Raw genomic sequence first — 115,343 nt, 5'->3', positions numbered from 1 at the left:
CTTCCTCAAATTCCTTATAAAGAAACCATTCGCAAATCTGTAAACTCAGTTCATGGACGTTATAAACATCAAAGTGGCGGACATGGACAATTTGGAGACGTTTATTTAGATATTAATCCTCTACCAAGAGGTGAAGGTTTCAATTTTAATGAAAAGATTGTTGGTGGTGTCGTTCCTAGACAATATATTCCTGGGGTAGAAATGGGAGTGCGGGAATTTCTCACACATGGTCCGTTAGGCTTCCCAATGGTAGATGTAGCGGTGACATTAACCAATGGTTCTTATCACAGCGTTGATAGTTCCGAACAAGCTTTTAAACAAGCTGCACGTTTAGCTATGCAGACGGGAGTAACTCTAGCGCAACCTACGTTATTAGAACCAATTTTAAAGGTAGATGTGACTAATCCCAGTGAGTTTACTTCTAAAGTTTTGCAACTGTTGACTGGTAGACGGGGGCAGATTTTAGGCTATGAAGGTAGACATGATTGGCAAGGTTGGGATCATGTTTGTGCATATTTACCCCAAGCAGAAATGCAGAATTTTATTGTAGAATTGCGATCGCTCACTTTAGGCGTTGGTTCTTTCCATTGGGAACAAGATCATCTGCAAGAAGTACCGGAAAAGCTGGCTGAACGCATTCTAATCATTAATGGTGGTAACGGTAAATAATCTAACCTCGTTCCCAGTCTCTGACTGGGAATGCTATTAGGAAGGTTCTATCTTCCGTTTTTGCCTTACGCAAAGGCGCAAAGAAAGAAGATGAAGAAAGATCAATATTGTTCTGGTAAATAATCTTGATTTAAACTTTCTTCTGTAGTAGAGGGAGAATCTACAGGAAAAGTCTCAAGTGATAATTCTGTTTCTAAAGAAGCTTGTTTTCTCGCATCTTAATAACCTTTGCTAAAGGTCATCTTATGATGGGTTACAGTATATGAAAAAATTCCCAATTATCAAAAATGGCTAATAATACTATTCCCACTGGATATTTACGCAAAGTCCATCATATTGCTTTTAATGTCGCCGATATGGCAGCATCTCGCCGTTTTTACGGTCATATTTTAGGATTACATGAACTTACAGGAGAAGAAGTACCCGCAACATTAATAGAACTTGTCAATACTGGCAAAGTCGCTAATTTTGTTACTCCTGACGGTACAATAATTGATTTATTTGGAGAACCAGAATTATCACCACCAGATTCAGATCCGAGTAAATCCTTTACCAGAGCATATCATTTGGCGTTTGATATTGATCCAGAATTATTTGACCAAGCATTGACAGTAATTCAGGAAAATAATCTAGTCATTGCACACGGTCCTGTGAGTCGTCCGACTGGTAGAGGGGTGTACTTTTATGACCCCGATGGGTTTATGATTGAAATTCGTTGTGATCCTCATTAAATGCGAAGATGGAAAAAATATTAAAAGCTATTGCAGACGTAATTACTAACCCACCAATTCCCCACGAACCCCATAAACAATCTTTGAAAAATTGGGCGATGTATTGCTTACGGGATAGAGGTTTTATAGTAGTTTTTGCCCAAAATGCTGATTTTGCGGTGCAGTTTAAAAACGGTGACAAGTTCTATTTTAAAGTTACCAATCAAGCTGAAGGTTTAGACAATAGTCTCAACTGGATTGTTTGGGATAATGTTAATAAAACCACCTGTTTGATCCCTCAAGCATAGGGTTATGGCTAATGACCGCAGAATCAGATAAATTTATGATTTGACATCTGATTTAATCTGCGGTTTTTCAAATACCATATAATGTTGACTTGGTAATACTTCTTCAGTTCCTCGCCACACTAAACCCACTGTTTGCATTTCTTGAGTAACTTGCTTTTGAGTCATTTTGTGTAATCTTTGAATAGGAATAAAGGGATTTTCGCCCCGATATTCTACTAACACTACTCTACCACCAGGTTTTAAAGCTTTAATAATTCCTTTCATCATTTCTTGGGGATATTCAAACTCATGATAAGCATCTACCATTAATGCTAAATCTATGCTTTCTTCTGGGAGATTAGGATTATTAGGAATTGCTAATACTGGTTCAACATTAGTAATATTTAGGTCTTGTTTAATATACCCAATTATTTCTAACATTTGTGTTTGAATATCCACCGCTAATACCTTACCCTGGGGTACTAAGGAAGCAATCCGAAAAGTAAAATAACCTGTACCAGCACCAATATCTGCTACGACATTATTAGGTTTTAAATTGAGGAGACCAATAACTTCATTGGGTTTTTCCTGTGCTTCACGTTTAGGTCTTTCTAACCAACTCGCCCCTGTATACCCCATAAATCTAGCAATTTCTCTTCCCATATAGTATTTACCAATACCATCAGGACTGGGATGTTCTTGCTGTTGATAAGGGGAAGTGGGAGAAGTATCTGCTGTGGAGAGATTGGGGTTCAGGACGAATATTCCCAAACTTACCACGATGATGAAAATTAGATTATAAAAGGTTTTAAAGAGCGATCGCACCATTTTCCCTCAACTAACTCTGTAACAAGTGGTGTCATTATAAACTTAGCAGGAAAACCTCCCTTCACATCCATTCGCACACAAGAATAAGGTTTTCTTTTCTCAAAACCGCTACCACTCCTTCCCACATACAACAGCGAATCTGCAACTTTGCGAATGGAAATACCAGTATTACTACTAAAGGTTTCTAGCAATTCTCCCCCCTGCGGTCGTTGACGACGTGGACGATGACCGCTGCCACCAGAGATTATATAATTAATATGAGCATCTGCGTGTCCTGTATCAACTGTCCGCAGATGTTCTAAACAATGAGCGTGTCCACTAAATACTACATCTACTATGGGGCAATTCTGAGTAATATTACCCAAACTTTTCGCAACTTCATCCAAAACTCCCCGCAAACGATGACGCACAGCTAAAGTTTGTCCTTGATTCCATTTACTTCCTTCTGTAACATAAGGTGGATGATGGCAAAAGATTATCCGTCCTCGCACTGCTGGATTCTGCCAAGATGCAATTAATCTATCTCTTAACCATGCTAACTGTTCAAAATCAACATTAGTATCAGTATGAGATTCTAATTGCTTTTCAATATCAATTTTAACTTCATTAATTTGGTCTAATTTAGCCACAAGTTCAGCTAATAGTTCCGCTTCATCAGGGTTATCTGGATTTAGCTTGTCAAACTCCGCCAGCATCTGTAATTCTTCTGCGTCAATTTCCTGACGACGTTTTGTCAATTCCTGACGAAAATTGTCCCCAGCTTGATTATTAGGTAAAGGTGCAGGTGTATTGAAAGTATTAGAATCTAGGGCAAAAAAGTCAATACCACCGTAACGAAAATTATAATAGCGATTAGGTAAACGAGTAAAATTTCCTGGTTGATAGCGCAAACACCGATCTGTATCAGTTCTGGCGGTATAATATTGATTTAAATGATTTTCTAAGTCGGCTGGAGAAATTTCCGCTAAATAATCCAAAAAAGCTCTAGCATAAGCATCACCTTGATTAGATCCATGCCAACCAATTTCAATATCTTTGTAACGCAACATCCGCCGCAAAGGCAAAGTTGAACCAGTTAGCAACCGATAGAGTAAAGGTACATCATAGTAATCATGATTACCCAACACTGGCAAAATCGGCAACTTAAACACCATTTGATTATAAGCAATATCTTCTGGGCGATCGCCACCAACTAGAAATTCCCGATAAGGTTCAATAAAATTGCTTGGGTAATATTCACGTGAACCCACCATATAAATCACATCACCCGTGTGTAGCACGAAACGAGAATCATCACCATGATTTAACATCATTTTGGCAACTTCGCGTTGGGGATGATGTCCAGGATAGGATTTAGTCCCAGTATCACCCATAACCATAAACGAAAATTCTGGAATTTCTTGCCTACCATCATCTATCACCATGCAGGTCTGATCAATTCCCTGCTGTAAAATACTCGAATGCTTCCATCGCACCCGTTGTTTCATCTTTTCAATTTTGACCAGAATCGTCGGTTCAGAAATGAATTTCATGGCAAAAATAAGCTAACGTCTAAGCTGATTCTAACTATAGAATCCTCATAGTTTGAATTTAAACTCAAGTTACTGGTAAATTAGCGAACACCTGTTTCACCAATTCCTGAGTTTTATTTTCTAAGTGTTGCCAATCTACATCCCCATATTCATCAATTAAGCTAGTATCAATATCAACTGCTACACTTTCTGGACTATAATTCAAAAAACATACTTGATAACACAAATCCCATAAATCTACACTGACTTGTTGCTGTTGACTTTGTAAAAGTAAGTGATATCCTGGATGGGGTATTGGCAAACTAGCAAGAGTTTTTCTAATTTCCTCTGCTTGTGTCGGTGTTGCTGTTTCAATTTCCTGCACCAACTGAGTGACTAAAGCTTTTGTTTCATCAGTCGTGTTAGCAGGCCAAGTCAACACATCTTGGTAAGTACCTTTCCAATTAGATATATCAAGGTGCTTGCGAATATTATCAATTACGCGAATAAAAGCAGGTTGCATCAAGATTTCAGCTTGTTGCCATGAGGTAGAATTAGTGATCTTAGGTGGCATTGCTAGTAAATAGGGATACTGAAAGCACAATTAACAATTAGTTTTGATGAAAGAACTATACTTTTACTTTAAATCTTTTCTCAAGATACCTGATTTCAGAAAGGGAAATTTGGAGATATTTACTACTATCGGCAAAATTAGGCTGTAAAGCTGGAGAGGGAAATTTATGATAGGAAAATTACTAGATCATCGCTACCAAGTCATTCGCATCTTGGCGACGGGGGGATTTGGTCAAACCTATATTGCCCAAGATACCAGACGGCCAGGCAATCCCATTTGCGTAGTTAAGCACCTCAAACCAGCTAATTCTGACTCTAACATCTTTGCCACTGCCAAAAGACTATTCCACAGTGAAGCAGAGACTTTAGAAAAATTGAGTAACCATGACCAAATACCCAGACTTTTAGCTTATTTTGACGAAAATCAAGAATTCTTTTTAGTCCAAGAATTTATTGATGGACATACTCTCAATGAAGAACTCATCCCCGGACAGCCTTGGAGTCAAACTCAAGTCATGCAAATGTTGCTGGACATTTTGAGTATTTTAGAGTTTGTTCACCAAGAAGGTGTGATTCACCGCGACATCAAGCCAGATAATATCATTCGCCGTGCTGCTGATTATAAATTAGTTTTAGTAGACTTTGGTGCTGTTAAACAATTACGTTCTCCTCTAGTGACAGTCAGAGGACAACAAACAGCTACAGTAGCCATTGGTACGCCTGGCTATATGCCTACAGAACAAGGACAAGGTAAACCTAGACCCAATAGTGATATTTATGCGTTAGGAATCATTGCTATTCAGGCATTAACGGGAATTCCCGCTAGTCAATTGCAAGAAGACCCAGATACAGGGGAAATTAACTGGCAGCATTTAATTCCTATTCATCCTGGGTTGGCAGCAGTCTTAACGAAAATGGTCCGCTACCATTTCAAAGAACGTTATCAAACAGCAACGGAAGCATTACAAACTTGTCGGGAGTTGGTAAATATCAGCCCGGAATTTTCTCAAATCCCTGCATCTCCTCAAATTATTTATCAATCTCCTCAAAGTCCATCTTCAAAATTTACACAGAAAACAATGGCGGTTTCTCCCGCTAATCATGTTCGTTCTCAACCTGATCCTCAACCATCTATTCCCCAAGATTTTAATAAACCCGATCCTTTACCTTTATTAATTGGCATATTATTAGCAGGTGGTGTAGCGGCTTTATTTACAAATATATATCCCAATTTTCAGAATTTAACTGCTAATTGGACTGGGGGAAATACTAAATCAACCAATAAATGTTTGGCTATGGTTGCGGCTAATTCTAATATCCGTTCTGAACCCAGTGCTATCAATTCTGATAATATTTTAAAAACTTTGGGTGCAGCAGATGAATTTGAGGTGACGGGTAAGCGAACAAAGCGAGGCTGGGTGGAGGTGAAACTTTTATCTGGACGCTTGGCTTGGGCGCATTCTGATATTATTTCTAATAATCAAACCTGGATTGAATGCCGTCGAGATAAGGGTTTAGCTATTCAAACTGTAGATGATAGTCCTTTAATTGCATCCCGTCCAGTTCCTTCCGTGCCAATTAAACCTAGTGTAATTCCCACGCCTCAAGCATCTTTACCACCTACTGAAGATAAGGCGAAAACAGTGGCAAAAGCTAGACAAAAATTTGAGTCAGGAGATATACAAGGAGCAATTTCTCTGCTGAAATCAACTTCGGGAAATGCTGTTTCTAGTGTTAAAGAAACAGTTGATATTGTTAATCAATGGCAGAGTGATTGGGCAAAAGCAGAAGCGTTAGCTAAGGATATTAATAAAGCCATTGATAATGGTCAATGGGATGAGGTTTTAGCTTATCGAGATCATCCAGAAAAGCTACCTAATATTAAATACTGGCGCGATAAGTTAGAGCCAATGTTTAAGCAAGCTGCTGATAATGTTTCTAAACAGGCATTACCCAAGGAAAATCAACCTGTAAATCAAGATCAAACAACTCCATCAGAAACACCAAAAAATGGGGTTTAAATAGGGTTACTAGGTGCGAAGCATTCGGTGTAAGGGCGAAGCATTCAATGTAAGGGCGAAGCATTCGGAAAAGAAACTTGGGAAAGAACCGATAATTTGTCGCCCGAATGCTTCGCCCCTACTGGGAAAAAACCGATAATTTGTCGCCCGAATGCTGATGCTTCCAGTCCCGTCAGGGATACCTACTTGGACAGCCCAAAATTCGCAAATCGCTGCTGCAAATAGGTGGCAATAGCTTAGTGCATTTCGTCGTATTCTGCCGTTTCTACTCTTCTGGGTTCTATGCGAGAAGAGGGTAAAAACTCAGCGCGACGCACGGGGGTCAAAGGTGGTGTTGATCCATTATAAGGATGAATTACCTGGACAGTGCGAGTTGGGCGCTGTTTGGGTGCAAATAATGACAGAACTCCAGCCACCACAACACCTCCACCAATGGTTAATGTTGCACCACCCACAGCCCAAAGCATTGGTGAAGACCACCATTGATTTTGTTCAGATGGGAAGGGAACTATTTTTTGTTGATTAACTTGTTGTTGAGCTTGTTGTAACTGCCACTGTTGGGTAGTGAAATTTTGAACTTGTACTTGGAGTTGTTGATTTTGTAATCTTAGTTGTTCATTATCATTTTTAAACCGCTCCATCTGCATATTCAGCTTTTCCATTTCTAGACGCTGATCTGAGTTCGGAGCAGTTGGTGGTTGGTTGGAATATACTGGTTGCCCGTAATTAACAGGATACTGCATAGGTGGCTGCATTACCTGGGGTGCCATTAATGTCCCTGGCATTTGGGGGCTGACAGCAAAATTCGATGATACAGGGGTGTTTGTGCCTTTAAGCAGGACTAGAGCCGCCAACCCAGCTACAGCGACTCCGCCAATAAATGCCATACTTTCACTCATTGCTGTTACCCCTCAAATCCTACTGAACAGTAACTCAGTTGTAACTGACGCACTCTCACACGCATAATTTGTTGCCTACTTTGATATTATATTTCAGAGTCAATTTTTAACTCAGTGTATCAGTTAGTTTTTTGTCTATCCTAATATATGCTGTTATTATTTAAGACGATTACAGTCAGATTGTCCACTAGAGAATAACAAAAAAATACACTATTTAGGCAATTTTTATCTTTGGTTAGGTGGGATTCTTGATGGCTGTCTTGAGTGTGTGGCAAAATTGAGCGATCGCCTCTAATCCTTCTGCTGGTGTTCCTTCTGCTAATCTCTTCACCACGGCACTACCGACAATTGCGGCATCTGCGCCCCATGCTTTTACTTGACGTGCTTGTTCAGGGTCAGAAATCCCAAAGCCCACACCGATGGGTTTATCTGTAACATGACGAATTTGTTGGAGTAAATCAGAAACTCGTCCTTGCATTTGGGTTCGCATTCCTGTGACACCAGTAACACTGACCAAATAGATAAATCCTTGAGAAGCACGAGCGATCGCTTCTATCCTCTCAGGAGAACTTGTCGGAGCTACCAATAGAGTTAAATCTATTCCCACCTCAGCCGCTGGTTTTATTAGCCCTGCTGCCTCTTCCAATGGCAAATCAGGCACAACTAACCCGGCTACTCCAGCATCTTGAATTTGCTGAAGAAATTTATCAATGCCTCGATGTAAAATGGGATTGTAATAGGTAAATAAAATAATAGGCGATCGCAAACTCGGACTAATCCCTTTGAGCATTTCTAGCACTTGCTCTAACGTTGTCCCTCTTTGCAAAGCACGAGTAGCAGCAGCCTGAATCACCGGACCATCTGCCAAAGGATCAGAATAGGGTACACCCAACTCAATAATATCAGCACCAGAATTATCTAGAACCTGCAAAGCTTTAGCTGTAGTTTCTAAATCTGGATCACCAGCCGTAATAAAAGGAATCAAAGCGCATTCCTGATTCCGTCTCAAAGTTTCAAAGCAACGAGAAATAGCAGTCATTTCACCTAGTCAGTAGTCAGTGGTTAGTTGTCAGTTGTCATTTATCAACAAAAAACTGACAACTGAACCATAATAATACCTCTAAACCTGAGATTCTTTTTCTTGTTCAATCTCAGCTTGAAGTTTGGCTAATTCTTCAGGAGAAAGTTCATCAAGGCGCTTTTGCAAAAAAGCTGTTTCATAAGCTTCTCGCTGTTGATGGTAGGTCATTTTATTCCCCACGGCTCGGAAAATATAGGTGCATAACCAACCAATTAAGCCAGCTATCAAGAATACTTGACTCCAAATTCCCGCATTCTGACTGTCTAAACCCACTAGCTGCAAACCCACATAAGCCAAGCCACCGGCTACAAAAACGCCGAAGCCAATACCAATCGCGTCAATACGTCGCATGAGAATTATGACCTACCAAATCTTAATTTAAGCAATTTTTCGAGGACGGGGGTGTAAATTCACAAATGGTGAAAGAACTAGCAAACCCGGAAAGAAGAAGAACACCAAAAAGTACATAAACACTCGTTCCACAGAACCACACGTATACCATCTTAAGCTCAAGTAGAAAAAGACAGCAATTGGTATTACCAGCAAATAAGCGCCAGCCAAACTCAGATACAGTAGTGCTACAACCATATACTTACCGCAAAGTAAAGAAATAAGAGGGTTCAATTTCTATCATAAGCTGAATCTGGTTTAGAGGAATTATAGATAGGAGTGAAAATTAAATCTGCGTCTTCCATAATCTTTGCAGAGCCGTTCCTTGTCCAGGGATTCTCGGCTCTACATTTGTAGGGTGGTTAATGCCCACCTCTAAATTATTTAAAAAAAAAGATCAAAAATCTAAAATGTGTGATACGATATATATCGGCCATTAAACATGAGTCTGTGGCTATTTTTCTCTGTCAATGCCAACAACTAGCGTTAGCAAATAAAATTTTAAAATTTACTTGCACAAAAAACGCAACTAATGGTATAACAGACAAGCAGGTGAAAACCGCGTAAAAAAAAGTAAATAACCCTTTGGGGGTGTGGCGGAATGGTAGACGCTACGGACTTAAGGAATTGAGCCTTGATCGAGAAATCTTTTAAGTGACCGCTCTCAAACTCAGGGAAACCTAAATCTAGTTATAGATACGGCAATCCTGAGCCAAGCCCAGAAAATTTATACTTCTGGGAAGGTGCAGAGACTCGACGGGAGCTACCCTAACGTTAAGACGAGGGTAAAGGGAGAGTCCAATTCTCAAAACCTAAACTTGCTTCAGCAGATAGGTAGTAGCGAAAGCTGCAAGAGAATGAAAATCCGTTGACCTTAAACGGTCGTGGGGGTTCAAGTCCCCCCACCCCCATTTAAAATTAAGTAAATAAAAAAATGTGCTAGAATACTGGTTTGGTTTTCTCAAACCTAATGATCTAGTACATTTTTATTTTTGGAGATTTTATAGATTCAACATTCAGGAACTACAAATGACCAAAGGTAAGTTTTTTCCTTTAACAATATTTGACGTGAATTAAGTAACACTTAAATTCAAATATTACATACTAATTAATTCAGTATTTTGTGATTACTAACAAACTGCTGATCTTTGGAATACCTAGACTTAGAAATAAGGAAGATAGTACAGCAGAGTGGAAATAAACCACCCATTTCCAATCCCACCCTGTATTAATTTTGTATTTTGTATTTTGAATGCAGCCTTGTGATACTAGCATGATTGATAAGAATTTATCCACAGGTCAGAAAAATAAATCCACTGTTAAAGCTGAATTTGATCAAATAAAATTTCAAAATGATCAAAATGAGATTTATAGTTTTTTACTCACAACTGTTAAACAAGAAATACCGGAAAAAACCTTACTAGAATTCAAACGCTTATTTATAGAAAGTTTACGCATTCATAGAGACGAGGATGTACCAGAAACATATAAAATATTTTCCACCCAACAAGAACAGGAATTTCACAATACCATTAAACGCTGTTGCTATATTTTAGTCAATAACTGGGAACCAGCCAAACATTATAAATATATCCAAGATTTATTAGGGATTTTCACTGATTATCAAAGAGAAAATCAGGTATTTATTTCTCCTTTCATCTATCCTTATAGTATATGGTTAAATAACTTTATTAATAGCCGAGATTACGAAGAATTAAAAATATTCACCAATAGATCCCAGGAAGACACTCCAAGTAATTGGATTAATAGATACAGTGCATATCTATTATTTGCTCAATCTTGTGATGATAAAAATCCTCCAGAACAAAGAAATGCAGCGAGAAAAGTAGCTAAACAAATAAGAGAAAAATTCAAATTTGAATTAGCTATGTATGTCGCTCACTCTCATTCTTCTGATAATTATAGCAATAATAAATATAAGAATCCCAGTATGTTGGGAGATGATGTTCTCAGATTAATCAAGATTATTGTCAGTAAAAAAGGTTCATTAAGTTATGAAAATATTGCTAACATATTTGTTCAACAGACGCAGAAACAAAGATTGGGAGAATACAAAGAAAATATTCAAAAATATTTATTATTTTCTGCTGGAGATACACCAGCATTTATTAAACCTATCCAACAGCATTTACGAGAAAATCTCTCAGAATGGAAAGCTGAAAGTGATGAAGAAATAATTGATAAAGGGTTAGTTCTGAGAATATGTAATCGCATCATTGATATTTTGACCACAGAAAATAGTAAAGAACCTGCATTATTATTTAAATTATTGATGTCTCAAGGTCATTCCCTGACATTAGTTATTCTCTTAATCAAGATTATTTTGATTTCTTCCAATTCCAGAACACATTTAGAGATTCGTATTTCCCAATTGATTAGTTATTATGAAAAATATCCAGTTGACGAATGTCAATGGTTAATAAATTTTCTAGAGATATTTAATATTACATTTGCTATTTATGCGGGAAATATTGAATATTCCCTAATTAATATGAAAGATCACAAACAAACTTTTCATGTGCAAGCTAATTTAAATGATTATCGAGTTTTTTCTCAACTAAAATTAGATGCAGAAAATAAGTAGTGGATGTACGAACGAGGAGTGAGGAATAAATTTGACATTGCATTTTGTAGAGTTATCTGAGCGATCTGCTTGTAGCAGCGATTCGCTATCAATTACGAAAATAAATATTTTGGGCGGGGAAAGCGATCGCATTGACTTGACGCGGACTGATACGAACTGCTGGGTTAACAGTAGAAGAGTTTATTGCCGCTGTTTAAATATTTGGAATCCTTAACCACCCAGTTTAAATTTCTAGATTTGTAGAGATTAAGATCATGGCGCGATCGCATATCTCTTGACGGTTGACTAGTTTGGCTAACTCATGAGGTTCATAGCGTCCTTCCTCAACCTCTAAGGAGGCGCGATCAACTGCTTCTGTATAAGCTTCGGAAATTGCTAGGCGTAATTCATCGGTATTGAGGTATGTTCCGCCAGCTTTACGTCGCTGGTTTTTGGTTTGGATACCGCGTATAGAGTTGCGAATTGATAGCTCCCACGATTTCGTGGTGCGATTTTCTGCTTTTTGCTTGATTAGATGCATGATCAGAATTACTGCATAACTACGAATGTTGTTGATTTTATCGTCTCTACTCATTTCTTCTAATTCATCAACAATTGCCAAAGCTCCAGTCATATCACCTTTAAGTAGTAATTCCCTTAATGTCAAAAGTTCTTCCATATCTTTAGTGATGTGAGAATGAGATATATAGTAGTTATAGCATTAGTTACTATATCTATTAAGATAAGAGGCGATCGCTACGCTGACCTTCGGATAGTATAATCCTAAACATAAGAAGATGATTGTTGAGGCGATCGCAATTGACTTTTCATGAGAATCTGCGATAATTTTTTGTTATAATTGTACAAATTTAGTTGAATAATCCAGATTTTAACAGCTAAGATACAAGTATTACTTAACTATCACTTAGTATGAAATTCAATGTCACGATTGATAGAGACAAAGATAGTGTCTGGATTATTGAATGTCCTAGTATTCCTGGTTGCATTAGTCAGGGAGAGACAAAAGAAGAGGCTTTAGAGAATATTCAAGATGCAATTTCTGCTTGCTTACAAGTGAGGGCAGAAATGGGGTTGCCATTGACTATGGTGACAGTTGAATATGTTTGAAAGGTTTACAGACAAAGCGGTTAAAGTCCTCATGCTGGCTCAAGAAGAAGCTCGTCATCTCGGTCATAATTTTGTCGGATCAGAGCAAATCTTATTGGGTCTGATCGGAGAAGGAACTGGCGTTGCCGCCAAAGTACTTAAATCAATGGGTGTAAATCTCAAAGATGCACGTATTGAAGTCGAAAAAATTATCGGACGCGGCTCTGATTTTGTCGGAGTCGAAGTCCCTTTTACACCTCGATCCAAGAGAGTCCTAGAACTGTCGGTAGAAGAAGCTCGCCAATTGGGACACAACTACGTCGGAACAGAGCATCTATTGCTAGGACTAATTCGTGAAGGTGAAGGAGTTGCTGCTAGGGTTTTAGAAAATTTGGTCGGGGATCTATCTAAAGTTCGCACGGCAGTAATACGTATGTTGAATGATCCACGTAAAGATATCATACTTATCGTTGATTATTTCACAAAAAAGAGTCTTCAATGTCTTCTTGTTTCATCTCATGAAGCCATTAATTTTAGTCAAAGAAAAGTAACTTTAGAGTTGCTCTTTTTAGGGCTACTTAAGGAAAGTACATCTCTTGCTGCCAGTTGCTTACTTCCGATGGGAATAACTTTAAAAAATACAGTAACCACAACCACGAAAAGACTTACTTGTCAGGCTTTTACACCCGATGAATTGAAACTTTTAGAGGTTTTACGAGCCTCAACGCACCGATTAAATTCTGAATTATCTAAAGTTGTTATTGAAAGAGAGAAAGCAGAAAACAGACAAGATTTTGAAATGGCATCAGCTTTTCGAGATCGAGAAAATGATATCAAAAAACAAATTAGCTTACTGAAAAGTCGAATAGCCTCTGAAACTTGGGAAATCTTTGAGCATACATTTGTCAGAAATGTATCTGATATTAACTTTTCTGATGAATCACTTGATGCGTTAAGGTTAGCAGTGAAGGAATCTCAAAGACTTAATCATAATCATGTTAATCCTGAACACATTTTGTTAGGATTACTTGAGACTGGAGGTTTGGAATTTGTGGATTTTTTAGAAGAACTAGGAACACACGCATTGTCACTTCGTAAAAGGCTTGACAATCTCCTTGCTGGAGAATCATACACATCCAAAAACTCGAACGTATATATCGAAAACCTTGTCAATAATGGAGGAGAAATTGTGTCTGAAAAATCAATAAATATTAATGCAGGTAGGGACATTAGCGGTTCTGTTATCAACCTCGGAGAAATTTCGGGTAACGTCTCTAACACCATCAATCAATTACAAGAGTCAAAAGAAGCAAACACCTCAGAATTAGCCGATTTGCTGAAACAACTACAGTCTTCTATTAATTCTGAAGACAATGGATTGGATGATAAAGACAAAGCCAAGGCACTGAAATATATTGATGCCATCGGAAAGCTGGGAAGCAAGCAAAACGATTTGACATTGCGCGAAAATGCCGATACTGCCTTAGATGCCTTATCTGCGATTGTTGGGAAAGTTTCAAGTCTCTTTAGTTCAGCAAAACCATTAATTGACTCCGTGAAAGCAATCTTAGGATTTTAAGGGGAATCAGTGCGATCGCCTCTTAACAAATTTTAGAAGATGATTGTTGAGGCGATAGCCAAGCATTCTGTAGGAATCGCTTATTTACGGCAGAAACGTCCGAATTGCCGAACGAAAGAAGTTTTAATCCTGTTAATCCTTAAATCCTGGACATCCTGATTCAGACAAGAATATTAGCTTGGTAATTGTTGAGTAACTTATGCTATTGCTTCTAATTTTTGCAAATAATTAGTTAATTTATTCTTTATTTTAATCTCCCCAGCCCAACTTACATATTCTTCGTCTCCTCCTTCTAGGTCTTCTGCTGTCCAATCAGTGAAAAAATGCTCAGATGAGACGTGATATTTTGTTTCAAATTCATTTAACAACTTATTAGTTTTTGCTAGTGAACGCTGTAAGCTTTTAATTTCCGATTCAATAGCTGATTGAACTAGGTTTTTTTCACTTTCAATGTCGGGAGAGTCAGATTTAATTTGTATTTGTAACATCAAATTTACCTCCAATAAATTACTAACATTTAAAATCCCCTAATTCCCATTTCCAAACCCTCACAAATACCCGTTAAAAAATCTAAATCCAAGGTGGCAATAGTGTCACTTGGCTGATGATAATGTGGATTCCGCATAAATGCTGTATCTGTAATCATCATTGCGGGATAACCTTGATCCCAAAAAGGTGCATGATCACTTAGACGAGTTTGGGGAACTAATAAACCCCGATTTGGCGCTGGTAGCCATTGACTAGGTACACCAGCTTTATCAATACTGCGACTCAGACTAATTAAATCGCCCCAAGTTCGCCAATTGCCAATTAGAGCAATAAAATCACCACGATTTGGGTAAAATAATTCTAGGGGAAATGGGTATTTTTGAGAACCAGGAGTAGAATCCCGATATCCCAACATTTCCAGAGATATCATCAGACGGAGAGGTTGATTTTGTTGGCGTAAGTAGGCTGCATAATCAGCACTACCCAGTAACCCATATTCTTCCATATCAAAAGCTACCAACCGCAAAGGATATCTAGCGGGGGTTTCTGTAAAACTGCGAGCAAATTCTAATAAAACCGCCACACCTGTAGCATTATCATCTGCTGCTACTGTACCAGGAACACCATCATAGTGAGCGCCAATTAAAATAGGTGGTAAATCTGCTGTTTGGGTTGCTGTTGTGGCGGGTAAATTTAAAATCAAGTTTTTACACTTTTTACTACCTACTTGAAAGGTGTGGGTTTCCACACTTCCCCATTGTGACAATTGTTGGTGAATGTATTCTTGAACAAAGAAATGCCCTACAGTCGCCATATAGGGATCACGCTCTCTGGCTATCTCATATAAGTGATTCTGTAACCGCTGTTTTAAATTCAAAGTGGCTAAAAATAATGTGTAATGGATAAGAGTAAAGATCAATATTCATCTTTCCAACTGGCCAATGACCAATGACAACTGACCAATGACTTAAAATGCTATCCTAGTTTAGCAAGTAGCACGTTAAGCTAAAATGCCTCTAAATTCTTGATTTAATGATGACTATTATACTATTGGACTGGACGGTTGACCTTATTTAGCACCAAGCTGAAGGCAATCCCAGCCTATCATATTAAATTAATAAGACACACAACAGGAGACGAGTAACGCATGGGCAAGGTAGTTGGCATCGACTTGGGGACAACCAACTCAGTAGTCGCCGTAATGGAGGGTGGCAAGCCGGTGGTGATTGCCAATGCAGAAGGAATGCGAACAACCCCCTCCGTGGTTGGTTTTAGTAAAGAAGGTGAAAGGGTTGTTGGGCAAATGGCCAGACGGCAAACTGTCCTAAATCCCCAAAATACCTTTTTTGCGGTGAAACGCTTTATTGGGCGCAAGTATGGCGAATTAAACCCGGATTCTAAGCGTGTACCTTACACCATCCGTAAAGATGAAATTGGCAATATTAAGGTTGCTTGCCCCCGGCTAAATAAGGAATTTTCTCCAGAAGAAATTTCAGCTATGGTGCTGAAAAAACTAGCTGATGATGCTAGTCGTTATTTAGGTGAGCCTGTCACCGGGGCTGTAATTACTGTTCCGGCTTATTTTAATGATTCCCAACGTCAAGCTACTCGTGATGCGGGTAGGATTGCGGGTTTAGAGGTATTACGGATTCTGAATGAACCGACAGCGGCATCTTTGGCTTACGGATTAGATCGGGGTGATATGGAAACTATCCTTGTCTTTGACTTGGGTGGTGGAACTTTTGATGTGTCTATTCTGGAAGTAGGGGACGGCGTATTTGAGGTTAAATCTACCAGTGGAGATACTCAACTTGGTGGTAATGATTTTGACAGAAAGATAGTTGATTGGTTAGCAGAAAAATTTTTAGAAGTAGAAGGTGTAGACTTAAGACGCGATCGCCAAGCTTTGCAAAGGTTAATGGAAGCCGCAGAAAAGGCCAAAATTGAGCTTTCTGCCGTTAGCATCACCGATATTAATTTACCCTTCATCACTGCCACAGAGGACGGACCAAAACACCTAGAAACTCGGTTGACGCGATCGCAATTTGAAGGTTTATGTGTAGATTTGCTGAGTAGATTAAGAACACCAGTCAAACGGGCGTTAAAAGATGCCGGACTTTCTCCTGTAGATATTGAAGAAGTTGTCCTAGTTGGTGGTTCTACAAGAATGCCCATGGTGAAACAGTTAGTTCAAGACTTAATTGGTATTGAACCTAGTGAAAACGTCAATCCCGATGAAGTTGTAGCTGTCGGTGCAGCTATTCAAGGCAGTATTCTCGCTGGTGAATTCAAGGATCTACTACTGTTAGATGTCACACCCCTATCTATGGGCTTAGAAACCATCGGTGGTGTGATGAAAAAGCTTATCCCTCGGAATACCACTATCCCCGTGCGTCGTTCTGACATCTTTTCAACTTCTGAAAATAACCAAAACAGTGTAGAAATCAATGTGGTTCAGGGTGAAAGGGACATGGCCACAGATAACAAGTCTTTGGGACGGTTTAAACTGTATGGCATTCCTCCCGCACCAAGGGGTATTCCTCAAGTTCAAGTATCTTTTGATATTGATGCTAATGGGATTTTACAGGTAACAGCCCTAGATCGTACCACCGGCAGAGAACAAAGCATTACCATTCAAGGTGCTTCTACTTTAAGTGAGTCGGAAGTTAACCGGATGATTCAGGATGCTCAAAAGTATGCTGATGTTGATCGAGAACGGAAAGAACGAGTCGAAAAACGGACACGTGCTGAAGCATTAATGTTACAAGCCGAACGACAATTGCGAGAAGTGGCTTTAGAAATGGGAATGCAATTTGCCCGTAACCGTCGTCAACGGATTGATAATATTTGCCGAAATTTACGGGAAAGTTTACAAGCTGATGAAGATCGGGGAATTGATCAGGCTTACGCTGATTTACAAGATGCTCTGTATGAACTGAATCGAGAAGTCCGTCAGTATTATGCTGAGGATGAAGATGAGGATTTATTTGGTGCTATCCGTGACATCTTTGTGGGAGAAAAAGAACCAGAACGGGATGTTTATCGAGATAATTATCGGCAACGAGACTCATCTAACCGAGGTTCTAGCAGAGATTATGGCAGGGAAAATCGAGAAAGTCGTTCTCCCAATTATGAAAGTCGTCCTACCCGCAGCAAACGCCCCAGCTACCAGGATAATTGGGATGATGACGATGATTGGCTGTAATTCGATTTTGGATTTTGGATTTTAGATTCACTGTCTTCGGTCTAAAATCTAATTTTCAATATTTGCAGTGTCAGTGATAAGTAGAAGCACAACTGACAACTGACAACTGACAACTGACAACAAACATTTAAATAACAGATTATGCAAAATTTGCAGAATTTTCGTGATTATTACGAGATTTTAGGAGTTTCTAAAGATGCCACAAGCGAAGAAATTAAAAAGGTTTATCGGCGTTTAGCTAGACAATATCACCCTGATCTGAATCCAGGGAATAAGGAAGCTGAGGAAAAATTTAAAACCATCGGTGAGGCTTATGAAATTCTTTCCGATCCTAGCAGGCGATCGCAATATGACCAATTTAGCCGCTATTGGCAACAAAATGGCTTTGCTGGCAATAAACAAACTCCCAAGGCTAAAGGCTGGGAAAGCCGCGCTAACGGTCGTTCTAGTCAAGAGGTAGACCCCAGCCAATTTAACGATTTTGAAAGCTTTGTCAATCAAGTAATTGGTGTCAGCAACCGCAAAGAACCGAAAAATAGCACCGGAAACACCACTACAAGCGACCCCTTCCGCACTCCTAGAACCAAAGTTGCATATACAGTTAATACTCCACCTCGTACCACCCGTAGGGATATCGAAGCTAGGCTAACCCTACCTTTGGAAAAAGCTTATCAAGGTGGTAATGAAAGGATACGTTTAGAAGATGGGAGATCGCTCGAAGTGACTATGCCCCCAGCTATGGTGACAGGGCAAACCATCCGCCTCCGTAATCAAGGCATTAGTGGCGGCGATTTATACTTAAAAATTACCGTTGATCCTCATCCTTTGTTTAAGCTGGAAGGTTTTAATATCTTCTGTCAAGTTCCTGTGACTCCTAGTGAAGCCGTTTTAGGCGGACAAGTCGAAGCACCTACTCTTGATGGTCCAGTTAAAATGACCATTCCCTCTGGTGTGAGGTCTGGACAAAGATTCCGTCTCGGTAATAAAGGCTACCCTGGTGATAATGGTCAACGGGGTGATCAATTAGTGGAAGTTCAGATAGTAACTCCGAAAACTCTTACAGATGAAGAAAGACAACTTTATGAAAAATTGCGGGAAATAGAAACTTTTAAACCTCGTGCTGATTTAATTTAGTTTTTATAGAATAATTGACAATTGACAATTGACAACGTTGAATAACCCAGATTCAAGACTATTCTGATCTCCTTCTAATTCTTCTTCTGTCACCTGTCACCTGTCACCTGACTACGCACTCATTTCTAACATCCTTTGCATTGGTCGCAATGCAGCTATGCGGATTTCTTCTGGTAACGTAATTTCCGGAGTGCGGTTTTTCATGGCTAAATACAGCTTTTCTAAGGTATTTAACCGCATAAAGGGACATTCGTTACAGTTACAATCACTGTGCGGGGGTGCGGGAATAAAGTGTTTGTTAGGTGCTAGTTTTTGCATCTGGTGAATGATTCCCGGCTCTGTAGCAACGATGAATTCTTGGCTAGGGCTGATTTGACAATAATTGAGTAAGGCGGCTGTAGAGCCAATATAGCTGGCGTGACGTAAGACGCTGGTTTCACATTCGGGGTGAGCGATCGCTTCCGCGTGCGGATGTGTAATTTTTAACTGGACGATTTTCTTTTCGGAAAAAGTTTCATGGACAATACAGCTACCTTGCCATAACAGCATTTCCCGTCCTGTTTGTTCGATTACATACCTTCCCAAGTTGCGATCTGGGGCGAAAATAATCGGCTGTTCTGGGGGTATTTGCTGAACAATTTTCACAGCGTTGGAACTGGTACAGATGATATCGCTCATAGCCTTAATTTCGGCGGAGCAGTTAATATAGGAAATTACTAAATGGTCTGGGTGTGCGGCTTTGAAAGCAGCAAACTCTTTGGGAGGACAACTATCTGCTAAAGAACAACCTGCATTAATATCTGGTAACAAGACCAATTTATCAGGGTTGAGGATTTTCGCTGTTTCCGCCATAAAGTGAACACCTGCAAACACAATTACATCTGCTTTGGTATTCGCTGCGGCTTTGGCTAATTGTAAAGAATCGCCAATAAAGTCGGCAATATCTTGAATATCAGGATCTTGATAATAGTGGGCTAATATCACTGCATTCAGTTCTGTTTTCAGATCCTCAATAGCAGCAAATAAATCTAATGGGAGAATGCCTGATTTTGGTTGAGTAAGTGTAGTTGTAAACACAATTAAAAACTGCTTGATTGTACAATAAGAATACCTTGTGAATTTAATTATAGTAGTTTTTACCAAAAATAGGGAGAGATTGATCTTAGCAATTTATGCCCAAATCCGGTGGAGTTTCATATCCTGGAGATATACGGCTTTTTAAAGTGGCATGACCAGTCAGAAAACTCAATCTAAACCTGTCAAAATTGCTGTAATTGGCGATGTTCACGACCAATGGGAAGAAGAAGACGGCATAGCACTCCAGCATCTCGGTGTTGACTTAGTGTTATTTGTCGGCGATTTCGGGAATGAGTCAGTGGAAGTGGTAAAAGCGATCGCTTCCCTGGATATTCCCAAAGCAGTGGTAATGGGCAACCACGACGCATGGTATTCGGCGACTGAATGGGGACGCAAAAAATGCCCTTATGACCGCACCAAGGAAGACTGGGTACAGGAACAGCTAGATTTATTAGGATCTACCCAAGTCGGTTATGGTAAGTTGGATTTCCCCCAGTGGAATTTAACTGTTGTGGGTGGTCGTCCTTTTACCTGGGGTGGACCAGAATGGAGATTTGCGGAAATCTGTCAAGAACGCTATGGTGTTTCTAGCATGGAAGAGTCCGCCGATAAAATCGTCAAAGTTGTAAAAAGTGTTACTTGTGAGAATATTATTTTTCTAGGACACAATGGACCAAGTGGTTTAGGCGATCGCCCTGAAGACCCCTGTGGTAAAGATTGGCATCCTCTCGGCGGTGATTTTGGTGATCCTGATTTAGCGGAAGCGATTTCTCAAAGTCTCAACATGAAGAAAACCGTCTCCCTAGTCGCTTTTGGTCATATGCACCGCGCACTTCGCCATACTAAAAAGGTGCAAAGGAAGGCTGTATTTAGAAGTCCAGAAGGAACTATTTACTTAAATGCCGCTACTGTCCCCCGAATTGTACAGGAAGACGGTATCAAGTTACGAAATTTTTCTCTGGTTTCTTTGGAAGGCGGTGTGGTTACAAAAGCTTCTCTAGTTTGGCTCGGTAAAGATTTCCAGGTTGCTACTGAGGAAGTTTTTTATAATTCTTCGGTTTCAGTAGTGCCAATTCTGTAATTATATGTTACGATATTATTTGTCAGTTTTTGTATTTCACAATTCTGGCAAATAATCTGGAGAGGTGGCAGAGTGGTCGAATGCGCCTGACTTGAAATCAGGTGAGGTGAAAGCTTCCGGGAGTTCGAATCTCCCCCTCTCCGTTTTTTTAGTTTTTATCTCACGCAGAGGCGCAGAGTCGCAAAGAAGAGCTTAAGAGTTTGGTTTGGAAATATTAAATCTACTGTAAGGTAAGTGTCAGCTTTGCTCTGATTCCAGATATAACCTTTCAGATATGTAATTCAGTAATAGGTATGATTTGCTGAATTTACAAATAATGTCAGGGTATAGTCAATTGTATATTCTTAACCCTAATTAATATTAAATTTGCCATGAAAATAGAAATTGCTAACTTAGGTGTTATTCAAAAAGCAGAAATTGATTTAAAGCCGTTGACTGTGTTTATTGGTGGTAATGGAACTGGGAAAACTTGGACAGCTTATACTTTAGCATCTATTTTAGGTGAATATGGATGTGAGAGATATTGGCAAGCTTATCTTGATAAAAAAACTCAGTATAGATATCCAATTATAGATAATGCAATTGAGGAATTTTTACAAGAAGGAACAGTTCGGATTAATTTAATTGAGTTTGCTGAAGAGTTTATTGAAACATACATTAATGATGTTTCTTCTTTAGCACATAGCTGGATGAATAAATTTCTAGCTACAGAGCGTGTTGATTTTGAAAAAATGAAAGTGAGTTTTGATTTAGCAGAAGCTAAACCAGAAATATTGGATAATCTTAAAAAAGATTTTATAGATCAACAGTTATCTTTTGGTACTCAAAGTAAAGATACTTTACATATTCTCAAGGAATTAGGTGACAGTAAGATTTATTTATATATACTTTCAGTTTCCGAAGAAAATATTTTGAAAAAATTACCTAGAAGAGCATTTGAGCAGATTTTGCTTAAATTAATTTTTAGAACAATTCACAGGTTTTTGCATTTAGAAACTTATATATTTCCTACAGAAAGAACAGGGATTTTACCATTTTTTTCTTCAGCTACAAAAATTGAAAATTACTTAGATATTGAAAATTTTGACGATATTGATGAAAATGTAAAAAATCTTTCATCTATAAAATTAAGCATACCAGTACAAGATTTAAAATTGACACTAGAAAGTATATATATAAAAACATCATCAGAAAGAGAAAAAGAAATACAACTTTACCCAGAAGTTTTGGAATATCTTAAATTAGCAGAAATTTTAGAAAATGATATTTTGGGAGGAAAAGTCAATGTTGAAAATTCTAGCTTTGATCAAGAAATTATTTATCAACCATCAGAAAATATTAAATTAGAAATAGCGGTTTCTTCTTCAATGGTAAAAGAATTAGCTCCGTTAGTTTTGTGCTTGCGTTATTTTGCTTTACCAAATGAATTACTAATTATTGATGAACCAGAAGTGAATTTACACCCAGCAGCGCAAGTACAAATTATTGAATTTTTAGCAATGTTAGTTCAAGCAGGTTTGAAAGTTCTAATTACAACCCATAGCTCTTATATTGTTGATCATTTAGCTAATTTGATTAAAGCCTCTAAATATGAAAATAAAGAAAGTATAAAAGAAAAATTTTGTTTAGATAGGACAGATGCTTTTATTCCTCAAGAAAAAGTTTCTGTATATTTATTTGAAGATGGTACAGCTAAAAATATTTTACATGAAGATGGTAGGATAGATTGGGGAACATTTGGGGAAGTGTCAGAATACATTGCTCATGTTTTTTTATAATCACTCTTATAATCTTAAATTCAGGAGTGATTTTAAAATGCCTTTCAATACCTTATTGTTATCATGTTGTTTACTACCAGGAAAGACAAGCCTTAAAGAAAATGGAGTAGAGGTAAGTTTACAACCAGCAAGTGGTGAAACTGTTTTATTTTTTCATATAGATGAGAAATCAAATCCTAATTGTCAGTTTCGTAAATTATTAGGATTAGATAGAGAAGGTATGAAAATTTGTGATCTTATTGTATTTTATGCAAAAGACAATGAAAAGATCATCTGTTTTGTAGAATTGAAGGGAGGTGATATCAAAACAGCAAAAGAGCAGGTTATAAATACATATACATACTTTAGAAAGGTTATAAAAAAAGTTGACCCATCATTAAATTTTACACCGAAAACTTATATTAAATCGAACGTTTCTGGACCTCAAGAAACGGGAAAGTATCAAGAAGAATTAAAGGCTGAGTTTGGTGAAGGTAACTGTCGCATTAGCAAAAATTCAGATTTAGGTGCTTTTTTGCGAAATATCAAGCCTCAACCACCAGGAAAAGGAAAGAAGGGTAGATGATTTACTCTAAAGTATTTTTCCTTTTCCCTCACCCCTTATTACATCATGTTACAATTACTAATAAATCCCCTTGGGAGTTGCACCCATGAATAATCTTAAAGTTAATTGACTTACACCCTGGGGTACTAATAGTCTGTCAAGAAGTAATTAATTGACGGGTAAATAATCTTCCTTCTTTCTTCTTCCTTCGCGCTCTTTGCGTTCTTCGTGGTTCGTTTCTTCTTTATTCGTCAAAATGTATTTGACAGACTACTAGATTTTTTGCTTGGAAACCTAGAAAACCAAATTTTGGACTTAACTAAATTAAAATCCAAAGAATAATCTAACAATTCCCAAAATAGTACCTAGAGGACCAGCTACAGTATTAACTCTATCACCTGTTTTAGTTAAACTGTTGCGATCAACTACCACGACATCATTATTACGAAGAATAGGATTAGTTTCCTCATTAATTCCTTTAGCCAAATCCACTTGAACTGGACGTTTGGTAACAGTACCATTGGGGTTGAGACGAATTAAATCTACAGTTCCTCTACTAGCTCTACCATCATTGAAACCACCTGCTGCTAATAATGCCTGATTTAAAGAGCTATTGGGTTGTAGTTTGACTGCACCAGGATTTTTGACTTCACCTACTACACCTACTTCAATCGTTGTTGGTGATAAGGTTGTGGTAGCTAATTGAGTGGCTTCAGCAACACTAATTTCTGTAGCTGTAGGGATGATAATCGTATCTCCATCTTGGACTACGATGTCTTGATTGAGATCACCACTTTGTAGCAATTCCCATAGGTTGATATCTATAGTTTGTTCTGTACCAGTGCGGGTAGGACGGCGTAATTTGATCTTGCGAACATCAGCTTGTGATGTAATTCCCCCAGCTAGTTGCAAACTCCGCATTACAGTTGGTAAACCACCACCAGCACTATCACCCTCTGCACCACCTCCATTCCCAGGGGTGACAAGATAAGAACCAGGACGGTAAACTTGACCAATTACAACTACTGTGCGGGGTGAAGTTTGACTCGCTGCAAAGTTAGCTGCAAATAAATTCCGGGCTTCAGCAACATTTAAACTAGCAGCAGTAGGGACAAATATGGTGTCTCCATCTCGTAAGGTAATATCCTCAGATATTCTCCCGGTTTGGGTGAGTTCCTTTAAGTTAAGAGAGACTACTTGCTCTCCAGTACGTCCTGTTTTGCGGCGTAATTGAACTTGAGTTACATCTGCTGCTAATGTTACCCCTTGGGATACTGTAAGTGCTGCTAATACGGTTGGATATTGCACGCCAGGGTTGTTTCCTGCTCCTCCTTGTAGACTAAGGGTGTAAGCTCCTGGCCTTGTTACTTCTCCAGCTACAAATACATTAATAGGACGGGGTGATAATAAGTTGACGGAAATGAGAGGACGTTTGAGAAAACGAGCATATCTTTTAGCAATTGTATCAGCGGCCTGTTCAGTGGTTAATCCCAGTACAGGTACGCTACCAATTAAAGGTAGGTTAATTGAACCACCGGGGGGAATTTGATATTCACCTGTGTATTCTGGGACTTCAAATACATTGACACGAATGAGATCGCCACCTCCTAATAAGTAATCTGTAACCATGCTGGAAGCGAGTTTTTCTGGTTGTTTCTGAGCTAAACTCGCAGATGGTAAAGCAATATTGACAGTTGTTAACAATGCTAAACCCATAGTTGAATGGGTGAGAAATTTACACAAATCTTTATTAAGCATATTTACCTGAGATGGGGAGATGATGATATTTAGAGTTATGTTGAAACAGTTTAATGTTGAGTATACTTAAATATCGCAGTGGCTCAACAATTTTATTTTCTAATAAATCTTTAGTTTTCCGGACATAAATGATTTATTGATTGGGAATATTGATTTTGGATTTTCAATGAAGTTAATTCATTTTTTTATTGATTGATACAATTTACTTTTCAATTTTTAGAACTAGTTGAAGTTATATTTTTCCAGTTTAGTTTAAAAGATTTTCACTAAAATATGAGATTTAGAATTTGATTTTTTGCTCAATATTTACACCTCCAACTCTGTTTTTTGTTTTTTTACTTTTACCTAAATAGAAACCGTTACAAATTATAGATTAATTTGTAAATATAGCAGTACTGTTAGGAATAATATTACTACTTATGGCTGATTTATCTATGAAGATTCCATTGAGGATGCTGTTTAAATTACAAACTTAGTAGGAATATCAAATCAAGATAAAGCAAAAGCCATAAAAGTTTGTGGTTGTTGCGCCTATTTACTAGGAAATAAAATTAATTGAGGGGATGATTTCGGGTTTGAATTTGGTGGATAAAAAACTCTTCTAGAGATTGACGTGATAGATTCATGGTGATAATTTTTCCTCCCATTAATCGGAGACTGGCCAGAAAATCATAGTAATCTTCTTGGAGTATACCTTGCCAAGATCCATCAGCCCCAAATTCTAAACTAGCGATCCATTTTTTCAAGATTTCCCCGTCTCCTCCTTTACCTTTGACATGGTATGTGTTTTGGTTTCCTAAAAGTTCATTTAAAGAACCAGAGCAGATTAATTCTCCTTGAGCAAGAATAGCAACGCGATCGCATATTTGTTCAACTTCACTCAACACATGACTATTAAAAAATATGGTTTTACCAGATGCTTTCAGAGAAAGAATAATTTCTCGCATTTGGTAGCGTCCCAGGGGATCAAGTCCAGACATGGGTTCATCCAAAAAAACCAAGTCTGGATCATTAATTAGTGCTTGAGCCATACCCACACGCTGAAGCATTCCTTTAGAATAACGGCGCATTTGCTTTTTGCGAGCATCAGCTTGGGATAAACCGACTAATTCCAATAATTGGGGAATGCGTTGACGTTGTAACTTTTGGGGAATTTGAAATAAACCTGCTGCTAACTGCAAAAATTCCCAACCACTGAGATAGTCGTATAAATAGGGATTTTCTGGAAGGTAGCCAATATGTTGCTTGACTTTAGCGTTGCCTATCGGTTTACCTAATAATAATCCCCGACCAGATGTAGGGCGGATAATTCCCAACAACAATTTTAACAGCGTGGTTTTACCAGCACCATTGGGACCCAACAAGCCAAAGGTTTCTCCTGGGTATACTTGTAAAGAACAGTTTTTGAGAGATACAACTTTTTGATTGAGCCAAAATCCCGTGCGATAGACTTTTCGCAATTCAGAAGTCAGGACTACTGGTTGTTTATCTATGGGATTTTGTTGAGAATCGGGGTTGTCTACAACAGAATTCATGGTTGTGAAACTAGCAACTACTGACTATTGAGAACTAAATATAGATTAACCGATACAGATGATTTTTATAACATACCTTTAGAACTAGGAATTGTTGAACCACGACGGGGATCAATTTCCACAGCTATTCGCATGGCTCTAGCAAAGGCTTTAAATGTGGCTTCAATAATATGATGGGAATTAATTCCATCCAATTGGCGAATATGTAAGGTCATTTGGCTGTGATTTACCAATGCTACAAAAAACTCTCGTACTAATTGTGTATCATAAGTTCCCACCCGTTGAGTAGGAATTTCTAAACCATAACTCAAATGAGGTCTACCAGAGAAGTCTAAGGCCACCTGAACTAAAGCTTCATCTAAGGGAGCAAGAAAATTCCCAAAGCGGACAATGCCTTTTTTATTACCCAAAGCTTGAAATAAAGCTTGTCCCAAGGTAATCCCCACATCTTCATTAGTGTGGTGATCATCAATTTCCCAATCACCTTTAGCTTGAATATCCAAGTCAAATAACCCATGAGAGGCGATTTGATGGAGCATATGATCTAAAAAGGGAATGCCTGTCGAGACTTTGCATATCCCTGTACCATCTAAATTAATGGTGACATGAACATCTGTTTCACCAGTAGTGCGGTGAACTGAAGCTATTCGAGGAGTTTGGTGATTAGTCATTTGTCATAAGAGGGAAAAGGGACTAGCAAGCAATTGATAATTGTCAATTGTCAATTGTCAATTATCAATTATTAAATCTTATTACATTCCCATGATTTCATATCCTGCATCTACATACAGGATTTGTCCAGTAATACCGCTTGCTAAATCGCTACATAAAAAAGCCGCAGTATTACCTACTTCTAGTTGAGTAACGGTGCGACGGAGGGGAGCTACTTGTTCAACATGATGAATCATATCCAAAATTCCGCCTACAGCAGAAGATGCTAAGGTGCGGATGGGTCCTGCTGAAATGCCATTGACGCGAATATTATCAGGTCCAAGTTCTGCGGCCAAGTAACGAACACTTGCTTCTAAGCCAGCTTTAGCTACACCCATAACATTATAGTTAGGAATGGCGCGAACTGCTCCCAAATATGTAAGAGTAATAATACTTCCACCTTCAGTCATTAAAGGTTTAGCTGCACCACTTAACTGAACAAGTGAATAAGTGCTAATTTCTAAAGCTGTTTTGAAACCAGAACGGGAAGTTTGACTAAAACCACCAGTCAAATCGTCTCTGTTAGCAAAGGCCAAACAATGAACTAAAATATCTATTTTCCCCCATTCTTGCCGGATGGTTTCAAAAGTAGATTGAATTTGCTCGTCATTTTCGACATTGCAGGGCAAAAATAGACTAGGAGCAAGAGGTTCTACCAATTCAGAAACTTTTTTTTCCATTTTACCCTTGTCATCTGGCAAGTAGGTAATGCCCAAATTAGCCCCTGCTTTGTGCAGTTGTTGAGCTATTCCCCAAGCAATTGATCGGTTATTGGCAATACCTGTAACCAGGGCATTTTTTCCAGACAGATTCAGCATAGAAGTTGCTAATGTAATTCATCATTAGGAGCATACTAGAATGTGAGCCTAGTTTGACTTTGTTAGGACAGGGATTTTTGAAAATGCTGCAAGATTGGGCAGTAAGACCCCGGAAATTATGACCATGTTTGCAAATATTCTCAAGAAATCTCCAAGCTTCTTAGGTTCACCTTTTCACTAGAATTGGGGAAACTACTTATCAATAATTACTAGCTAAACAGAACAATAATTATGTATCATAATAAACGAATGACTAAGAATTATGGATTTGAGTATAGGAAAAAACAGAAAGGTTAACGGTGCTTTATTGATTTTTCAGGTGTATTCTTAGGTAATCAGTTTTTGTTTTTCTGGCATTGGGTAGGGGAAGGGAGATGATCGTGACACAAGACAAAGCCCTAGCAAATGTTTTTCGTCAAATGGCAACCGGGGCTTTTCCTCCGGTTGTGGAAACGTTTGAACGCAATAAGACGATCTTTTTTCCGGGAGATCCTGCCGAACGAGTTTATTTTCTTCTTAAGGGTGCGGTGAAACTGTCGAGGGTGTATGAGGCAGGAGAAGAAATAACGGTAGCTCTGCTCCGGGAAAATAGCGTTTTTGGTGTGCTGTCGCTGCTGACAGGCAATAAGTCTGATCGATTCTATCATGCAGTGGCATTTACTACTGTAGAATTGCTTTCAGCGCCAATTGAACAAGTTGAGCAGGCACTGAAGGAAAATCCAGAATTATCAATGTTAATGCTGCGAGGGCTATCTTCGCGGATTCTGCAAACAGAGATGATGATCGAAACTCTGGCTCACCGAGACATGGGTTCACGGTTAATTAGTTTTCTGTTAATTCTCTGTCGAGATTTTGGCGTTCCTTGCGCTGATGGCATTACCATTGATCTGAAGTTATCCCATCAGGCGATCGCGGAAGCAATTGGCTCTACTCGCGTGACTGTCACCAGATTACTAGGCGATTTACGCGAGAAAAAAATGATTTCAATTCATAAAAAGAAGATTACTGTGCATAAACCTGTTGCTTTAAGTAAGCAATTTACCTAAAGGTGATGGGGAAATGGAGTTAGTACAGGTTCTATTTTCGAGGTAGTGCAGTTTTGGGATCTTCCCAAGTAGAGTAAATACCGTCAAGAGTGAACCGATAATTTGGAGGAAAATCTAAAAATTGCATAATTTCTACTTTTGGCTAACTCCATTTACCCACAGACAATGGTTTAACGTAGTAGGCTGTATCTGGAAGCATTGCGGTAGCTAAAAATGACCACCGGGTACATCCTCATTGCAGCAATTTTAATTTTGGGAGGCGTAATTGCCACCGTGGGCGATCGCATTGGCACACGGGTTGGTAAAGCACGCCTCTCACTTTTCAACTTACGCCCGAAAAAAACCGCTGTAATTGTCACTATTTTTACGGGTGCTTTGATTTCCGCATCCACTTTAGCAATTCTCTTTGCTGCTGATAAGGGATTGCGGCAGGGTGTATTTGAATTAGAAGATATTCAAAGAGATTTGGGCAACAAGCGAGAACAATTAAAAACCGCAGAAGCTCAAAAAACCCAAGCAGAGCGCGAGTTAAATCAAGCTAGACAAGCACAAAATCAAGCACAAAAAGAACTACAGGCAATTAATAAATCATTACAGGCAGCAAATACTAGACAAAAAGCAACACAGGCTCAACTAAATCGCACCCTCAATCAACAAGCCCAAACCCAAGCAAGACTTAACCAAACTCAAAGTCGGCTGGGTGAAATTGTGATTCAGTATCAACAAGCTAGAAGTGAATTAGAAACTCTTTACAATCAGCGACAGACATTGCAAACAGCAGTGGAAGAGTTAAAGGCAGAACGGCAGAGATTGTATGCAGAAGCTAAACAAGCCATTGATGAGGCGAAAAAAGCGATTGAAAACCGCGATCGCAAAATTGCCAGATTAGATCAACTTATTCAAAATCGTAATCTAGAAATTAAACAGCGAGAGGAAGTTATTATTACCAGAGAATCTCGCTTGAAAGAATTAGAGAAACAACAAGAATTTTTAGAACAGGAAGTAGCCAGACTAGAAAAATATTATCAGTCCTATCGTGACCTCCGTTTAGGTAAACTAGCTTTAGTTCGAGGTCAAGTGATAGCCGCAGGTTTAATTACTGTTGACAAACCTAATGCTGCACGTCAAGCTATTATCCAAATTCTCCAAGAAGCTAACCGCAATTCTAATATTCAATTAACTGAACCTGGTGCAACACCAGCAAATAAAGAAATACTCCGTGTTACCAAAGCTCAAATTGAAGCACTAATCAGACAAATTCAAGATGGTCGAGAATATGTAGTGCGAATTTTCTCAGCAGGTAATTATGTCAGAGGAGAAAAGCAAATAGAATTTTTTGCAGATGCGGCCAGAAATCAACGAGTATTTTCATCAGGGGAAATTCTGGCTACGACTACAGCCGATTTAAAAAATATGACATCGAACCAACTACGTCAACGCCTAGATTTACTAATTTCCGCTTCTCAATTTCGCGCCCGAAATGCGGGAATTGTCGAAAGTGTGCAAATAGAAGGAACTTTTTTACGCTTTGTTACCCAATTACAGCAGACACCGCAAGAAGTAGAAATTAAAGCTATAGCGGCGGAAGATACTTATACTGTCGGTCCTCTGAGAGTTAGATTAGTAGCCCTTCTGAATGGACAAATCCTGTTTAGTACCTGAGTAATTGACAATTGACAATTGACAATTGATAACGAACAAATGACTAATACACAACCTGTAATTTTAGGATTTGATCCTGGTCGTGATAAATGTGGAATCGCGGTGGTGGGATTAGATCGGCAACTGTTCTATCATCAAGTAGTATTGGCAAATGAGGCGATCGCTAATATTGAAACACAACTGCAAAGATTCCCCGTATCCTTAATAGTGATGGGAGATCAAACAACGGCTAAACAGTGGAAACAGCAACTTAATCAAGAATTAAGCCAAGCCATCAATATCATTTTAGTTGATGAACGTTATACAACTTTAGAAGCACGCGATCGCTATTGGCAAATGTACCCACCCCAAGGCATAATTAAACTATTACCCAAGGGTATGCGTCAACCTCCACGAGCTATAGATGACATTGTTGCCATTCTCCTCATAGAACGCTATCTCAACCGACTTACTGCCAATAACAGCTAAAAATACAGCACATAGCAGGTTGCAGGAGGTACAAAGTCTTTAATCCTGAATTCTGCTCTAATTTAAAGTTCAGCCCGAATCGTAAAAGCATAATCTCCCCCAGGTTCTAATTGATAATCTTGTTGTTCTAAAAAGCGACCTAGAGGTTCTTTGATTAAAGCACGACCTTGGGAAGGCTTTACAGAAAGTTCTCCCTTGCGGAAATGCCACTGGAAATGCCACTGAAAATTACCGGCGCTAACTTCACCTTCAAGAAAGCCTTGTTGCCAAGATTGGCCGGTAACTCTCACATGAGCAGTAGTTTCTGGCAGGCGTTTAGCACTCACTAGGCTTAATGTCAAATATGGGATAAAAGCCAATTATTTATATAGGCTATTTATTCTATGTACCAAAAATAGCTTAAACCGACAAACTAATAAAAACAATCTAAGTTAGTCAAGTCTGATTTTTTGACTACTCATTTGTGGTTAAATTACTATAAATGCAATATAATAATGCAATTATTACATTCAGTAATTAAATTTGTTACAAAAATAACAGATAATAAAATTGACATTGTTGATTACTGCTATCGCCCACTACAGAATATACAAAGTAGTGGGTTTTATCTTAACTTCTTTAATTGTGAACTATGTCAACCTCCATTGACTTACAACCAGTATTACATAGAACTATCTGTGAAGAATGTGCCTTTTATATCAAATTAGAATGCACTCACCCCGATGAATTGAGTGTTAATTGTGCTACTGTCACTTTCTGTAATTCATTCACTCCAGCAGTAGAAATTGACAGTCCTTGTGTATCATTTAGTAATGACAATTAATCTTATAGCATTTTTCAGAATCAGTGAAATACAACTTTTAATTGCAAATCCTGTAGGGGCGCAGGGTCTGCGCCCTCTTAGCCCCTCTTAGCCCCTCTTGTTACCTCTGTATATAAAATTCTAATTTGGCGTTGCTGATTGAATGTATGAATTAGCCTCACGCAAAGGCGCAAAGGCGCAAAGAATTAAGAGTTAAAAAAATCTAATTTTTAAATTTCATACTCTGATTCAGCAACGCCCAATTTTCAATTTTCTTTCTTTCAACTTTTTGACGCTCTTTTTCTAATACAAATTTCATTTGCTCATTTTCTTGTTCAGCTTTGAGTTTTTGCTGAATAGCTATTTGTAGCGTATCCGGCATTTTTACATTTCTCAAAAGTGCTTGGTCAACAATAAAACCTAACTTTGGGATTTCCTGGGTGAGTTGTTAATCAATTTTCTCAACTATTTCCTGACGTTTTGTGGAATAAGGACAAGGGTTATCAACAATTATCCCCATATTATAGCGGTATGCACTTGAGTGAGATACAGTCATTAAATCGCAAAACCTGTAGGGGTGGGGTTTCCCCGCCCTCGATTGTATTTCATCCGACCGATAACCGCTATATCAATAAAATGCCCATACAGTAAAGCTTTCAATGATTTTGAACCAAGTTTTTCATAAAAAAACAGAAGAACCGTATCATCTTGAGTTTAACATTTTCTCAACAAAGTCACATTGGATCTATGAAGTGATGAGATGTCTTTTTATGAACGTATTGTGTAATAGAATCAATAATTTCTTGTTTGAGAATTTCACATAATGGTTGTTTACTACCTTGCATAAGTTCTACTACTAATTCTTGAGTTCTCAGAGAAATATGCTTGAGAGTATCTTCATCTGGTAAAATTATAGGTGTCTTCAAAATATATTTAGCAGAATTATTTGCAGATGGATTAATGGCTTTTAAGCAACTCCAAAATACTGGTGAGTTGCAATAAGCTAAGAGAAAAAATAAATCAACTGAAGATTTTGGAAAAATTCCTACTATAGATTGATCAAAAAGACTTTCCTCAATTAATGCGGCTGTAGGAAGTTTGGATGTTACCATAGGAAAGCCAATTCCGCGTTTAAAATAATAGGATGAATTCTGAAATCTTGCTTTTTTGTCTATTTTATAATGTTCTACTGCATCCTTACTCCAATCTATATACCATTGAGTTGGTTTCACAAAATTATAACCACCACCTTTAAGAATAGGAATAAAGTGTTTTGCATCATTTATTCCATCTAACGGATTTTTTAATGTAGAAGGTGTAGGTTCAATATCATCAGGATTAACAACTAAATAATCAGCAGAACGCTTTATCAAAGTTGAGCTTCTATAAAGGAAGCGTTTGTCATTTCCTGAGTAGAAACCAGTAACACAGTCAGCAATATCAGCGATGATAGTCTTGCTATCTGATAGTTCATTAAAAGTTGATTCATTCCGAGAGATAGGAATAGCAAGGGAATGACTCTGAAGAATATTTCGTTGAATGATTAATTTGCAGTTAGCTGGGGTGTTTGTCAATACTTTTAAATCCCCAAGAGAATCCACAAGTCTCACAAAAAAAGAATGACTAGATAGTGGCTTCTCAGAACGTATACAAATAATACAAAGACCTGCATAACCAAATGAAATTCCTGGAAAGAGAGAGGAACGAAATACATCTATACTTTCAATTATAAACTCTTCTAGAATATAACGTCTGAGAGGAGTATGACTATGAAGATATAAAAAAGTGTCAGGAATAATAAATACTAATCGTCCTTTTTGAGCAAGTAATTTAAGACAACGAAGCAGAAAAACAGTATATGTCTCTCGAATATAAAAACCGGGATATTTTCTTTTTAAATCAGTACGACGCTCATATTCTTGCCAACCTCCATAGGGAGGATTTCCCAAAATCTTTGTAAATTTATGTCCGAAAGATTCGCAAAGGTCTAAATCTGAACAAAAAATTGTATCACGTTCTCGTATTTCTACATTCTGAGATGAACTAAACTTTAATTTGAGATATTTTGCGTGTTCAGGATGTAGTTCATAAGCAAGAGATGAGATATTTTTATTGATATTCAATGCTGCTTCTAAAAGATGTCCTTCTCCTGCACATGGTTCAAGTAGCCTATCATTTATTTCCAATTTTAATAGTGAAGCCATATATGAAGATAAAGCTTGATCTGATGTAAAATATGTTTGATATTTATCTTTATATTTTGTATCTATTACCATTGTAAATATCCTTTTTACTCCTGACTGGGCGCAGGACCTGCGCCCCTACCTGTAAATTAAATTAATTTCTAGAGAATGCGATCGCCTTCATATTGAGTATTATTCTAAAAATATCATATTCGCTATGGCTCATGTCTTATTAATTAAATATCTACGCTAAAAAGTGCAGCCTATACTCATATAAACTGCTAATTCCAAAGTTGAAGCGAAAGTTTTCCTAATTACCAATTTAGTAAATTTACTGAAAAATATATTTTGTTCATCATGAACTACTCGTAATTACTGATAATGCTTATCCCCCCTAAGCCTTGGTATCTATGGAAAGTAAGCCGTTTTATTTTGTTTACGAATTACGAACTAAATATGTTTTCCTGATTACATAATGTTATTCTCATTGTAGACAAAGTAAAAATAATCTCTTACTTTGATATCCTCAAAACTGTAACTACTATAAGGAGGGGCCAAATGATATCAACACATACGGCCATATCAAAAGCTCCATTGCCACTAAGTTCATTATTAACCCCAGATAATCAAACCCCATCTACAGTACATATAAATACAGATATAGTCACAGTTTTATTAGTTGATGATCAGTTAATTATTGGTGAAGCTGTTTGCAGGCTACTCTCTCCGGAGTCAGATATTGCCTTCCACTATGTAAATGATCCTGCTCAAGCTATCCAAAAAGCCATATCTATTGCGCCTACTGTCATCCTTCTCGATATGATCATGCCAGATATTGATGGGTTGATGTTATTACGTTGGTTTCGTTCTCATCCAGCCACTTGTAATATCCCTATTGTCATGCTCTCTAGCAAGGAAGAGCCACAGTTGAAAGCAGATGCTTTTACAGCAGGGGCAAATGATTATCTCATTAAATTGCCCAATGTAGTGGAATTAATCGCCCGTATTCGTTACCACTCTAAAGCTTATAATAATATTAAAGCTTTATCAGCCGCTAACGCTACTGCTCAATTACAATCAAAAAAATTAGAGCAGACTGTGCGCGAACTCCAAAATACACAAGTTCAGTTAATCCAAACTGAAAAAATGTCTAGTTTGGGGAGAATGGTAGCTGGTTTAGCCCACGAAATTAATAACCCTATTAATTTTATTTATGGCAACTTTGTTCATTTAGATAATTATAATGAATCTCTATTAAATTTGGTGCAACTTTATCAACAAGAATATCCATTAGAAACTTCAGCTATTAAAGAATATATATCAGAAATTAATCTAGACTTTATTAGTCAAGATTTACCGAAAATTCTCGCTTCCATGAAAATTGGGACTGAACGTATCCGGGAAATTATTCTATCTTTACGAAACTTTTCTCGACTTGATCAAGCTGATAAAAAAGCTGTTAACCTTCATGAAGGTATTGATAGTACATTAGTAATTTTAAATAATCGTCTCAAGCTAGGAATTGAGGTGGTTAAAGATTTTTGTGATTTACCTTTAGTTGAATGTTACCCTGCCCAATTAAACCAGGTATTTATGAATATTATTAGCAATGCTATAGACGCATTGTTAGAGCAAAATCAACAAACCCATAAACAAATTCTGATTAAAACAGAAATAACTGATTCTCAACAAGTAAGAATTACAATCAAAGATAATGGTCCTGGCATCAGTCCAGAAATACAAAGTAAAATATTTGATCCTTTTTTCACTACTAAACCAGTAAATAAGGGAACGGGACTAGGTTTAGCAATTAGCTATCAAATTATTGAAAAGCATCATGGTGATATCAAAGTTTTATCTCATCCTGAAGCAGGAACAGAATTTATTGTTGAAATTCCTACAAAACAGGTGAGTTGAATAGGAGCGGGGGAGCGGGGGAGCCGGGGAGCCGGGGAGCAGGGGAGCAGGGAGTAGGAGAAAAAGAATATCAATCTTGATCTTCACTGTCACCCTTCGGGTTCACCAGTCGCTCATGGGGGAAACCCCCAAGACCGCGCTGGTTCACCTGTCACCTGTCACCTGTCACCTGTCACCTGTCACCTGTCACCTATCACCTATCTAGGCCATTTGATTTTCAATCGCCCACCGTGCTAATTCAGTCCGGTTGTGGAGATTGGTTTTGCCCAACATATTGGACACATGGCTTTCAACGGTACGCTGACTAACATTTAGTTCTTCAGCGATTTCTCGGTTCGCTAAACCCCTGGCTACAAACTGTACTACTTTCAGTTCGGTTGGGGTTAACTGGACATCGAAAGGAACTTGGATGCGAGAACCGTTATCGCCGCCTTTAGTTTGGTGTTCTTTCCAACGAACAGTTTGCTTCAGTGAAGATTCTACTTGTGCTACGAGTTCTTCAGGTTCAAAGGGCTTGACCATGTATACGTCAGCACCTTTGTTTAGACCCTTAACTCGGTCGGCACTTTGACCCTTAGCTGACAGGAAGAGGACTGGAATCCAACTAGTGCGTTCATTTTGTCGCACTTGTTCCACAAAAGTGTATCCGTCCATTTCCGGCATCATCACGTCACAGATGATCATGTCTGGAACTTCATGTTCTAAAATATCCAGAGCTTCTCTTCCATTTTCAGCCGTGATGACTTCGTAGCCCCGGAACTCTAAGTAATCCTTCACCAGCAAGATGAGGTTAGGGTCATCATCAATAAGTAGAAGTCGTTTGTGGTCTTTCATGCTGGGTTCTTTCATAACAGTGGCACTTGTCGCGCTTCGATCCATTAAGGTATTGATATAGTTATCCTGTATGGTGGATGACTGGAGATGTTGTCTTTTTTCCCACTTAACTTACTTTTACCGCCCCGAAGTCTTAAAAGTGCTAGTCACTTTCAACAGATTCATGAGTGGATGGAAAAAGTCTAGTAAGGATACGTATAGCAGTAGTCTTTATAATGCGCTATTATATATCCCTTTGAAAGGTGCAGGCTAAAAAACCCTGATTAAATTATCATTCTTGTGATTTACAAGTCGGTATTTTCTCAAGATGACCCTAGCTCAAAACTCACCCGCGCTTTCATTGGCTTACTTCTGCTTTACTTATCCTTCGGATGTGAGGCCTCTATCAGAGGCTCAAAATCAACCGGGGAAGTTTTTGGCTTAGTAATGGGTTAAAAATGCAGATTTTTTCACCATACTAATTGCCAGGTTACTGGTCTTGGATGACCTACTCTAATGACTTCTGGGTTTTTGGCGATACCAGACCCCATCTAGGTAAACTACCATTATCGTTCTAGAACAACAAACACGCAAGTTTTTGGCTGGGTTTGTGAAGATGCTAAGGGAATGACTGTATGGTAACTGATGGGTTGATCGCGCTCTCCCGCCTTTGTTTACAGCATTCCTAAGTTCTAGACTAGCTAATTTGCAACAGATTGGTAATTGTTAATTACTTTCTGTTTCCTGTTCCCTTTTCCCTGTAGTAGTTTTAGGGATAAGACGACTGTTTGTGGATCACTGTGCTGTTACTCATTGAGTAGATCCCTGATTACAGTTCTATAACAATTTCCCAACTTTGCAAATAAAGTTGTCCATATCAAAATATTCATTACTTACGCAACAGACCCTGACAACTAAAATAATTGGATATTTGCACTTAAGTATCGCCACCCTGACCTAAGTTCGGAAACCCGTACACAAGCCATGATTGCTATTAGGTTCGATATGAAGCTAAATTAGCACTCATGAGTCGAGAGTGCTAAGAAAGCAAGAAATTTTGTATGGCAGCTGTATCTCTAAGCGTTTCCACAGTTAAACCTTTGGGCGATCGCGTTTTCATAAAAGTAAGCGCCCCCCAAGAAAAGACCGCCGGCGGTTTGTATTTGCCCGATAATGCTCAGGAAAAACCCCAAGTTGGCGAAATCGCTGCTGTTGGACCTGGCAAGCGGAATGATGACGGTACTCGTCAAACCATGGACATTAACATTGGCGATAAGGTGCTGTACTCCAAGTACGCTGGCACTGATATCAAATTGGGTACAGAAGAATATGTACTACTTTCTGAAAAAGACATTTTAGCGATCGTCAGCTAATTGGGGAAGGGTGATAGGTAAAGAGTTTTCCGAATTACCTCTTCACCACTAACCAATTTTCAGAGAAATTTAATTTATTACCGGGATTTAGACTTAATATGGCAAAGCGCATTATTTACAACGAAAACGCCCGTCGCGCTCTAGAGCGTGGTATTGATATTCTGGCTGAAGCTGTAGCTGTTACCCTTGGTCCTAAAGGTCGTAACGTAGTTCTAGAGAAGAAATTCGGCGCACCACAAATTGTTAATGATGGTGTCACCATCGCTAAAGAAATTGAATTAGAAGACCACATCGAAAATACAGGTGTAGCTCTAATTCGTCAAGCTGCTTCTAAAACTAATGACGCTGCGGGTGATGGTACAACCACAGCTACTGTTTTGGCTCACGCCATTGTTAAAGAAGGCTTGCGGAACGTTGCTGCTGGCGCAAATGCAATTTTATTGAAGCGTGGTATTGATAAAGCTGCTGCGTTTTTAGTAGAAAAAATTGCTGAACACGCTCGTCCTGTAGAAGATTCTAAGGCGATCGCTCAAGTTGCAGCAATTTCTGCTGGTAACGATGAAGAAGTCGGTAGCATGATTGCTCAAGCTATGGACAAGGTGGGCAAAGAAGGCGTAATTTCCCTAGAAGAAGGGAAGTCTATGACCACCGAATTGGAAATCACCGAAGGGATGCGCTTTGATAAAGGCTATATCTCTCCTTACTTTGCTACTGATGCAGAGCGGATGGAAACAGTTTTTGATGAGCCTTACATCTTGTTAACCGACAAGAAAATTGCTTTAGTCCAAGATTTAGTTCCTGTACTTGAGCAAGTAGCTCGTTCCGGTCGTCCTTTGGTAATCATTGCTGAAGACATCGAAAAAGAAGCTTTGGCTACTTTGGTAGTTAACCGTTTACGCGGTGTCCTCAACGTGGCTGCTGTGAAAGCTCCTGGTTTTGGCGATCGCCGTAAATCCATGCTAGAAGATATCGCAGTTCTCACCGGTGGTCAAATGATCACCGAAGATGCTGGTTTGAAACTAGATACCACCAAGCTAGAAAGTCTTGGTAAAGCTCGTCGCATCACCATCACCAAAGACAGCACCACCATTGTGGCTGAAGGTAATGAAGCTGGTGTGAAAGCTCGTTGCGAACAAATCCGTCGTCAAATGGAAGAAACCGAATCTTCCTACGACAAAGAAAAGCTCCAAGAGCGTTTGGCTAAATTGTCCGGTGGTGTAGCTGTCGTTAAAGTTGGTGCAGCTACCGAAACCGAAATGAAGGACAAGAAGCTGCGTTTGGAAGATGCTATCAACGCTACCAAGGCTGCTGTTGAAGAAGGTATTGTTCCCGGTGGTGGTACAACCTTGGCTCACCTCGCTCCTCAATTGGAAGTTTGGGCGCAAAGCAACCTCAAAGATGAAGAGTTGACTGGTGCTTTAATCGTCGTTCGGGCTTTACCTGCTCCTCTGAAGAGAATTGCCGAAAACGCTGGTCAAAACGGCGCTGTAATTGCTGAAAGAGTGAAAGAGAAGGATTTCAACATTGGTTTCAATGCTTCTACCAACGAATTCGTTGATATGTTGGAAGCTGGTATTGTTGACCCCGCTAAGGTAACTCGTTCTGCTTTGCAAAACGCTGCTTCTATTGCTGGTATGGTGTTGACAACCGAATGTATCATTGTTGACAAGCCAGAACCTAAAGATGGCGCTCCTGCTGCTGGTGCTGGTATGGGTGGCGGAGATTTCGATTACTAAAATCTAATCTTTTCCTAGTTTGAATAATGGCCGCTTCCGCAAGGGGGCGGCTGTTTTTTTGTTGATTCCTACTTTTTCAGGGATATTGTAGCTGTTATAATAGGGTTCAGCTTGTCTAACAAAGATATTATTTTGAAGAGGTTTAACTATGACTCAAATTATTAATCATCAATCTAATTATCAAAAATTAACCGAAATTGTCAAAACCTTAATTGACAATAATCCTCTTTACCAAGAAAACTTAGATAGACAGGAAATGCTTGAAGTAATTAATCGTACTTTTGATCCTGTGGCCGTTCCTGATGTTAATAGTATCTCTCAGGAAGAATTAACGAAACGGATTAAAAGTATTTTGTCTTTACATTTAGTTTCAGGAATGCTAAATGATTTTACTCCAGAGCAAATGCAAATTTTTGATGAATCTGTAAAACGTGGTGGTTAAATGGGTTATTTATTAGATACGAATATTGTTTCAGCATCACTAAAACAGAATATTGAAGTAGCATTGAAAATTACAGAAATACGTCGTCAAGGTGAATTTATCGGTATTAGTGGCATAACTTACTATGAAGTTCAAAGAGGACTTTTAAGAAGTAATGCGACTAAGAAGTTGGCTTGGTTTCAACAATTTTGTCAAGATTATCCTATTTTGTTTTTAGATGATCTGAGAATTTTTGAAAAAGCATCCGAAATTCATGCTGATTTAACAAACAGAGGTAAAATTATTCAGGATGCAGATATTTTGATAGCTGCTACTGCGATAATTCATAATTTAATTTTAGTTTCTCACGATTCTGATTTAACGAGGGTTAAAGATTTACAGTTGGAAAATTGGTTAATTTCTTAGTTAATTTTCGCATTTAGAATAGAAAATCAAAGACTATGATAATTTATATGCAGAATAAACGGAAATATAAAAATGAAGAATGAAATTGATAACTTGTTTAACGACAAAAATATTTTATTTAGTGAAGATGATATTCAATTATCTATAACTTCGCTACACATAGCTTTAAAAGCTTATTTTTCTACTTATTATTGTTTTAAAGGTTTATTTGATAATGTCTGTTATTATAATGATAGTCTTGAAAACGATATTTTTAAAGATATACCAAAAGAATATTTTTTAGTAGAACTAGAGCATAGAGAATATCATAAGCAATACATTGAATGTATACTGCATTTTCAGCATTTTGCGGAATTGGTATGTAAAGGTTTTTTATATGATGAAAGCAAATATTTAATATATCCATGTATTAACAAATCAGAGGAGAATAGTATAAGTGAAAGTTGTTTGTTGAAAAAATATATTGATGGGAATGAAGATGATATAAAAAATTATGAATCTTTACTTAAGAAATTAGTATATTTAAGAAATAGTGTATGGCATAGAGGACTGGAAATTTATAATTATGATACTTTAGATATATTTGTTGGAAAATATATTTTACCTTTTGTGAATAATGTTTTAAAACATCCTAAATACAAAACATCATTACATTTATGGAAATATAAAGATACGCCTTACGACAAAGACCCATTAATTTTAATTCTTAAGCATTTTAAAGACGAAGATTATGATAGGAAAAAAGTTGCTTTATTAAAAGAATTATGTAGAGCAACTTATAATATTCCTTATTGGAATAATAAAATGTTTTGGGAAATTAATTACGCACAAAATTACGCTAAATTAGTTGAAGAGCAAGCGTCAATTGCCGCTAAAGGTAATTACTTTCCTAATAGTAATGGTGAGTTAAAAGTTCTTAATTGTCCAGTTTGCAATATCAAATCTTTGATAATTTATGAAGAGGTAGAATTTAAATATGAATATGATGAAAATGGAATGTATCCTGTTGATATTGAATATTCCTATCCTGTTGAAGTAAAGTGTGAGTGTTGCTCTTTTGAGTTATATCGTAATGATATTGAAGACGTTAGTAAATACGAAATTGAAGGAATTAATTATTGGTAATACTATAGCGATATGTACTCTTTGTAAGATACAGTCAGCAAATCGTAAAGTCTGTAGGGACGCAGGGTCTGCGCCCTCTATTGTATGTTTACTTGCAAAAAAATACCAGATCGTTAATCATGAGTTGAACTATGCTTTAGATGATTACGTAATTTTGGCTCGAAGATAGACAAACTTTATCCATTTATCAATGATTGTTAATAGTCCAAAGTCCAGTCAAAATTGGCATGGAAAACTTAACTTAGTCTATGCTAAACGCCACGATGCTACCCAGTTAATTTATAACCATAATCAAGCACCATTTAAGGTACAACGCCCCTTTTACCCAGAAGGACAAGGAGTTTGCCATAGCGTGATTTTACACACGGCTGGCGGTGTTGTGGGGGGCGATCGCCTATCCTCTGATATTCACCTCCAACCCTATACTCAAGCTGTAATTACTACGGCTGCTGCTGGGAAAATATATCGTAGTAACGGTTTAGCAGCTAGACAAACTGTAAATATTCAAGTTGATGCTAATGCTTGTTTAGAATATTTACCCCAAGAAACGATTTTATTTAATGGGGCAATTTATCGTCAAGATTTGCGAGTAGAATTAGCGACAGATGCTAATTATTTAGGCTGGGAGATTATGCGGTTTGGACGCAGTGCGAGGGGAGAGAAATTTTTAGAAGGAGAAATGCGATCGCACACCGAAATCTGGCAAAATGGGATGCCATTATGGATTGATAGACAAATTATCTCCGGTAGCGAAGCAGTATTTCATAGTCCTCACGGATTAGCAGGAAAACCCGTTTTAGGTAGTTTGGTTTGGGTAGGAAGTCCCGTTTCTAAAGAAATCATTGATCAAGTCCGTTCTTTAATTATTCAAAACTCTGACGCTGGGGTAACTCGGTTAGAATCTGGATTTTTGTGCCGATATCGTGGTAATTCTACATCAGAAGTCAGAAATTGGTTTACAAATATTTGGCAAATTTTACGAATATCTTTACTAAATCGTGGTAATTGTATTCCCAGGGTATGGCAAATTTAAAGGAGATAAACGTGCAGCTTACACCCCAAGAAAAAGACAAATTATTAATTTTTACCGCTGCTTTAGTTGCAGAAAGACGGAAGAATAGAGGGTTAAAATTGAATTATCCTGAAGCAATTGCTTTTATTTCTGCTGCTATTTTAGAAGGCGCAAGAGATGGACAAACTGTAGCAGATTTGATGAGTTATGGAACAACATTGTTAACTCGTGATGATGTGATGGAAGGTATTCCCGAAATGATTCATGATGTCCAGGTAGAAGCAACTTTTCCTGATGGAACAAAGTTAGTAACTGTGCATAATCCAATTCGTTAATTTTCATGTGAAAAGGATAAAAGTTATGATTCCTGGAGAAATAATCACCCCAGTTGGTGAAATCGAATTAAATGCCGGTCGTCCAATTACTAAATTAATTGTGGCAAATACAGGCGATAGACCAATTCAGATTGGTTCACATTTCCACTTCTTTGAAGTTAACACTGCTTTAATTTTTGATCGGGAACAAGCCAGGGGAATGCGTCTGGATATACCTGCGGGTACAGCAGTGAGATTTGAACCAGGAGATGAAAAAGAAGTTGCACTAATTCCCCTAGTCGGTAGTCGGCAAATCTACGGCTTTAATAATAAAATTAGTGGGAAATTGCCATTAATATAAAGTCAGTTAAAACTTATTAAATATGCAAAAAACGAGCTAAAGCTTGGGGTAATGGCAATATAATTAATAACAACAAAACCATTGACATTAATCCCAGTAAATCCCGTTTATTATCTAATTCTGTGACATCGTTTAAAGCAGGTTCATCAATGAGGGGAACGAATAATAAGATAATTGCCCACAATAAAAATTCCTCTCTGATAAACGAAAGCATTAGTAATAACAATCTGGAAATTTGACCAATAACAACAGCGGTACGTTGTCCAAACATAGCATGAACAATGTGACCCCCATCTAATTGTCCTACAGGCATCAAATTCAAGGCTGTAACAATTAATCCTAAGAAACCTGCAACTGCAACTGGATGTAAATCAATAGCAGATTTTACTGTTAATTCACTTCCCAAAGCTAACTTTGAGAGTATAGCTAATAAAATTGAATATTTGGGATTAAGTGCATTGGGGTTTAACATTCCGATTTTTTCCGGTAAAGCTACTATTTCCGAATGAGCTAAACCCCATAGTAATAAAGGTATAGTCACAATAAATCCCGCCAGTGGTCCAGCAATACTCACATCAAATAAAGCTTTGCGATGAGGTATGGGACTACGCATTTTAATGAAAGCACCAAATGTTCCTAAGAAAAAAGGTACAGGAATAAAATAAGGCAATGTGGCGCGAATTTTATAGAATTTTGCTGTTAAATAATGACCTAATTCATGAGTTCCTAAAATAGTAATTAATCCTAAAGAGTATGGTAAACCCTGAAAAAATAACGTGAAATCAGCTTCTAGTTGTGTGACTTGAAAACCGGCAATTCTCAATCCTACTAAAGTAGTGCTGAACAAAGTTGCTACTAACAATAGTAATGCTAATCCTGGCTTAGTAATCTTTTCCGCATCGCGTTGATTATTTTGTTTAGCCGCTTGAGGATTGGGGACTAAAACAAAGAAAGGTTTACCATTTGTTCCTTCTTGAAATATGACTAAAAAGCGATCGCCAAATTCTCTTTCAATATTATCTTTAATCTGCTGGTAAGCAGCACTAGCCATAGTTCGCAACTGTCCCCGACAAATTACTGCTTGGGGGCGATACTCGATATTTTGAATAAAATATATAGACCAGGGAAAACAATTTCGTAGTTGAGTTTCTTCTGCTAACTGAATCGGACGGACTGCTACTGGTTCTGCTGTAGAACTAACATTTGATTGTGATTGATTTGCTTCAGATTGGTTTTGTGGATCTACAGGTAATTGCCGCCCCCAATAAAACAATAGCCAATATAACAATAAACAAACCACTGATACCCAGAGAATTAATATTGAAGGGGGAGCTTGTTTGATGCCATATACAAGCGTCCAACCAGTCAATATAAATGCTGGTGTCATGAGAACCAGCCACAATAACCATACAGGGGTTCTCGTAGACCGAGCAACACTGTGTTGCATCATCAAATAAGTCAATAACCCCAAGACGAGGAGAAACCAAAATGCCATGTTATTTCACTATCTTTCAAAGATTCTTCCTTGCTAAAACTCGATCCCTTGCTGGGTAGAGTATTCTGAATTTTGTATGCTGTATTCTGACTCCTTTTTCATTTATGTCTCAACAGTCTAGTCATAAGACTAAAGCACCACGGTTGATATTTTCAAAAAGTACATCTACAGAGGAAAACCCTCTAAATTTGACACCCCACAGTATTTTTGCTTTTCCACCTAATCGGGACACTTTAGGAGGGACTTCTTACTTCATTGTGACAAATGAAGGGAATATTCTCATAGATTGCCCAGCTTTAGAACAGATAAACCAGGATTTTTTGTCTTTACATGGGGGAGTCAGGTGGTTTTTTCTCAGCCATCGTGGTGCTATTGGCAAAGCCGCAGAATATCAGCAAATCTTAAATTGCGAAATTCTGATTCAAGAACAAGAAGCTTATTTATTGCCTGGTTTAACTGTCACCACTTTTACAGATGAGTTCACTCTCAATGCCACAACACAAATAATTTGGACACCAGGCCATTCTCCAGGCTCTTCTTGTTTATACTATCGTGAATTTGACGGCGTATTATTTTCTGGGCGGCATTTACTTCCTAACCAGTCTGGTGAACCTGTGCCACTACGCACTTCTAAAACTTTTCATTGGACAAGACAACTTAAAAGCATTCAATTGGTGTGCGATCGCTTGACACCAGAAACTCTATATTACATTTGTCCAGGAGCTAATACAGGCTACCTCAGAGGTAAACCCTGTATAGATCAAGCTTACCAAAAAATCACAAACTTGAATTTAGCAACTTTGCGAGAAATGCAACCAATCTTGTAATTGTCAATTATCAATTGTCAATTATCAATTGTCAATTATTTAACAGTTCCATAGCTGCTTGATATTGAGCATCTGCTTCTGTGCCGATTTGCTCACGCTTGATGGATTGTTGGGGGATTATTTGATCTGGCTTGATTCCCAATTTATTAATATCTCGATGGTTGGGAGTTTCATATTTAGCAATTGTGACTGCCAAACCAGAACCATCGGATAATTCAAACAAAGATTGAATTAAACCCTTACCATAAGTAGTTTCGCCTACTAACTGGGCGCGATGATTATCTTGTAATGCACCGGCTAGAATTTCACTAGAACTGGCAGTTCCTTGATTGACTAGAATCACCAAAGGATCTTTTGTAAGGGCTGGTCCAAAGGCTTCATAAGTCCCCTGAATGCCTTGACGATTGACAGTGTAAACAATTGTGCCAGAATCTAACCAAAGACGAGCCACTTCAATTCCAGCTTGTAAGAGTCCACCGGGATTATTTCTTAAATCAAGAATATAGGCAGAAGCGCCATTTTTTTCTAAAATAGAAATAGCGTGTGCCAACTCCGTCACAGCATTAGCATTAAATTGACTCAAGGCGAGATAACCAATCTTGTTACCTTGAGGGGATAATCGCAAGTCAGATATAACAGGATTAAGAGCAATGCGATCGCGCACCAAGATCACTTCTTGATCTTGTTCGCCTTCCCGGCCAATTAAGAGAGTGACAACGCTGCCAATAGGTCCACGCATTCGCGCCGCAGCCTCATCAAGAGTCAGATTCTCTGTAGATAAACCCTCAATTTGCAAAATGCGATCGCGTGGCTTTAAACCGGCTTTTTGAGCTGGAGAATCCTCAATAGGCGTAATTACTTCCAAACCACCAGTTTGGGGATTGAGAGCAATTTGTAAACCCACACCTGTCAGTTCTCCAGAAGTGCTAACTTGCAAACTGCGATATTTTTCAGGTTCAAGAAAACGAGTAAAAGGATCATCCAGACTTTTAAGCATCTCCTGAATAGTTGCATAAGCATCTTCCTGGTTAGCAAAATGATTTTTCAGCGCCTTTTGTCGTACATCAATCCAGCTTTGATGGTTAAAAGTACCATCTAGATAAGAGCGATTAACAATTCGCCACACTTCATAAACCAGCTTCTGTTCTTGTGTCAAAGCTGAAGCGGGAGAAATATATGCTCCAAACACCAAGGAAAAAAGCAATAATAGTGAACATCCTAGCCGCCCAACCCGCTTGTTAATCAACCCTATTTTCAGTTCCATCTCAGACTCAAATTCCCTAAAACTTTCTATGATGCTCAGTTGTTGATGAAATCTATCTCTCGACTATGTTACTTTTTTTATAGAAGAAGTGCATTCTTCTCATAAAGTTGTTAATCCAACTTTTTCCTGATCAACGATAAAATCTTCTTTGGAGTCAACATTGTTAAAGTTGACTGGCAAAGACTAGAGACAGGAAGATTTCTCGAAAATAGGGTGAGTTACACCCAAATCTACGCTCGTGGACAAGTAAAAGCATAGTGCTTTTGGATGAAGCGAGAAGCGAACCCTCTAACTGAGGTTAGTTGAATAGTCGGTCATGACTAAGCTTCGCATAACAAAACTTATCAACCGCAATCTATTTTTAGGAACTTAGGATTGTATGGCCAACGTTTATGACTGGTTTGAGGAACGCTTGGATCTCCAAGAGATTGCTGATGATATCACCACCAAATACGTTCCTCCCCACGTTAACATCTTCTACTGCTTGGGTGGAATTACCCTAGTTTGCTTCCTGATCCAGTTCGCCACTGGATTTGCGATGACATTCTACTACAAGCCTACAGTCGCCGAAGCTTTCTCCTCCGTAGAGTACATCATGAATGAAGTCAACTTTGGTTGGCTAATTCGCTCCATTCACCGCTGGTCTGCCAGCATGATGGTATTGATGATGATTCTGCACACCTTCCGCGTTTACCTAACAGGTGGTTTCAAAAAGCCCCGCGAATTGACTTGGGTAAGTGGTGTCATCCTCGCAGTAATCACAGTTTCCTTCGGTGTAACCGGCTACTCTCTACCTTGGGATCAAGTTGGTTATTGGGCTGTAAAAATTGTTAGTGGTGTACCAGAAGCAATTCCCGTAGTCGGCGTTCTGATCTCCGATTTATTACGTGGTGGTTCTAGTGTTGGTCAAGCTACACTCACTCGCTACTATAGCGCCCACACATTCGTTCTCCCTTGGTTAATTGCCGTCTTCATGTTGTTCCACTTCTTGATGATTCGCAAACAAGGTATTTCTGGACCTTTGTAATCAAAGTTATTAGCAAACAGGCATAACTCAGTTTCCAGATCATCGTAGTTTGTTTTAAACTGAGAAAAAATAACTTGTAAGTTGTAGACAACCACTACTATCTGAAAATTGAGCTAGTTGAAAGCTGCAAAGTGCCTGTATAGCTGATAGCTTTCACCAATGCTTTAACTTAACTTCAAGCTGGAGAGCGCATTCCCAAATGTCAACACAAAAAAAGCCGGATCTGAGCGATCCTCAATTAAGAGCTAAACTTGCCCAAGGCATGGGTCATAACTACTATGGTGAACCAGCTTGGCCTAACGATTTGCTGTATATATTTCCTGTGGTAATCATGGGTTCTTTTGCCTGTATTGTGGCTCTAGCAACTCTAGATCCCGCTATGATAGGTGAACCAGCTAATCCTTTTGCTACTCCCTTAGAAATTTTACCAGAGTGGTATTTATACCCTGTGTTCCAAATTCTGCGCTCACTACCTAGTAAACTATTAGGTGTGTTAGCAATGGCTTCTGTACCCTTGGGACTAATTCTTGTTCCCTTCTTGGAAAACGTCAATAAGTTCCAAAACCCCTTCCGTCGTCCTGTCGCAACAACAGTATTTCTTTTTGGTACTCTTGTTACCCTGTGGCTAGGTGTGGGTGCTGCACTTCCATTAGATAAATCCTTAACTTTAGGATTGTTCTAAGGTAAGTTTCAGTCAAAACTAAACCTGGTAACGTCTGTGATTTTCAAGAGCGTATACGGGATAATATCTGACAAACAAATAGCCGCAAGTCTTTTATGGTCTACTTGTTACTGATATTTCAAAAGAGATATGCTTTTGAAAATCAACAGGCGTTAACTAATCTGGGATTGTGGAGGGAAAATTTTGAGATTAGTGGAAATATCCCCAATCTCAAATCACCACCCAACTTTCCCAAATCTAAGATGTAAAAATTTTAATTTTTGGATATGTAGCAATTATCAGGGAGATTAAGACTTGAACTGTTTTTGTCAGCGCACTATCAGTCTTGAGCAAAAAAAATATCCCCAAAAATTTTTAATCTTGTCACCTGCTATAATCACTATTCAAAAATGTAAAATCATCAAATTACCAAGAAACACAAATACTTTTCACTTACTTTCTATTCAAGTTACGGTCAATGCTTAGCATAGTGCAGCAAGACCATCGAACGGTCAAGAGCGATCTGAAGCTCTTGAACCAAGTGCAACAATGGTTTGAAGAATTTTGTCAGCAATATTTACCTAAATATGGCTGGTCAGACAGCCAACTTTATCGTCTCAATCTAGCCTTAGCAGAAGGCTTTACCAACGCCGTTCGTCATGCTCATCATTCTTTACCACCGGAAACAACTATAGAAATTCAAGTCAGTCTATGGACTGATAGACTGGAAATGAGAATTTGGGATTATGGAAATCCATTTAATCCTGATGTCATCACTGAACCAGAACCGGGGACTCTACAAGTAGGTGGGTATGGATGGTTTTTACTCCGACGCTTGGCAGATAGAGTTGTTTATGAACGTGATTCTAATAATAGAAACTGTTTATTAATTGTTAAATATTGTCTGGAACAACAACACTAGTACAGCTTGGCGGAATTAAAAATTAAAAATTAAAAAAGGAGATTACGTCAGCTTTTTAGGAATTTTTGAGGGTTGCTTGATTGACACCATTGTGTAATTATGATATGGCAAAGCGGAATATATTCAATTATTTGATACATTTGGCTCAATTAATTCAGAATCTTTTTCCGCACCAAAATTAATTAATATTTAAAATGCTAGTTAAAAATAAAACTAATCATGTATTCCTGTTTTTAGAGATTTTCCGCCAGGAAGGTGGTGTGCAATCTTATGTTAAGGATATTTTAGGAGCATATTTGCAGTTAGAGGATATTTATCAAGCAGATGTATTTCTGTTGCGAGATAGTCCCAATTGTGACAACCCTTTTGCATCAGAACGGTTAAAATTTCACTATTTCCAAAGTAATTCTCCTACTACAGGAAGAGTCAAATTAGCATTATCTCTATTATGGTTTTTGTGGAAAAAAAGACCTGAACACGTTTTTTGTGGACATATTAAACTAGCCGTTTTGACAAAAACTTTATGCGAGTTATTAGGAATTCCCTATACTGTTTTAACTTATGGAAAAGAAGTCTGGGAAGTTCTGAAAAGTCAAGAAAGACAAGCTTTGGCTTCATCCTCTAGCATTTGGACAATTAGCCGTTATAGTCGAGACTGTGCTTGTGCTGCTAATGGTATAGACCCTAATAAAGTGAAGATGTTACCTTGTGCTATTGATGGAAATAAATTTACTCCCGGTCTTAAGTCACCAGAATTAATGACAAAGTATGGCTTAAATAATGCCAAAGTATTAGTGACAGTGACGCGGTTGTGGTCTGGGGATATTTATAAAGGCGTAGATATAACAATTAGAGCGTTACCACAGATATTAAAGGTATTTGCCGATGTTAAATATTTGGTGATTGGTCGTGGTGATGATCAACCTAGATTAGCAAAATTAGCACAAGATTTAGGTGTGAGCGATCGCGTGATCTTTGCTGGATTTGTACCTACAGAAGAATTAATATTTCACTATCGTCTCGCTGATGCCTATATTATGCCTTCACAAGAAGGCTTTGGTATTGTCTATTTAGAAGCTATGGCTTGTGGAATACCCGTATTATCAGGAGATAATGATGGCTCTGCTGATCCCTTACAGGATGGTAAACTGGGTTGGAGAGTTCCACACCGTGATGCTGATGCAGTAGCAGCAGCTTGTATAGAAATACTTCAAGGTGATGATCAACGTTGTCATGGAACATGGCTACGAGAACAGGCGATCGCTGCATTTGGGATAGAGACTTTCCCACTGCGGTTACAAGAAATCCTGCTTTGCTCATCTTCCATAACCAAGAGCTAAACTCGCTATCCTAGAGTTAGAAGCAAAAATTTGAGATATGAGCTTGAAAAACTTGCAATTCAATTTTGAAAAAATCCGCCCTTGGCTGACCCTGTTAGCAATTGCCTGGTTATTAGCATCATTAGGCTTGGGCTGGTTAGTTAATTCTTTAGTAATTATTTTTGGGTTATTGTTATTTTTACCTGTGGTAGCATTCTTTGGATTTCGCTGGTGGTTAGAAAAGAATCTAGTCACTGACAAGTGTCCTGTCTGTGGATATGAAGTAACAGGTGTAAATAACAGTCAGGTACAGTGTACCAACTGTGGTGAGCGGCTATTAGTTAAAAATAGTCAATTTCAACGTTTTACACCAGAAGGAACAATTGATGTGACAGCGGTTGAAGTTCAAGCCCAATCATTGGAAGATTAATCATTTAGGCAGTTGTTAAATTAGGAATTTCCGAATAAGGTATTGCTATGATTGATCCAAATTTTGGAGAAAATGTGGCTGCTGTAGTTCAGAAAGCCAAAGAATCAACGCATCCTCATTGTTATCTTTGTAATAACCCCGTCGTTTTCCCGCAGTTTTGAACCCAAACTTTTGGTATAAGGAAATAGCAATGTAGTTAGAATCGCGGACTTCGAGAGTAGCTCGTTCCAAACCGATATCGGCAGCCGTCCGCAGTAGAGAATACAATATAGCCTTGCCTAACCCTTGTCCATGATAGAGGGGATGAACAGCCAAAATTGTAATGTGTGCTTCCTCTAAAATTGACCAAAAGCAACCCATTCCCAATAGTTCAGAGTCATTAAAAGGTGAAAATAAACCCAAAAAATGACTATTAGGACTTTCTAACTCCCGGAGGTAGCCTTCCATAGTCCACAAACCATTAAAACAGGCTTTATCCAGTTCTAACAATTCAGTTAAATTGTCTGTAGTTAAAGATTGAATTTTTAAGTCTGATGAAATCACTATTTTTGAGGATTGAGGAAGGTTAATTATCCATTACCAATGAGAGGGTAAACTGGGAATGGGGACATATACTCATGCCCTGAATTTTCACAAAGACAACTCTTATTAATTATGGTATCGACTCACCCCGTCGAAGTTCAACTTTCTGGCCGTCAATATTTACAGAAACAGCATAGTAACAGTGCTGATGTTTCACCCAACCAACAACTCTTACCCTTGACAGCTAGAGTTAATCATCATGACAACCTAGAAATCGGTGGGTGTGATGTAACAACTCTAGTCGAACAGTTTGGTTCACCTTTATATATTTTAGATGAAGAAACCCTGCGGACAGCTTGTAGGCAATATCGAGACACCTTTAAGGAATACTACAAAGGGGAATCTCAGGTACTTTATGCTTCTAAAGCCTGGAATTGTCTAGCAGTTTGTGCCATTGTTGCCTCAGAAGGATTAGGAATTGATGTAGTATCTGGTGGTGAACTTTATACTGCGCTGAATGCGGGTATGAGTCCCAGCAAAATTTATTTACATGGAAATAACAAATCTCATGATGAGTTGATTTTAGCAATTGAATCTGGTTGTACTATTGTTGCGGATAACTGGCACGAATTACATACTTTGGTAAAAATAGCCGGGGAGCAAACAGAAAATTCTGCTTCTTCGCCTATTCGGGTCATGCTACGCTTAACTCCGGGAATAGAATGTCACACTCACGAATATATTCGCACTGGACATTTAGATAGTAAATTTGGTTTTGACCCCAATGATTTACAAGAAGTTTTTGCTTTTGTCAGTCAACAAGCTAGTTTAAACTGTGTGGGGTTACACGCTCATATTGGTTCACAAATTTTTGAACGCCAACCACATAGAGATTTAGCGGCTGTGATGGTGCAATGGTTAAGGGATGCGGCTAAACATGGTTTGACAGTGACCGAATTAAATGTGGGTGGTGGTTTAGGGATTAAATATATAGAATCTGATGATCCCCCTAGCATTGCTGAATGGTCAAAGGCGATTTGTGAAGTAGTGCAAGCAGCTTGTATATCGGAAAATCTGCCTTTACCAAAGTTACTCTGTGAGCCAGGGCGATCGCTCGTTGCCACAGCTTGCGTTACAGCTTACACCATTGGTGCGACCAAAGTCATTCCCGAAATTCGCACCTACGTAGCTATTGATGGCGGAATGTCAGATAATCCCCGTCCTATCACCTACCAATCGGTTTATCGGGCGGTAGTTGCTAATAAAATATCCGCTCCCTGCACTGAAACAGTCACATTGGCTGGTAAACATTGTGAATCAGGAGATATTCTGATTAAAAATGCCCAACTGCCAAAAACTGAAGCAAATGATATTCTCGTCGTTATGGGAACTGGTGCATACAATTACAGTATGGCATCTAACTATAATCGCCTCCCCCGACCGGCGGCTGTTGTAGTGGCAAATGGCGAGGCAAATTTAATTTTGCAGCGCGAAACTTATCAAGACTTGATTCGACAAGATTGCCTACCGGAAAGACTTAAATAGTTCGTAGTCAGTGGTCAGTGATCAGTGGTTAAAAAATCACAACTGACAACTGACAACTGACAACTGACAAATGACTATAAGAATCCAGATGTCATGAGAGATTGGTGGAAGCAATGGCTGATAAACCTGGGAGATTGGTCACAGTCCTTGCTCCTTGGGACTCTGGATATGATGTTAGTCCTGGCACTGACATACATGATCCTAGTGATTATTAGTGAACGGCGCACGTTATGGATGGTGCGAGGGTTTATAGTTCTCATGCTCTGTTCGGCACTCAGCGGCAGGTTAGGATTACCGCTGCTAAATTTTGTCCTGGAAAAATTGGTGATTGGCTGTGCTGTGGCTATGGCGGTGGCACTCCAATCAGAATTCCGCCGCTTTTTGGAACAATTGGGACGTGGTGAATTTTGGCAGTTGTTTCACAATAATCGCTTGGCGATTCCTAAGTCCGATAGTGTGATTGATGAAATTGTGGAAGCAGTTAAAGAATTATCGAAAAACCGAATTGGTGCTTTACTAATATTAGAAACTACTGGGCCAATTGATGAACAAGATTTCTCAGTTCCAGGAGTAAAGCTAAATGCCGAAGTTTCTAAAGAACTGATACAAACTATTTTTCAACCGAAAACTTTGTTACATGATGGAGCAACGTTAATTCGTGGTTCACGGATTGTATCATCAGGTATAATTTTACCACTTTCAGGACGTACAGCCTCGCGTCAGTTGGGAACACGCCATCGGGCAGCAATGGGAATTACGGAAAGGGTCGAAAATTGTATTTGTGTCGTTGTATCAGAAGAAACGGGTTCTATTTCCTTAGCGGAACAAGGAACTCTATATAGACCACTAACTATTAAAAAGCTTAAAGAGTCCTTAGAAGCTCGATTTTCTCCAACTGTAGATCGGGAAGCTGTAGCTCCTGGTATTTTAAGTTTAGTTCGTCAGCTTGGTGGTCAGTCACTAAAATTAATTTCTCGTTTACTTAGATTACCTTGTCTAAGACAAGCTACACGTAGCTTGCTTCCCCCTCGGGATACGACCGCTTCTCAAGATAAAAAATGACAACACAACAAACTGAATTGCAATATTTACCTCTTGACTTAAAACGAGAATTACTACCCCAGCACGTCGCAGTAATTATGGACGGTAATGGTCGCTGGGCAAAACGTCAAGGTTTACCGCGGATTATGGGTCATAAGGCTGGTGTAAATGCTCTCAAGGATTTACTGCACTGTTGCAAGGACTGGGGGATTAAGGCACTAACGGCTTATGCTTTTTCAACTGAGAACTGGAAGAGACCACAGGAAGAAGTGGAGTTTTTAATGACTCTATTCCAGCGAGTTTTGCGACAAGAACTGCGGGAAATGGTAGAGGAAAATGTGCAAATTCAGTTTGTGGGTAATTTGTCAGCTTTGCCACAGGCACTCCAGACGGAAATTTCCCGTTCCATGGCTCAAACTAAGGATAATTCCAGTATCCGCTTTACAATAGCGACTAATTATGGGGGTAGACAGGAGATTTTACAAGCTTGTCGAGCGATCGCTCAAAAGGTCAAAGAAGGTTTTTTACAGCCTGATGAAATTTCTGAACAAGTATTTGAAGCTCATCTCTACACAGCAGGAATAGCAGATCCCGATTTACTAATTCGTACCAGTGGAGAAATGCGGTTATCGAATTTCTTACTTTGGCAAATGGCCTATGGAGAAATTTATATTACTGATACTCTTTGGCCAGATTTTGACCGTGGTGAATTTCACCGGGCTTTATGTGCTTATCAGCAACGGGAACGACGGTTTGGGAAAATTTAGAAACAGGTAGCACAAAGCAGAGGAAGACAAGGTAAGGCTAATTTAAAAATTACCCCATTTATGGTCCGGCAAAAACTGCTTCTTGGATATCTTCCCGACTGAGGGAATATTTAAAAGAACGTTGAATATCTTGAGTTTTTACTCCTACTTGGAAATATCGAACTGTGATTTGTTCAGTATCTAACCAAAGTTCTGCTTCCCAACTTGATTTTTGAATCCGCCAACAATGTAGCTGGTTTTCGTCTTGTTGACAGCCTTGGTTTTTTAGCCATTGTTCAATTTGTGGTAGAGGATGACTATATAGGGGTGTATCGGCAGGAAGCATAAGCAATTAAAAATTTCTAAATTATTAGTTATTCAAGGTAATGAGAAGTTGGATTTAGACAATTGCTTTTCCTCTTAGGAAGGCTATGGCGATCGCTAGTAGTAAACAACCCACAATGGTTAAACTTAACACAAATAATACAAATATTTCTCCTGATGACAGGGGGCGATCGCTTGCATCCAGATACATTGATTTTGAGTAATCATAAGGTTTATGTACAGACTGGTTTAAATCTGTTGGTGTTTGAATTACCCCAAAGCGAGAATAGCCAATTTTCACATCATAACTTAAACGCCTTTCTGGATGACTGAGGGTGGCGTAAGCTTCGTTAATTTTCTGAAATTTTTCAGTAGCAATACTAGCAGGTAATTCCGTTGTATCTGGATGATACTGTTTACTAAGTTCTCTGTAAACGCGACGAATATCAATCACCGACGCGGAAGGATGCAATCCTAGCAGGGAATAATATGTAGTGTTGCCACCTGGTAGCTTTGTCCCGTTTGGAGTCACGGCTTTGATTCACTTTACTCAAATTCAGTTTTTTATATTTTAAATCTTTTATGAATTTCCGCGCCGCAAATCTTCATACTTTCAACCCCCATCTTCAGATGGGGAGTTGAATATAGTTTATTTTCTGCCATTATCGCCAATTATTTATTTGATAAATTAGCAATCTGACGGCGTAATTCCCGGCGCTGGCTCTCAAAAGTAAAAGTCTGCTCAACTACAAACCAGTTACCACGATCTACAACTTGGGGATATAGTAACACTGCTGCCGATATCTTACGACTCTCAAAATTGATCTTTTTGACAATTTGAGTTGCTTGGGCTGCTGTAAAGTAGTTTTGGGGAACTGCCTGAGCTAGGAATTCCAGTGGATTAGCCCAATTACGCTCCAGAGCATCTATTAGTTGCCCAAAAGCAGCATCACTGATAGGGGTTGAGGTAGATTGAGACACTGTAGTTGTACGAGACTCATCTATGTCTTTGACAATAGAATTGAATACAGAATTAAAGTTAGCCGTAGACACACCATTTGTCCCAGCAACCATTAATACCGCTTCCGATAACTGAGGATTAATCCGGCGACAGTAAACGGTAGCAGTTATATCTCTTCCTTGAGCATTAATCGAGTTTTGTCTGGTATTTTGACGCACCAAACCAGATCGCTTAATGGCAGTTTCGGCCTGGTTGAGACAAGTAGATAAATTGCCATTTACTTCTAAAAACTCATAGAGGAGTTGCGGCGATGCTTGAGCGGGTAGACTCCATCCTGCTATTCCTAAACTGAGGAGCAGAGTACCCAGATACTTATTCAGATAAGCGTTGGTGGAAATTGGTATCATGTGAATTTTGTACAGAGGGTAAGTCACTCGATTTTGGATTTACAATTTTGGATTTTGGATTTTGGATTGACGTTAGCGAAGCGTACGCAGCGCAGCGAGTATTTTTCCGTCAGTAGAGGATGGGGAATCTATACCAAATTTTCTCATCTAAAATCTAAAATCTAAAATCTAAAATTCCCGGTCATAGTAACTTATATTACCCCAATTTCTTAAATGACAACATCCGTGTCAAAATGCTCGCCTTTTTTCTCAGCCATGTTAACCAAAAGCTGAATTAAAACGTGAATGTTGTCCTCACCGTACCAATGACGACATCAGGATTATTACTGGTTTGGTTGGGAGCTACTAACCAAATTACACCAGGTGTAATGGAAATATTATTATTCAATTTATACTTATAAAAAGCTTCCAAATGCAACGGTGTGGTACGATTGGGGATAGTGCTAATTACGTCAGTTGCACCACCGAAGAAGGGTCGAAAAGCAGGTCTAGCGATACCGGAACGAGTCGCATGGGGAGGAACACCGACGACAATACCTCCCAGATTACCTTCTTTACCCAAATCAGGAAAGGCTAGAGCGATCGCATAACTGTAAATATCTGCACTCTCACTATCTGAACCTGCTGATTTCCCTTGTACATTAGTATACATAAACCAACTATTCACCGCAAATTTGGGCGAAACTCTCCATAAACCCGCTACCCCATAGGAATTTGTCCCAATTCGGCTATTATCCGCTGTTAAATTCGGAGAGTTTGCCGAAATTGTCCCCACATCATTGAGAAAAATCGGCGCTCCCGCAGTATAGTTATTAACGTAAGTTAAGCCAAAAGCTAAATTTCTGCTTGGTTGGATACTTAATTGCGTCAAAGCTGAATAACGACCATTAAACAAACCTCCGGCCGTTGTCCCATTACTGCTATTAGGAGTTAAATCTTCTGGACTATTAGCATTTGCGGCTAAATAGCCTAAACTCAAGTTAATACCCGGATTCAATTCATAATTCAAGCCCAAACCCGCACCTTGTGAACCAATACGGTAAATGGGGCTATATTGAGCAAAGGTAGAAAGCGAACCAGAACCCCCATCTTCATCACCAATTGTACTAAAGATATTCGGTAAATAGTCTACGTGTTCACCCCGATTTGCAAATACAGCCGCTCGTAATTTGTTACTTACTGGAAACTTATAACTAACCGTCCCTAATTCTACACTACCAGCTTGATCAGGAAACTCTTGATTAAAGGTTTGTCCACCTTCTGGTGTCGTTTGTCTGCTTCTTAACTGCGCTAATACAGGATCTGCACCATAGCGAAAACCTCCCGCCCTTTGGGGGTGTGGAGTGCTACCTGCTTGGAGTCTAATTTTTAGCTCGTCTTGACCTGTAAAACTACTGACTAAGTTAAGACGGACTCTGTTAGCGAAAATAGTGCTGTTGCGAGGTACACCCACGCCAAAAGGATCACTATCTCCACTTAAAACATCAGTAATGGCAAAAATCGCTTCACCGGAAAGTTTGGTAGTTGTGGAAAATTGCTGACTTTCTAAAATTTCGGCGCGGTTTTCTACAGCATCCACCCGCCCGCGTAAAGTGGCTAATTCTGGGGTAAATTCCTCTTTTAGGCGTTGGATAGGAAGTAAATCTTCTTTTTGAACTAAATCAGCAGTTGATGTGGCTATTAGCTCATTAATTCTGTCTAAACAAGCATTTAAACCAGCAGCAAATTCATAACGAGTCATAGCGCGGTTTCCCCGGAATGTCCCGTTGGGATACCCTGCTACACAACCATACCGTTCTACTAAAGATTGTAAAGCACTAAAAGCCCAATCTGTCGGTTGTACGTCAGACAACTGAGATACAGAAGTTACTTGTGCTAAATCATCATTTTCTGCTATTTCACTACCCCATGCTACTGAAGAAATCAAAACTACTGGGGTTGCTAAGACTAAACCTAAGAAAACTTTTAACATCACATCCTCACTGATACACCCTCATCTGAATCTGCTTTACACAGATAGCCAGATAATGATAATTATTATCATAGTTAAGCGATCGTGTAAACACTGAGTAAGTTTCTGAGAAGATGAAAAAAGTCAACTGTCAAGATTCCGCTTGGTTTCGTGCTATGTCATTAAAGGAACGAATTGCAGTTAGTTCCGATGAGTTGGTGTATGATGTTGAGTTGGGATTAAAAAGAATTAAATTTTGGAAATCGGAATCAAGCTTTGCAGACACGGATTTATTTGCCAAAAAACTAGCACTAGAAGGAATTAACGAAGCGCAACTTTGTCGTATTTTGGGACAAACGGTAGATTCTATACCTTTGCAATGGGTAAAAGAGATTCAGCAAAGTTATAAACATTTAGACGATAAAGATATTGGAACGCTATTATCGAGTTCTAGTTTATCTACACATCCTAATTTTGGGTTTTTGAATGCGATCGCTCCTTTGCTTGCTCAAGGTATGATTAAATTAGAAACTGGATTAAATAATATACAAAATCTTCCTGAAAATTTAAGTGATATTCATGATGTTTTATTAGAGGGATTACCAGAACAACTGCTATTAATGGTAAATGCAACCTTAGTATTAGAAATGAATGTAGCCAGATTACAAGGTTTGTTAACGGGTGATAATGCTCAATCAAGATTTTCCAGCTTTATACAACGTTTGAAAAATCCCGAAGTGCAACTAGCATTGTGGGAAGAATACCCGGTTTTAGCTAGACAAGTTTTAGAAACAATTAATCGCTGGGTAGAAAATAGCTTAGAATTTATTCAGCATTTTTGCCATGATTGGGTAGATATTTGTTACCAATTTCAACCACCAGCAAACCCTGAAAAATTAGTTAAAGTTAAATGGGGAGCGGGTGACAGCCATAATAATGGTAAGTCAGTTATTATACTAGAATTTGCCAGCGGTTGGCAGTTAGTTTATAAGCCGAGATCATTAGCAGTAGATGTGCATTTTCAAGAACTGCTGTTGTGGTTAAATGCAAAAGGCTTTAAACCAAATTTTCCAACTTTAAAGATTTTAAATCGGGATAATTACGGTTGGGTAGAATTTGTTAACTTTAAAGAATGTCATTCAGCAGATGAATTAAAGAGATTTTATCAGCGTCAAGGTGGATATTTAGGATTGTTGTATAGCTTAGAAGCTACAGACTTTCACTTTGAAAACTTAATTGCAGCGGGAGAATCTCCCATTTTAATTGATTTAGAATCTTTATTTCATCCTCGTCATGAGATAACAACCACAGCAGCAGATACTTTGGATAGAGAGATGGTTGCAGATTCTGTATTGCGTGTTGGTTTGTTACCGCAGATAGCCTGGGGAAATACGGAAACTGCGGGAATTGATATGAGTGGTTTAGGGGGTGCTGGAGGACAGTTGACACCGGAAAAAGTCCCGAAACTGGTGCAGGTAGGGACAGATATGATGCGAGTTGAACGTCAACAGGCCGTTATTCCAGGTAGCCAAAACCGTCCCCAATTAAATCAGCAGGAAGTGAATGTTTGGGAATATACAGAAGATATAATCAATGGATTTAAAACAGTTTATGAGATTTTATTAAAATATCGGCAAGAATTAACGGAGATTTTAACGCAGTTTGCAGAAGATGAAGTGCGGGTGGTGATGCGTGCGAGTAGAATCTATGCTTTGTTACTGCGAGAAAGTTATCATCCTGATTTTTTACGAGATGGCTTAGAGAGCGTTAGCGAAGCTTACCGAAGGTATCGCTTATTTGATAAACTTTGGATAGATGTCAAAAACCGTCCGCAACTGAGCCAAATCATTTCCGCAGAACAAGACGCACTGTGGAAAAACGATATTCCCCTATTTACAACGTATCCCCATTCCCGCGATTTATATCATCGAGACACAGATTTACACATCACTAACTTTTTCAACGAATCAGGAATTGAATTAGTACATCATCGCTTAAATAAACTCAGCGAAAAAGATTTACAACGACAAACATGGTTTATTCAAGCAGCTTTAGCTACTCTAGAAATGAGTAAAACTGCGGATAATCATCAAATTAAATTAGGAAAAAAACCTCGCAAAATCCAAGTTACTAACCCAACCACAAAAAACCAATTCTTAGAAGCAGCCTGTAAAATTGGCGACCATTTAGAACTCCTAGCGCACAAAAACGGTGAATTTGTGAACTGGATGGGATTAAGCGTTACCCCTAATCAACAGTGGACATTATCACCTTTAGGGACAGACTTATATGCAGGTATACCCGGAGTAGTTTTATTTCTCGCATATCTGGGGAAAATTACTCAAAATGATAGCTATACAAACCTAGCCAAAACAGCCCTAAACACCCTTAAAGACAAGCTTAATAGAGATTCCGACTCAATTAAATTCATCGGCGGATTTAGTGGTTGGGGAGGGATAATTTACACCTTTACCCATTTAGGAATATTATGGCGAGAACCAGGTTTAATTGCAGATGCTTTTATATTAGTTGAACAGTTACCACCCTTAATTGAGCAAGATCAACAACTAGATATAATTGCTGGTGCTGCTGGTTGTATTGGTAGCTTACTGAGTTTTTATAGAATTTTTCCAGATCAAATTATTCTTGATGTTGCTATACAATGCGGGGAACACCTCCTCACCCAAGCCCAAATTACAGATACTGGTATCGGTTGGCAATCTCCAGCCAGCGAAAATCAACCCTTAACAGGATTTGCACATGGTGGTGCTGGCTTTGCTTGGGCGTTGTGGAAATTGGCTGTAACTACCAAAAAACAAGAATTTCAAACCGCAGCCATAGCAGCAATTAACTACGAACGCAGTCATTTTCACCCCAGTACAGGTAACTGGTTAGATTTACGGCAAGAGAAGGTAAAAAATAGTTCAATGATAGCATGGTGTAGCGGTGCGCCCGGAATTGGTTTAGGACGTTTGGGTATCCCAGGGAATGCACTGAATTTAATCATGTATAAAGAAATTAAAACCGCCATTGAAACCACCATCAAACAAGGATTTGGTGATAACCATTGTCTCTGTCATGGAGACTTAGGAAACATTGACTTATTATTAATAGCAAATGCAAAATTAGATTACCCAGAAATCGCCAGAAAGATCGAAAAAATCGCTTCCCAAATATTAGACGATATCCAAAAAAATCACCTGCAGTGTGGTGTTCCATTAGGAATAGAAACCCCAGGATTAATGACAGGTTTAGCGGGTATTGGTTACGGACTTTTACGCCTTTATCAACCCGAAATGATCCCTTCCATTCTCCTACTTGAACCACCCAAACAATAATCTTAATCTTTGCGTCTTTGCGCCTTTGCGTGATCAAAATGAAATACCCAATAATTTTACAACATAACGAAGAAGATTGTGGACCAGCTTGTTTAGCAACCATCTGCAAATATTACGGACAATTATTCACAATTACCCGTGTCCGTGAAGCCTCTGGAACAGGACAATTAGGAACAACATTACTCAATCTCAAACAAGGAGCGCAGGTATTAGGATTTAATGCGAGGGGTGTTAAAGCTGCTTTAGAATTAGTAGATAAAAAACAAATTCCTCTTCCAGCAATTATATATTGGAAAGGTAATCATTGGACTGTTTTATATGGGCGTAAAAATCAAAAATATATCTTAGCTGATCCTTTAGTTGGAGTAAGATATTTAACTAAAGAAGCCTTATTAACTGGTTGGACTAATAGTGTTATGCTACTATTAGAACCCCGTGTAGATTTTCTAGAACAAGCAGATGATCGGGAAAAGTTGGGAGGGTTTAAAAAATTAATCCAGCGTCTTTTTAACTATCGCTTTATCCTTGCAGAAGCCTTATTATTAAATTTTGTCGTCGGGTTACTTTCCCTATTATCACCATTTTTAATTCAAATTCTTACTGATGATGTTTTAGTGCGTGGAGACACCCAATTACTTACAGCGATTGCATTAGGAATATTAACAATGAGTTTTATTAGTAGCTGTTTACAATGGGTGCAAGGAAATTTAGTATCCTATTTTGCCCATCGTTTAGAATTAGATTTAGTATGGGAATTTGCTAGAAATATTTTACGTTTACCCTTATCTTATTATGAATCTCGTCGCAGTGGGGAAGTAGTTAGTAGATTACGAGATATTCAAACCATTAATCAATTGGTTTCTCAAGTTGGGGTAAACTTACCAAGTCAATTATTAATTGCCATAACTTCTTTGATTCTGATGTTATTCTACAATTCTCAACTGACTTTAATATCCATATTCATAGCTATTATTATGACTTTCTCAACAGTGCTTTATTTCCCCACTTTACAGCAAAAAATCCGTACTGTTATGGGTTTAGCTTCCGAAAACCAAGGTGTATTAGTTGAAACTTTTAAAGGTGCATTAGTTGTGAAAACCACCAATGCTGCACCAGAATTTTGGCAAGAATTTCAAACTCGCTACGGAAGACAATCAAATTTAATGTTTCGCACTGTCCAAATTGTTTTAACAAATACGATTTTTTCTAATTGGGTATCTACTGCTGGTGGAATTATTCTGCTATGGTATGGAAGTATTTTAGTTATTAATCGAGAGCTTTCTATCGGTCAATTATTAGCTTTTAATAGTTTAAATGCCAATATTCTAGGTTTAGTAAATACCTGCGTTCGCTTCATTACTGACTTTACTCGCGCTCAAGCTGCAACTGAAAGATTAAATGAGGTAATTAACTCAACTCCTGAATTTTCAGAAGTCAGTCAAAAACCTTTTGTAAATATTCCCGACAACGCGGAGATTGTTTGTAAAGATATCAATTTTCATCATGCTGGTAGAGTTGATTTATTAAAAGACTTTTCTTTAACTTTACCAGGAGGAAAAGTCATTGCAATTATCGGTAAATCTGGATGTGGTAAAAGTACCTTAGCAAAATTAATTGCTAGTTTATATCATCCCCAGTCTGGGAATATTCGCATTCATCATTACAACCTTTCTGATATTAATCCTAGCTGCTTACGTCAACAAATAGTATTAATTCCTCAAGATGCAAATTTTTGGAGTCGTTCTATTTTAGATAACTTATCTCTTGGTCTTCCCCAGGTGAATTTTGAGCAAATAGTCACCGCTTGTCAAGTTGCAGATGCAGATAATTTTATTAGTAAATTACCCGAAAAATATCAAACTATTTTAGGTGAATTTGGAGCGAATCTTTCCGGTGGACAAAAACAAAGATTAGCTATAGCAAGAGGAATTATTACTAATCCTCCCATCTTGATTTTAGATGAATCTACCGCAGGTTTAGATCCCCTTAGTGAAAGTTTAGTTTTAGATCAATTACTCACTTATCGTCAAGGTAAAACTACTATTTTGATTAGTCATCGTCCAAGAGTAATTAAACGCGCAGATTGGATTGTCCTGTTAGATGCTGGACAATTAAAACTACAAGGTACTCCTGCGGAACTACTGAGCATAGCAGGTGAGCATTTAGAGTTTTTAATTCCCTAACCTGTACTTAAGCAGATTTACTGTACACGGATAGATTACTTGACATTTTTAATGAGAATGATTATTATTCTGGAGTTGGTGAAAATGTCATCAATCATACTTTGACAACTGCGACTTCTGGGGAATATTTCGCTATTTCCTAGTTAAGACGTAGAATTTTTTAATGAGGTAAAATATGTCTAATCTAGATATCATTCGCGCTTGGAAAGACGAGGAATATCGTCATAGCTTAAGTGCTGAACAACAGGAACAGCTACCAGCAAACCCCGCTGGTTTAGTTGAACTTAATGATGAAGATATGTCCTCGGTTTCTGGTGGTTGTACAACCTGTGGAGATCCTTTCCACACATTATGGGTAGGTTGTAAACCTATTGGAGCAGAAGAACTCAGCTTCTAATTTAGTTGAGGAATATTTCAGGATATTCAACTTTTTCATAAAAACAGGAGCAGCAGGTTATACCATTTTGAACTGGAGATTTGATTTTCAACTAATCACTATTTCTACAAATTGGTATCTATATGAAAATGGTTGAATATCCTGAATTAAAATAAGCATCCCCAATAATTAAACTTAGTTAATATTTTAATTTCTCTCTGCGTCTGGAGCGTCTCTGCGTGAAATAAAAAAATGTACTTCATAAAAAATACCTTGTATATTAACAATGAATCAAACAATTCCCACTTTTTTACCAACTGCAAAATCAGATGAATACTTACCTAACATTGCTATTTGGACAAGATTAGGAGGATTATTTTTAGTTGGTGTTGTTGGTGCTGCTGTGACTATTTCTGCTTTCACAAAATATCAGCAAACTGTCAAAGTATCTGCTACTGTTCGTCCTATTGGTGAAGTACGAATAGTGGAAGCTGCAATAGAAGGAACTGTTAAAAAAATCTCTGTTAAAGAAAATCAAATAGTCAAACAAGGTGATGTTTTAGTAATTCTGGATGATACCCAATTACAAAATCAAAAAAATCAACTTCAAGGAAATGTGCAAAAATCTCAATTACAGTTTGCACAATTAGATGCTCAAATTCAGGCTTTAAATCGGCAAATTGCGACAGAAACAGAAAGAAATCAACGCCTTGTTGCATCTGCTTTAGCTGAACTACAGGGTACAGAAAGAGATTATCAAGAGAGAAAAGTAGCTGTTAGTAGTGAATGGGAAGAAGCACAAGCTAATATAAAGATTGCTAAAAATGAATTACTGCGAGTAAGATTAGAATTGCAGTCAATTCAGGCTAATTTAGAAAGTGCAGAAGCAGGATTAAAAGCCGCAATAGTCAAACGTTTACGTTATGAAGATATAGCTAAAACTGGTTCAATTTCCCAAAATCAATTAGAAGAAGTTCAACTAGCTGCAATTCAACAAGCACAAATTGTAGAATCACAAAAAGCCACATTAGCAAGTCAAAAACAAGTTATTCAACAAACACAACAAGCTTTAACATCTGCGATCGCTAGAAGTAAAAAAGCTGATTCATCTCTCAATCCGAGTAATGCAGTAATTTCCATCGCTGAAGAAAAAATAGCTACTGAACGCGCTAATGGTAAAACTAATTTAGCGAGATTACAGCAAGAAAAAGACAGTTTAATTCAACGTCAACTTGAAATTCAAAGCCAGATAAATAACACCGAAAAAGAACTCAAACAAGTTTTAACACAAATTCAAAAAACAATAATTCGCGCTGCTGCAACTGGAACTATTTTAAAATTAGATTTGCGAAATCCTGGACAGGTAGTAAATCCTGGTAGTTCTATTGCTCAAATTGCTCCCAGTCATACCCCTTTAATTATTAAAGCTCGTGTCGCTACTGCTGATATTAGTAAAGTCTTTGTTTGCAATTCTCAAGAAGTTGTAAATTGCCAAATAGGCAAAGTAAAAATGCGATTTTCTGCCTATCCTTACCCTGATTATGGTATACTTGAAGGTGCAGTGAGGTCAATTACAGCAGATGTGATTTTACCCCAGGGGAATAACACAGGAGAATCTTATTTTGAAGTAACAATTGAACCCGAAAAGCTACATTTGCAAAGAGATTTACAAAAATATCCCATTCAAGCGGGAATGGAAGTGGTGGCAGATATTATTGCTGAGGAAGAGACCGTATTAACATTTATTTTGAGAAAAACCAGATTATTGACGAACTTATAAAAAGTATGAGGAGGGTTATTTTACCCAACCTCACATATTACAACTCACTCTTATCTGCTTCTTTCTCCGCTGCCTCACTAAACTTTTTATATAGTTTAGTTCTAATCTGTGCTTCTCTATAGCGGCTATGGCTAGGGGATACCTGACTCATTAAATCAGAAGCTCGTTGCCAAGTAGCAGCTAATTCCAACCACTGAGTTGAAGTTATAGCAGTTTTACCAGCGGCTGAAGCTTGGTTAGCAAGTCTCACAGCATCTGCAAATAAATCTGGTGATACATCTGATGGGGTAGAAAGACTTTGATTACCAGTACGGTTTAAGACATCTGGCTTTGTCTGATTTCCTTGCTTCAAAACTTGAGCTTCTTGTAGTATAGTCAAATTTTTTACTGTATCATCTAACCAAAAACGAACTAGCCATAGCAGTAAAATCAGTGAACATAAACCAGAAACGCCTACTATTGCAGTTTTGACTAAACGTTTGTGTTTGTTTTTATTTTTGATTAAAGATTCAAACTGTGGTAAAGTAGGTTTTCCTGATTCTCTATAGAATTCAGTTAAATCTTGAATTAGCTGCTTAAAAAAATTTGGCTGGGTGAGTATTATTTGTTGACACCACAATAATTTATTTTCGCCCTCATCGTTAATTTCCTCTAACCAAAGTAATTGCTCTTCCCGAACAATCCGACTGTTAATATTGACTTTGCGAATATTGCGTGGTGCAATGGACTCCAAAATTTCCTGAATTTTCTGCACTAAAATAGATTGCTCAAGTTGATCTACCGTAGCCGCTTCACACAAAAGCTGTAATACACCATCCGCCAAAATTGCTCTAGTTCTGACACCAGACACAACTAGCCTTTCATTTAAAACTTGAATAATCGCTGCAACACTGCCCTGGTGAGCTTGCCAAGCGATATCATTTATCCTATCTACCATTTGATTTTTAGTGATAGCTCTCACACCCTGACCTGTGAACTAACTTAAGCCAATATACATTTAATTTGTATAAATAGGTCTTTCATCCCTCTATAGTCATTGATTTATCGAGGTTTTCAATTGATTAAGCGTTCTTAGTTGTCAATTGTCAATTATCAATTGTCAATTGTCATTCTGCCTAGACTGAAAACACACAACAATGGCGGAAAACCCTACAGCCTAACTGCTAACAACGGCTTTCATAGATTTGTTAGACTGAGTACACCAGGATTTTTTTCGGTCACATCTGTAGAATAACGCCAGCAGACGAGGCTCTTCATGCTTACAAACACGCTACTTCTCTCAAATCAACTTCCGAATCTCCAATATTCATCCACATCAGAACGATTTGATGAAACCTGGGAAGCCCCACTGGCAACCCTTTTGGGACTAGGACGCGCCGCTGGTGCTGACTTTATTGAATACTTCTTAGAACATCGCAACTACATCAGTTGTTTAGCCGAAGAAGACACCATCACCAGCATTTCCCCCAGTTTAGCCACTGGTGCAGGAGTGCGAGTATTTCGCGGCAAAGCTGACTGCTACGTTAGCACAAATAATCTCACATTTGCTGGTTTAAAAGCCGCCTTAGAAAAAGCTCTTTCCATCTTAGGATTACAACTACCAGGTCCAAGTGCCTTCATCCCCGAAATCAACCTAGAATTACTCAGAGACTACGCCAGCAAACGTGGTAAAGACTCTTGGCTACCCTTGTGTAGTTCTATCCGCGAAATGGGAGAAGTCCTCCTTGATGGTACAGCCCAACTGAATAAAAAAGCTACTCACGTCCAATCCCGTCGCGCTTCCTACTTCCGTGATTGGCAAGAAGTATTAGTTGCAGCCAGTGACGGCACATTTGCCCGTGATATCCGCCTCACCCAGTCCGTCGGCTTTAACCTGCTTTGTGCTGACGGTGCTAACCGTTCCTCCATTGGTGAACGGGCTGGTAACACCAGTGATCCTAACTTCTTGAAAACCTGGGATTATCAACAAGCCTCCGAACAAATCGCCGAATCAGCCGGTAAAATGCTTTATGCAGATTACGTAGAATCAGGAACTTACCCGATTATCATGGCCAATCACTTTGGCGGCGTAATTTTCCATGAAGCTTGCGGACACTTGTTAGAAACCACCCAAATTGAACGCCAAACCACACCATTTGCCGATAAAAAAGGTGAAAAAATCGCCCACGAAAGTTTAACAGCTTGGGACGAAGGACGGGCTGATAATGCCTTTGGCACGATTGATATGGATGACGAAGGAATGCCCGCCCAAAGAACATTATTAATTGAAAAAGGTATTCTCAAAAACTTCCTCGCTGACAGAACCGGTTCAGTGCGTACCGGACATCCCAGAACAGGCAGTGGCCGCCGTCAAAATTACACTTTTGCTGCCGCTAGTCGGATGCGAAATACATATATTGATTGTGGAGAACATACAACAGAAGACCTATTTGCCTCCGTTGATAAAGGCATTTACTGTAAGAAAATGGGTGGCGGAAGTGTCGGCGCAACAGGTCAATTTAACTTTAGTGTTGACGAAGCTTACTTAATAGAAAATGGCAAAATTACCAAACCATTAAAAGGTGCTACCCTCATTGGTGAAGCCAAGGAAATTATGAATAAAATTTCCCTATGTTCCCAAGATTTAGAACTAGCTCCCGGCTTTTGTGGTTCAGTTAGCGGCAGCATTTACACCACAGTTGGACAACCCCATATAAAAGTTGATTCTATTACTGTTGGTGGTAGATAACTAAATTTTGGATTTTGGCTTGTGAATACAAAGTATATATGTCTCACGCAGAGACGCAGAGGCGCGGAGAGTAACATGAGTTCATGCCTTAGTAATAATCTAAATAATCACATCCAAAATCCAATTTTAAAACCGCACTTTTGTTAAATCTAAAATCCCAAGTTGATTTGATTATGCCAAAAATACAAGAAATCGCAACTTACGCCCAAGAAAATGCCGACAAACTTGGCATTAAGAAGTTTGACATTTACGGCTCAACAGTAGATGATACCAGCGTTCAAGTTGACCAAGGTGAACCCAAACAAGTTAAAGCTTCCAATCGTTCTGGAGTAACAGTTCGAGTTTGGAACGAGGAAAATACAATGGGTGTTACCAGCACTACAGATGTAGATCCTCAAGGATTAGAATTAGCTTTAAAAACAGCTTATGAAGCGAGCTTTTTTGGTGTGAAGGAAAATGTTCCTGATTTTAGTCCAGAAGCAACTATTCCTATCCCCAATACACATCAAGAAAAAGCCCTCCAAGCACCTGTTTCTGAACTGATAGAAAAGCTATTAGTAGCAGAAAAGGAATTGTTAGCAACTCATCCTGCTATTAAGGGAGTACCTTATAATGGGTTAGCACAAAGAGATATTGACAGGTTTTATCTCAATAGTGAAGGGGCTTTAAGAACTGAGTCTCATTCTTTAGCTTCTATTTATTTGTATAGCAAAACTGAGGAGGAAGGGAAAAAACCCCGCAGTGGAGGTGCTTATCGAGTCAAGGAAAGTGTAGCTGATTTAGATATTGCTGGTTGTATAAAGGAAACTGCTGAGAAAACTATCAGTCATTTGCATTATGAAAAAATCAAAACTGGTAAATATCAAGTAGTTTTCTCTCCTGAAGCTTTTTTAAGTTTGTTGGGGGCTTTTTCTAATTTATTTAATGCCCAAAGTATTCTTGATAATCAAAGTTTATCGAAAACTGATGATATTGGTAAAGAACTTGCTTCACCTTTACTTTCAGTTTATGATGATGCTTTACACCCGGCTAATATTGGTGCAGAAAGTTTTGATGGTGAAGGAACACCAACCCGGCAAATTAAGTTAATAGAAAAGGGAATTTTAACTAGCTTTTTGCATAGTGCGGGAACTGCTAAACGGTTAAATTCTCAACCTACAGGTAATGCTAGTATTGGCGCAAAAGTGAGTGTCAGTCCTAATTTTTATCACGTTTTTGCAGCAGGAACTCCTGAAAAAGAATTGAGTTTAGAAACTGCGGAAAATGTGATTTTAATTGATGATTTACAAGCTCTTCATGCGGGTGTTAAGGCTTTACAAGGTTCTTTTTCTTTGCCTTTTGATGGTTGGTTAGTTAATAAGGGTGAGAAAATCAGTATTGAATCAGCAACGGTAGCTGGTGATTTCTTGGAACTTTTGAAATCTATTGTTTATGTAGAGAAAGAGGTGGAGTTAACACCTGGAGGAGTTTCTCCCAGGGTTTGGGTAAGTGAACTTTCTATTACTGGAGATTAAGAAATAAATACCCCACTTACGTTGAAAAAATTGTAGGTTGGGTTGAGGAAACGAAACCCACCTTTTATTTACTTTATATCTCACGCAAAGGCGCAAAGGAAGAAAGGGAAGCATTGGAAATTATTTAATTGCTAATTCGTTCATGTAACCAAGCTAAACCCGCGCCGACTGTTTCTGCTAAGATGCTAATGAGACGGTAAAGAGCGATCGCACTAATCACTAAAGCTGTCGGAAAATGATTTTGTAATAGTAATATGGCTGTGGTTTCAAATACGCCTAAACCACCAGGCGCACCAGGAATAATTAACCCCAATACCCACGCACAACTAAAAGTCCCCACTAATAAGGGAATTTGCGCCCAATTCAAGGAATTTAAGGCCAAGATAGTTAAAATAAAACCAGCAGCACGTAACCCTAAAAAAACCAACTCTCCTAATAAGGGTTTAAGGGGATAGTCTTTAATTATAAAACTATTAATTAACTGTTTTTCTTGATGAGATTTTTTATTTTTCCACCTATCTAAAAGTTGAATGGCTGGATTTAAAAATCGGGGATGAAGTATACCTAATACAATTATTAACATCAGAAATTGCAGAATATATAAATTAAAATTTACATTGTTAACAAGAAGTTGGCTACCAAATAAAACAATAATAATTAAAGCTGCTGCTAACATTAATAATGGTTCTAATAAAACACTTAATGTAGCAATATTTGTCGGAATGTTAGCATTTTTAGCTGCTATAATTCTCCCATAGTAATGCCAAACATTACCAGGTAAATATTTTGCAATATTCGTTTTTAAATAAACTTGAATAAACTCAATAGAAGATACAGATTGATTTAACTCCTTTAGTACCCAAGTCCAAATCCAACCCGCCCAAATATGTGCTAGTAAAGTTACACTCGTAGCAGTTGTTAATATTAACCATCCTGTGCTATTAATCCGAATAGCACTCACTTCCAACCAATTATCTTTAAGGGCTTTTAACAAAAAAAACAGCGTTCCCCCTAAAATTAACCAACGTAAAATTTTCTTCATTATTTTTCTAATTCAGCCTTGAGATTATTCTTATATTAAGCCAGATACATATATGGTTCTTCGGTACTTGTTATGTGTATCTAGTTCTTTATTTATCTGTGTCATTACATGAAATCTATCGGCTACAACTTGAGCATTTGGCATTAATTCTGTTACTAAATGTCTTTTGTTACTATACCTTTTGCTGCTACACTATGAATATCATTTTCTAAAACTTCTTGTATTGTCTTATGTGCAAGGCGGTTTGTAAAAGATATTTTCTTTTTTACAAAATCTAAATCTTCACTAAACGGTTTTTTAGATTGTTCACATTTAAACTGTCGGTGATTAACTTCTAAAAATACTTCTTTTTCTCCAAAAGGGAGGTCTTTAATAATATGCCTATGATTTTGATGTAATTTATGACTGGTTGTGCCATAACAACTACCGAAGAGCCATTATTTAATGTTGAAAAAAGCCTATGCCTATGCACTTTTAAAGTGGAAAGGTTATTCTCTTCCAGATTTTGAGCAATTAGTATAATACCATATCATCTTTTATTTACTCAAATTAGTAGTAAAAGTAACGTCTTCATAAACATTAGTTAAATGAACAGAAAAATTCACACTCTTTAATTCTAATTCTTGATTTCCTTTATAACTATAAAGTTCCCATCTTCCTTCAGTATTACGCCGAAAACAATCAATTCGTTGACGATTTTGACTAACTAAAACATATTCTTGCAAAGTGTCTAATTCTTGGTAATCACTAAATTTATCACCTCTATCTAAGGCTTCTGTAGAAGGTGATAAAACTTCAATGATTAAACTCGGATATCGTTTAAAATATTCAAATTGTGTATCTCTTGAATCGCAAGTTACCATAATATCAGGATAATAGAAAATATCGAGAGATTCAATTCTCGCTTTCATGTCAGCGACGTAAAGACGGCATCCTGTACCACGAATATGGTTTCTTAAAAGGGCGACTAAGTTAGCGGTAATTGTCACATGAGCGTCACTAGCACCAGCCATTGCGTAAATTTGCCCTTGGATATATTCATGTTTAATAGGGCTGGATTTTTCAGTTTCTAAATATTCTTCTGGGGAAAGATAAGGATGAAATTGGCTAAGAGTCATATATGGTTACGGTTAGCATGAGATGATTGGGTGGGAATCTTTCTAGTAAGTAGGCAGGCAAAATTAATTATATAAAAGATTTGGATTTAATGTAGGGGTAGCGCCCCCGTGCCTACCCCGGTATTTGGGGCAACCACAGGGGGTTTGCCCCTACAAAATTGATTGATTTAGGGATTTTTAAAATGTTCAATTTATTTTGCATTACTACTTATAGCAATTGTTATGAATATTTTTGTCTTACGCAGAGACGCAAAGGAAGAATTGCAAGAACAAAGGTTTTTGTAATGTTACCTATTGACAAATAATAATGACTACGTATAATAGTACGTAATATCATCTTCAGATTAAGTCAGCGTTTCTTGAAAACGCAGGTATCATGTCAATGGCAATTTTTAGCAATGCTTACTCAGATGAGTTAGTGACAGCCACTGAGTTGAATCGTCAACCTGGACGAATTCTAGATAAAGCTTATGAACACCCAATTACTATTACTAGAAATGATCAATCTTTTGCCCTGTTGCGTCGTGAGGATGTGGCTTATCTTGTGAAAGGGGTAACACAAAGTAAGGCTGTTTTTGAGGTGTTATCGGTGGCGTTTCGGTTGTTATTGGGTCAAAAAATAGGTTCTGAACATCCTTATGGATGGTTGAGCGTATTTGATGCTGATGAATTGCAAGATTTTATTAAAGAAGTGAGTGAGGCTTTTCGCTTAACTGATACTTCTAATGAGGCTTGGGATTTGATTGATGCTATTATTCATGAATGGCATGAAAGTTCTATAGCTATTAGTAGTCCTGAGTTAGCAGCAGCTTTTAATGATGAAAATAAATAGGGGAAATCATGTTAAAATTTATGTTTAAATAATGGTAATAGTCGCAATTAAGCACAATTTAAGTTAAGATAATAACTAGAGTTCAAGTTAATAGTATGACTCACATAACATCAAAAAAAGTGGTAAGAAGAGGAAGAATTTTTCCTGAATTGACTATATCACCAGAAGAATTAGCTAGACGAGAAGCGGAAGATGAAATATTTTATCAACGTTGTCGGGCAATTTTTGAGCGTGTCCGTTCTGAATATATTGAAAGTCACTATGGCTGGTATATTGGCATAGAACCAAATAGTGGTGAATACTTTCTTGATCAAGATAATATTCAAGCTCATAAAAAAGTTCTTGAAAAATACCCAAATGCTAAAAATTATGTGTTTTGCTTAAATGAAACAGGAACGACTGGGAGAATATGATTCAGGGAAGTTTTGGTGGTGAGGGGCAGCTATTCTTTGAAATTGATTTGATTACTGCTGATGGGTTAAATTTGCCTGTAGATGCGATGTTAGATACAGGATTTACCAAGTTTATGGCAATTAATACTCAAGATTTGGATGGACTTGATTGGGTTTTTCTTGGTAATGAACCTATGCAAACAGCACAAGGTGAATCAAGATTTAATATCTATTTAGGTAAGGTAATATTGGCTGGACAAGAGTATGAAATTCCTGTTCATGTGGGGGATAATATTACGGAAGTTTTATTAGGTTCTGAATGGTTGAAGTTTTTGCGTTTGGTGGTGGATTTTCCAGAGGGTATTTTGACTTTGGGTTGAAGATTTTGATTTCGCGCAAAGACGCAAAGGAGCAAAGACGCAAAGGAAGAGAAGTGTTATAAAATATATATAGGTCAAATACCAGGATAAATTATGACTACACAAATTAATGCTCCTCCTGCTGTTGATTATGCACCTCTGGAATTACAAGGGGAATTAATGGCTATGCAAGAATTAACTATTGAGGATTTACTAACTATTGCTGAAAGTCAAGTTCCAGAAAGTCAGCAAGAATTACATTTACAACTTTTAGAAAAAAATCAAAATAATCAATTAAGTGAATCAGATAAGTTATTATTGAAATCTCTGCGAGTGAGTGCTGATTATTTAATGTTGAAAAAAGCTTATGCTTATGCACTTTTAAAGTGGAAAGGTTTTTCTCTTCCAGATTTTGAGCAATTAGTATAATACCAGTGTCATCTATTTCTAAATCTCTTCGTCAACAAGTTATTAATGAGGCTGGCTATAGATGTGAATATTGTCGCACTTCTAGCCGTTTAACAGGTATGCCTTTAGTTATGGATCATATTTTGCCTAGTTCTTTAGGGGGAAATGATGAGCGAGAAAATTTATCTGCTTGTTGTTATCGTTGTAATGAATTTAAAGGAGCGAAAATAACTGTTAATGATCCTGTAACTAATGAATCTGTATCTTTGTTTAATCCTCGTCAACAAGGATGGTTAGATCATTTTCAATGGGCAAATGGTGGTACTCATATTATTGGGATAACTGCTATTGGCAGAGGTACGGTTTTAGCTTTAAGATTAAATAATGAGGATGTTGTCCAAGCTAGGGCAATTTGGATTAGTTTAAGTTGGCATCCTCCTGATAATTAATGATGGGATTTTTTGGGTTTTTATCTCACGCAAAGGCGCAAAGACGCAAAGGAAGAATTGTAAGGTTTTAAGTAACTGCAAATTCTGTATATTGTCTGATATCGGCTGGCTGGAAGGCTAAAACTATTTGATTTTTAGGAATACCAGCGTTAACAAGTTCGTTGGCTATACCGTATTCTGTTCCGTCTCTTTGAATCCAGATTTTATCGTTGATTATGTCAATATGAACTAAGCAACCATGCACTCGTTGATTATTTTCCCAGCCTAATGTGAGTAGTAGGTAATGGTTGGCGGTTTGATCTATTATTAGTTGTCTTTCTAGTTCCCCGTAAGCGTAGGGAAGTTGGGAATATTCGGTTAAGATTTTTTGAATGATTTGGCGATAATTTTCTAAGGTATCCATTGCAGTATAATCTCTTGTTTGGAGTCGAAGACAAGTAAACAAAGGCGTTGATTTTCTAATAATATTTTACCAACTGGTTCTTGAAATAGTTCTGAGTAGGTTTCTTGACGAATAGCGAGATATAAGCGGCGTTCAGGTTCTAAGCGTGTGAGAATGTCGTAATATTATTAATACTTATTATTTATTTTATTTTAAATAAGAAAATTAAAAGTAATATAAAATGTGAGATATATAAAATATTTCACTTTTTATGAATATCTTAGAAACCGCTTTCTGATTCAATAATCTTCCTAATTGAATTGAATTTATTTTATTTATCTCAAACGTTTTAGATTTAACACAAGTAAAATACGTCAAATATTTTAAAATACAAAAGTTTAAATTCTTGTAAAATTATTGCTATTCAATGATTTTCAGTATTTTAAGTATTTTATTTATATTTCACCTTGACTTTTACTTTAAAATTTTGTACTTTATATTTAAAGAAAAAAGTTAATTGATTACCCATTTTGCAAAAAAATATAAGGAATAAACAGAGATGTGGAACAAGTTACTCCAAATATCCTATGATTTTTTAGCTCGAAAACGTGAAATTTTTGTCAAAGACTGGGACACTTTTTTAATGATTAGTATTTTATGTATTTTGTTTGGAGCGAGTATAAATTATTTGTTTAATAAGCGAAGAATAGATATATTAAAAGAGCAAGCTGAACTTGCAGAAAAAAAGTTAGTAGAAAAGAATGAGTCAATACAAAAGTATGAACTAGAAATAAAACAATTGACAGAAGAGAATAATACATTAAAATTGCGAGAGCAGCCACTTAACTGGAAAGAATATGCTCTTGATTTAGTTGATAAACTCAATCAATTTGCAGAACATATAAAAAAAGAAGAGCATATCTTGTCTTTAAATAAAAGTAATGAAGAAGATAATTTAAAGCTATTATATAATTTTCGTCATCGTAAGAGTAAAGAATACCGAGATAACTTAAAATATGAAGTCAAAAAGGTTAGATGTATTTTATTAAAGGAATCAAACAACATTGAAAAAGTTGCCGATTATAAAGATTCTCTGGCGCAAGAAATACTTGATACGAGTGGTTATATTGATATAGAACAAATTAAGGAAATTAAAAATGAAATAGAAACACTTGCTAGATTATTGTGAAAATAAATTTAACAAACAACTAAATGAGATATCTAAAAAGTGATATACTCTTGCAAATAGGTCTAATTTTAAAGTTAAATACTCTTTACAAAATAAAGGATAATACTTATGGTTGTTAATACTGATTCAAGCAATTGGCAATATAAAACTCTTATATCCCATCCAAAAGACACTCCTGCTATATGGGTTTATGGAATTTCTATTACACCTGATAATAAAAAGCTAGTAAATGCTTATGGTGGTGCAATATTTATTTGGGATTTAAAAACAGGAGAATTAGATCATTTTATTCATGAACATTCACAATGTATTTTAAATTTAGTAATTAGCCCTAATGGAAAAAATATAGTTACTGGTAGTTTAGATAAAACTGTTAAAATTTGGGACTTACAAACTGGTGAATTAATAACTACTTTTATTAAACGTGCAGATCCTATCAATTATGTTGCTCTTAGCTATGATGGAAAAATTATTGCTTGTGGTGGAACTAATAAATATAAAAGTGTTGGAGGTAAAAATACAACAGTTTATTTGTGGGATATAGAGACAGAAGAATTAATATCTACACTGACTGGACATTCTCAAAGAATTAATTGCATTGCTTTTTCGCCCGATAATAAAATTATTGTTACTGGTAGTTCTGACAAAACAATCAAAGTATGGGATATAAATAAACAACAATTACTCTACACTCTTACAGAACATGGTTCATCCATAATTGACTTGTTAATTCTTCCTGATTGTGAGACTTTAGTTAGTAGTGGTACTGCTGGAATAAGATTTTGGAGCTTAGAAACTAGACAGTTACTCTATACTTTATCTGAAGATTCGTATTGTGTTCGTTCTTTTGCTATAAATCATAAATATCAAATATTTGTCAGTGATAATTCCCAGGAAATCAGGATATGGAATCTAAGGACAAAAGAATTAATTCATACTTTAGAATTTTCAAATGTAGTTAGTATTACCTTGAGTTGTGATGGAAAATTGCTTGCAGCTGGTAATGCACTGGGTGAAGTAAGAGTTTGGGAAATTCCTGAAGATTTTTTAAGACAAATAGAAAGAGACAATAAAATAAATTCATTTATAGATAATTTTGATCCAGACAATTTAGAAAAGGTAAAAGATCGGATACTTGTATCTATTCTACGTCGTCAGGGACAATCTTCATTTCGTGAAGAACTAATGCAAATTTACAATTGCCAATGTGTAATAACTGGTTGTAATGTAGAACAAGTTTTAGAGGCTGCTCATATCACTCCCTATAGTGTCTCTAACAACAATGATCTAACAAATGGATTACTATTAAGAGCAGATATACATACACTATTTGACTCGCATTTACTTTCAATTAATCCAGATAAAATGACTATAGAAATATCACTTAATTTAAAGAATACTCCCTATGATGATTTAGCTGAAAAACATATACTACTTCCAGAAAATAAAGATTATAAACCCAATAAACAAGCTCTTGAGCAGCATTATCAGCTTTTTTGCGAAAAATACAATTGTTTATAGGATACAAAAATCTAAACTGATGCAAAACCAGTAAACTGTCTCATATAAGGTGGCTTAAAACCTAAAACAATATCCGTTTTTGGCACTCCTAAATCTACCAACTCACTAGCTACCCCTTCCTCAGTAAAATCTCTCTGAATCCAAATTTTTCCATCTCTAATATCTACATGAATAATTGTCCCATAAGCCCTTTCGTTATTTTCCCATCCTACATGAACTACTAAATAACTATTTCTTTCACAATCAAAAATTAACTCCTTTTCTGTTACTTTGGAAGTATGATTTTCTGTATGTCTTGCTAATACAGTTTTGACCAATTCAGGATAATTCATTCCTTCCATAAAACAATTTGAATAATATAAGTATAATTTAATCAAGGTTTAGAAAGTCTCTCGGAGTAATGACCTTATTTTGATATTCGACTAGATTTTTAAGTGATAAAAGGTCTTGATCTCCTGTAATCAAAAATTCGGCATTGGAATCTTTTGCGAGTTCTAAAAATTTGTTATCATCTGGATCTCTACAGATTTCTACTTGAGTTCTAATTTCTATAAATTTGCTATATTTTTTGACTATTTCTAAAAAATCTTCCCGTTCTTCATGTGAGATATATTTATCAAATTTGGGTTTGTAAATGCGTGTTTTTAATTCTTGATAGGTTTCCTCACTTTGAGCTATTTTGAATTGTTTATAGGCTTTATCTAGGGCTTTACGGGCTGTTCCATCTGGACTGAGTGCAGCACTAACTAAAACGTTGGTGTCAATGACAATTAATTTATGATTCATCAGCTAATAATTCTTCTAAAATTTCTTCTGTAAGTCCTTTTGCTTGAGCATTTCTACCGATTCTATCAAAAACAGTCAATAAATCTTCTTCTTGCTTTTTTGGTGAGTTGATCTTTATTTGTTGGATAATTTCTTCTTGTTCTTGTGCGGGAAGTTGTAAAACAAGATTAAGAATTTGCTCGAAAGTTAGAGGATAGGTTTTTTGTGTCATGGTAGGTTCTTAAGTATCAATAGCTGAAAATCCTGTAAATCTTGATTCAGATATCTAAACTGATGCAAAACCAGTAAACTGTCTCACATAAGGTGATCTAAAAGCTAAAACAATATCTGATTTCGGTACACCTAACTCTACTAATTGATGAGGAATTCCTTCTTCCGTAAAATCCCTTTCAATCCAAATTTTTCCATCTTTAATACTAATATGAATGGGACAACCATAAATTCTATTTTCATCTTTCCATCCTGTATATAGTAATAAATAAATATCCCGTTCTGTATCAAAGACAATTTCTGTATTTTCTAAATCTTCCTCTGCTTGGTCTTTTGCGTATTTAGAGATAATATCTTTTACTATCTCTTGATAATTTAAGGTTTCCATAAGACTATTTCCTCCTTGTTAATATCAAAAACTAATAATTTAATCTCATAAGTTTGTAAAACAGTTTGAATGAAACTATCAGTAAAAAACTCTTGATATATATCTTGAGATATAGCTAAATATAATATTCTTTCAGGGTCTTGCTGTCCTAATGCTATCCTATAATTTAAAAATTGACCAATAGCTGTATGAAATTCAGAAATAGCTGAAAGTCCTATAAAACTTTTTACTTCCACCGCTATCTTTTGATTATCTTTTTCTGCACCAATTAACTTTTCTGCTCCTAAATCTATCCTAATTTTAACTAATGCTGTCAGTCGAAAATATAAAGGATCATCAGTAACTAACCAACCATCTTTTTCTAAAGCTAACCTAACTGCATTGTGAAAAAAATCTTTCGCTGACATACAAACTTACAATAACACCCTCCCCTTATTATATCCTCTCTCCGTGCCTCTGCGCCTCTGCGTGAGAAATAAAAAAAAGTAATCCCAGTGCAAAATTACCTCTTCTCTTCTTCTTCCCTTCTTCCTTCGCGCTCTTCGTTCCTTCGTGGTTCATTAAATAAATCCATAACACAAAACGAGAAAAAAAGGGATAAGCAAAACGCCTATCCCCAAAAAATCAACTAATTAATGACTTACGTTCCAGATTGCCAAGAATTGATATAGTCAATTTGATCCGCTGTCAAACTATCAATGAAAATGCCCATAGCTTGCAACTTCAAACGAGCAATTTCTTCATCCACTTCTCTAGGAATAGAGTGCAAACCAGCAGCTAAACTACCCTTATTCTTCACCAGGTATTCAACAGCCAAAGCTTGGTTAGCAAAACTCATATCCATAACTGCGCTGGGGTGTCCTTCAGCAGCAGCCAAATTAATCAAACGTCCTTCTCCAAGTACAACAACGGATTTACCACTTGTCAATTTATACTCTTGGGTAAAAGGACGGACATCCTTGATTTCCTTAGCATTAGCGGCTAAATATTTCAAATCAAGTTCCAAATCAAAGTGACCAGAATTACAAACAATTGCACCGTCTTTCATCACATCGAAGTGTTCACCCCGAACGACGTGCTTGTTACCTGTCACAGTAATGAAGATATCACCGTGAGGCGCTGCTTCTGCCATTGGGAGGACGCGGAAACCATCCATAACGGCTTCAATTGCCTTGATGTGGTCAATTTCGGTAACGATGACGTTTGCACCCATGCCACGGGCGCGGAGGGCTGTTCCCTTACCACACCAGCCATAACCGACAACTACAATAGTTTTACCAGCTAACAAAATATTTGTAGCGCGGATAATTCCATCTAAGGTAGATTGACCAGTACCATAGCGGTTATCAAAGAAGTGCTTGGTGTCTGCGTCGTTGACGTTCATCGCGGGGAAAGTGAGAACGCCTTGGTTAAACATGGCGCGTAACCGCACAATACCTGTGGTGGTTTCTTCGGTGCTACCAATTAAATCTGCAATTTGGTTTTGACGATGTTGAACTAATTCTGCTACCACGTCGCTACCGTCATCAACAATGATGTTGGGGCGATGATCTAATGCGATTTGCACGTGGCGGTTATAGGTGGCGCTATCTTCGCCTTTTTGAGCAAATACGGAAATTTCATGATCAGCTACAAGACTGGCTGCTACGTCATCTTGAGTTGATAAAGGGTTACTAGCAATTAAAACTGCATCAGCACCACCGGCTTTAAGAGCGATCGCTAAATGTGCAGTTTCTGTGGTCACGTGGGCGCAAGCTACTAAGCGCAATCCTGCAAATGGCTTTTCTTTCTCAAAGCGATCGCGGATTTGCTTCAATACGGGCATTTCTCTTCCAGCCCATTCAATGCGTTGTCTTCCCAAGGGAGCAAGGGCGAGGTCTTTAACCTCGTGCTTTAATCTGGGAGTTGTTGCGGTCATGAAAAATTATCCTTTAAAAAACGAAAAAAGGTCAATAAACCTTAAGGTACTGTAACAAGATTTTCTCACAAGTGGCAAATTTTCGCTGTAATTACCGAATCAGGTAGGCTGCAACAGCAAAAAACCAGCTTTACTGATCACCATTTTTATCTAAGTTGTCATTTTTTCCTAATATCTGCTATTAGTATTATGAACAGATGGGCTATTCATGGCTATCAACATATTTTACCTATCTTTAGATAGAAATAAAGGTCATTTAAGGGAGATTTGACCAAAGGTAGATAATATAATCTGTGTGTTGATAATAACTCTATGAGTACCCAAGAATAGTTTTTACTCAAGGAGGTTTTTGAGTGCGTTTAAAATTTTTGGCAATTGTAGTTTCAATGGCTGTTACCGTTGTCTCTGTTCCAAAAGCTACAGCCCAGATTCCTCTTTTACCCTACTTACAAACTCCTAGCAGTGTGAGTAATGCTTCTGAAAATTCAACAGTTTCCGAATGGATTTATTTAGACGGTCGTCCTTTATTTCAGATTGCAGCCTCAAAAAATGATATTTCCGAAAGGTTACAAAATATCCACCGGAATTTACAGCAAATTAACCGAGATTACTTTTATTCATCAGCGCAAGAACTTAATGTGCAGATTCGTAAAGTTAACGATTTGCCAGTAATTTATGTGAATGACAAATACCTGATGACAGTTAATTCTGAAGATGCTAGATTACGTCAGGTAGACTCTTTAACAATGGCTAATCAAATTGCTGGCGATTTGCAAAAAGAGTTGGAAACAGCTAAGGAAGAACGCCAAACTTCATCTTTACTAAATCAAGGTAGAATAGCAGGTATTCTAGCTTTGGTAATGATTTTATCAAGTTTATTGATATATAGCTGGCAATGTCGTTCTCGAAAAGATTCAATAGAACCAATTTCTTCAGATGAAGATACAGAAAAACCGATTACAAATCAACTAAATCAACAGCAATATCAGCATTTAGCAGAAGTTAAAAAAAGGTTATTGCAATTAACACAAACAGGTATTTGGGGAAGTGGCACTTTTATAATTTTGGGTTTATTTCCCTATACACGAGCATTACAAATGGCGCTGCTTACAGTTGCTAAAATTCCTGTTAAAGTAGGAATTGTACTCTTAGTAACTTACGTAGCAATTCGTTTTAGTTATGCTCTAATTGACAAGTTTACTACAACTTTAATTAGCGGTGGTGCTTTATTAAATTCAGAAACTTCTGAACGAATGCAATTGCGAGTTTCTACATTTTCAGGAGTAACGAAAAGCATTACCACTCTTATTTGGATGGGAATTGGTATTTTATTCGCTTTGATTTCATTAGGGATAGATATAGTTCCTTTATTAGCAGGTGCTAGTTTAATTGGTGTAGCTGTATCTCTAGCTTCTCAAAGTTTAATTAAAGATGCTATTAACGGCTTTTTAATTATTTTAGAAGATCAATATGCCCTTGGTGATGTGATTACTGTAGGAGATGTGGGAGGATTGGTAGAAAACCTCAATTTGCGAATGACTCAAGTTCGAGATGCGGAAGGACGTTTAATTACAATTCCGAATAGTGAAATTAAAGTAGTTGCTAATCTCTCTAGTCGTTGGTCACGGGCTGATTTAACTATACCAGTTTCCTACCAAGCTAACATTGATGAGGCTTTGAAATTAATCGAAAATGTGGCTTGGGATATGAATCAAGATCCACTATGGAAAAAACAAATCATTGAAAAACCGAGTATTTTAGGAATTGACAATTTTAGCGATCGCGGGATGATGATTCGCGTCTGGATTAAAACCCAACCTCTTAAACAATGGGATGTCGCTAGAGAATATCGTCGCCGCTTAAAAGTTGCATTCGATAGCGTCGGAGTTTCCATTCCCGTCCCGCAACAAGCCATTTGGATCAATGATGCACAGTTGTCTAATTACTCAGAATTTCCATCAATTGCAGCACCAGAAAGTTAAACACTATCAGGCATCTTTAATGACCTAATACCAAATTCAGATCAAGCTGCATAGAATTAGAGATTTTAATAATAATTAACCGCAGATAAACACGGATGAATTAATGGATTTGATGATTCTATGTAGCCTCACCTAAAATTGGTATAAATCTTAATTAACCCTCTTTGCTTTCCAAAACAAAATCTGTAGATGCGGTTTATAAGCCGTATCTGCTTTTTTATGCCTTTATGTATCAGGCTGCTTCTCTGATTAGGGGGGAATTTCGATTGTTTTCTTCCCATTTTAGTAAATTTGTACTATACTATAAAAATAGTCTTCAAACCTGGAAAGACTTATAGAAGATGGATTTTAAGGACTATACCTATGATGAAGCATTATATTCTCAGTCTTAACCCCACCGCCAAGCATGAATGGGATCGTTGTATTATCCGTGATCCTTTAACTGCAAAACGTCCAGATATAGCTAAATTAGTTTCTGAAGCTGTAGGTGCAGATACAGGTAATTATTTAATCAGTGTAAATATTGAAGTCACAGTATTAGAACAAGCGGCAACATCACCAGTAGAACAACTTTCCCTACCCTTTCCCGAAGTATCTGTATCCAACAAACTGCGGGAAGCAGCTTAAACAGAACCCTTGTAGAGATGTTCCATGGAACGTCTCTACATTCTTTTTTGGGCGTTGCTGATTAAGAGTATGATTTTGTTTCACGCAGAGGCACAGAGTCACAGAGAGTAAGAGTTTGAAATCATTGATTTTTGAATTTCATACCCTAATTGAGCAACGCCCTTTTTTGGAGATGTCTATTAAAAATCACGTTTATACCTCAAATCAGCAACACCAATTTTTGGAGATATCTAATATCTTGATCTGGAAAAAGAGAGATTTTAAACTAAATTAACTCCTTATCAATTACTAATGATTTTAGCAATTGTTGAATTTGCTGATTAATACTCTTCACATCAAAACGTTCACTAGCACTAATTCTGGCATTATTAGCAATATTTGCTATTTTAGCAGATTCTTGGACACAATTATTAATTACTTGGGCTAATTCTTGAGGTTCTTCTGGTGTAACTAAAAAACCATTAATGCCATCTTCTACTAATTCCATTGCCCCCCCAGAATTAGCTGCAATAACAGGTTTTCCGCAAAGCATACCTTCAACAATAACTCTACCAAAAGGTTCTGGGGCAATTGATGTATGTGCAACTAAATCACACATTGTCATTAATTGGGGAATATCTGTACGAAATCCTAAAAACTTGACTCGGTTTTCTAGTCCTAATTTTATAACTTTTTGGTGTAGATATTTGACATATTCATGTTCACCAAAAAGTGCATCACCTACTAAAATAGCTACCACATTCTGGGGGCATTTGTCAAGTGCATCAATTAAAATATGCTGTCCTTTCCATGGTGAAAGACGGCTAAAATGTCCAATGATAAATTTATCTTCTAACCCTAAATTCTGCCTTAATTTTTGAGTATCTAATTCATTAGTGCGATAATTTTGAGGATCAAATCCATTATAAACAACTTCGATTAAATTTGGTTTTCCTCCAGCTTGTAAAAATGCTATTTTACTCGCTTGAGAATTAGCAATTACTAAAGATGCAAAACGGTTAATTAAAGTAACAGCAACCCGTAAATTAGTTTGGCTAAAATGTTCTGTCGAAAGAATATCATGTAAATGATAAACCAAAGGACGACGCGATAAAAAACTTGCTAAAGCACCCACCACTAAGGCTTTTTGAGTATTAGCATAAATTAAATCATAATTTTGAGCGCGTTGAACCACCTTAAAAATAAGAGGAGTGAGTTGTTTTAAACTACCTAATGCTTGGAAAAAACTGCTATTTTTCCTCACCTTAATTACTTGATTAGTCAAAATATCTACAGGAATTTTATTTTCTTCAAGTAACTTTCTAAAATCACCATCTGCGAATAAACCGACAAGAGCATTTTTTCCATAAGGTTTAGCAATATCTACTAAACACAACTCAGCCCCACCCAGTTTACCACTTTGATCTAAAAATAGAATTTTCATCATCTTATATTGATTTATAACATTAAGCTAGGAGGACATGACGGACTTTTTGAGCAATATTAGTCCAATCAAAATTTTTGATTGTGTAATCACGACATTCTTCTCTAGAAGGTAAAAGCAGTTTACCTAACAGAATTTGTGCTAATTTATCAGCAATACTTTCAATACTAATAGATTCAGTAATTAAATCTGGAGAAAATGCTTGTAAAATTTCTGGCATACCGCCAACTGGTGTACATAAAACCGGAGTTCCACAAGCCAACGATTCAATAATTGCTAATCCAAACCCTTCAAAAGATTGACTTGGCATGACAGTTAAATCAGCCGATTGATAAGCTAGAGGTAAGTGTTCATCAGGTAAAAAACCTAAAAACTGCACATTATTTTCTAAACCTAATTCTCTAACTTGTTGTTGAAGTAAAGGTTGAATATGACCACGACCGGCTATAGCTAACCAGATATCAGGAATTCCTGGTTTAATTATAGCGATCGCTTGTAATAACTTATCAATTCCCATCCGATGAACTAAGCGACGGGAAGTAAATAGTATAGGCCGATTAGTCGGCCAGCCTAGTTTGGTTCTAGCATCATGACGTGATAGATGATTTTGAAAATGATCAATATCAACTCCACCGGGAATAATGTGAATTTTCTGCCAGGGAATTTGGTATTTTTGATGCAAAATCTGACCAAAAGCTTTACTAAGAACAATGAAGCGATCGCACCGATTATAAGTGCTTTGTTCTATTAGCTGCTTTTTTAACCAAATACTCAATTTCTGATTAATTACTTCTTCCTGACTTTCCGCAGCCCAAGGTCCATGGAAATTAAAGGTAATTGGTACTCCTTTAGGTAAAATATCTAAAATTGGAAAACTATATAATGCAAAATGTAGATTAATTGCATCAGGTTTACCTAATCTTGTTTTCTTAAAGTTATTGCGAATTGACCACAGTCTAGAACTAATCTTGGTATCTGGAAAAGCTAGATTAGTTAACTTTATGGGTATATGTTTATTATCTGTAGGTAAACCAACTCCACATAATTCTACTTGGTCTTTATGTGTTGCTAATTTATGCGTGAGTTCATAAACATACCGTTCTAATCCTCCGGGAGTTTTCGGAAACCAACCTGTACCCAAAGTTAGAATAGATGCAGATGCTGAATCCAATTTTGTATCTTTACTTTCCACTTAATTATCTCCTCTTATAGATATAATTTAGTAATCCTATTTGACTGCCAGCATCGGATATCTGACTTTTAGAAAAAGTCAGGGATATTATTGTTCACCAATAATGTATAATTTCTATATTCCTGATTTGCCCCTACCCAAATAACTCATTTCAGCATGATCTTCTAATACAGCACTCAAGATTAAAACCAGTCTAAATATGAAATATATAGCAAAAAAATATATTCATCTAGGAAATAGTCTGTGTTTATAAAAGATACTCATAGACATCTCCAGAAATTAAATATTTCTTATCCACAAACCTTGTCAAGACTTGCTAGAGAACATCTTTAGATTTTGTGGGAAATGTCTAATATAGAGCAGATAGAAGATAGCAAATTTATTTATAAACAATTAATTTTCAAGTGTCAATATTCTTTCAGCAAGAGTTCTTTGTGAACTAAGAAAAATTACTACCTGTAAATATTATACTGAATTCTAAACAAACAGTTTGATATTTGTGGCATAGCCTAACAAGAATTGTCTATCAAAAAAGAATTATTTTTATTAATAAAAATGTATGAAATGTTGCTAATACTTATGAAGTGAGCAATAACAATTATATCTAGAGATAATCAGTATTCATGTATTGAGTATAATTTCTTTTTTTGAAGAGGATATTTAATTAATAAAGTTTTGATGAAATTATCTTCCTAGTTGGATTTATTTGCTAGTTTATGGGATACATTTTAGAAACTGCATGGTTGGTTTAATAAGATATCGAGCGCATCAATACTATTTAATAGTTATCCATTGTTTCTTCCGGATTTTTACGGTCTTATCCCAAATTAAGATGAAGCTGCATAAGATCAGATTTCAAGAATAATTGACCGCAGATAAACGCAGATAAACGCGGATGAATTAATGGACTTTGTGCAGCCGCACATAAAATTGGTATGACCTAGTTTTAATAGATAAATCACTGGAAATTCAACTGTTTATCAAACTACAGAAAAATTGTCATGAACAATACATTTTTTACGCATATTAGGAAAACTTGCCATAAAATATATCAATATATTAATAGTTTGGTTAACAGGAAATATTGGCGCAAAAAAATAATATTCAACATTTTACTTGGTGTTACTTGTGGTCTTATGGTGACATTTGCTGGAATGGCCATGGATTTTGCTACAACTAAAACACCTAAAATAGCTAAAACTAAAACTTCTGAAGTTACCTATATAACTTCTTGGTTGGGTAATACTATTGGCAATGGTAAATTGCGAGTACAAAACAACATTGAAGGAATGTATGTTAAAGATGATGGAACAATTTATACAAACAGTATTTGGGATGAGGCTGGCAGTGAAGCAGGAGTATATAAAGATGGTAAACCAATTTTTGTCCTTGAAGATACTCATGGTTGGTATCGGTTAGGTGGTAAAGCCATAACAGTAAATAACAAATATATTTACTTGGCTATGTCTCAAGGAGGACTAGATAAAACCAAACAAGATTATCCTCCCAAAGGTCAGACATGGTACTGTGTTAGACGCTATGACTTAAAAGGGAAACCTGCCCCTTTTGGTAAAGGTAATGGCTGGGATAAAAGTATGTTAATTACCAGCAAAAGTAATGCAGTGACTGGATTAGCAACGATAGATAATCAACTATTTGTTAGCAATGCTAATGAAAATATGGTTCGGGTTTATAATACCGAAACAATGGAGGAAATAACTAGTTTTTCTGTTACCAATCCAGGAAATATCACCATTGATAAAAAAGGTGGGTTATGGATTATTCAAAAGAAAAAAGGTAGCACTCCTGGAAAAGTTGTTAATTATTCTCAGACAGGAAAGAAATTACCCCAACAAATTATAGATATTGACGAACCATCAGCATTAGCTATTGATAATCGAGGTCGGCTGTTAATAGGAGAAAATGGTGTTAGTCAACAAGTGCTGATTTATAATATTAATAATCAGCCAGTTCGCGTTGATACATTTGGCGATAAAAACGGTATTTTTAGTGGTGTACCAGGAGAAGTAAAAAATTCAAAACTCTATGGGATTACCGGAGTCGGTGCAGATGCCACAGGTAATCTTTATATAAACAATAATGGTTTCAATAGATCAGGAACAGATTTAAGAAAATTTTCCCTGTCAGGACAAATACAATGGCAATTACTAGGATTAATATTTGTAGATAATGCCGATACTGATCCCAAAACAGATGGTGTTCATCTATTCACAAAACAAGAAGAATATGTGATGGACTATAGTAAGCCACCTGGTAAAGATTGGACTTATAAAGCTTACACAGTTAATCCTTTTAAATATCCTCAAGATCCACGTTTGCATACATCACCTGATGGTACTTGGATGCGGCGTATTCAGGGAAAACCTTTTTTATTCCTGACAGATATGTTTGGCAGCTTTTTACAAATTTATCGTTTTCAACCAAATACAGACGGTAAAATTGCGATTCCGGCGGGGATGTTTGTAGGTACTAATGATAAAGGTGAACAAGCTATTTCGGGAAATTGGCCACCTTCTCAACCGACAAAAGGAGAATGGATTTGGCGCGATATTAATGGGAATGGTGCATTTGAAAAAAATGAGTATGACAGCAGCCAAGATTATCCCTATATGGGTGGTTGGTGGGTAGATAGTAAAGGTGATATTTGGAAAACTTTGCGAACTCAAGATGGTATTCGTCGTTATCCTTTGCAGGGAATAGATGCTAAAGGAAACCCGATTTATAACTATAGTTCGATGCAGAAAATCCAGACTCCTAGCATTTTTAAAGACTTGCGACGGATTGAGTATTTTCCAGAAACAGATATTATGTATTTGTCAGGTTTTACGATGGAACATCCTGCATTTGCTGATGATGCCAAAGTTATAGGATCGGAAATTGCTCGGTTTGATAATTGGAGTAAAGGAAATCGCACTCCCAAATGGCGAACTGTAGTTCCCTATGACACTACAGGTAAGGGGCAAGTTTCTACCGCAGCCATGAGTATAGCTGGTGATTATGTATTTGCAGTGACTGTAAAAACGGCAGAGGTATATGTTTATAAATCTGCAACAGGAGAATTGGTGAGAAAGATGACTCCAGGACCAGAAGTAGGGAAGGAAAGTGGCTGGGTTGATATTCCCTATGGTATCCGTGGTTTTCGCCGTGCTAATGGTGAATATCTTGTATTTGTAGAGGAAAATTGGAAAGGGAAGGTGCTTATTTATAGATTTAATGGGTAATTTGAAAGTTCGAGATTGTTGTTCTTCTTCCTGACTTCTGTAGAGACTTTCCGCTGGAATGTCTCTACTAAAAAATGTTTCAATCAAGAATTGTAAGGGTGAAGTATTTGGTGTAAGGGCGAAGCATTCGGAAAATAAACTTGGGAAAAACCGATAATTTATCGTCCGAATGCTTCGCCCCTACAGGATAGGGTTCAATTTAGATTCTGTACTTCATTGATCTACAATCGGCTGTATTTGTGAGAAATGCTAGATTAAGTAGGTAGATGCTAATCAACCCAACTATGTAACGAACTGTAAATTACCCAAAACTCTTGGGATTGCTGCGTTCCACTCCGTTCCACTCGCAATGACATAGTTACAGCACTTCCCGCTCTAATGAAATACAATGGAAGGCGGGGAAACCCCGCCCCTACGGGTTTGACAATAAAAAACTGTACCTCATAACAGAGGGAAGTGCTGTATAAGTTTTCCCACCTACTTATTTGTGAGAAATGCTAGATTAGCTAATCTGAATTAACTCTTTTTTACTAATGTGCATAGCAATTCCTTTTTCATAATAAGCGGCTTCATTAATAAAAATGGGATAGACAGTAGAATTTCCTTGATATAAAATTTCTTTACCTGCAAAAGTTAGAAACATAGGATCACCAGGATGCAATGGTTCATAATCCCTAAACTGAAGTTCGGGGTGTACCATAGCTTGAATTTCTCCTTCTGTATTTCTAGGATAATCAATTATTCCCATGGATTGATAAACTGTCATAATCTGATTTTTTGGCAAATTTTTACCTTGGTTATATGCTTCAAAATAATCTAAAATAGCATAAATAAGCTGTTCAGTTTGTTGAAATAATTCAGCATTTAAAATTCCTTGGGGTACAGCACCAACTTCCAGAGCAAAACCTAATTCACTCAAGGAACGGAGAAAACCACTGCCTTTGGGTTGTGGATGGAGATAAACTTTTACTAGAGGATTAATTGCACTTAAATCAGCCGCTAATCCAAGTAATACGGGATGGTCACTACCCAGAATAATACATAATCCCATGTTGGCAGTAGTCGTATGTAAATCAATAATTACATCTACAATTTTCTGGTTTGGTGGGTGTAGTATGGCTTGAATTTCTTTGGCTCTTAATTCTTCGTAGCTTGATGTTTTTGTATCTAGAGATTCAGATTCAATAAAGCAGCGATTCAAGTCTTTCTCAATATATCTTGTGCGGGCAATAATAGCTTGAGGATTACCAAGTAATGATAGAGTTTCAAAACTTTGTCTGTAAATTAAATTGGGATATTGCTGAAACTTTTTGACCAAATAAATTCCTGTTAATTCGTTGCCGTGATTTCCTCCCACAATGGCCAAGGAGTTAATTTTATTCATACATACCTCTTTGCTATCAAAGTGAGAACATTCTATCAGCCTATAGCACTTCCATTTGATTTATAAAAATTCCCAGCCGCAGAACCCCGACTTCACGAAAAAGTCAGGGTTATTATGGTTTAGCTATATAGCAGGATTCAGGAGGACTATTACCTGTCACTTGTCACCTGTTGCCTACTATAGTATTTATGTCCGGCCATAGCGATCGCCAAAAATCCCCAAAGAATCATCCCGGCTATACTCAACATCCCGCTATAAATAATTAACTGAGCGCAACAACTCAGACCAATAGCGCGAGCAGCACTGAGAAAACTATCAAAACGTCCTTCGGCGTAATTACTAACACTAATAACTATCAATATTAATCCACCAAGATAGGGAATTGCACCTATCCAACCCAAAGTGAAAAACATATCTAAAATACCGCTATCAATTACAATTACCTCTATTTGTCCAGTTTTTTCATTCACCTTCCAAATATTGCCAAAACCATTACCAATTACATTAGAAAGAGCTAAATTGAGGTTGCGATCATAAGTTGCGGATCTATCCTTAAAGCTACCATCTTTTTCCAAGTTAGAAAAAGTTTCTAAGCGAGTCGTAATCACTTTAGAAATAGGTTCAATATTTACCAAGGGGACAACACAGATTGTCATCATTAAAATTATGGTAATTAACCGCATTTGAATGCGCGGTTTTACAGAACCAAAAATCATAATTGTTCCTAACAACCAACCACCCCAACTACTACGGACTTGGGTGAGTAAAAACGACAAATAACCCACAGCAGAAGCCGGAAAGATGAAAGGACCGGAACTAGTAAATAATAATAGCAACCCAGCTTGCATCACAGTAGCAAATGGACCAGGTGAATGTAATGTACTCCAAACCCGCATTCCAAAAGGTACAGGTTTTCCAGCACTGGTAAACATTTTCGATTGCAGTAACCAATATTGATCCCATTCAGGAGCAACAACAAATTGATAAATACCGTAAGCACCAAGGATGAATACACCCCAAATAAAGATGCGTTGAATGTTCTGGCGATAGCTAGGGTAATCTCGCCAATTAGAGAAGAGGTGAAAAGCAAAAATTATGGGACTTAGCCAATCTAAAAAACTGCGAATTACTGCTACTGGTTGATTATAAACTAAACCCACTAAACACCCATAACAAACCCCTATAAAACCCAAAACAAATGGCAGTCCACCTTGACGAAACGTGCTAGGTAGATGTTTAAAGAAGGTGATTATAGTGATAAATACCACTAAATAGGGAGCAATTAACATTTGTCTGGTAGGGTCCCAGCCAATTTTATAGTCAACCAAACGAGTAATTAAAGGAGTGAGAAACCACACCCACCAGGTAAAGCCGATATAGTGAATGGGATGTCGCAAATATAAAAATATGGCGACTAAAAATGTCATTGCGGGAAAAACGAAGCGTAAACTGGCTGTACTGGTAAAGTAGCAAGCTGTTGTTAAAAAGATAAAGCCAAGGATAATGATCCAACTTTGAGCAGATCGATCTTGGGGCGAAAATTGTTCTTTTAAAACAGTGTTGAAAAGTATCGGTTTAGAAATCACTTTAATTTCGATATTGGCTAAAAAACTGAACCTAACTAAATCTGCATTAATAGCTCAGATGGTGTTTTTCCATTTGTTTATATTGTTGATATCCTAACCATCTACCCTGTAAAGATGCTTGCAGTTTTTTAGTTACTAATTCTCCTTGTTTGGGAAAAAGTCGCAGCCATTGACATATTCCTAAACTTTCTCTTGTTCCTACTAAAACCGACCAGCATAAAAAGACAATGCGACGGAAAGGAGAAAGATGTTCTAATAAAACTAAGGTTTCGTTGTGGACTAAATTAATTAAGGCGATGTCATTAAAATTGTGGCGTTGATCTTCATCAAAACGTTGGGCTGGATAGTGATCTACAGCAATGCTGGGATCATAGATCATTTTCCATCCGGCTCTTTTGAGAGTGAGAGTAAAGGACATTTCAAAATGTACTTGTGCGCCTGTACCCCGCATTCTATCATCAAATCGCAATTTACCGATCGCTTGAGTCCGAAAACTCATATTCACACCTTTGAGAACATCAACTTCACGGGGTGCGCCTACTCCTAAATGATGGTTGCCAATCACACGCCCACACCATTGCAATTTGCCCACTATGGAACGAGAACCAGCTTCTAGCTTGTCTCCTTGATAAACCCAATCACGGCCACCAACGCCGCCAATAGCACCATTGACGCTGAAGTGAGAGTTAATTTTCGCTAACCAATCAGGATGGGGGGCAGCATCGTCATCAGTGATGGAAACAATGTCTCCTTGTACTTGGGCTAGTCCGGCATTGAGGGCGGCTACGACTCCCGGCTGGGTAACAGTGACAATTTTGAGGGGTAGGAGATAGTACGGAAATTGGTCAAGGAACTCCTGGGTTTCTGTGTCTGTATCTCTGACAACGATGATCGCCTGATCAACTGATTTAGTTTGCTGTTGCAGGGCTTTCAGACAGCGGGCTAAATCTTGCGGACGACGATAGGTGGGGATGAGAACTGTGTTTCTCATGGGTAATTAACTCCTCAAATATATCTAAATAGGTTTGTGCCATTGTTGACCAGCTATGTTGTTCAGCGACAGTACGGGCGACTTGACCCATTTTTTGCCGCAATGAGCGATCGCTATTCAACAACTCCATGGCATCGGCTAAAGCATCAACATCGTCACAGTCGGCTAAAACAATGCCACAATCAGGATTAAGTAAATCTGCTGCACCGGTAGTAGTCGCAGTAATTACTGGCAACCCCGAAGCCATCGCTTCAATCACTACCAATCCAAAGGGTTCATAGCGGGAAGGAAACACAAATAAATCTGATGCCCGTTGAATTTGTGGCATATCATGGCGATAACCTAAAAAATGCACTCTTTCACTAATATTCAGCATCTTTGCCATTGCGGGATACGGGCTATCTTTTGTATCTCCCACAACTGCTAAATGTAGTTCAGGAACTTTTACTAAAGCATGAAGTACAGTGTCTAAATTCTTGCGAGGAATGCGAATATCCCCAGCAAATAAAGCCAAAGTTACATTTTCAGGTAATCCCAAAGCAGTACGATCAGAGACACCAGGGGAAAATTCTTGTAAATCTACACCATTGACAATGACGCGAATTTTCTGGCGGGAAATACCAATATTTACTAATTCTTGAGCTACTTTTTCAGAGACAGCAATTAGAATTTTTGCTTGCTGAAAAGCCTGTTTTTCCCAATAAGCATTAGCCGCAGTAAATAACCATTGATAGAACCCATACAAATCTTTACGGGTGCGGGAAATATGCACAGGCGATCGCCACCATGAATTATGCACAAAATGCACAGCATTCACATCTGCTGCACCCATCGTAATCGCACCATTGACTTTAATTAAATCCAAATGATCACGGTTTTTCTTTAACCAATCACCGCTTTTTTTGGCAAAAATAAAATTGCGGATAAATTCTGTTGGATACCCAGAAACGGGAATAGAAATCCAATCAACTGCACTATTTTCTGCTAACTCTGGAGTAACTTCACTAGCTAATAACGTTAAGTGATAACCCCGACGAATTGCTTCTAGAGCAACTTCATAATTAACTCTTCCTTGACCATCACCTTTTTTAATTTTGTGAGTAACAATACAAAGTCTCACTCATCACCTCTGGAATTTATTGAATTTACCGATTATGAAACCTTTAAAATTTTATTACTCAAAATCCGGGGAGTAAAACTAAGAATCAGAGCTACCAAAGTGCGTAAATTAAACTTCTGTTCGCTCAAAGTCTGCCAAAAATAAGGACGGGCTGCGGAGATTTGTTGATCTCGTAATAAACCAATACCTAAAGTTGTATTCGCTGTTAACCATTGTTTTTTAAAGTATTGATGAAATTCCTGTAAATTTTTATCTGCCATAAAAATTTGATAACAGAATATCTCACTTTTAGCCTTACGAATTTTTGCTTGTGTATTACGACTACCACTCAACAGAGTATCAGTTTGTTCATGTTCCCGATATCTAGTTAATTTTTCAGGAACATAGTAAATTCCATAGCCAGAAACACAACACAGATATGTTAAATATAAATCCCACATTCCCCCAACTTCGGCAGGAATACTATCCCAATCAAGGACACCATTGCGAATTACACAAGCAGCCGCAGTGGGGATACTTTTATCCACCAAGCCAATTTGAGTAAAATTTTGATGAACTCCAGCCACAATTTGATCTCGCTTATAACTACGGGTATTGTTTTCAGTAGCAGCAAGATTTATTTTACTATCACCATCTATAATATATTGGTCACAAAATGCTAAGATCAAATCGGGATTTGTTTCTAAATGGGGTACAAGTTTAGATAAAAAATCCTCATTCCACATATCATCATCATGAAGACTAGCAACATATTTTCCCCGTGCCATTTTAAAAGCATTAAACTGATTACCTAACATCCCAATATTTTGTTCATGTCGCCAAAATTTAATGCGTGAATCTTGAAAAGATTCAACCATTGCTTGAGGATTTTCAGAACTACAATTATCAGAAACAATAATTTCCAGATTTTGATACTTTTGTTGAATGGCGCTAGTAATTGCTTGTTTGAGATATTCTAGGCGATTATAGGTAGGAATGATTACACTCACCAGCGGTTCTAGTGAATTCATATTTATAGACATAAATTCTACCTCATTAATTTTTAGCATTGACAGTAACAGGAGAAAACAAACTATCGGGAATTTTTGTTTGTTCTTGGGAAACTATTTCTAATAAACGTAAAGCAGTAGGCGCAGGAGTATAATATTTCATGGCCCAAATTCTGCCTTCTTTAGCAATATATTCGAGAACTTCGGGATTTTCTACAATTCTATCTATTGTGGCTTGGATATTATTCAAATCTACACCAATATAATGTCGCCAATTTTCAGGCATTACAGGTAGAGAAATTCCATATTTTTCAAAATCCACATGAAAGGTAACACATCCTGCGGCTAAAGATTCCCAAAATCGCCAACTATCCCATTGGACAATTGTTTTTGATTGTAAGTTTAACTTGGCTAAACATTGTTTAATCATGCGATTAACTAAGTTACCAGGATTATTAGGCCAAGTAGGTACAAAAAAACCACCAAAGCAAGTACAAGCAACAGATTCTTGCAGCCGTTGATAATAATTTGGATAGTGTCTACCACCAGTTTGTAAATATTGTAGATAATGATATCCTACTTGAGGATGATGACGAGGATCATCAACTACGTCATTAATAGAGAGAATATCTTTAATCTGGGGAATAAGTTGACTACAGCTAATATTTCTGACAGAATGTCCAGATTTCCAATGTCGAAAATTTACCAATATTTGTTTTTTTCTATCAGCAAAATCTGGGATTGTGTTCAGTTCTTGCAAAATGCGATTACTCAGTCCAAATGCCCAAGGATGAAAGTTATCACCATAAGTTAATTTACTATTCAGATGAGTTCGGAAAATAAAGTCAAATTGCTTAAATTCTGGTCTTTTAGTATAGGTTTTATCATCATCTTCACCATCCAAATAAATAGTTATATATTGACGTTGTGGATGAAATAATTTTTCTGGCAATTGTTGACGAGTATGATACCAATAATTGGTAAGGATAACAATAGAACAATCATCAGGTGTCACATGATCATGATATTGAAACAGATATTCTGATGTTTCTAAGGAATTTTGCCAATAATTAGCATTAGAAAAAAACGATATTCCTAATTCTCGAAAACCTTCAGCTAGACAAATTAATAGATGTTGAAATTTATCCCCTATAGGAATATTTTCTTGAGAGTCACAGTAAAAATATATCTTGAGGGGAATTTTCGGTAAACGATTATTTATCATCTAGAACTCCTATTTGATTTTTGTTAGCATAGTCTGCTCGTTGCCCTCACAAGACGGAAGATACATTGATGTTTTTCTATTGGTTATATTTAATATTTCAATTTTGAAATTCAAAATCAGTGATAGTTTGAGAATATATTGCCATTAATCTTTGAATATGAACCTCAATCGTAAATTCTTGCTGAAATAAAATCTGACCTTGTTCACCCATAAGTCGGCTTTTTTGATAATTTGTAGCCAATTCAGCGATCGCATCAGACAATTGAGAAATGTGATTATGTGATACAAGAATACCTGTTTTACCATCTTTTACATATTCAGGAATACCACCGACTGCACTGGCAATAACAGGACGATAATGAGCATAAGCTTCTAGGGTTACTAGCCCAGCCGGTTCAGGCCAAAGACTAGGAAATACCACCGCAAAGCATTGGTGATAAAGATGTGCTAGTGCTTCTCCTTGACACCAACCATGCCACTTAATCCGATGACTCAAACCCATTTGATCTACTAATTTTTCCATATCAGATTTTGCCCAACCATCACCAGCAATATCCAGATAAATACGCTGATCAGTGTTTGCTAAACATTTAATCAACCATTCAATTCCTTTATCAGGAACAATTCGACCAACAAATAAAATTCTTTGTTGTTGATGAATATTTTTAGTTAATGGTTCTGTGTAATTTTTAGGTTGTTGTACACCACAGGGTAATGTAATTACACGGTGAGGTGATATACCATTTTTAATAATTTGCTTTTTTACATAGTGACTATTAGCAATAATAGGAATACTTAGTTTTTTAAGAACTGTAAAAGGATGGTACGTACTCCACAAATTTTGTGCAATGTTGGGAATTCTACGACTACCACAACCATCAACTAAATGTCCCCAAGTACATCCTAGAGGGTTCATCATGCGATCGCACTGCTTTTGACGATCTGTTAAATATTTTGTCCCACTCGGACAGTAGCTAGAATGATTATGTAATGTAAAGACTGCTGGACATTCTTCCTTCCATTCCATCAACATTTCTCGATCATGAAAATGCAGTAATTTATACTGACTTTGATCCATATTCTTGAGAGAAGTAATCAAATTTTTACTAACTTCATAAATTTGTGAATTTATCAAAGAAGTTATATAAGTTTCTAACCCACCACCACCCTCAAGACTAATACTAGAGCAATGATGTATCCTCTTTTCATGAACTACGGTATTATCCATCATCAAAATAGTCTGATAAATAAAAATATGAGAATTACGCCATGATCAAACAATAAAAACTGTGTTTAAAGTTCTTAGAAATTAAGGCTTTATTTTTTCGACTATTTTTGTCCAAGTAGGGGCGAAGCATTCGGAAAATAAATTTGGGAACAAACCGATAAGTTATCACCCGAATGCTTCGCCCGTACAGGAGTCAGAAGTAAAACTAGCTTTGTGTATATGTTTCAATTTAGATTTTATACCTCATTGATCTCCAATTTGCTATAAATTAACATCAGTTTGTTAACAGATACTAAGAGCAAGTGATTAATTAATACCTTCACTTTTTCATAGGAATTACGCAATAACTCTCTAAAACTCTTATTTCGACCTGTCCTCTGCGTTTCGTTTCTTCATGATTTTGCGTAAGTCCTGTTTCAATGTAGCCAGAGTCTTATTAATAAGAGAATATAAAAAATATACCATCCTGTGAAATATATCTCTGTCCTTTCCTGATATATTAAACAGGACTTACGCAAAACAGAACGGAAGTAGGGGTAATTCATGAATTACCCCTACGCAAGAATCAGGTTTTGAGTTCAATCTTGCGTAAGTCCTATTAAAACAGAACAGATTCCTAGCCAACAAAATTAATTAGATATTTTTTAAAGTTACTAAGCTATTTTAATAACCCTTCTTGCACAAAGATTTGGCGCAATTGTTGTTGATAATTTTCTAAATTAAATTGTTTAGCAGTAGTTCTGGCAAATTTTTCCATCTCTGATCTAATCGTTTTATTCTCCGCTAAAAATGTCAATTTATCAGCTATAGCTTCTATATTTCTAGGTGGTACAATAAACCCATTTACTCCATTATTTACCACATCAGCCGCACCACATTGAGACGTGACAATTACAGGTAGTCCAGAAGCCATTGCTTCTAATGCAACTAAACCAAAACCATCTTCTACAGAAGGTAAAACTAAAACAGAAGATTTACCAAATATCTCCGTCGGATCATCCTGACTAAAATCCCGAAATTCTTGTTTAATATTTATATGTTGACTTAATGTTTTTTCCATGAATATTTTCAATCCACGAGTTGTAGTTCCACCCACAATCAATAATTCGGAATTAGGAATATTAGCTTGTAAAAAAGCATTAACTAAATAAATAACTCCTTTTCTTGGTTCAATTGTACCTACATATAAAACGCGGAAAACTTGATCAGCCTTCGTCACAGGATGAAATCTATTAGTATCTACAAAAGGTCTGAGAACCGCAACTTTTTCTGATGTATATCCAGCTTGAATAAAAGTTTTTTTAGCAACATCAGAAAGCACTACAATTAAATCTGCTTGTTGACATTCACCTTCAAAACGATCTAGCATTTTTGGATTCATTTTTGCTACAGTAGAATCACCAATAAATTCTAATTCTTGGTGAATTTGTGACTGCATAAAAGGTAAATAGTTATTTAAACAATATAGCCAAGCTTTTGCACCTTTAGCTTTAGCTGTTTTAAATCCTAAATTAGTTTGTCCTGCTACCCCCATAATTAAATCGCAAAATTGAGATTTTAAAGTTTTACTTACTTGTTTATCAAAATATAAATCCCCCATTAATACAGCCCAATCATGACGACGACGTAAAAATGGCGTATTTAGTAATCTTTGACTCCAACGAGAATATCCCATTGAATAAACAGGAAAATTAGTTTTTGGTGCTTCTAAATCAGCAGATAATACAGTTAAATCACCAATTTCACTTAAACCTAAAGCTGCATTTTCTAAGCAAATTCCTTGTCCTCCTTTACCTAAACTCGTATTGCAAGTTAATGTAATTTTCATGATTTTAAGTTTGATTTAAAACAGACATCATTGAATATTTGTAAATAGTTTTGAGCTAAATTTTTATAACTCAGTTCTGCATATAAATGAGAGCGATTAAATCTGAGAGGATCACCAGCAAATTTAGCTTGAGCAATATAAGAAATTACTTGCATAATAGCTTCTATATCTGTTGGTTCAACTAACCAAACACCTGGTTTATCTTGTAAATAATCTCTATTCTCTCCTGGAGGAACTGCTGCTAGAATGGGTCTATCTGTCATCAAATATTCATAGGTTTTACAGGAAATTCTGCCCCCTGGAGTTCCGTCTAGACGATTTGGTAAAGTTATTAATAATAAATCTGCCTGTCTAGCTAATTGAATAGCTTGGAAGTGAGGTAATGGCTCTAATACAGTGACTACATCTGCAATATTTTGATTTTGTAATACCCGATTCACTACAAATTCTGGAAAACTATTACCATACACAGAAAGTTTAATTTTGCTTTCCCATTCCGGGTTTTGAGAGATGACTTTTTTGATAGCTTTACCCACAAAAACTGGACTAGAACTGCGATAATCAAGTTTCGAGCGGTGATAATATCCCCATTCTAGCCAGGCTTTATAAAGTTTTTTAGCTAAATTTTTTTCGGAAGGAAGATGATAAAATTCATACCAGCCATTCATCCCACCTGTATAAACAATATCGAAATATGAGTTATCATTTTTTAATTCAATAGGAGTAGTAAAATCCTCTGGATCTGCGCCACAACGAATTAGATTAAATTTGGATTTTTGAGATGCAGATTGACGATTTTTAACTAAATCTAAATTGAATTGAGAAACATAAACTACTGCATTTGCTTGTCGGACATAAAAGTTTTCTAACCAGCGTTCAAGATGATGATGTAACCAACTGACGGCATTAGAGTGCATATCAGTACAACTAAGTGAATCATCTAAACTAATTACCAAAGGCAACCCTGTGAGGAATTTAAGTGCAATTCCCACCAACCCGGCAGAATAGGGCATCATAATCACAAAAATAGCATCGGGTTTTTGCTGCTTAATTAATTGGTAGCCTTTCAATAATGCAGGTAAAAACCAAAATATTTCTGGATCTGGCCAAATCAATAATGTTATTATCTTCTCCAATCTCAGTTTATTTAACCATTTAATTAAAGTTTGAGGATACAAACTTTTGATATAATGTATGTGAGAGTTTTCTGATAAATAACCACCAGTTGTACCTGTTAATACATGAATCTGCCAAGTTTTTTGAAATTCTCCTAATAGTTTATTAGCCCTATGAGCAATTGGTGTTTTTAAGGGTGGTAAATCATAGGCTATACAAAAAAGTGTTGGCTGATTGGGTGACTTTTCTACTAATTTATTGTGAGAATCGGCAGATTTTCTGACTTTAGAAAAACTCAATGGCAAAAAGTTCCACAAAGAATTATTCATTTTGCATACATTTGTTAACTCGTGAATATCTATAAATTGCGATTGAGAATCAATCTAGAAATCCTATTTTATTCCTCCCGTATCAATTCTCTGCATCCCTGAAAAGCTTGAGTAATGAACCTTGATTATTGATCAGCTTAACTATCGCTAGTAGGTCTAATTTCATATTGCATTTGGTGATATTGCCAAAGCTTCCCTTTAAGTTCTAGTAACTCTTGATATTTACCCTGTTCTACAATTTTACCTTGTTCCAAGACGACAATTTTATCAGCCTTAGCAATAGTAGAAAGACGGTGAGCGATCGCAATTACTGTCCGCCCAACAGAGAGTTTTTCTAATGATTCTTGAATTAAACGCTCAGAAACAGAATCTAAAGCACTTGTAGCTTCATCTAAAATCAAAATTTCGGGATTTCTGAGTAATGCGCGAGCGATCGCAATTCTTTGTCTTTGTCCCCCTGACAATCGAATCCCTCTATCTCCTAATTGTGTATTAAAACCTTCAGGCATTTCTAGAATAAATTCAAGAGCATTTGCCAGTCGAGCCGCTTCTCTAATTTGCGATTCTGTGGCTTTTGGTGTCCCATAAGCAATATTTTTCCAAACAGAAGTATTGAAAATAAATGTATCTTGACTAACAACTGCTATTCTCCGACGAAGAGAGTTAATTTCAAATTTGCGAATATCAACTTCATCTATATAAATAGAGCCTTCAGTAGCATCATGAAATCGAGGAATTAAATCTGCTAATGTAGTTTTACCAGCACCAGATGAACCCACTAAAGCCGTCATTTTCCCCTGTTCAATCGAGAGAGTAACATCATGTAAAATCCGTTGATTGGGATTATAACCAAAATCAACAGATATTAAATCAATGGATCTTTTCAAACCAGGAAATTTAAGTTTTCCATTTTGAAAATAGATTTTATCATCAGGTTTTAATAGATTCTTGATATTTTCTACTGCTCCTGCTTGGGTACTTAAAAAAGCTACTACTCCATTCAAATCCTGAGTCATGGGGATAATTCGGAACAGTACAAAGAAGAACGTTAACAAAGCCGAAACTTTCATTAAACCTGTGACGATTGCCACAATAATCATACTAATCAAAATCATCGTAGCTATACTCTCTGCTAGAGGTTTAACTACCAAGGAAATCCAATAAACTCGTTTCCAAGTATCAACTATTTTTTCACTCGCTTGATAATATCGTTTTCGCTCAAATTCTTGAGTAGAAAAAGCATGAATTGTGCGGATACCTTCGACAAACTCTAGTGTCCTAGAAGTAAAATTATCATTAGCTGTAGTAATCGCAAAGCTACGTTCTCTAATTTGTTTATTTAGTGTAGATAATCCCACCGCTAAAAGACTAAATAGCAAAATCGAAACTATAGAGAGTTTCCATGAAAGAATAAACAAAGAAATAGAATAAACTATCAGTGTGAAGCTTCTAGTGGTTAAAAAAGCTATACCACCGAAAATCTGTCTAATTCTCTCCATTTCACTGGTGAGTGTATTAATTAATTCTCCAGATTTTTTCTGGCCAAAATAACTGAGACTTTGAGCTTCTAATTGTTCAAAAATTCGTTTGCGGAAATTGTCTACTAAGCTGACTTCACTAAACTGAATGCACAATTGTCCCAGGTAGTTGAACAATGCACGCATACAGGTGGTAATTACAATTAAAGCCGATACTCGATATAATCGCTCATTTGCGGAAGCATTAATTCCTAAAATCAAAATATCAAACCATTCAACTCCTGTTTGCACAGGTTCTGCACCAGGAGTGGTTAAGCTTTGTAGAAATACCAACAAAAATCCTAAACCAAATCCCTCTAAACTGGCAGATATTACTGAAAAAACTACAGCTAAAATTGCCACCAACCGAAAATGTTTAAATTCTCGCAATATTAACCGATTATTTTGCCAAAAACTTGTAGATTGCAAGATTTTCACGGTTGAGGGTATAAATTTAGAATCCATAAACATTTGAAGTTGTTATTTTGATAATTAAGCACAGAAGCATCAACTAAAAGAACAATAAATATTCTTAAATTGAGTTGTTCCGAATAAGATGACAAAAACCATAAATGCAATTACAACTTTGGTGAAAATCGTTATAAAGCTCTATCTGCATAGGTTTTTTGTTTTGAATTAGCTACATAATTCATGCTTGAAAATATCAAACCAGGAAATTTTTATCATTTGGATAAATATATATTTATCCTAGATTGTAGTCCAGTGAATTTTAAATCATCACTCCTATTTTTCTAAGTTTAGATTCACTACTTCCTCTAACGACAAACAAGGATTATTAATTAAGTAAAATTTACCCTGTAACACATTCAGTAAATTAGACACATTTTCCAGAAAGTATTTACCTACACCAGGTAGAAAATTTGTAATTTCATTTTTAGCAATTGAGCTAAACTTAATTGCCTGAAAAAGTTGACCTTTTTCTCCAACATACCATTCATAATCAAACAATAATTTGGGAGAATATACCTGCATGACAATAAATAATCCCAGCATGAATGGACTTGTCAACAGCAACAAAGATAAAGCTAAATTCCAATCAATAATTCTTTGGAAAATTCTGAATATTTGATTACCTTTTTTGGGTAATTTCTGATATTTAGGAATATTGATAAAGATGGGTTTATTAGCTTTTTTACAGGCATTTGCCCAAAATCTCAATAGAGAATTACCGAGTTTTGGATCTACACTCACTAAATTCACTGAAGAATGTTTTAAACACTTGACTAGGGATTCTGCATCTTCTACTAAATTTAAATAGGGCTGTGGTGATTGTGTAGAAGTTTTCACTAATAACTTTCCTCTGCGCCATTTTAAGGTACAAGATGATGGATTAATAGTGTCAAATTCAGGAGAGATAATAAGGTTATTATTTAGACTAGGAATAACTGAAGTTGTCATATATATTGTCAGGAATAAAGTAGTAAAAGGTTGACTGGAAATATCCGCAGAGGAAATTATTATCAGTATTTCCCTATGGTTATCTCCACTATAAAATAGTCAGGTTGTCCTTAGCTTGAGGCTGGGAATATGTGTCTCAATCTCTAGAATATAAGACTCTCGATAAATAGATCATCAATAAGCAACTTCTTTATTTACTCTTTAAATAGATATTCCTTTTTTCTATAAAATATCAAGTTATGATAAATTGAATTAATTGTAACTAAATAAAATTAACCAATATTTTGTGACTTGCAAAACATATTTTTTTGTTATTTATCATTTGTAGCAGTTACTGTTTAAGTGAGATATAAGAATAAATAATTAACCGCAGATGGAAGAGGATAAACACAGATGAACGCAGATAAATTTGTATCTCGTTAGACTAAGGAATGCTATACAAGTAACAGTAAACTAGATTTTTATCATGAATTGGATATCTGACTATTGCGGATATTTATCCCGATTTATGAGGTGTAGGTTTGGTTAAGCAACAGCGAAACCCAACAAATGCTTATAAATGTATCCACCAATTAAAGGATTAACAGAATGAAAACAGAAATTTACTCATTAATCACCAATTACCAATCACCTATTACCCATTACCAATCACCAATTACCTATTACCAAATAACTTTCGTCAATAAAAAACCCCCATGAAGTATGAGGGGTCAATAATATAAAACCTGGTTGAATAATTAGGAAATAGCTTGGTTTACTCTTCCATTACTTGTTGTAATACCAAATGTTTTGGCTTGACATAGGGTACATAAGTGCTATCAGATGGGGAAACACCATTAGCCACAACCCCAATCAAATTTAACTTACTCAACATACCTGTAGCTTGATTAAGTTGGGTGCGTGTCACCTTACCAATACTCGCCATCATCACCACACTTCGACAAGATGACGCTGTGAGCATAGCATCCACTAAACCCAGCACTGAGGGGGCATCTATGAGTACCAAATCATAGTTTTCTTCAAATGCAGCAATCAATTGGATCATCCGGGGAGAACTCAAAAGATGGGCAGGATCAGTAGGGATAGGTCCAGCAGTCAAGATATCAATATAAGATGAACCGGAGTAGGGGACACTAATTTGATTTGGTAAGGTAACTTCACTTTCTAATAATGTAGAAAGTCCCTGTTCATTAGGAAGATTTAATTGTTTGTGCAGGTTAGGATAGCGCAAATTGGCATCAATTAGTAATACCTTTTTATGCAAGCGAGCGGCACTCATGGCTAGACCTAATGCTAAAGCTGACTTACCATCATCTGGTAACGCTGATGTCACCATTAAGGATCTTAAATCAGAGACATTATTGAGCAGTTCAATGTTTTTGTAAATGAGATCAAGGGATTCCCAACGAGGAGGAGATTGTAGTACCTGAATTGTCCAAGGAGCGAGAACTTCTGGTTTGCCAAATGGCAATTTGATCATTGATTCTCTGGGTTTAGCCGGTGGCAATTTAGGAGTTGTTCCTAATAATGGCAAAGAAACTTGTTTTTCTAATTCAGCAGTAGTATGGACAGCATCATCAGAGGCTTCACGAATAAAGGCAGCAATACCTCCAAACATTAAGCCAATTACTCCTCCTAATAAGAGGTTTTGTCTGAGATTGGGACCAGTTTTAATACCTTCTTGAGGTTCTTCTACTACTTCCCAATTAAATCCACCTTTAGAAAGTTCTTGGCGTAATTTTTGTTCGGCTCTTAATAATTGTTCCAATCTTTCCCGGCTAAATTGTAATTGGGGAAGAATGCGATTGTAATAAGCTAATAGAGAAGGAAAGCGTTTCAGGTCTGCTTGTAGTTCTTTTTCTTTGGTTGCTAAAGTTTGATCACGGGCGCTTAATGAAACTATGGTAGTTTGGGTGTCTACTAATTGACCTGTGAGGTTAAGATCAATTTCACCAAGTTGTCCTTGTTCTAAAAGATTGTCTCCAGGACTAAATACACGATTGGATCTTTGTCCTAATGTTCTAGTAACTTCTTTTTGTAGAAGTTGTTTCTGACTTTGTAATTGTTCGTTCAATTTTTGAACGCTGGGAGTATCATCTGTGAAGCGTAGTTTTTCCTGTGCTAAGGCTAATTCTGTTTTCTGAATTTCGTTAAGTAAACCTTGGTAGCGGGTAGACTGACTCAAACGAGAAGAAACTAGAGCATTTTGTGGAGAACGGTTAAGTTGTAATTGCAAAGATTTTTGCTTGGCGATCGCTTCTTCATACTGGGAACGAGTTGTTTGTCGTTCTTGTTGGATAGTATTTAAAGTTGCCTCTATGGCTTTGGCTTGAGTTTCCGGATCAATTAGATTTTGATTTCTGCGAAACCGTTGCAGATTTGCTTCTGAAGCAGTTACTTCATCAGTAGCTTTTCTTAATTGATCTCTGATAACTTGTAGACCTTTTTGCAAGCGTGAATCCTGCTGTTGTTTATTGTATTCTAAATAAACTTGCCGAATGGCAGTCAGCACTTTTTGTGTTTTTTCTGGATCGTTATCGCTATAGTCAACTTGAAATATTTTAGTAGCAATATTATCCTCTGGAGTCTTAATTTGAGTTAAGGTCAAGGACTTTTTTAAATCCATTACAGTTAAGTCTGGATATTCATTTTTGAGTTTATCAACTGCTTTTTGAATTAGTCCAGAACTCTGCATTAAGTTCAGTTGAGTAGCAGTATCTACCACTACGTTAGCATCAGTAAACTGGCTTTCAATGGTATCAGCTTCTTTCTTACCTTGATAGTTAGGTTCTACTAACAATTGCATGGTGCTTTTGAAGCTGGGTTCTGTTCTTAATGTAATGATGCCAGCAATAGCTGTAGAACTCAGCAATACTAATAATAACCAGGGAAATCGCCGGAGCAGTACGGCAAATATTTGTCCATAACCTGGTTCTGTTTCTGATGCTGAATTTATATTTGGATTTAGACTAGTTTGAACCACTTTTATTATCCTTATCTGCGACACATTACGCAAACACCTAAAAAATTAAATGAATCAGTGATGCACACATCCAGCACACAATGACAGAAGTTAACTAACAATTAAAAATTCTCAAAAAGCTGGTAGAAGTTGCTTTTTCAATTTTTAATTCCGTCTTGCGATACTAGCTTGATCAATAATTTGCTCAACTTTACTAAAGAATGACTGTTCGGAAAAATTACTAACAGCATGATTACGAATGGTTTCATAATCCCAAGATATTCCTCCGGCCTCTAGTAATGCTGCTTGTAAAGAGCATGGTGTTTGTCTATTAAAAAAAACGCCAGTTTTACCTGGTATTTGAGTATCTAATACTCCACCTGCTCCATAAGCAATTACTGGTGTACCACTAGCATTTGCTTCGACTGGAACTAAACCGTAATCTTCTAAGGCCGCAACAATTATTGATTTGGCTTTAGAGAATAAATTTTTACGTTCTTTGTCACTAACATGACCAAGAAATTGGATATTGGGCAAAGCATGAGCTTTTAATCTTTCTTCTTCTGGTCCATCACCTGATATTAATAAATTCCAGCCTAGCCAATTAAAAGCTTCGACTATTATATCAAGACGTTTATAACTTATCATCCGCGCTGATGCTAGGTAGTATTCTGATTTAGTATCAGAAAAAACAAAGTTGCTAGTATCAATTGGATAGTTAATAACTATGGCTTGCTTGTTATAAATCTGTTGAATGCGCCTGGCCACAATGCTAGAGTTGGCAATGTACATATCTGGTTCTTGAGCATATTTCAGGTCTACATTTCTCATCATTTGAAATACTTTTTCGATGAGGGGAGCAAAGTATCTATAGTCTCCGTATTCCCGTAAATAAGTTTCTGTGTCCCATAAAAATCGGGTAACATTATGACAAAAACAAATATGTCTAGCTTGGGGTTTTTTCCGTACTGCTTTCGCAAAACTTGTGCTACTGCTAATAATTAGGTCATAATCTTGTAAATCCAAAGACCGAAATGCAGGAAAATATAAGGGGGCTAACATCCGAAAATATTTAGTTGCACCAGGAATTTTTTGCAAAAATGTTGTATTGATAATTCTTTCACCTAGATCAATACTTTTTTCTGAATCATATAATGAGGTGAAAATGTCAGCATCGGGATAGCGTTTACACAGTAATTCAAATACACGCTCTGCCCCACCGCGTTGAGTTAAGTAATCATGAACGAGAGCAATTTTCATACTGAATTCCCTATAATTGAGTGAGTGGTAATTGGTAATTATCCTCTCTTTTCCCTATTTCCTAAAAGTAGCGATCGCTCTACTATAAAAGTGATTATGCACCGAAATTCCGTGTTCACGATGCCAATCAATTAGCACCTGATTATGCAATTAATTTTTGCTATATATGTAAATTCAGAGGTCTGATGAAAATATCAGGAAACCTCTGAATTATCTTGATACTGATTTTTAAAACTATTTTGTGAGTGCTAAAGTTTTCGCAGGTGCAAAATAAACTGATTGTTCAGCCCGTAATTGATCGCAAAGTCTGCCTTCTGGTAATTCGACATCATCGTAAGTTAAAACTTGATCTTTGAGGATATCGCGCTGCAAACGGCATCCTTGAGATATACCCATTGGTAATAAGTTTTCTTGTTGAACAATTGGGGAATTTTCACATTGTCCATAGGTCATGTAATAACCAATACCATCAAGAGTTTCTCCCGCTTTGAGGTCAATTTTCGCAGTGGTGACGACATCAACAACAGGTCCAGCGATTGGTGCAAGCGCAGCATCATGGAAGAGGACAGCACGGGCAACAGACAGGGGAACTTCAAAATGACAGAGGTGATAGGGGGTGTAGAAGCTGTAGAGGGGTCCTTCACCTAATTTGTAAAGATTGAGATAATGGCGTTGTTTGGGGTCTTCGTGGGTGGCAAATACAAACACTCCGGGACTGGGATTAGTGCCAACAACGTAATCAACTATACCGCCTAATTCTTGGAGTTGGTCAACATCATACATTTTGGTCATTTCATCAACATGACCTGTGTAGTTATATCCCAACATTCCGCGCTTGGCTACTTTCATCCCTGTGCCATTAGCCACTATCGCTTGCTCAAAGGAAATTTTAGTCCCATCGGCAAAGCTTGTCACCATGGCGGGATTTTGCCCCCAGCGTTCGGCAAAGCCTGCTTGGGTGGTGGGGTTGCGATAGGGGTCTTGTAAACCTTTGATATTGCCACAGAGAAGGGGCTTTAAACCGATGCTTTTGACAAAGCGGTATAGGTTCATCTCTACCCCTGGTTGGTCGCCATCACAGGCACTGAGGATGACTCCAGCGCGGTCTGCATGGACTTTGAGGATGGGTCCGAGTGTGGCATCAAGTTCGGCATTCATTAAAATGATATGCTTTTGATGAGCGATCGCACACATGACCAAATGAGTTGCATATTCAATTGTTCCTGTCACTTCAATGATTGCATCTATGCCTTCTGCTTCACATAGCAACATGGCATCTTCGGTGACTGCATATTTATTTTCAGCGACGGCATCTTCTAAATCAGTTACATTCGTAATAACCTTGATATCCTCAATACCCGCTTCTAAATAAGCTCGTTTGGCTGTATCAATGTGCCGATTAGCGATCGCTACCAACTCCATTCCAGGCACAGAATTGATAATTTGATTAGCAATGCCTCGACCCATAAAACCAGCCCCAATCATCGCTACTTTCACAGGTTTACCTAATGCAGCCCGCGCTTGTAAGGCTTTATCAACAATAATCATGATTAAACTCCTATTAACATAGATTCTAGTAAAGGCCAATTCCGATCTTTATCGGATATTTCAGTAACACTCAACGGCCAAGAAATTTCTAAAATTGCATCATCATAACGCAAACCTCTTTCATATCCAGGAGTGTAAAATTCACCCACTTGATACATAACTTCAGCATCATCTGTTAAAGTCTGATAACCATGAGCAAACATTTCTGGAACATAAAGAGCGCGGCGATTTTCTGCACTCAGTTCTACACCAATATGCGCTAGATAAGTGGGAGATTCAGGACGCATATCAATAATTACGTCATAAATAACTCCTTGAGTACAGCGAATTAATTTTGTTTCGGCTGCGGGAAGACTTTGATAGTGCATTCCTCGCAATGTCCCTTTTTTATGATTAAAAGAAAGATTACATTGGGCAACCGTAGGTTTTAAACCATGTGCTACAAATTCATCAGCACAGAAAGTCCGCGCAAAAAAACCGCGAGCATCTGATTTTTGTTCTAAGTCAACAATGAAAGCACCAGAAAGATTAGTGGAGGTAAAAATCATGGATAATAATATTGGTTGAGATGGATAGTAATCAATGGATAAAGTAGGTGGGCGTTAAAAATTGTCGTTGGGGCAAGGGAACAGGAAGAGAGTTTTGGGCGATTTTACTTTTCTTCACATACCTTTAAATTTTTCTGTTCACCTACTAATTGGCGATAACTGGATTTGCTTTGCGAAAAAGAAAAAAACCTCTTTTAATTAAAACCTACGCAAAATATCTCTGAAACCCTCTTCTCTTCGTTTCCTTCGTTCCTTCGTGGTTCATTCTTTCTTTCTTAATTCTTTCGTGACTGCGTAAGTCCTGATAAAACTAAGAGATGCTAATTTTTACCAACAGATAATACGTGATCATTTTCTTCCTGAACAGATTCACTATACAAATTTGGTTTGAAATAAGAATCATCCCAGAAATGATTACAAAGTTGTGGTTGTTTAGGAGATTTAGTAGTGTAGGCAAAAAATAATGTTGAACGTTCTTGAGTCCGGATAGTTCCATGATGTAAAAGTCTGCGGGTATCAACAATAATCACTGTACCAGCAGCACCAGGGCAAGATTTCCAAGCTGATTTGAGGATAATCTGATTTAGTGTTTCATCATTTATTCCTTCTGAAGTATTAATCTTAGATTTAATCCGATAATAATTAGGATTATATAAAGAAGTATAAGATAATGGTACATATTCAAAAGGACCATGTTTTTCTTCTACATCATTTAAATAAACGATGACCTTGATCACTCGCCGATCTTCTATATCTCTATGCCATAGTAATGTGGCAAACTGATCTTTATTAGCGAAATCTTTGCGTAAATGTACACCATGATAGGCAATAGAAACACCCATATAATTCTCAATAAGATTGAGTAATCTGGGTTCTCTTCCCCAATTAGAAAATTCCGCTAAATCTGTAACTGTATAAATTTTGGGCGGAATTTTCTCTGAATAGCTATAGTTAGTATTTACCATACTTGGTAAGAGAATATCAGCAGCATTAAGCAATTCTGGAGTATAACCAAACCCTAAATCCGTGAGATTTGTGATATAAATACAATCACGTTTGAGAGCATTAAGAATTTTGCGATCGCCTGAATCAATAACAGGTAAACTGCTCCGATTTTGCCAACGTTGTGCTATATAATTCAACTCTATTTGCAACAGAGATATTTTCTCTTTAATTTTGACAAACATTAAACACCTCCCAATTAAAATTTTTCATGCACAAACACTTGGTAATTTATACATTGTATTTTTTAACTTGGATTTCTCACCAATTATACAAGTTGAAATTTCCCTAACTCTTAGCAATTAACGCAAAACCAACATAGGCTGTTCTAGAGATTTTGACAATTGCATAAATTCCTGAATTTGCTCTTGAGTTTTTTGCTTCATATCATCACCTTGTTGCCATGTTTTATGCCAATCAACAATCCAAGCCAATGCTGTTTTTAAATCTAAACGAGCTTCCCAATCAAGTTGATTACGAGCTTTGGAACAATCTAATGTTAAAAGATTAGCCTCATGGGGTTGAAATCTCCTATCTTGAATCCAATTAGCATCATTACCCCAAAGCTGTTGCAGTTCTTCTAATATCCAAGCAACAGTTTTTACTCCTGATTCACTTGGACCAAAATTCCAGCCTCCGTTATAAGTGCAACCTTGAGTAAATAATTTTTCAGCTAACATTAAATAACCATGCAATGGTTCTAGTACGTGCTGCCAAGGACGCACTGCTTGAGGATTTCTAATTACTACTTCCTCTCCTGCTAACCAAGCTCTAAGAATATCAGGAATCAAACGATCTTTTGCCCAATCTCCTCCACCAATCACATTTCCAGCCCGAACGGAAGCTATGGCTACTTTATGTTGAGCATAATCAGCCGCATTGAAAAAAGATTGACGGTAAGCTGTGGTGACTAATTCAGCACATCCTTTGCTGCTACTGTAAGGATCATGTCCTCCCATAGGGTCTGTTTCTCTGTAACCCCAAATCCATTCCCGATTTTCATAACACTTATCAGAAGTGACAGAAACTACCGCTCTGACGCTAGATACAGACCTAACTGCTTCCAGTACATTAACTGTTCCCATCACATTTACGGCATAGGTATCTACCGGGTTTTGATAAGATTCCCGTACCAAAGGTTGAGCCGCCAAATGAATAACAATATCTGGCTGGAAAGTCTGCATTACTTCCTGGAGATTGTCTAATTCTCTCACATCTGCAATTACCGATGTCATCCCATCAGCTATATGAGCTAATTCAAACAAATTCGGAGATGTTGGCGGATTTAAAGAGTAACCACACACTTGGGCCCCTAGCATTTGTAGCCACATTGACAACCAACCACCTTTAAAACCAGTGTGTCCTGTGACAAACACTTTTTTCTGATGCCAAAAATTTGATTTCATGACTAAACCTTTTATTTGTTCCTATGCAACTATTTATGACCAAACTTGCCAAGGAGCTTTACCACTTTTCCAAAGTTCTTCTAGATAGTGTTTATCTCTTAATGTGTCCATTGGTTGCCAAAAATCATGATGTTTGTAAGCAGATAATTCTTCTAAATTCGCTAACTTTTCTAATGGTTCTTTTTCCCACACAGTTGAGTTATCAGCAATAAAATCAATTACTTGGGGTTCGAGAACAAAATAGCCACCGTTAATCCAAGCACCATCACCTTCAGGTTTTTCTTGAAAACTGGTAATTTTTGTTTGTTCGTATCCTAGAGAAATCGCCCCAAATCTTCCTGCTGGTTGGACGGCGCTGAGTGTCGCTAGTGTGTTTTGTTCTCGATGGAATTTAATTAACTCTGTAATATTGATATTGCTGACACCATCACCATAGGTAAAGCAAAATGTTTCATTTCCAATATGTTCACGAACTTGCTTTAAACGTCCCCCAGTCATCGTACTATCACCTGTATTTACTAAGGTGACGCGCCAAGGTTCAGCATATCCAGAATGGACATTCATTTGATTAAATCGCATATCAAATGTCACATCTGACATATGTAAGAAATAGTTAGCAAAGTATTCTTTAATGATGTACCCTTTATAACCGCAACAGATGATGAAATCATTAATACCGTGAGCCGAGTAAATCTTCATTATGTGCCAGAGAATTGGCTTACCACCAACCTCAACCATTGGTTTGGGTCTGATACTGGTTTCTTCACTTAATCGTGTACCAAGACCCCCTGCTAAAATTACCGCTTTCATATAATTACCTCAAAGATTTGCAGGTGGTTTTTTCTTTAACTACTGTGAAATGAAGAGAATGCACAATGAATGCAGAAAATTAAGAGGGATTATTGTTTTCTGTCCGCAACTGATAAATATAATTTACCTATAAATTTCATCAAAAGAATGAAGAAGAAGTAAATTAAGATATTTTATCTGTAAAATATTTATAATTGACAATTGATACCTTCTTAAGTAGGCAGGC

The 115,343-nt window shown here is 37.2% G+C and carries 108 protein-coding genes, 1 tRNA gene and 2 pseudogenes (1 of these 111 cut by a window edge); 52 read left to right on the top strand and 59 right to left on the bottom strand.

Annotated features, from left to right (window positions below; all coding sequences use genetic code 11):
• The 3 genes from FJR04_RS03625 to FJR04_RS03615 form a co-directional block, all read left to right on the top strand.
• Positions 1–669 carry the 3' end of an elongation factor G gene (locus tag FJR04_RS03625; protein WP_168491906.1) on the top strand. Its footprint begins 1,362 nt before the window's first position, so 669 of the gene's 2,031 nt are visible here — the last part of the coding sequence; its start codon lies beyond the left edge, outside the window; its stop codon occupies positions 667–669.
• 287 nt (positions 670–956) lie between these two features.
• Positions 957–1,400, top strand: a complete 444-nt coding sequence (locus FJR04_RS03620; RefSeq protein ID WP_168491905.1) for a VOC family protein — start codon at positions 957–959, stop codon at positions 1,398–1,400.
• Between the two features lie 8 nt (positions 1,401–1,408).
• Entirely contained in the window at positions 1,409–1,687 is a 279-nt protein-coding gene (locus FJR04_RS03615) for a hypothetical protein (RefSeq protein ID WP_168491903.1), read from the top strand.
• Positions 1,688–1,720: 33 nt separating this feature from the next.
• Here the strand turns inward: FJR04_RS03615 and FJR04_RS03610 are convergent, their stop codons facing one another.
• From FJR04_RS03610 to FJR04_RS03600, 3 genes are all read right to left on the bottom strand, one after another.
• Positions 1,721–2,494 (bottom strand): class I SAM-dependent methyltransferase, encoded by a 774-nt coding sequence (locus FJR04_RS03610; protein WP_168491901.1) that lies wholly within the window; start codon positions 2,492–2,494, stop codon positions 1,721–1,723.
• Complete coding sequence (locus tag FJR04_RS03605) at positions 2,458–4,026, bottom strand: metallophosphoesterase (RefSeq protein WP_168491899.1); 1,569 nt, start codon at positions 4,024–4,026, stop codon at positions 2,458–2,460. The genes FJR04_RS03610 and FJR04_RS03605 overlap by 37 nt, the downstream gene beginning before the upstream one ends.
• 64 nt (positions 4,027–4,090) lie before the next feature.
• The gene (locus tag FJR04_RS03600) at positions 4,091–4,579 is read right to left on the bottom strand and encodes a hypothetical protein (RefSeq protein ID WP_168491898.1); all 489 of its coding nucleotides are present in this window, start codon (positions 4,577–4,579) and stop codon (positions 4,091–4,093) included.
• 166 nt (positions 4,580–4,745) lie between these two features.
• Between FJR04_RS03600 and FJR04_RS03595 the strand changes: the two genes are divergently transcribed.
• A complete protein-coding gene (locus FJR04_RS03595; protein ID WP_168491896.1) occupies positions 4,746–6,599 on the top strand; it encodes a serine/threonine protein kinase in 1,854 nt (617 codons plus the stop codon).
• 236 nt (positions 6,600–6,835) lie between these two features.
• On the opposite strand, the gene FJR04_RS03590 is transcribed toward FJR04_RS03595, so the two are convergent.
• The 4 genes from FJR04_RS03590 to ndhL form a co-directional block, all read right to left on the bottom strand.
• Positions 6,836–7,498: a heterocyst differentiation related protein gene (locus tag FJR04_RS03590; protein ID WP_168491894.1), complete on the bottom strand. Its 663-nt coding sequence runs from the start codon at positions 7,496–7,498 to the stop codon at positions 6,836–6,838.
• Positions 7,499–7,733: 235 nt separating this feature from the next.
• Complete coding sequence (gene trpA / locus FJR04_RS03585) at positions 7,734–8,537, bottom strand: tryptophan synthase subunit alpha (RefSeq protein WP_168491892.1); 804 nt, start codon at positions 8,535–8,537, stop codon at positions 7,734–7,736.
• A gap of 81 nt (positions 8,538–8,618) precedes the next feature.
• A complete protein-coding gene (locus tag FJR04_RS03580; RefSeq protein WP_168491891.1) occupies positions 8,619–8,930 on the bottom strand; it encodes a DUF3007 family protein in 312 nt (103 codons plus the stop codon).
• A 27-nt stretch (positions 8,931–8,957) separates the two neighbouring features.
• The gene (gene ndhL, locus FJR04_RS03575) at positions 8,958–9,167 is read right to left on the bottom strand and encodes an NAD(P)H-quinone oxidoreductase subunit L (protein ID WP_168491889.1); all 210 of its coding nucleotides are present in this window, start codon (positions 9,165–9,167) and stop codon (positions 8,958–8,960) included.
• 1,075 nt (positions 9,168–10,242) lie between these two features.
• Here ndhL and FJR04_RS03570 point away from each other — a divergent pair.
• Complete coding sequence (locus FJR04_RS03570) at positions 10,243–11,574, top strand: hypothetical protein (protein ID WP_168491887.1); 1,332 nt, start codon at positions 10,243–10,245, stop codon at positions 11,572–11,574.
• A 223-nt stretch (positions 11,575–11,797) separates the two neighbouring features.
• Here FJR04_RS03570 and FJR04_RS03565 read toward each other — a convergent pair whose 3' ends face one another.
• Positions 11,798–12,232 (bottom strand): DUF29 family protein, encoded by a 435-nt coding sequence (locus tag FJR04_RS03565; RefSeq protein WP_168491885.1) that lies wholly within the window; start codon positions 12,230–12,232, stop codon positions 11,798–11,800.
• A gap of 251 nt (positions 12,233–12,483) precedes the next feature.
• Here FJR04_RS03565 and FJR04_RS03560 point away from each other — a divergent pair, with 251 nt between their 5' ends.
• The 3 genes and pseudogenes from FJR04_RS03560 to FJR04_RS03555 all read left to right on the top strand — a co-directional run bounded on the left by FJR04_RS03560 (position 12,484) and on the right by FJR04_RS03555 (position 14,239).
• The gene (locus tag FJR04_RS03560) at positions 12,484–12,681 is read left to right on the top strand and encodes a type II toxin-antitoxin system HicB family antitoxin (RefSeq protein WP_168491883.1); all 198 of its coding nucleotides are present in this window, start codon (positions 12,484–12,486) and stop codon (positions 12,679–12,681) included.
• Positions 12,674–13,105, top strand: a pseudogene (locus tag FJR04_RS26045) (Clp protease N-terminal domain-containing protein); the annotation flags it as partial. The gene FJR04_RS03560 and the pseudogene FJR04_RS26045, both read left to right, overlap by 8 nt.
• The gene (locus tag FJR04_RS03555; RefSeq protein ID WP_254445194.1) at positions 13,094–14,239 is read left to right on the top strand and encodes a Clp protease N-terminal domain-containing protein; all 1,146 of its coding nucleotides are present in this window, start codon (positions 13,094–13,096) and stop codon (positions 14,237–14,239) included. The pseudogene FJR04_RS26045 and the gene FJR04_RS03555, both read left to right, overlap by 12 nt.
• A gap of 197 nt (positions 14,240–14,436) precedes the next feature.
• Here FJR04_RS03555 and FJR04_RS03550 read toward each other — a convergent pair whose 3' ends face one another.
• On the bottom strand, positions 14,437–14,727 hold the full coding sequence (locus FJR04_RS03550; RefSeq protein WP_168491879.1) for a hypothetical protein: 291 nt from the start codon (positions 14,725–14,727) through the stop codon (positions 14,437–14,439).
• A gap of 29 nt (positions 14,728–14,756) precedes the next feature.
• Entirely contained in the window at positions 14,757–15,605 is an 849-nt protein-coding gene (locus FJR04_RS03545) for a M28 family peptidase (RefSeq protein WP_168491877.1), read from the bottom strand.
• Positions 15,606–15,875: 270 nt separating this feature from the next.
• Here FJR04_RS03545 and dnaK point away from each other — a divergent pair, with 270 nt between their 5' ends.
• Positions 15,876–17,933 (top strand): molecular chaperone DnaK, encoded by a 2,058-nt coding sequence (gene dnaK / locus FJR04_RS03540; protein ID WP_168491875.1) that lies wholly within the window; start codon positions 15,876–15,878, stop codon positions 17,931–17,933.
• Positions 17,934–18,074: 141 nt separating this feature from the next.
• Positions 18,075–19,067: a DnaJ C-terminal domain-containing protein gene (locus FJR04_RS03535; RefSeq protein WP_168491867.1), complete on the top strand. Its 993-nt coding sequence runs from the start codon at positions 18,075–18,077 to the stop codon at positions 19,065–19,067.
• Positions 19,068–19,178: 111 nt separating this feature from the next.
• On the opposite strand, the gene nadA is transcribed toward FJR04_RS03535, so the two are convergent.
• The gene (gene nadA / locus FJR04_RS03530) at positions 19,179–20,144 is read right to left on the bottom strand and encodes a quinolinate synthase NadA (protein ID WP_168491865.1); all 966 of its coding nucleotides are present in this window, start codon (positions 20,142–20,144) and stop codon (positions 19,179–19,181) included.
• Between the two features lie 151 nt (positions 20,145–20,295).
• Between nadA and FJR04_RS03525 the strand changes: the two genes are divergently transcribed.
• The 4 genes from FJR04_RS03525 (at position 20,296) to FJR04_RS03510 (ending at position 23,568) form a co-directional block, all read left to right on the top strand.
• Entirely contained in the window at positions 20,296–21,225 is a 930-nt protein-coding gene (locus FJR04_RS03525) for a TIGR04168 family protein (RefSeq protein WP_168491863.1), read from the top strand.
• A gap of 58 nt (positions 21,226–21,283) precedes the next feature.
• Positions 21,284–21,368 (top strand) — tRNA-Ser (locus FJR04_RS03520).
• Positions 21,369–21,596: 228 nt separating this feature from the next.
• Positions 21,597–23,003 carry an ATP-binding protein gene (locus tag FJR04_RS03515; protein WP_168491861.1) on the top strand — a complete coding sequence of 469 codons (1,407 nt, stop codon included), beginning with the start codon at positions 21,597–21,599 and terminating at the stop codon, positions 23,001–23,003.
• Between the two features lie 37 nt (positions 23,004–23,040).
• The gene (locus FJR04_RS03510; protein ID WP_168491859.1) at positions 23,041–23,568 is read left to right on the top strand and encodes a hypothetical protein; all 528 of its coding nucleotides are present in this window, start codon (positions 23,041–23,043) and stop codon (positions 23,566–23,568) included.
• A gap of 303 nt (positions 23,569–23,871) precedes the next feature.
• Here FJR04_RS03510 and FJR04_RS03505 read toward each other — a convergent pair whose 3' ends face one another.
• From FJR04_RS03505 to fabI, 4 genes are all read right to left on the bottom strand, one after another.
• On the bottom strand, positions 23,872–25,305 hold the full coding sequence (locus FJR04_RS03505; protein WP_168491857.1) for a polysaccharide biosynthesis/export family protein: 1,434 nt from the start codon (positions 25,303–25,305) through the stop codon (positions 23,872–23,874).
• A gap of 551 nt (positions 25,306–25,856) precedes the next feature.
• Positions 25,857–26,840: an ABC transporter ATP-binding protein gene (locus FJR04_RS03500; RefSeq protein WP_168491855.1), complete on the bottom strand. Its 984-nt coding sequence runs from the start codon at positions 26,838–26,840 to the stop codon at positions 25,857–25,859.
• 65 nt (positions 26,841–26,905) lie between these two features.
• Complete coding sequence (gene hisB / locus FJR04_RS03495) at positions 26,906–27,511, bottom strand: imidazoleglycerol-phosphate dehydratase HisB (protein WP_168491853.1); 606 nt, start codon at positions 27,509–27,511, stop codon at positions 26,906–26,908.
• A gap of 81 nt (positions 27,512–27,592) precedes the next feature.
• Positions 27,593–28,369 carry an enoyl-ACP reductase FabI gene (fabI, locus tag FJR04_RS03490; RefSeq protein WP_168491851.1) on the bottom strand — a complete coding sequence of 259 codons (777 nt, stop codon included), beginning with the start codon at positions 28,367–28,369 and terminating at the stop codon, positions 27,593–27,595.
• Between the two features lie 374 nt (positions 28,370–28,743).
• Between fabI and ntcA the strand changes: the two genes are divergently transcribed.
• From ntcA to FJR04_RS03475, 3 genes are all read left to right on the top strand, one after another.
• On the top strand, positions 28,744–29,415 hold the full coding sequence (ntcA, locus tag FJR04_RS03485; protein WP_027401174.1) for a global nitrogen regulator NtcA: 672 nt from the start codon (positions 28,744–28,746) through the stop codon (positions 29,413–29,415).
• A 213-nt stretch (positions 29,416–29,628) separates the two neighbouring features.
• Positions 29,629–31,077, top strand: a complete 1,449-nt coding sequence (locus FJR04_RS03480) for a DUF3084 domain-containing protein (protein ID WP_168491850.1) — start codon at positions 29,629–29,631, stop codon at positions 31,075–31,077.
• 39 nt (positions 31,078–31,116) lie between these two features.
• Positions 31,117–31,545, top strand: a complete 429-nt coding sequence (locus tag FJR04_RS03475; RefSeq protein ID WP_168491849.1) for a pre-16S rRNA-processing nuclease YqgF — start codon at positions 31,117–31,119, stop codon at positions 31,543–31,545.
• Between the two features lie 62 nt (positions 31,546–31,607).
• Here FJR04_RS03475 and FJR04_RS03470 read toward each other — a convergent pair whose 3' ends face one another.
• Positions 31,608–31,871: a DUF3146 family protein gene (locus FJR04_RS03470; RefSeq protein ID WP_168491847.1), complete on the bottom strand. Its 264-nt coding sequence runs from the start codon at positions 31,869–31,871 to the stop codon at positions 31,608–31,610.
• A gap of 305 nt (positions 31,872–32,176) precedes the next feature.
• Between FJR04_RS03470 and FJR04_RS03465 the strand changes: the two genes are divergently transcribed.
• Positions 32,177–32,368, top strand: a complete 192-nt coding sequence (locus FJR04_RS03465; protein ID WP_168491846.1) for a hypothetical protein — start codon at positions 32,177–32,179, stop codon at positions 32,366–32,368.
• 244 nt (positions 32,369–32,612) lie between these two features.
• Here FJR04_RS03465 and FJR04_RS03460 read toward each other — a convergent pair.
• Together FJR04_RS03460 and FJR04_RS03455 are read right to left on the bottom strand one after the other, a co-directional pair.
• Positions 32,613–32,837 (bottom strand): annotated as a pseudogene (locus FJR04_RS03460) (SPFH domain-containing protein); the annotation flags it as partial.
• Between the two features lie 244 nt (positions 32,838–33,081).
• The gene (locus tag FJR04_RS03455) at positions 33,082–34,623 is read right to left on the bottom strand and encodes an Eco57I restriction-modification methylase domain-containing protein (protein WP_168491844.1); all 1,542 of its coding nucleotides are present in this window, start codon (positions 34,621–34,623) and stop codon (positions 33,082–33,084) included.
• 465 nt (positions 34,624–35,088) lie between these two features.
• On the opposite strand from FJR04_RS03455, the gene FJR04_RS03450 reads away from it, so the two are divergent.
• On the top strand, positions 35,089–36,447 hold the full coding sequence (locus FJR04_RS03450) for an ATP-binding protein (RefSeq protein WP_168491842.1): 1,359 nt from the start codon (positions 35,089–35,091) through the stop codon (positions 36,445–36,447).
• Between the two features lie 201 nt (positions 36,448–36,648).
• Here FJR04_RS03450 and FJR04_RS03445 read toward each other — a convergent pair whose 3' ends face one another.
• Positions 36,649–37,326, bottom strand: a complete 678-nt coding sequence (locus FJR04_RS03445; RefSeq protein WP_168491840.1) for a response regulator transcription factor — start codon at positions 37,324–37,326, stop codon at positions 36,649–36,651.
• Between the two features lie 995 nt (positions 37,327–38,321).
• Here FJR04_RS03445 and groES point away from each other — a divergent pair.
• From groES to FJR04_RS03405, 8 genes are all read left to right on the top strand, one after another.
• Entirely contained in the window at positions 38,322–38,633 is a 312-nt protein-coding gene (gene groES / locus FJR04_RS03440; RefSeq protein WP_168491838.1) for a co-chaperone GroES, read from the top strand.
• A gap of 98 nt (positions 38,634–38,731) precedes the next feature.
• Positions 38,732–40,369: a chaperonin GroEL gene (gene groL / locus FJR04_RS03435; RefSeq protein ID WP_168491836.1), complete on the top strand. Its 1,638-nt coding sequence runs from the start codon at positions 38,732–38,734 to the stop codon at positions 40,367–40,369.
• Between the two features lie 148 nt (positions 40,370–40,517).
• Positions 40,518–40,811 (top strand): hypothetical protein, encoded by a 294-nt coding sequence (locus tag FJR04_RS03430; RefSeq protein ID WP_168491834.1) that lies wholly within the window; start codon positions 40,518–40,520, stop codon positions 40,809–40,811.
• Positions 40,812–41,216, top strand: a complete 405-nt coding sequence (locus FJR04_RS03425; protein WP_168491832.1) for a type II toxin-antitoxin system VapC family toxin — start codon at positions 40,812–40,814, stop codon at positions 41,214–41,216. It begins immediately after the preceding gene.
• A 72-nt stretch (positions 41,217–41,288) separates the two neighbouring features.
• Positions 41,289–42,341 (top strand): hypothetical protein, encoded by a 1,053-nt coding sequence (locus FJR04_RS03420; protein ID WP_168491831.1) that lies wholly within the window; start codon positions 41,289–41,291, stop codon positions 42,339–42,341.
• A 190-nt stretch (positions 42,342–42,531) separates the two neighbouring features.
• Positions 42,532–43,374: an urease accessory protein UreD gene (locus tag FJR04_RS03415; protein ID WP_168491830.1), complete on the top strand. Its 843-nt coding sequence runs from the start codon at positions 42,532–42,534 to the stop codon at positions 43,372–43,374.
• A gap of 11 nt (positions 43,375–43,385) precedes the next feature.
• The gene (ureA, locus tag FJR04_RS03410) at positions 43,386–43,688 is read left to right on the top strand and encodes an urease subunit gamma (protein ID WP_168491828.1); all 303 of its coding nucleotides are present in this window, start codon (positions 43,386–43,388) and stop codon (positions 43,686–43,688) included.
• A gap of 25 nt (positions 43,689–43,713) precedes the next feature.
• Positions 43,714–44,028, top strand: coding sequence for an urease subunit beta (locus FJR04_RS03405; protein ID WP_168491826.1), 315 nt, complete (start codon positions 43,714–43,716; stop codon positions 44,026–44,028).
• Positions 44,029–44,044: 16 nt separating this feature from the next.
• Here FJR04_RS03405 and FJR04_RS03400 read toward each other — a convergent pair whose 3' ends face one another.
• Complete coding sequence (locus tag FJR04_RS03400) at positions 44,045–45,523, bottom strand: site-2 protease family protein (protein WP_168491819.1); 1,479 nt, start codon at positions 45,521–45,523, stop codon at positions 44,045–44,047.
• A gap of 104 nt (positions 45,524–45,627) precedes the next feature.
• Here FJR04_RS03400 and FJR04_RS03395 point away from each other — a divergent pair, with 104 nt between their 5' ends.
• Complete coding sequence (locus FJR04_RS03395; protein WP_168491818.1) at positions 45,628–46,350, top strand: MBL fold metallo-hydrolase; 723 nt, start codon at positions 45,628–45,630, stop codon at positions 46,348–46,350.
• Between the two features lie 31 nt (positions 46,351–46,381).
• On the opposite strand, the gene ctpA is transcribed toward FJR04_RS03395, so the two are convergent.
• Complete coding sequence (gene ctpA, locus FJR04_RS03390; protein WP_217359209.1) at positions 46,382–47,614, bottom strand: carboxyl-terminal processing protease CtpA; 1,233 nt, start codon at positions 47,612–47,614, stop codon at positions 46,382–46,384.
• 379 nt (positions 47,615–47,993) lie between these two features.
• On the opposite strand from ctpA, the gene petB reads away from it, so the two are divergent.
• From petB to FJR04_RS03365, 5 genes are all read left to right on the top strand, one after another.
• The gene (gene petB / locus FJR04_RS03385) at positions 47,994–48,641 is read left to right on the top strand and encodes a cytochrome b6 (RefSeq protein WP_168491816.1); all 648 of its coding nucleotides are present in this window, start codon (positions 47,994–47,996) and stop codon (positions 48,639–48,641) included.
• 199 nt (positions 48,642–48,840) lie between these two features.
• Positions 48,841–49,323, top strand: coding sequence for a cytochrome b6-f complex subunit IV (gene petD, locus FJR04_RS03380; protein ID WP_168491814.1), 483 nt, complete (start codon positions 48,841–48,843; stop codon positions 49,321–49,323).
• 457 nt (positions 49,324–49,780) lie between these two features.
• Positions 49,781–50,224: an anti-sigma regulatory factor gene (locus tag FJR04_RS03375; RefSeq protein WP_168491812.1), complete on the top strand. Its 444-nt coding sequence runs from the start codon at positions 49,781–49,783 to the stop codon at positions 50,222–50,224.
• A 194-nt stretch (positions 50,225–50,418) separates the two neighbouring features.
• Positions 50,419–51,564, top strand: coding sequence for a glycosyltransferase family 4 protein (locus FJR04_RS03370; protein ID WP_168491810.1), 1,146 nt, complete (start codon positions 50,419–50,421; stop codon positions 51,562–51,564).
• Positions 51,565–51,601: 37 nt separating this feature from the next.
• Positions 51,602–51,973, top strand: coding sequence for a hypothetical protein (locus tag FJR04_RS03365; RefSeq protein WP_168491809.1), 372 nt, complete (start codon positions 51,602–51,604; stop codon positions 51,971–51,973).
• A gap of 45 nt (positions 51,974–52,018) precedes the next feature.
• Here the strand turns inward: FJR04_RS03365 and rimI are convergent, their stop codons facing one another.
• Entirely contained in the window at positions 52,019–52,516 is a 498-nt protein-coding gene (gene rimI, locus FJR04_RS03360; RefSeq protein ID WP_168491808.1) for a ribosomal protein S18-alanine N-acetyltransferase, read from the bottom strand.
• A gap of 111 nt (positions 52,517–52,627) precedes the next feature.
• On the opposite strand from rimI, the gene lysA reads away from it, so the two are divergent.
• The 3 genes from lysA (at position 52,628) to FJR04_RS03345 (ending at position 55,848) form a co-directional block, all read left to right on the top strand.
• A complete protein-coding gene (gene lysA, locus FJR04_RS03355; RefSeq protein ID WP_168491807.1) occupies positions 52,628–54,040 on the top strand; it encodes a diaminopimelate decarboxylase in 1,413 nt (470 codons plus the stop codon).
• Between the two features lie 93 nt (positions 54,041–54,133).
• Positions 54,134–55,102, top strand: coding sequence for a diadenylate cyclase CdaA (cdaA, locus tag FJR04_RS03350; protein ID WP_168491806.1), 969 nt, complete (start codon positions 54,134–54,136; stop codon positions 55,100–55,102).
• Entirely contained in the window at positions 55,099–55,848 is a 750-nt protein-coding gene (locus tag FJR04_RS03345; RefSeq protein ID WP_168491804.1) for an isoprenyl transferase, read from the top strand. Before cdaA ends, FJR04_RS03345 begins: the two co-directional genes overlap by 4 nt.
• Before the next feature lie 58 nt (positions 55,849–55,906).
• Here FJR04_RS03345 and FJR04_RS03340 read toward each other — a convergent pair whose 3' ends face one another.
• From FJR04_RS03340 to FJR04_RS03325, 4 genes are all read right to left on the bottom strand, one after another.
• Positions 55,907–56,173, bottom strand: a complete 267-nt coding sequence (locus tag FJR04_RS03340; RefSeq protein ID WP_168491802.1) for a DUF3143 domain-containing protein — start codon at positions 56,171–56,173, stop codon at positions 55,907–55,909.
• A 54-nt stretch (positions 56,174–56,227) separates the two neighbouring features.
• The gene (locus FJR04_RS03335) at positions 56,228–56,683 is read right to left on the bottom strand and encodes a J domain-containing protein (RefSeq protein ID WP_168491800.1); all 456 of its coding nucleotides are present in this window, start codon (positions 56,681–56,683) and stop codon (positions 56,228–56,230) included.
• A gap of 140 nt (positions 56,684–56,823) precedes the next feature.
• Positions 56,824–57,546, bottom strand: coding sequence for a DUF4476 domain-containing protein (locus FJR04_RS26580; RefSeq protein WP_168491798.1), 723 nt, complete (start codon positions 57,544–57,546; stop codon positions 56,824–56,826).
• Between the two features lie 247 nt (positions 57,547–57,793).
• Positions 57,794–59,491, bottom strand: a complete 1,698-nt coding sequence (locus FJR04_RS03325) for an iron uptake porin (protein WP_168491797.1) — start codon at positions 59,489–59,491, stop codon at positions 57,794–57,796.
• A 113-nt stretch (positions 59,492–59,604) separates the two neighbouring features.
• Between FJR04_RS03325 and FJR04_RS03320 the strand changes: the two genes are divergently transcribed.
• From FJR04_RS03320 to FJR04_RS03305, 4 genes are all read left to right on the top strand, one after another.
• Entirely contained in the window at positions 59,605–62,808 is a 3,204-nt protein-coding gene (locus tag FJR04_RS03320; protein ID WP_168491795.1) for a type 2 lanthipeptide synthetase LanM family protein, read from the top strand.
• A 38-nt stretch (positions 62,809–62,846) separates the two neighbouring features.
• A complete protein-coding gene (locus tag FJR04_RS03315) occupies positions 62,847–64,991 on the top strand; it encodes a peptidase domain-containing ABC transporter (protein WP_168491793.1) in 2,145 nt (714 codons plus the stop codon).
• 175 nt (positions 64,992–65,166) lie between these two features.
• Positions 65,167–65,388 (top strand): mersacidin/lichenicidin family type 2 lantibiotic, encoded by a 222-nt coding sequence (locus tag FJR04_RS03310; RefSeq protein ID WP_168491791.1) that lies wholly within the window; start codon positions 65,167–65,169, stop codon positions 65,386–65,388.
• A 265-nt stretch (positions 65,389–65,653) separates the two neighbouring features.
• Positions 65,654–67,147, top strand: a complete 1,494-nt coding sequence (locus FJR04_RS03305) for a biotin/lipoyl-binding protein (RefSeq protein ID WP_168491789.1) — start codon at positions 65,654–65,656, stop codon at positions 67,145–67,147.
• Positions 67,148–67,184: 37 nt separating this feature from the next.
• Here FJR04_RS03305 and FJR04_RS03300 read toward each other — a convergent pair whose 3' ends face one another.
• Positions 67,185–68,084, bottom strand: coding sequence for a hypothetical protein (locus FJR04_RS03300; RefSeq protein WP_168492128.1), 900 nt, complete (start codon positions 68,082–68,084; stop codon positions 67,185–67,187).
• Positions 68,085–68,402: 318 nt separating this feature from the next.
• On the opposite strand from FJR04_RS03300, the gene FJR04_RS03295 reads away from it, so the two are divergent.
• The gene (locus tag FJR04_RS03295) at positions 68,403–69,875 is read left to right on the top strand and encodes a TldD/PmbA family protein (protein ID WP_168491787.1); all 1,473 of its coding nucleotides are present in this window, start codon (positions 68,403–68,405) and stop codon (positions 69,873–69,875) included.
• A gap of 173 nt (positions 69,876–70,048) precedes the next feature.
• Positions 70,049–71,389: a TldD/PmbA family protein gene (locus FJR04_RS03290; protein WP_168491785.1), complete on the top strand. Its 1,341-nt coding sequence runs from the start codon at positions 70,049–70,051 to the stop codon at positions 71,387–71,389.
• A 124-nt stretch (positions 71,390–71,513) separates the two neighbouring features.
• On the opposite strand, the gene FJR04_RS03285 is transcribed toward FJR04_RS03290, so the two are convergent.
• From FJR04_RS03285 to FJR04_RS03275, 4 genes are all read right to left on the bottom strand, one after another.
• The gene (locus tag FJR04_RS03285; RefSeq protein WP_168491783.1) at positions 71,514–72,431 is read right to left on the bottom strand and encodes a YbhN family protein; all 918 of its coding nucleotides are present in this window, start codon (positions 72,429–72,431) and stop codon (positions 71,514–71,516) included.
• A 30-nt stretch (positions 72,432–72,461) separates the two neighbouring features.
• Positions 72,462–72,575, bottom strand: a complete 114-nt coding sequence (locus tag FJR04_RS26035) for a transposase (protein ID WP_254445188.1) — start codon at positions 72,573–72,575, stop codon at positions 72,462–72,464.
• Between the two features lie 11 nt (positions 72,576–72,586).
• On the bottom strand, positions 72,587–72,805 hold the full coding sequence (locus FJR04_RS26030; protein WP_371717170.1) for a hypothetical protein: 219 nt from the start codon (positions 72,803–72,805) through the stop codon (positions 72,587–72,589).
• A 162-nt stretch (positions 72,806–72,967) separates the two neighbouring features.
• A complete protein-coding gene (locus FJR04_RS03275) occupies positions 72,968–73,549 on the bottom strand; it encodes a Uma2 family endonuclease (RefSeq protein WP_168491781.1) in 582 nt (193 codons plus the stop codon).
• A 376-nt stretch (positions 73,550–73,925) separates the two neighbouring features.
• Between FJR04_RS03275 and FJR04_RS03270 the strand changes: the two genes are divergently transcribed.
• The 5 genes from FJR04_RS03270 (at position 73,926) to FJR04_RS03250 (ending at position 75,989) form a co-directional block, all read left to right on the top strand.
• Positions 73,926–74,381, top strand: coding sequence for a hypothetical protein (locus FJR04_RS03270; protein WP_168491779.1), 456 nt, complete (start codon positions 73,926–73,928; stop codon positions 74,379–74,381).
• 95 nt (positions 74,382–74,476) lie between these two features.
• The gene (locus FJR04_RS03265) at positions 74,477–74,794 is read left to right on the top strand and encodes a hypothetical protein (protein WP_168491777.1); all 318 of its coding nucleotides are present in this window, start codon (positions 74,477–74,479) and stop codon (positions 74,792–74,794) included.
• Positions 74,791–75,153 (top strand): aspartyl protease, encoded by a 363-nt coding sequence (locus tag FJR04_RS03260; RefSeq protein ID WP_168491775.1) that lies wholly within the window; start codon positions 74,791–74,793, stop codon positions 75,151–75,153. Before FJR04_RS03265 ends, FJR04_RS03260 begins: the two co-directional genes overlap by 4 nt.
• Before the next feature lie 93 nt (positions 75,154–75,246).
• Positions 75,247–75,561 carry a hypothetical protein gene (locus FJR04_RS03255; RefSeq protein ID WP_168491773.1) on the top strand — a complete coding sequence of 105 codons (315 nt, stop codon included), beginning with the start codon at positions 75,247–75,249 and terminating at the stop codon, positions 75,559–75,561.
• Positions 75,562–75,566: 5 nt separating this feature from the next.
• Entirely contained in the window at positions 75,567–75,989 is a 423-nt protein-coding gene (locus FJR04_RS03250) for an HNH endonuclease signature motif containing protein (protein WP_168491771.1), read from the top strand.
• A gap of 67 nt (positions 75,990–76,056) precedes the next feature.
• Here FJR04_RS03250 and FJR04_RS03245 read toward each other — a convergent pair whose 3' ends face one another.
• Positions 76,057–76,392 carry a XisI protein gene (locus tag FJR04_RS03245; RefSeq protein ID WP_168491770.1) on the bottom strand — a complete coding sequence of 112 codons (336 nt, stop codon included), beginning with the start codon at positions 76,390–76,392 and terminating at the stop codon, positions 76,057–76,059.
• On the bottom strand, positions 76,380–76,547 hold the full coding sequence (locus tag FJR04_RS26575) for an element excision factor XisH family protein (protein ID WP_168492127.1): 168 nt from the start codon (positions 76,545–76,547) through the stop codon (positions 76,380–76,382). Before FJR04_RS26575 ends, FJR04_RS03245 begins: the two co-directional genes overlap by 13 nt.
• A 383-nt stretch (positions 76,548–76,930) precedes the next feature.
• Here FJR04_RS26575 and FJR04_RS03235 point away from each other — a divergent pair, with 383 nt between their 5' ends.
• Together FJR04_RS03235 and FJR04_RS03230 are read left to right on the top strand one after the other, a co-directional pair.
• Positions 76,931–77,560 carry a hypothetical protein gene (locus FJR04_RS03235; RefSeq protein WP_168491768.1) on the top strand — a complete coding sequence of 210 codons (630 nt, stop codon included), beginning with the start codon at positions 76,931–76,933 and terminating at the stop codon, positions 77,558–77,560.
• Between the two features lie 108 nt (positions 77,561–77,668).
• Positions 77,669–79,081 (top strand): HNH endonuclease, encoded by a 1,413-nt coding sequence (locus tag FJR04_RS03230; RefSeq protein ID WP_168491766.1) that lies wholly within the window; start codon positions 77,669–77,671, stop codon positions 79,079–79,081.
• Between the two features lie 11 nt (positions 79,082–79,092).
• Here FJR04_RS03230 and FJR04_RS03225 read toward each other — a convergent pair whose 3' ends face one another.
• The 6 genes from FJR04_RS03225 to ahcY all read right to left on the bottom strand — a co-directional run bounded on the left by FJR04_RS03225 (position 79,093) and on the right by ahcY (position 82,383).
• A complete protein-coding gene (locus FJR04_RS03225) occupies positions 79,093–79,422 on the bottom strand; it encodes a XisI protein (RefSeq protein WP_168491764.1) in 330 nt (109 codons plus the stop codon).
• Between the two features lie 28 nt (positions 79,423–79,450).
• Complete coding sequence (locus FJR04_RS03220; RefSeq protein ID WP_168491763.1) at positions 79,451–79,867, bottom strand: putative toxin-antitoxin system toxin component, PIN family; 417 nt, start codon at positions 79,865–79,867, stop codon at positions 79,451–79,453.
• The gene (locus FJR04_RS03215) at positions 79,857–80,078 is read right to left on the bottom strand and encodes a hypothetical protein (protein ID WP_168491761.1); all 222 of its coding nucleotides are present in this window, start codon (positions 80,076–80,078) and stop codon (positions 79,857–79,859) included. The genes FJR04_RS03220 and FJR04_RS03215 overlap by 11 nt, the downstream gene beginning before the upstream one ends.
• Positions 80,079–80,132: 54 nt before the next feature.
• Positions 80,133–80,465 carry a XisI protein gene (locus FJR04_RS03210; protein WP_168491759.1) on the bottom strand — a complete coding sequence of 111 codons (333 nt, stop codon included), beginning with the start codon at positions 80,463–80,465 and terminating at the stop codon, positions 80,133–80,135.
• Positions 80,453–80,872 carry a XisH family protein gene (locus FJR04_RS03205; protein ID WP_168491757.1) on the bottom strand — a complete coding sequence of 140 codons (420 nt, stop codon included), beginning with the start codon at positions 80,870–80,872 and terminating at the stop codon, positions 80,453–80,455. Before FJR04_RS03205 ends, FJR04_RS03210 begins: the two co-directional genes overlap by 13 nt.
• Before the next feature lie 233 nt (positions 80,873–81,105).
• A complete protein-coding gene (gene ahcY, locus FJR04_RS03200) occupies positions 81,106–82,383 on the bottom strand; it encodes an adenosylhomocysteinase (protein ID WP_168491755.1) in 1,278 nt (425 codons plus the stop codon).
• Between the two features lie 353 nt (positions 82,384–82,736).
• Between ahcY and FJR04_RS03195 the strand changes: the two genes are divergently transcribed.
• Both FJR04_RS03195 and FJR04_RS03190 read left to right on the top strand, forming a co-directional pair.
• The gene (locus tag FJR04_RS03195; RefSeq protein ID WP_371717165.1) at positions 82,737–84,365 is read left to right on the top strand and encodes a mechanosensitive ion channel family protein; all 1,629 of its coding nucleotides are present in this window, start codon (positions 82,737–82,739) and stop codon (positions 84,363–84,365) included.
• Positions 84,366–84,728: 363 nt separating this feature from the next.
• Positions 84,729–84,992 carry a hypothetical protein gene (locus tag FJR04_RS03190; RefSeq protein WP_168491753.1) on the top strand — a complete coding sequence of 88 codons (264 nt, stop codon included), beginning with the start codon at positions 84,729–84,731 and terminating at the stop codon, positions 84,990–84,992.
• Positions 84,993–85,257: 265 nt separating this feature from the next.
• Here the strand turns inward: FJR04_RS03190 and FJR04_RS03185 are convergent, their stop codons facing one another.
• Both FJR04_RS03185 and FJR04_RS03180 read right to left on the bottom strand, forming a co-directional pair.
• Complete coding sequence (locus FJR04_RS03185; protein WP_168492124.1) at positions 85,258–86,415, bottom strand: glycosyltransferase family 4 protein; 1,158 nt, start codon at positions 86,413–86,415, stop codon at positions 85,258–85,260.
• A 22-nt stretch (positions 86,416–86,437) separates the two neighbouring features.
• On the bottom strand, positions 86,438–87,607 hold the full coding sequence (locus FJR04_RS03180; RefSeq protein WP_168491751.1) for a glycosyltransferase family 4 protein: 1,170 nt from the start codon (positions 87,605–87,607) through the stop codon (positions 86,438–86,440).
• Positions 87,608–88,608: 1,001 nt separating this feature from the next.
• Here FJR04_RS03180 and FJR04_RS03175 point away from each other — a divergent pair.
• Positions 88,609–90,849: a hypothetical protein gene (locus tag FJR04_RS03175; RefSeq protein ID WP_168491749.1), complete on the top strand. Its 2,241-nt coding sequence runs from the start codon at positions 88,609–88,611 to the stop codon at positions 90,847–90,849.
• A 502-nt stretch (positions 90,850–91,351) separates the two neighbouring features.
• Here the strand turns inward: FJR04_RS03175 and FJR04_RS03170 are convergent.
• From FJR04_RS03170 to rfbF, 18 genes are all read right to left on the bottom strand, one after another.
• Complete coding sequence (locus tag FJR04_RS03170; protein ID WP_168491747.1) at positions 91,352–92,233, bottom strand: aspartoacylase; 882 nt, start codon at positions 92,231–92,233, stop codon at positions 91,352–91,354.
• 149 nt (positions 92,234–92,382) lie between these two features.
• Positions 92,383–93,819 carry an O-antigen ligase family protein gene (locus tag FJR04_RS03165; RefSeq protein WP_168491745.1) on the bottom strand — a complete coding sequence of 479 codons (1,437 nt, stop codon included), beginning with the start codon at positions 93,817–93,819 and terminating at the stop codon, positions 92,383–92,385.
• 46 nt (positions 93,820–93,865) lie between these two features.
• Positions 93,866–94,810, bottom strand: a complete 945-nt coding sequence (locus FJR04_RS03160; protein ID WP_168491743.1) for a glycosyltransferase family 2 protein — start codon at positions 94,808–94,810, stop codon at positions 93,866–93,868.
• The gene (locus FJR04_RS03155) at positions 94,728–95,930 is read right to left on the bottom strand and encodes a glycosyltransferase family 4 protein (protein ID WP_168491741.1); all 1,203 of its coding nucleotides are present in this window, start codon (positions 95,928–95,930) and stop codon (positions 94,728–94,730) included. Before FJR04_RS03155 ends, FJR04_RS03160 begins: the two co-directional genes overlap by 83 nt.
• 32 nt (positions 95,931–95,962) lie before the next feature.
• Positions 95,963–96,952 (bottom strand): glycosyltransferase family 2 protein, encoded by a 990-nt coding sequence (locus tag FJR04_RS03150; RefSeq protein ID WP_168491739.1) that lies wholly within the window; start codon positions 96,950–96,952, stop codon positions 95,963–95,965.
• 13 nt (positions 96,953–96,965) lie between these two features.
• Positions 96,966–98,144, bottom strand: coding sequence for a glycosyltransferase (locus tag FJR04_RS03145; protein ID WP_168491737.1), 1,179 nt, complete (start codon positions 98,142–98,144; stop codon positions 96,966–96,968).
• Positions 98,145–98,241: 97 nt separating this feature from the next.
• Positions 98,242–99,375 (bottom strand): glycosyltransferase family 4 protein, encoded by a 1,134-nt coding sequence (locus FJR04_RS03140; protein WP_371717164.1) that lies wholly within the window; start codon positions 99,373–99,375, stop codon positions 98,242–98,244.
• Between the two features lie 655 nt (positions 99,376–100,030).
• Positions 100,031–101,200: a glycosyltransferase family 4 protein gene (locus FJR04_RS03135; RefSeq protein WP_168491735.1), complete on the bottom strand. Its 1,170-nt coding sequence runs from the start codon at positions 101,198–101,200 to the stop codon at positions 100,031–100,033.
• The gene (locus tag FJR04_RS03130) at positions 101,197–102,645 is read right to left on the bottom strand and encodes a glycosyltransferase (RefSeq protein WP_168491733.1); all 1,449 of its coding nucleotides are present in this window, start codon (positions 102,643–102,645) and stop codon (positions 101,197–101,199) included. Before FJR04_RS03130 ends, FJR04_RS03135 begins: the two co-directional genes overlap by 4 nt.
• Positions 102,646–102,782: 137 nt before the next feature.
• Positions 102,783–104,627: a heterocyst formation ABC transporter subunit HepA gene (hepA, locus tag FJR04_RS03125; protein ID WP_168491731.1), complete on the bottom strand. Its 1,845-nt coding sequence runs from the start codon at positions 104,625–104,627 to the stop codon at positions 102,783–102,785.
• Between the two features lie 279 nt (positions 104,628–104,906).
• On the bottom strand, positions 104,907–105,581 hold the full coding sequence (hepC, locus tag FJR04_RS03120; RefSeq protein ID WP_168491729.1) for a heterocyst development glycosyltransferase HepC: 675 nt from the start codon (positions 105,579–105,581) through the stop codon (positions 104,907–104,909).
• Positions 105,582–106,335: 754 nt separating this feature from the next.
• Positions 106,336–108,564: a polysaccharide biosynthesis tyrosine autokinase gene (locus FJR04_RS03115; RefSeq protein ID WP_168491728.1), complete on the bottom strand. Its 2,229-nt coding sequence runs from the start codon at positions 108,562–108,564 to the stop codon at positions 106,336–106,338.
• A gap of 144 nt (positions 108,565–108,708) precedes the next feature.
• Positions 108,709–109,803, bottom strand: a complete 1,095-nt coding sequence (locus tag FJR04_RS03110; RefSeq protein ID WP_168491726.1) for a glycosyltransferase — start codon at positions 109,801–109,803, stop codon at positions 108,709–108,711.
• A 234-nt stretch (positions 109,804–110,037) separates the two neighbouring features.
• A complete protein-coding gene (locus tag FJR04_RS03105; protein ID WP_168491724.1) occupies positions 110,038–111,351 on the bottom strand; it encodes an NAD(P)H-dependent oxidoreductase in 1,314 nt (437 codons plus the stop codon).
• A gap of 2 nt (positions 111,352–111,353) precedes the next feature.
• Positions 111,354–111,899 carry a dTDP-4-dehydrorhamnose 3,5-epimerase gene (rfbC, locus tag FJR04_RS03100; protein ID WP_168491722.1) on the bottom strand — a complete coding sequence of 182 codons (546 nt, stop codon included), beginning with the start codon at positions 111,897–111,899 and terminating at the stop codon, positions 111,354–111,356.
• Between the two features lie 320 nt (positions 111,900–112,219).
• Positions 112,220–113,086 carry a phytanoyl-CoA dioxygenase gene (locus FJR04_RS03095; RefSeq protein ID WP_168491720.1) on the bottom strand — a complete coding sequence of 289 codons (867 nt, stop codon included), beginning with the start codon at positions 113,084–113,086 and terminating at the stop codon, positions 112,220–112,222.
• Between the two features lie 117 nt (positions 113,087–113,203).
• Positions 113,204–114,307, bottom strand: a complete 1,104-nt coding sequence (gene rfbG, locus FJR04_RS03090) for a CDP-glucose 4,6-dehydratase (protein WP_168491718.1) — start codon at positions 114,305–114,307, stop codon at positions 113,204–113,206.
• Positions 114,308–114,340: 33 nt separating this feature from the next.
• Entirely contained in the window at positions 114,341–115,117 is a 777-nt protein-coding gene (gene rfbF, locus FJR04_RS03085; protein ID WP_168491716.1) for a glucose-1-phosphate cytidylyltransferase, read from the bottom strand.
• Positions 115,118–115,343 lie beyond the last annotated feature (226 nt).

It is taken from the genome of Anabaena sp. UHCC 0204 (assembly GCF_009711975.1).
Lineage (GTDB): Bacteria > Cyanobacteriota > Cyanobacteriia > Cyanobacteriales > Nostocaceae > Dolichospermum.
The sequence above is the reverse complement of the archived record's forward strand: the minus strand, read 5'-3'. Positions and strand labels throughout refer to the sequence as shown.

Coding starts and splice junctions, on each gene's coding strand:
- FJR04_RS03620 (WP_168491905.1), top strand. CDS start 957: ATGGCTAATAATACTATTCCCACTGGATATTTACGCAAAGTCCATCAT.
- FJR04_RS03615 (WP_168491903.1), top strand. CDS start 1,409: ATGGAAAAAATATTAAAAGCTATTGCAGACGTAATTACTAACCCACCA.
- FJR04_RS03610 (WP_168491901.1), bottom strand. CDS start 2,494: ATGGTGCGATCGCTCTTTAAAACCTTTTATAATCTAATTTTCATCATC.
- FJR04_RS03605 (WP_168491899.1), bottom strand. CDS start 4,026: ATGAAATTCATTTCTGAACCGACGATTCTGGTCAAAATTGAAAAGATG.
- FJR04_RS03600 (WP_168491898.1), bottom strand. CDS start 4,579: ATGCCACCTAAGATCACTAATTCTACCTCATGGCAACAAGCTGAAATC.
- FJR04_RS03595 (WP_168491896.1), top strand. CDS start 4,746: ATGATAGGAAAATTACTAGATCATCGCTACCAAGTCATTCGCATCTTG.
- FJR04_RS03590 (WP_168491894.1), bottom strand. CDS start 7,498: ATGAGTGAAAGTATGGCATTTATTGGCGGAGTCGCTGTAGCTGGGTTG.
- trpA (WP_168491892.1), bottom strand. CDS start 8,537: ATGACTGCTATTTCTCGTTGCTTTGAAACTTTGAGACGGAATCAGGAA.
- FJR04_RS03580 (WP_168491891.1), bottom strand. CDS start 8,930: ATGCGACGTATTGACGCGATTGGTATTGGCTTCGGCGTTTTTGTAGCC.
- ndhL (WP_168491889.1), bottom strand. CDS start 9,167: ATGGTTGTAGCACTACTGTATCTGAGTTTGGCTGGCGCTTATTTGCTG.
- FJR04_RS03570 (WP_168491887.1), top strand. CDS start 10,243: ATGATTGATAAGAATTTATCCACAGGTCAGAAAAATAAATCCACTGTT.
- FJR04_RS03565 (WP_168491885.1), bottom strand. CDS start 12,232: ATGGAAGAACTTTTGACATTAAGGGAATTACTACTTAAAGGTGATATG.
- FJR04_RS03560 (WP_168491883.1), top strand. CDS start 12,484: ATGAAATTCAATGTCACGATTGATAGAGACAAAGATAGTGTCTGGATT.
- FJR04_RS03555 (WP_254445194.1), top strand. CDS start 13,094: ATGTTGAATGATCCACGTAAAGATATCATACTTATCGTTGATTATTTC.
- FJR04_RS03550 (WP_168491879.1), bottom strand. CDS start 14,727: ATGTTACAAATACAAATTAAATCTGACTCTCCCGACATTGAAAGTGAA.
- dnaK (WP_168491875.1), top strand. CDS start 15,876: ATGGGCAAGGTAGTTGGCATCGACTTGGGGACAACCAACTCAGTAGTC.
- FJR04_RS03535 (WP_168491867.1), top strand. CDS start 18,075: ATGCAAAATTTGCAGAATTTTCGTGATTATTACGAGATTTTAGGAGTT.
- FJR04_RS03525 (WP_168491863.1), top strand. CDS start 20,296: ATGACCAGTCAGAAAACTCAATCTAAACCTGTCAAAATTGCTGTAATT.
- FJR04_RS03515 (WP_168491861.1), top strand. CDS start 21,597: ATGAAAATAGAAATTGCTAACTTAGGTGTTATTCAAAAAGCAGAAATT.
- FJR04_RS03510 (WP_168491859.1), top strand. CDS start 23,041: ATGCCTTTCAATACCTTATTGTTATCATGTTGTTTACTACCAGGAAAG.
- FJR04_RS03505 (WP_168491857.1), bottom strand. CDS start 25,305: ATGCTTAATAAAGATTTGTGTAAATTTCTCACCCATTCAACTATGGGT.
- FJR04_RS03500 (WP_168491855.1), bottom strand. CDS start 26,840: ATGAATTCTGTTGTAGACAACCCCGATTCTCAACAAAATCCCATAGAT.
- hisB (WP_168491853.1), bottom strand. CDS start 27,511: ATGACTAATCACCAAACTCCTCGAATAGCTTCAGTTCACCGCACTACT.
- fabI (WP_168491851.1), bottom strand. CDS start 28,369: ATGCTGAATCTGTCTGGAAAAAATGCCCTGGTTACAGGTATTGCCAAT.
- ntcA (WP_027401174.1), top strand. CDS start 28,744: ATGATCGTGACACAAGACAAAGCCCTAGCAAATGTTTTTCGTCAAATG.
- FJR04_RS03480 (WP_168491850.1), top strand. CDS start 29,629: ATGACCACCGGGTACATCCTCATTGCAGCAATTTTAATTTTGGGAGGC.
- FJR04_RS03475 (WP_168491849.1), top strand. CDS start 31,117: ATGACTAATACACAACCTGTAATTTTAGGATTTGATCCTGGTCGTGAT.
- FJR04_RS03465 (WP_168491846.1), top strand. CDS start 32,177: ATGTCAACCTCCATTGACTTACAACCAGTATTACATAGAACTATCTGT.
- FJR04_RS03455 (WP_168491844.1), bottom strand. CDS start 34,623: ATGGTAATAGATACAAAATATAAAGATAAATATCAAACATATTTTACA.
- FJR04_RS03450 (WP_168491842.1), top strand. CDS start 35,089: ATGATATCAACACATACGGCCATATCAAAAGCTCCATTGCCACTAAGT.
- FJR04_RS03445 (WP_168491840.1), bottom strand. CDS start 37,326: ATGGATCGAAGCGCGACAAGTGCCACTGTTATGAAAGAACCCAGCATG.
- groES (WP_168491838.1), top strand. CDS start 38,322: ATGGCAGCTGTATCTCTAAGCGTTTCCACAGTTAAACCTTTGGGCGAT.
- groL (WP_168491836.1), top strand. CDS start 38,732: ATGGCAAAGCGCATTATTTACAACGAAAACGCCCGTCGCGCTCTAGAG.
- FJR04_RS03430 (WP_168491834.1), top strand. CDS start 40,518: ATGACTCAAATTATTAATCATCAATCTAATTATCAAAAATTAACCGAA.
- FJR04_RS03425 (WP_168491832.1), top strand. CDS start 40,812: ATGGGTTATTTATTAGATACGAATATTGTTTCAGCATCACTAAAACAG.
- FJR04_RS03420 (WP_168491831.1), top strand. CDS start 41,289: ATGAAGAATGAAATTGATAACTTGTTTAACGACAAAAATATTTTATTT.
- FJR04_RS03415 (WP_168491830.1), top strand. CDS start 42,532: ATGATTGTTAATAGTCCAAAGTCCAGTCAAAATTGGCATGGAAAACTT.
- FJR04_RS03405 (WP_168491826.1), top strand. CDS start 43,714: ATGATTCCTGGAGAAATAATCACCCCAGTTGGTGAAATCGAATTAAAT.
- FJR04_RS03400 (WP_168491819.1), bottom strand. CDS start 45,523: ATGGCATTTTGGTTTCTCCTCGTCTTGGGGTTATTGACTTATTTGATG.
- FJR04_RS03395 (WP_168491818.1), top strand. CDS start 45,628: ATGTCTCAACAGTCTAGTCATAAGACTAAAGCACCACGGTTGATATTT.
- ctpA (WP_217359209.1), bottom strand. CDS start 47,614: ATGGAACTGAAAATAGGGTTGATTAACAAGCGGGTTGGGCGGCTAGGA.
- petB (WP_168491816.1), top strand. CDS start 47,994: ATGGCCAACGTTTATGACTGGTTTGAGGAACGCTTGGATCTCCAAGAG.
- petD (WP_168491814.1), top strand. CDS start 48,841: ATGTCAACACAAAAAAAGCCGGATCTGAGCGATCCTCAATTAAGAGCT.
- FJR04_RS03375 (WP_168491812.1), top strand. CDS start 49,781: ATGCTTAGCATAGTGCAGCAAGACCATCGAACGGTCAAGAGCGATCTG.
- FJR04_RS03370 (WP_168491810.1), top strand. CDS start 50,419: ATGCTAGTTAAAAATAAAACTAATCATGTATTCCTGTTTTTAGAGATT.
- FJR04_RS03365 (WP_168491809.1), top strand. CDS start 51,602: ATGAGCTTGAAAAACTTGCAATTCAATTTTGAAAAAATCCGCCCTTGG.
- lysA (WP_168491807.1), top strand. CDS start 52,628: ATGGTATCGACTCACCCCGTCGAAGTTCAACTTTCTGGCCGTCAATAT.
- cdaA (WP_168491806.1), top strand. CDS start 54,134: ATGAGAGATTGGTGGAAGCAATGGCTGATAAACCTGGGAGATTGGTCA.
- FJR04_RS03345 (WP_168491804.1), top strand. CDS start 55,099: ATGACAACACAACAAACTGAATTGCAATATTTACCTCTTGACTTAAAA.
- FJR04_RS03340 (WP_168491802.1), bottom strand. CDS start 56,173: ATGCTTCCTGCCGATACACCCCTATATAGTCATCCTCTACCACAAATT.
- FJR04_RS03325 (WP_168491797.1), bottom strand. CDS start 59,491: ATGTTAAAAGTTTTCTTAGGTTTAGTCTTAGCAACCCCAGTAGTTTTG.
- FJR04_RS03320 (WP_168491795.1), top strand. CDS start 59,605: ATGAAAAAAGTCAACTGTCAAGATTCCGCTTGGTTTCGTGCTATGTCA.
- FJR04_RS03315 (WP_168491793.1), top strand. CDS start 62,847: ATGAAATACCCAATAATTTTACAACATAACGAAGAAGATTGTGGACCA.
- FJR04_RS03310 (WP_168491791.1), top strand. CDS start 65,167: ATGTCTAATCTAGATATCATTCGCGCTTGGAAAGACGAGGAATATCGT.
- FJR04_RS03305 (WP_168491789.1), top strand. CDS start 65,654: ATGAATCAAACAATTCCCACTTTTTTACCAACTGCAAAATCAGATGAA.
- FJR04_RS03300 (WP_168492128.1), bottom strand. CDS start 68,084: ATGGTAGATAGGATAAATGATATCGCTTGGCAAGCTCACCAGGGCAGT.
- FJR04_RS03295 (WP_168491787.1), top strand. CDS start 68,403: ATGCTTACAAACACGCTACTTCTCTCAAATCAACTTCCGAATCTCCAA.
- FJR04_RS03290 (WP_168491785.1), top strand. CDS start 70,049: ATGCCAAAAATACAAGAAATCGCAACTTACGCCCAAGAAAATGCCGAC.
- FJR04_RS03285 (WP_168491783.1), bottom strand. CDS start 72,431: ATGAAGAAAATTTTACGTTGGTTAATTTTAGGGGGAACGCTGTTTTTT.
- FJR04_RS26035 (WP_254445188.1), bottom strand. CDS start 72,575: ATGCCAAATGCTCAAGTTGTAGCCGATAGATTTCATGTAATGACACAG.
- FJR04_RS03275 (WP_168491781.1), bottom strand. CDS start 73,549: ATGACTCTTAGCCAATTTCATCCTTATCTTTCCCCAGAAGAATATTTA.
- FJR04_RS03270 (WP_168491779.1), top strand. CDS start 73,926: ATGTCAATGGCAATTTTTAGCAATGCTTACTCAGATGAGTTAGTGACA.
- FJR04_RS03265 (WP_168491777.1), top strand. CDS start 74,477: ATGACTCACATAACATCAAAAAAAGTGGTAAGAAGAGGAAGAATTTTT.
- FJR04_RS03260 (WP_168491775.1), top strand. CDS start 74,791: ATGATTCAGGGAAGTTTTGGTGGTGAGGGGCAGCTATTCTTTGAAATT.
- FJR04_RS03255 (WP_168491773.1), top strand. CDS start 75,247: ATGACTACACAAATTAATGCTCCTCCTGCTGTTGATTATGCACCTCTG.
- FJR04_RS03245 (WP_168491770.1), bottom strand. CDS start 76,392: ATGGATACCTTAGAAAATTATCGCCAAATCATTCAAAAAATCTTAACC.
- FJR04_RS03235 (WP_168491768.1), top strand. CDS start 76,931: ATGTGGAACAAGTTACTCCAAATATCCTATGATTTTTTAGCTCGAAAA.
- FJR04_RS03230 (WP_168491766.1), top strand. CDS start 77,669: ATGGTTGTTAATACTGATTCAAGCAATTGGCAATATAAAACTCTTATA.
- FJR04_RS03225 (WP_168491764.1), bottom strand. CDS start 79,422: ATGGAAGGAATGAATTATCCTGAATTGGTCAAAACTGTATTAGCAAGA.
- FJR04_RS03220 (WP_168491763.1), bottom strand. CDS start 79,867: ATGAATCATAAATTAATTGTCATTGACACCAACGTTTTAGTTAGTGCT.
- FJR04_RS03215 (WP_168491761.1), bottom strand. CDS start 80,078: ATGACACAAAAAACCTATCCTCTAACTTTCGAGCAAATTCTTAATCTT.
- FJR04_RS03210 (WP_168491759.1), bottom strand. CDS start 80,465: ATGGAAACCTTAAATTATCAAGAGATAGTAAAAGATATTATCTCTAAA.
- FJR04_RS03205 (WP_168491757.1), bottom strand. CDS start 80,872: ATGTCAGCGAAAGATTTTTTTCACAATGCAGTTAGGTTAGCTTTAGAA.
- ahcY (WP_168491755.1), bottom strand. CDS start 82,383: ATGACCGCAACAACTCCCAGATTAAAGCACGAGGTTAAAGACCTCGCC.
- FJR04_RS03190 (WP_168491753.1), top strand. CDS start 84,729: ATGATGAAGCATTATATTCTCAGTCTTAACCCCACCGCCAAGCATGAA.
- FJR04_RS03185 (WP_168492124.1), bottom strand. CDS start 86,415: ATGAAAATTCTATTTTTAGATCAAAGTGGTAAACTGGGTGGGGCTGAG.
- FJR04_RS03175 (WP_168491749.1), top strand. CDS start 88,609: ATGAACAATACATTTTTTACGCATATTAGGAAAACTTGCCATAAAATA.
- FJR04_RS03170 (WP_168491747.1), bottom strand. CDS start 92,233: ATGAATAAAATTAACTCCTTGGCCATTGTGGGAGGAAATCACGGCAAC.
- FJR04_RS03160 (WP_168491743.1), bottom strand. CDS start 94,810: ATGAGAAACACAGTTCTCATCCCCACCTATCGTCGTCCGCAAGATTTA.
- FJR04_RS03150 (WP_168491739.1), bottom strand. CDS start 96,952: ATGTCTATAAATATGAATTCACTAGAACCGCTGGTGAGTGTAATCATT.
- FJR04_RS03145 (WP_168491737.1), bottom strand. CDS start 98,144: ATGATAAATAATCGTTTACCGAAAATTCCCCTCAAGATATATTTTTAC.
- FJR04_RS03140 (WP_371717164.1), bottom strand. CDS start 99,375: ATGATGGATAATACCGTAGTTCATGAAAAGAGGATACATCATTGCTCT.
- FJR04_RS03135 (WP_168491735.1), bottom strand. CDS start 101,200: ATGAAAATTACATTAACTTGCAATACGAGTTTAGGTAAAGGAGGACAA.
- FJR04_RS03130 (WP_168491733.1), bottom strand. CDS start 102,645: ATGAATAATTCTTTGTGGAACTTTTTGCCATTGAGTTTTTCTAAAGTC.
- hepA (WP_168491731.1), bottom strand. CDS start 104,627: ATGGATTCTAAATTTATACCCTCAACCGTGAAAATCTTGCAATCTACA.
- hepC (WP_168491729.1), bottom strand. CDS start 105,581: ATGACAACTTCAGTTATTCCTAGTCTAAATAATAACCTTATTATCTCT.
- FJR04_RS03110 (WP_168491726.1), bottom strand. CDS start 109,803: ATGAAAATTGCTCTCGTTCATGATTACTTAACTCAACGCGGTGGGGCA.
- FJR04_RS03105 (WP_168491724.1), bottom strand. CDS start 111,351: ATGATTATTGTTGATAAAGCCTTACAAGCGCGGGCTGCATTAGGTAAA.
- rfbC (WP_168491722.1), bottom strand. CDS start 111,899: ATGATTTTTACCTCCACTAATCTTTCTGGTGCTTTCATTGTTGACTTA.
- FJR04_RS03095 (WP_168491720.1), bottom strand. CDS start 113,086: ATGTTTGTCAAAATTAAAGAGAAAATATCTCTGTTGCAAATAGAGTTG.
- rfbG (WP_168491718.1), bottom strand. CDS start 114,307: ATGAAATCAAATTTTTGGCATCAGAAAAAAGTGTTTGTCACAGGACAC.
- rfbF (WP_168491716.1), bottom strand. CDS start 115,117: ATGAAAGCGGTAATTTTAGCAGGGGGTCTTGGTACACGATTAAGTGAA.